The following is a 103383-nucleotide window of genomic DNA, read 5'->3' as shown; positions in this document are numbered from 1 at the left end:
GAAGATCCGCCGGGCCGTGGAGCAACGCGACGGGCACTGCGTGTTCGCCGGCTGCCACGCCCCCACCCACTGGTGCGACGTCCACCATCTCGCCGAGTGGCTCCGCGACGACGGGGACACCTCGCTGGAGAACTCGGCACTGCTCTGCGAACGCCACCACACGAAGGTCCACCACGGGTTCCGCGTCGAACGCGACGACGCAGCWCCACCGGGCRARCGCTGGCGCACGCACCGACCCGACGRCACCGAGATCGTCCTSGACCGCCTGCTGACCGGAGCTGCGAGGAGGAGTGCGCACGTCGACCGGCCCGCTGAGCTGCGCAGCAACGGTTCTGTCGGTGGGGTCGGGTAGACAGGCCGCGTGCTGAACGTGCATCGGGCCGAACGCGCCGACCGGTTGGCGGACGCGCTGGCCGAGGTGCTGGCGCGGCCGCTGCCCGACCCGTTCGCCGAGGAGGTCGTGGCCGTGCCGGCCAAGGGCGTCGAGCGATGGCTGGCCCAGCGGCTGTCCACCGTGCTGGGCGCCGGTGACTCCGGAGACGGGATCTGCTCCGGGGTGCGCTTCCCCTCCTCGGCCCGGCTGGTCGACGAGGCCCTGGCCGCCGCGACCGGGGTCGACCCCCGGTCCGACCCGTGGGCCCAGCCGCTGTGGTCGCTGCTCGACGTGGTCGACGAGAGCCTGGGCGAACCCTGGTGCGCGGTGCTCGCCCACCACCTGGGCGCCGGGCCCGACGGCGACGACGCCGACGGCTCCCGCCGCGGCCGTCGCTGGGCTGCCGCCGCGCACCTGTCCGGGCTGTTCGCCTCCTACGCCGCCCACCGCCCCGGGATGCTGCGCGACTGGGCCGCCGGCCACGACACCGACGGCACCGGTCCGCTGCCGGACGACCTGGTGTGGCAGGCCCACCTGTGGCGGCGGCTGCGCGAGCGCCTGGGCCCCGGGCCGTCGGAGGGGCTGGCCGAGGCCTGTACCGCGTTGCGGTCGGACCCGGCGCTGTCCGACCTGCCCGCCCGGGTCAGCGTCTTCGGCCCCACCCGGCTGTCCACCCGCTCGCTCGCGGTGCTGGAGGCCCTCGCCGAGCACCGCGACGTGCACCTGTGGCTGCCGCACCCCAGCCCGGTGCTGTGGGCCGGGATCGCCACGACCGCCGGGGCGGCTGCCGGGCGCCGCCGCGACGACCCGACCACCACCGCAGCTCGGCACCCGCTGCTGCGCAGCCTGGGCCGCGACGTGCGCGAGCTGCAGCTGCGGTTGCCCACGCACGTCGACGTCCACCACGCCGGCCCGGACGACGTCCCGGAGACGTTGCTGAGCCGCGTCCAGCGCGACCTGCGCGACGACACGCCCCCCGCACCGGGCGCGGTCGGTGCCGACGACACCGTCCAGGTGCACGCGTGCCACGGCCCGGCCCGCCAGGTCGAGGTGCTGCGTGAGGTGCTCCTGGGGCTCTTCTCCGACGACCCCACCCTCGAGCCGCGCGACGTGCTGGTGCTCTGCCCCGACGTGGAGACCTTCGCCCCCCTGGTGTCGGCCACCTTCGGGCTCGGCCCGGGACTGCCCCACCCCGGCAACGCGCTCCGGGTCCGGCTCGCCGACCGCAGCCTGCGCCAGACCAACCCGCTGCTGGACACCGTGGCCCTGCTCCTGGAGCTCGCCCACAGCCGGGTGACCGCCAGCCAGGTGCTCGACCTCGCGGCCACCGCCGGGGTCCGCGCCCTCTTCGGCTTCACCGACGAGGACCTCGAGCGCATCCGCGACTGGGTGGCCCGCTCCGGGGTCCGCTGGGGCCTGGACGCCGCCACCCGGGCGCCCTACGCGATGGACCGGGTCCCGCAGAACACCTGGCGCACCGGCCTGGACCGGGTGTTGCTGGGGGTCACCACCTCCGAGGACCACCCGGTCTGGCTGGGCACCGCGTTGCCCCTGGACGACGTGGACAGCAGCGACGTCGACCTGGCCGGGCGGCTGGCCGAGCTGCTCGACCGGCTCGAGGTCGTGCTGGCCGCCCTGGACGGCGAGCACCCGGTGGGCCACTGGGTCACCACCCTCACCGACGCCCTCGACGCGCTCACCGCCGTCGGCCCCGACGAGGTGTGGCAGCTGGCCCAGGCCCGCCGCGAGCTCACCGAGGCCGCCGAGGGCGGGTCCAGCACGGTCCGCCTGGCCGACGTGCGCGCGATGCTCGCCGACCGGCTGCGGGGCCGCCCCACCCGGGCCAACTTCCGCACCGGCAACCTGACCGTCTGCACGCTGGTGCCGATGCGCTCGGTGCCGCACCGGGTCGTGGTGCTCCTGGGCCTCGACGACGGCGTCTTCCCCCGCACCTCGGGCATCGACGGCGACGACGTGCTCGCCCGGGACCCCCGCACCGGGGAGCGCGACGTGCGCAGCGAGGACCGCCAGCTGCTGCTGGACGCGGTGCTCTCGGCCACCGACCGGCTGCTGGTCTTCCACACCGGGGCCGACCCGGTCAGCGGCGCGAGCCGTCCGCCCGCGGTGCCGGTGGGGGAGCTGCTGGACGCACTGGCCACCTCCACCGGGCAGCCCCGGGAGGACCTCGTGGTGCGCCACCCGCTGCAGGCCCACGACGCCCGGCAGTTCGTGGGTCCGCGGCCGACCAGCTTCGACCCGGTCAGCCTGGCCGGGGCCCGGCAGGCCGCCCTGCCGCGGGAACCGGCGCCGGTGCGCCGCGCCCTGCGGCCCCGGGCGGGCGCGGTGGCCCTGGACGACCTGGTCTCCTTCGTGGAGAACCCCGTCCGGGCCTACCTGCGTCAGCGGCTGCAGATCACCCTGCCCGGCGAGGACGACGAGGTCGACGACGCGCTGTCGGCGTCCCTGGACGCGCTGCAGGAGTGGGCGGTCGGGGAGCGGCTGCTGCGGGCCGGGCTGGCCGGGGTGCCCACCCCGGACGCCGAGCGCAGCGAGTGGCTGCGGGGCACGCTGCCCCCGGGCGCCCTGGGTGACGCGGTGCTGGGCCGGGTGTCGGGGCGGGTCGGCCCGCTCGTCACGGTCGCCGGCCCGCTGCTGGCCCCACCAGCCCGGGCCGTCGACGTGCGCCTGGACCTCGGCGGCCGGGAACTGGCCGGCACGGTCAACGGGGTCCGGGACGACGCCGTGGTCAGCGTGACGTACTCCAGCCTCGGCCCCAAGCACCGTGCCCGCGCGTGGGTACAGGCCCTCGCGCTCGCTGCCACCGAGGGCACCGGGCGGGCGGTGACCGTCGGCCGCTACGGCGCCCGGGCCCGCACCTCGACGCTGCTCGCTCCGGCGAACGCCCGGGCCGTGCTCGCCGACCTGCTCGACCTCTACGACCGGGGCACGGTCGAGCCGCTGCCGATGGCGGTCAAGACCTCGCACGCCTACGCCCGGGCCCGGGCCGGCGGCGACGTCCCCGAGCAGGCCCTGGACCAGGCCGGTCGGGAGTGGACCGGCGGGCGCTTCCCCGGCGAGCAGGAGGAGAGGCACCACGTGCACGTCTGGGGCCAGCGGCCCCCGCTGACCGTGCTCATCGACCCCGGTCCGCTGGAGGACGAGCGGTGGCCGGGCGAGACCACCCGCTTCGGCGTGCTCGCCCGCCGGTTCTGGACCCCCCTGCTGGATGCGGAGACCACCTCGTGAGCGACACCCCCGCGGCCTTCGACGTCTGCGGCCCCTTGCCCGTGGGCACCACCGTGCTGGAGGCCAGCGCAGGCACCGGCAAGACGTTCACCATCGCCGCCCTCACCACCCGCTTCGTCGCCGAGGGCGTGGCCGAGCTGGGGGAGGTCATGCTGGTGACGTTCGGCAACGCCGCCTCCCGCGAGCTGCGTGACCGGGTGCGTGAGCGGATGGTGTCGGCCGAACAGGGCCTGCGCGACCCGGTGGCCGCCCGGTCCGGTGCCGACCCGGTGCTGGCACTGCTCGCCTCCGTCGAGGACGCCGAGGTCGAGCGCCGCCGGGTCCGGCTGGAGATCGGGCTCGCCGGCTTCGACGCCGCCACCATCGCCACCACGCACTCGTTCTGCTCCCAGATGCTCGCCGGGCTGGGCACCGCCGCCGACCGCGACCCCACCGCCACCTTCACGGAGGACGTCGACGACCTCGTCGGTGAGGTGGTCGACGACCTCTACCTGCGCAGCTTCGCCACCGCCGGTCCGGCGGTGCCGCCGTTCCTGGAGCACCACCAGCTGCTGGAGCTGGGCCGGCGCAGCGTCGGCAGCGACCGGCAGGCCCGCCTGGAGCCGGTCACCGACCCCGGGGTGCCCGGCCGGCGACGCAGGGCCGCGCAGGCCGTCCGGGACGAGGTGGAACGGCGCAAGCGCCGGCTCGGGCTGGTCGACTACGACGACTGGCTCTCCCTGCTGCGGGACGCCTTGGCCCACCCCGAGCACGGCCCGGTGGCCTGCGAGCGGGTCGGCTCCCGCTACCGGGTGGTGATGGTCGACGAGTTCCAGGACACCGACCCGGTCCAGTGGGAGGTGCTGCAGCGGGCCTTCCACGGCCGCACCACCCTGGTGCTGATCGGGGACCCCAAGCAGGCCGTCTACGGCTTCCGCGGGGGCGACGTCACGACCTACCTGGCTGCTGCGTCCGTCGCCGACAGCCGCTCCACGCTGGCCACCAACTGGCGGTCGGACCAGGTGCTGCTCAAGGCCCTGGAGCCGGTGTTCGGCGGGGCCGCCCTCGGCGACCCGCGGATCGTGGTGCGACCGGTGAGGTCCGCGCACCCCACGGCCCGGCTGACCGACGCCGGACCCCCGCTGCGACTGCGCCGGTTGCGACGCGTCGGGGCGGGCCCGCAGTTCCGGGGCTTCCCGAGGGTCGACCGGCTGCGGGACCTGGTGGCCCGGGACGTCGCCGCCGACGTGGTGACCCTGCTATCCGGCCCCGCCCGGTTCGAGGGCCGACCGGTGGCACCGGGGGACGTCGCGGTGCTCGTACGCACCAACAAGCAGGGCCACCTGGTGCGCGAGGCCCTCGGCGCGGTCGGGGTCCCGGCCGTGATGGCCGGCGGCGGCAGCGTGTTCGGCACCGTCAGCGCCCAGTCCTGGCTGGTGCTGCTGGAGGCCCTGGAGCAGCCGCACCGGGCCGGCCGGGTACGAGCCGCAGCCCTGTCGGTCTTCCTGGGCGAGAGCGAGGAGTCGCTGGACGAGCACGGCGACGCCGTCACCGACGTCCTCGGCCCCCGGCTGCGGGGCTGGGCCGACCTGCTCGGCGAGCGTGGGGTGGCCGCGTTCCTCGAGGTGCTCACCGCGGAGGAGGGCCTGCCCGCCCGGGTGCTGCGCCGCCCCGACGGTGAGCGGGTGCTCACCGACCTGCGACACGTCGGACAGGTGCTGCACGCCGTGGCGATGCGGGAGTCCCTCGGGCTCACTGCGCTGGTCGAGTGGCTGCGCCGGCGGATCGCCCGGGCCGAGGTCGAGGGCACCGACGAGCGCAGCCGGCGGCTGGAGTCCGACGCGGCCGCGGTGCAGGTGATGACCGTGCACGTCAGCAAGGGCCTGGAGTTCCCGGTCGTGCACGTGCCCTTCGGCTGGGACCGCTGGTCCCCCGACGACCCCGACGTGCTCCGGTTGCACGACGAGGCCGGGCACCGGGTGCTGCACGTCGGCGGACCGGGCTCGGCCGGGTACCGGGAGGCCCGGGCGCGGCACGACGACGAGGAGCTGGGGGAGGACCTGCGGCTGCTCTACGTCGCGCTGACCCGGGCCGCGGCCCAGCTGGTCGTGCACTGGGCGCCCAGCCGCAACACCGCGGCCGCACCGCTGCACCGGCTGCTCTTCGGCGGCGCGGCGCCCGGCCAGCAGCCCGCCGGCACGGTGCCGGTGCCCGCCTCCGACGAGGCGGTGGCCGACCACCTGCAGTCCCTGGTCGACGCCTCCGGCGGACGCACGAGCGTCGAGGAGGTGGGCAGCCCCTCGGCCGCCCGGTGGACACCGCCGACCGAGCCGGTCCCCGAGCTGTCGGTGAGCACGTTCACCCGCACCCTCGACGAGGACTGGCGCCGCACCTCCTACAGCTCGCTGACCCGCTCCGCGCACGAGCTGGGTGCGGCCAGCGAGCCCGACGCGCCCGGGAAGGACGACGAGGCCGACACCGACGAGCCGGCCGGCGCGGTGCCCGGGGGGCTGCCCTCCCCGCTGACCGACCTGCCCGGCGGGGCGGCGTTCGGCACCCTGGTGCACGCCGTGCTGGAGGACCTCGACCCGGCAGCGCTGGACGAGCGGTGCGCCGACGCGGTGCGGCGGTTCGCCGTGCCCGGGGTGGCCGCGGACGCCCTCGCCGAGGGTCTGCGGCCGGTGCTGCACACCGCCCTGGACGACACCGGCGTCACGCTCGCGTCGCTCCCGGCCGCCGACCGGCTGGCCGAACTGGACTTCGAGCTCCCGCTGGCCGGTGGCGACGACGCCGTGCCGCACAGCACGCTGGCCGACGTGGTCGCGCTGCTCCGCGCCCACGACCTCGGTCCGGTCGCCGGCTACGCCGACCGGCTGTCCGGGGTGGAGCCGGCCGCGCTGCGGGGGTTCCTCACCGGCAGCATCGACGCCGTGCTGCGGCTGCCCGGGCCGCGTTACGCGGTCGTGGACTACAAGACCAACCGGCTCGGCGCCGAGCCGCTGACCACCGGTCACTACGCGGCCGAGGCCATGGCCGAGGAGATGCAGCACGCGCACTACGTGCTGCAGGCGCTGCTCTACTCCGCCGCCCTGCACCGGTTCCTGCGGTGGCGGCAGCCCGGCTACGACCCGGCGCTGCACCTGGGGCCGGTGCTCTACCTGTTCGTCCGCGGCATGGCGGGACCCGACAGCGAGCCCGGCGCCGGCGTCTTCACCTGGACGCCGCCGACCGCCCTGGTCACCGGGCTGTCGGACCTGCTGGCTGGCCGGTCGTGATCCCCACCCGGGCCACCGGCCTGCTTGCCGTGTTCGCCGAGGCGGGCGTGCTCGCCCCGGCCGACGTGCACGTGGCGCTGCGGCTGTCCCGCCTCGGTGGGGAGACCGACCAGACCGTGCTGCTGGCCGCGTCGCTGGCCGTCCGCGGGGTGCGCACCGGCTCGGTGTGCGTCGACCTGTCCACCGTGGCCGAGACCGTGGTGCCCGAGGAGGACACGGCGGTCGGGGATGCGCCGGTGCCCGACCCGGTCGAGCTGCCCTGGCCGACCGACTGGTCCGCGGTGACGGCCAGCCCGCTGGTCGCCGTCGGCCCCGACGCTCCGTGGCAGCCGCTGCGCTGGGTCGACGGGCTGCTCTACCTCGACCGCTACTGGCAGCAGGAGCAGCTGGTCCGGGCAGAGCTCGACGCCCGGGCCGCCCAGCGGCCCCCGGCGGTGGACCTCTCGTCGCTGCCCACCCTGTTCCCCGGGCCGGCGCCGGACCGGCAGCGGTTGGCCGCGGCGGTGGCTGCCGGACGGTGGGTCAGCGTCATCACAGGTGGACCCGGCACGGGGAAGACGCACACCGTCGCCCGGCTGCTGGCGCTGCTGGTCGCCCAGGAGGGCCCGCGGGTGCGGATCGCCCTGGCCGCCCCCACCGGCAAGGCCGCGGCCCGCCTGCAGGAGTCCGTCCGGGCCCAGGCCGCCGACCTGGGGCTGCCCGACGACCTGACCGCCTCCACGCTGCACCGGCTGCTGGGCTGGCGGCCCGACAGCCGAAGCCGGTTCAAGCACGACGCGGGCAACCGGCTCCCCTTCGACGTGGTCGTGGTCGACGAGTCCTCGATGGTGCCGCTGACGCTGATGGCCCGGCTGCTGGAGGCGGTGCGACCCACCGCCCGACTGGTGCTCGTCGGTGATCCCGACCAGCTCACCCCGGTGGAGGCCGGGGCGGTCCTGAGCGACCTGGTGCACCGCCCGGCCACCGGCGGGGCGGCCGCCCCGCCCCCCGAGGCCGCCCACGACCTGGACCTCGACGCCACCGAGCTCGACCAGCTGGGCAACGGGGTGGTCCGGCTGCGGGTGTCGCACCGCTACGGCCGGAGCATCGGCGCGCTGGCCGAGGCCGTGCGGGAGGGGCAGGCCGACCAGGTCGTCGAGCTGCTCACCCACGGCGAGGGGCTCTCGCTGGACCCCACCCCCGACGCGCTGGCCGCCGAGGTCCGGGCCGCGGCCGAGGAGCTGGGCGCCGCCGCGCGGGCCGGGGACGGCCCCGCGGCCCTGGCCCTGCTGGGGCGGCACCGGCTGCTCTGCGCGCACCGCAGCGGCCCGTTCGGCGTGGCGCACTGGAACGACCAGGTCACCCGGTGGACGGGGGCGCTGCCCGGGGACTGGTGGCCGGGTCAGCCGCTGCTGGTCACCGCCAACGACTACGACAACGCGCTGTTCAACGGCGACACCGGGGTGGTGGTCCGCGGTCCCGACGGGCTGCGCGCGGCCTTCGACGGGCGGGAGCCGCTCCCGCTGTCCCGGCTGTCCTCCGTACGCACCGCGCACGCGCTCACCGTGCACCGCAGCCAGGGCAGCCAGTACGAGGCGGTCACCGTGCTGCTGCCACCGGTGGGGTCCCCGCTGCTCACCCGAGAGCTGCTCTACACCGCCGTCACCCGGGCCAGCGCCCGCGTGCGGGTGGTCGGCAGCGAAGAGTCGGTGCGCGCTGCCGTGGCCCGCCCGGTGGTGCGCGCCAGCGGCCTGCGCCGGCAGATCGGCGGGTGAGTCAGCCCGTCAGACCGGCCACGACCACCCGCCGCGCGGCCCGCGCCTCGGGGATGGGCAGCAGCGGCCAGACGTGCACCATCCCGGGTCCGTCCTGGTCGTCCACCTCGACCCCGGCCGCCCGGGCCCGGGCGACCAGCAGCCGGATGTCGGGGTGGGTGATGTCCAGCGAGCCGCCGAACACGGTGATCGGGCCCAGCCCGGCCAGGTCACCGGCCAGCGGGCTGACCCGGGGGTCGTCGAAGGGCAGCCCGTCCCGCCACAGGTCGATGCTCACCCGGACGCCGGCCCGGGCCAGCCACGGGTCGGTGGGCTCCACCCGGTCGATCTCCGGGTTGGCCAGCGACAGGTCCAGCGCCGGGGAGATGAGCACCGTGCGGCGCAGCGGCGGCACGCCCCGGTCGCGCAGCAGCAGGGCCGCGGACAACGAGATCTGTCCACCGGCGGAGTCGCCCATCGCGGTCACGTTCGCCGCACCGTGCCGCTCGACCAGGTCGGCGAGCAGGTCGGCCACCGCCGGGACGACGGTGGCGGCGGTCCCCACCGGGGTCAGCGGGTAGATCGGCACCGTCACCGTGGCCCCGCTCTCGGCCACCACGCGGGCGATCAGCCGCCAGTGGAACGGGCTGATCTCGAAGGCCCACGACCCGCCGTGGGAGTACACGACGTGCTGGCCCGAGGGCGTCCCGGCCGGGGCGACGACGTAGACGGGCCACCCGGTCGCGTGGTCGACGGTGACCCGCACCCCGCCGGGCAACCGGGCGGGCGGGCCGTAGGCCTCCGGGCGCAGCGCGACCTCGGCGAGCCGGTCGTGCATGCCCTGCGGGGTGGCGAAGGTGTGCTGGAAGCGGGCCAGCCGCAGGAGCGGCGGGACGACGCGGGCGAGGGCGCTGGGCACGGGGGTCTCCAGGGGTCAGGACGCGGTGAAGAGGGTGACGCGCCCGGGGTTCGACACGGAGAACGGATTGGCCCACTCCGACCGGGCGCCGGTGATCGGGGCGGCATCGGTGACGACGACGAACGGGTCGCCCGGGTAGACGGCGAGCACCAGCGTGCCGGTCGTCAGCTCCTCGGTGTGCTCGAGCAGCTCGCCGCGGCGGAGCTTGGACGTCGTCCGGCGGCCGGTCAGCTCCTCGCCGACCTCGGCGGTCCAGTCGGCGCCGTCCTGGGTGAACCCGACGGCCTGCACGCGTTCCCCGGCCGGGGCGGGCTGGCAGGCGGCGAACTCGGCGAGGGCCTCGTAGAGCCGCTCGGCCTGGTCGGCGTCGGTCGAGCGGGGCAGGAAGAAGGAGGCCACCCACCGGAGTCTGCCCGGCGCTACGGTGCGGCATGCACCGGTTGTCCCGCGCCGACGCCCGCCGGATCGCCGTCCGGGCGCAGCTGCTGGACGCCGACCGGCCGACCGGCCTGCTCGACGTCGTCCGGCAGCTGACCCTGCTGCAGCTGGACCCCACTGCGGCCGTCGCCCCGAACGCCGACCTCGTGCTCTGGACCCGGCTGGGCCAGGCGTACGACCCGCCGCAGCTGCGGCACGCCCTCGAGGTGGACCGCACCCTGGTCGAGCTGTGGGCCACCGTCCGGCCGGCCGAGGACCTGCGGCTCTACCGCCCGACGATGGCCCGCGAGCCGCAGTACCTGCGGCCCCGGGAGTGGCTGGCGGCCAACGAGGGGTTCCGGGCCGACGTGCTGGCCCGGCTGCGGGCCGACGGTCCGTTGCAGTCGCGCGACCTGGCCGACACCAGCAGCACGCCCTGGGTGTCGACCGGGTGGACCGGCGAGCGGAACGTGACGCAGATGCTGGAGGTGCTGTCCGGGCGCGGGGAGACCGCGGTGGCCGGACGGCGGGGCAAGCAACGGCTGTGGGACCTGGCCGAGCGGGTCTACCCGGCCCTGGGTGACCCGCTGCCCGAGGCCGACGCCGTCCGCGAGCGGGACCGCCGGCGGCTGCAGGCGCTCGGCATCGCCCGGGCGAGGACCGACCAGTCCTCGGTCGAGACGAACGACGTCGGCGAGGCGGGGGAGCCGGCGCAGGTGGAGGGCGTGCCGGGGGAGTGGCGGGTGGACCCCGGGCAGCTGGACCGGCCGTTCACCGGCCGCACCGCGCTGTTGTCCCCGTTCGACCGGCTCGTGCACGACCGGCGCCGCGCCCGGGAGCTCTTCGGGTTCGAGTACACCCTGGAGATGTACAAGCCGGCGGCGAAGCGCCGGTGGGGGTACTTCGCGCTGCCGGTGCTGCACGGGGACCGGCTGGTGGGCAAGGTCGACGCCAAGGCCGACCGGAAGGCCGGGCGGTTCGTCGTCCACGCGGTGCACGAGGACGAGCCGTTCACCGCCGAGGTCCGGGACGCCGTCCAGGCCGAGCTGGACGACCTGGCCGGGTGGCTGGGCCTCAGCCGCTGAGCTCGGCCAGCAGCTCCAGCTGGGTCGCCCACGCCGGCGACGTGGGGTCGATGACGGCGAAGTGGTCGCCGTCCACCTCGATCAGCGAGGCGTCCGCGCCCGCCGCCCGGGCCGCGTCCACGTAGGTGGTGGACTGGGAGAGCGGCACGATCGAGTCGCTGCGGCCGTGCACGCACCGCACCGGGACGTCGAGGGGCACCTGCTGCAGCGGGTCGACCTCCGGGCCGGGCGGTCCGCCGACGAAGGTCTGCACCGCTCCGCCCCCCAGCCCGGCCGCGGCGCCCCCGCGCAGGTCGAGCACCCCGGCCTGGGACAGCACCCCGGTGACCGGCACCCGCGCCGGTGACCACCGGTCGAACCGGCCGCGGGCGGCGGACCAGGCGGCGAGCTGGCCACCGGCCGAGTGGCCCAGGACGAGCACCGTGGTCAGGTCCAGTCCGGTCCCGGTGAGGGCGTCGATGCCGGCGGCGACGTCGTCCAGGGTCGCCGGCACCCCGCCGCCGTTGCCGACCCGGCGGTACTCCAGGTTCCAGGCCGCCCAGCCCTCGTCGGCCAGCGATGCGGCCAGCGGTGCGCCGAGCGTGGCGTCGTAACCGCTCATCCAGTACCCACCGTGCACGACCACGACGACGCCCCGAGGGGTGCCCGCGGGCAGGTAGAGGTCGGCGTACTGGCTGGCGTCCTCGCCGTAGGCGACCCGACGGTCGCCGGCCCGGGCCGGCGGCGCCCCGCACGCGGCGGCCAGGGAGCCGACCGCGCCCCACATGCCCAGGGCCAGCAGGGTGCGTCGTCGGAAGGGGTGCACGCTGCCATCGTGCCCGCGCCGGCCGACCGGCGCCCCGGTCACCGGCCGTGCCGTGTCAGGCGGTCGGTACGTGCTGCACGCCCAGCTCGGCCAGCACCTCCGCGGTGTGCTCACCCAGCCGCGGGGGCAGTCGGTGCACCGCGGGCGGGGTGGCCGACATGCGGGTGGCCGGGGAGGGCAACCGGCGGACGCCGTCGACCGGGTCCTCGATCAGCTGCCAGAAGTCGGTGGCGACCAGGTGCGGGTCGCAGGTGAGGTCCTCGAGGGTGTTCACCACGGCGAACGGGATGTCCTCGGGCTCCAGCAGGGCCATCCAGTCCGCGTTGGTGCGCAGGGTCAGCTGGTGGGCGATCTCGCCCCAGACCAGCGGCACGTGCTGCTGGCGGGCGGCGAAGGTGGCGAAGCGCTCGTCGGCCATGACGTCGTCCCGGCCGATGAGGGTGAAGAACCGGCGCCACTGCGAGTCCGAGTACGGCAGCATCGAGACGAAGCCGTCCAGGGTGGGGAACGGACGCCGGGCCGCGGTGCTGACCGGCTCGTAGCCCATCGGCCCGATCGGGGGCTCGAAGGCGTGTCCCCAGATGTGCTCCTGCAGGTTGAAGCCGGTCATCGTCTCGAACATGGGGACGACGACCTGCTGGCCCTGCCCGGTCAGCCCGCGGTAGACCAGGGCCGCGGCGACGGCGAAGGCCGCGTGCACCGCGGTGACCTTGTCCGCGAAGATCGCCGGCATGTAGCGCGGGACCCCGGTGACGACGGTCTGCAGCATCGCCAGCCCGGAGAGGGACTGGATGACGTCGTCGTAGGCGGCGCGGCCGCCGTAGGGGCCCTCGTCGGCGAACCCGGTGACCTGGCAGTGCACCAGGCCCGGGTTGCGGCGGGCGAGCTCGGCGTAGCCCAGGCCCAGTCGTTCGGCGGCCGGGGTGCGCACCGAGTGCAGCAGCACGTCGGCGCCGTCGACCAGGGTGCCGAACACCTCGCGGTCCCCAGGGTCCTTCAGGTCCAGGACGACGCTGCGCTTGTTGCGGTTGTTGGACAGGAAGAAGGAGCCCATGCCCTCGGACCGGCGCGGACCGATCCGGCGGGTCAGGTCGCCCTCGGGGGGCTCGACCTTGACCACGTCGGCGCCCATGTCGGCGAGCATCTGGGCGGCCATCGGCCCGAGCACGATCGAGGCGCACTCCACGACCCGGATGCCGGTCAGCGGCCCGGTGGGCCCGGGCGCCAGCTCGCGGGTCACCGTCCGGTCCACCGTGCGGGGCGCTTCTCGGTGAAGGCGGCGGCGCCCTCGAGGGCGTCGGCGGAGTCGATCACCGGCCGGGTGATGGCCTCCTGCCGTTCGAACTGCTCGGCGGTCGACCAGTCGCGCTGCTCGGTGATCACCCGCTTGGCCGCGGTGACCGACAGCGGGGCGTTCGCGGTGATCCGGCGGGCCAGCTCGACCGCGGCGGCCAGCGCGCCGCCGGGCTCGGTGAGCCGGTTGACCAGGCCGAAGGCGTGCAGCTGCTCGGCGGTCACCGGGTCCCCGGTCAGCGCCATCTCCATGGCCACCCGGGAGGGGATGACCCGGGGCAGCCGGATCAGCCCGCCGGCCGCGGCGGCCAGCCCGCGCTTGGCCTCCGGGATGCCGAACCGGGCGTCCCGGGCGGCGACCAGCAGGTCGCAGGCCAGCACGGCCTCGAACCCGCCGGCCAGCGCGTACCCCTCGACCGCGGCGATCAGCGGCTTGGTCGGCGGGGTGAGCGCGATGCCCATCAACCCGCGGCCCTTGACCCGGGTGGACTCCCCGCGCACGAAGGCCTTGAGGTCCATCCCCGAGCAGAACGTGCCTCCGGCGCCGGTGAGGATGCCGACCCGCAGGTCGGACCGGTGGTCGAGCTCGTCCACCGCGGCGCAGACGCCGTAGGAGACGTCGCGGTCGATCGCGTTGCGGACCTCGGGGCGGTTGATCGTGATGGTCATCAGGCCGTCGTCGACGTCGACGAGCACCTTGTCCGACACGTGGGTCCTCACGAGGTCTCCACCTCGAAGTGCGGGACGGGGGTGCCGTCCAGCCCGGGGGCGAACGAGATGCGCACCGGCAGGTCGATGGCCGGGGCGGTGTCGCCGTCGAGGCGGCCGAGCACCCGCACGCCCTCCCGCATGTCGACCGTGACCAGCGTGTACGGCAGGTCGTCGGCCAGCCGGGGGTCGAAGGCGTGGTGGGTGACCGTCCAGCTGTGCACGGTGCCGCGGCCGTCGGCCTGCTGGGGCTCGACCAGCTCGGACTGGCACGCCGAGCAGATCGCCCGCGGGTAGTGCCGGACGACGCCGCAGTTCCCGCACCGCTGCAGGACCAGCACGCCCTCGGCAGCTCCGCGCCAGTAGGGCGCGGCGATGTCCTCGGGCTCGGGTGTCGAGGTCATGAGGTCCCCTTCCGGAGGATGGCGACGCCGCCGTCGCCCATGTCGCCGTAGCCGGTGACCAGGCCGGTCTCGGCGCCGGCCACCTGGGCGGCCCCGGCGGTGCCGCGCAGCTGGCGGACCAGCTCGACGACGTGGTTGACCGCGAGCATGTGCGACTGGGACAGCAGGCCGCCGTGGGTGTTGGTGGGCAGCTCACCGCCCAGCCGGAGCCGGCCGCCCTCGACGAACGGGCCACCCTCGCCCTTGGCGCAGAAGCCGAGGTCCTCGAGCTGGCACAGCACGATGTAGGTGAAGCAGTCGTAGATCTCAGCGACGTCGATGTCGGCGTGGGTGACCCCGGCGGCCTCGAAGGCGAGGGCCGCGGCCTTGGCGACGCCGACCCGGGTGAGGTCGGGCCGCTGGGTGATCGAGCTGGGGGAGTCGGGGTGGCCCATCGCCGAGCCGAGCAGGTCGACCGGGGTCTGCGCGAGGTCGCGGGCCCGCTCCGGGGACGTCACCACGAACGCGGCGCCGCCGTCGGACTCCAGACTGCAGTCCAGCAGCCGGAACGGGTCGGTGATCATCCGGGAGGCCTGGTGGTCGGCCAGCGTGATGGGCTTGGTCATCAGACCGCGACCGTTGAGCAGCGCGTGCTCGCGGGTGCTGACCGCGATCTCGCCGAACTGCTCGCTGGTGGTGCCGTAGAGCTCCATGTGCCGGCGGGCCATCGGGGCGTAGAGCTGCGCCGGCGCGATGTTGCCGGCGGGCCGTTCGTACTCGGACACGAAGTGGAACTGCGGCATGGTGTGGATCCGCTGCCCGGCCTTGGCGCCCGAGCTGGTGTTCCGCCCGAAGGGCACCAGCACCGTGCTGCACAGCCCGGCGGCGATCGCGGCGCCGGCCAGCTGCAGGGCACCGACGGCGCTGGCCCCGCCGTGCGGCACGACGGCGGAGAACCGCAGGTCGGTGATGCCGAAGTCGGCCACGTACTCCTCGACGGGCGCGCCGGTGATGCCGATCGGGATGACACCGTCGACGTCACCGGGGGTGAGGCCGGCGTCGGCGATCGCGGTGAGCGAGGCCTCGAGCTGGTGCTGCAGGGCGGAGCGGGGGGAGCGCTTGGTGTACTCGGTCTCCCCGACCCCCACCACGGACGCCCGGCTCATGCCGACACCCCCACGGGGATGCGGGCGGGCGCTGCTGCAGGTCGGGCCAGCTCGGCGGCGACCGCCGCCCGGTAGCGGCGCGGGTCCAGCTCGAGGCCGTACCGCTCGGCACCGGGGTAGCGCTTGGCCATCACCCGGTGCTCCTCGGCCAGGTCGGCGGTCATCTCGCGCTGCGTGGGCAGGGACACCCGGCCGGACACCAGCGCGGCCACCCACTGGGCCTGCACGTCCATCATCGAGACGTTCGCACCACCGCTGACGTTGAAGAACCCGACGAAGTAGAGCCCGGGGTGGGTGGGGCTGACCACCCGCTTGAACAGCTCGACCCGACGTCCCCGCACGGGGGACACGTCCGGGCCCAGGAACGGCAGGTCGATGACGTAGCCGGTGGCGGCGATGACGGTGTCGACCTCCTCGGTGGTGCCGTCGACGAACGTCACGGTCGTGCCGGAGGTCGAGGCGATCCCCGGCTTGCAGGTGATCCGGTCGTAGGACACGTGCGCCATGAACGTGGGGTTGCTCGCCGGGTGCGTGCGGGTCTCCGGCGTGCGCAGCCCCCACTGCTCCATCCGGCCGTGGAAGACCCGGCTGATGGCCCGCATCGCCGTGCGCTGCACCCGCCAGGGCAGCCACGGCCTGGCGACGGCGGCGATCACCCGCGCCGAGGGCACGCCCAGGATCATCCGCGGCATGATCAGCACGGGGGACCGGGCGGCGACGACGGTGCGCGCGGCGACCGGTGCGAGGTCCGCGGCGACGTCCAGACCGCTGTTGCCCACCCCGACGACGAGCACCCGTCGCCCGCGGAAGGGCTCGGGCTCGCGGTAGGCGTTGCTGTGCAGGTACTCACCGGTGAACTCCTCGGCGATGGCCGGGTGCGCCGGCACGCCCTGGTGGCCGGTCGCGACGACGACGGCGTCGAACGGCTCGGGTGCGGCGCCCTCGACGGTCACCGTCCAGCGGTCGCCGTCGGGCTCGACGGCGGTGACCCGGCTGCCGAAGCGGATCCGCCCGGTGATGCCGAACCGGTCGGCGAAGGCCTCCAGGTAGGCGCAGACGTCGGTGTGCGAGGGGAAGAGCGGGCTGTCGTCGGGGAAGGGGAACCCGGGGTAGGCGGTGGCCCGGGGCTCGGAGTTGATGTGCAGCGAGGCGTAGGCCGCGGACAGCCCGTTGTCGTTGTCGTAGACCCAGAGCCCGCCGATCCGCGAGCCCAGCTCGAACACGACGACGTCGTGCCCGTCCTCCAGCAGCCGCCGGGCGGCGGCCAGCCCGCCGGCGCCGGCCCCGAGGACGGCGGTGCGGCTCATCGCGCGGGCTTCGGGTCGGCGACCAGCGCCCGGCCGATGAGGTGCTTCATGACCTCGATCGACCCGCCGCCTATCCGGGTCATCCGGGCGTCGGCCCAGGCCCGGGCGATCGGGTACTCGGTCATGTAGCCCCAGCCGCCGAACAGCTGCAGGCACTCGTCCATCACCCGGCCCTGCAGCTGGGTGGTCACCATCTTGACCTTGGCCGCCTCCAGCGCGTCCAGGTCGCCGGTGAGGTGCAGCTCCATGCAGCGGTCGACGTAGACACGCAGTGCTGAGACCTCGGCGTGCAGCTGGGCGAGCACGAACCGGGTGTTCTGGAAGTCGGCCAGGGTCTGGCCGAACATGTCCCGGTCGCGGGAGTACTCGATCGTCCAGTCGATCGCGGCCTCGGCGGCGGCGACCGCGCGCACGGCCTGCACCAGCCGTTCCTGGGCCAGCTCGGACATCAGGATCGCGAACCCGCCACCCTCCTCACCGAGGAGGTTCGAGGCCGGGACGCGCAGGTCGGAGAAGAACAGCTCGGCGGTGTCCTGGGCCTTGCAGCCCAGCTTGTCCAGCTTGCGGCCACGCTCGAAGCCGGCCTGGTCGGTCTCGACGAGCAGCAGGCTCACGCCCTTGGCGCCCTGGTTCTCGTTGGTGCGGCAGGCCAGCACCAGCAGGTCGGCGGTGTGCCCGTTGGTGATGAACACCTTCTGGCCGTTGACCACGTAGTCGTCGCCGTCCCGGACGGCGGAGGTCTTGAGGTGGGCCAGGTCGCTGCCGCCGTGCGGCTCGCTCATGCCGATGGCGGCGACCACCTCGCCGGTGGCCATCCCGGGGAGCCAACGCTCCTTCTGCTCGGGCGTGCCGTGGTGCACCAGGTAGGGCGCGGCGATGTCGGACTGCAGGTAGAACGTCGGGGCCACCGCACCGACCCGGGACATCTCCTCGGTGAGCACGGCGGAGAACAGGAAGTCCCCGCCGAGGCCGCCGTCCTCCTCCGGGGTCATCGGGCACAGCAGCCCGAGCTCGCCGGCGGCCAGCCAGACGTCGCGGGGGACGAGGCCGTCGGCCTCCCACGTCGCGTAGTCCGGCAGCACCCGGGTCTCGATGAAGCTCCGCACGGTGCTGCGGAACAGGTCGTGCTCGGGGGTGAACAAGGTCCGCGGGACCACGGCCGACTCCTCTGAGGCTGCGCTGCCTCAAGCTTCGTATATTCGAAGGGCTCTTCGACAAACGAAGCTACGAGTGGCCGGGGTGTGTGTCAAGGCACAGCCCGGTCCCCGCGGGCCGTCAGTCCGGGACCACGCGGCCCAGCGACCGCTCGACCTGGGCGGCCGTCTCGCGGATGTGCTCCAGCCAGGCCAGCTGCTGGTCGGGGGAGCGGTGCGCCTCCAACGCGGACAGGTGGATGGCGGCCACCACCCGGTCACCGGCGTCGCGCACCGGCACCGCGATGCCGACGATCCCGGCGTAGGACTCCTGGTCGCTGACCGCGTAGCCCTGGTCGGCGATGCGGTCGAACTCGGTCGCCAGGGCGTCCGGGTCGACCAGCGTGGCCGGGGTCAGCTGGGGGAGCGGCCCGGCCAGCGCCTCGTCGCGCAGCTCGGGGTCCAGTGCGGCGAACAGCTTGCCCACCGACGTCGCGTGCAGGAACAGCCGCTGGCCCAACCGGATGTCCAGTGCCATCGCGCGTGGACCGACCACCCGGTCGGTGTAGGTGACCCGGTTGCCGAACCGCTCCGCCAGGTAGACGTCTTCCCCGAGCGAGCGGGCCAGCTCCTGCAGGTGCTTGCGGGCCAGGCCACGGACCTGCAACGCGTCCATGATGCGGATGCCGTAGCGCACGGCCCGACCGCCGATGGAGTAGCGCAGGTCCTCGCTGACCACGGCGGCGTCGGACCCGACCAGGCGCTGCAGCAGGTTGTGCGTGCTGCTCAGCGGCATGCCCATCGCCTTGCTGACCTGGGTCACGGTCATCCCCGCGGACTCCCCGGCCAGCAGCTCGAGCACCTCGAAGATGCGGGACAGGCGGTCCTTGGACTCTCCGGTTGCTCCGGTCACCGGCCCATCCTCGCCGACGACGGGGCGGACGGGGGCCCGGGTCGATCGCTCACCCCGCCTGCCCGACCGAGCCGCCGGCGACCAGGTCGTCGACCTGCGCGGGGGACAGACCCAGCTCGGCGAGCACCTCGGCGGTGTGTTCCCCGACCCGGGCCGTCCCACGGTCCACGGCGGCCGGGGTGCGGCTGAACCGGGGAGCGGGGGCAGGCTGGACGACGCCGTCGACGGTGACGAAGGCGTCCCGGGCCACGGCGTGCGGGTGGGACGGGGCCTCGGCCATCGACAACACCGGGGCGAAGCAGGCGTCGGTGCCCTCCAGCAGGTCGGTCCACTCCTGCCGGCTGCGGGTGCGGAAGACCGCGGCCAGCCGCTCCCGCAGGGCGGGCCAGGCCGTGGTGTCCCACTGGTCGGGCAGGTCGTCGGCGGACAGCCCGATCAGGTCCAGCAGCACGGCGTAGAACTTGGGCTCCATCGCCGCGATCGACACGTACCGGCCGTCGGACGTCTCGTAGACGCCGTAGAAGTGGGCGCCGCCGTCGTTCATGTTGGACTGGCGGGCCGGGTTCCACTGCCCCCGGCCGGCGAGCTCGTACATCATCGTCATGAGCAGCGCTGAGCCGTCCACCATCGCAGCGTCGACCACCTGGCCACGAGCCGAACCACGGGCCTCGAGCATCGCGGCCAGGACGCCCAGCGCCAGCAGCATCCCGCCGCCTCCGAAGTCGCCGACGACGTTGAGCGGGACGACGGGCGGGCCGTCGGTGGGCCCGATGTGACCGAGCACCCCGGCGGCGGCGATGTAGTTGACGTCGTGTCCGGCGGACATCGCCAGCGGGCCCTCCTGGCCCCAGCCGGTCATCCGGCCGTAGACCAACGAGGGGCGACGGGCCAGGCACGGCTCCGGCCCCAGCCCGAGGCGCTCCATCACGCCGGGCCGGAAGCCCTCGATCAGCGCGTCGGCCCCGGCGACGAGATCGAGCACCAACTCCCGGCCGGCCGGGTCCTTCGTGTTCACCGCGATCGAGCGCCGGCCGCGGCCCAGCGCGCCGGTTGTCATCGCCGTCAGCCCGTCTCCCCGGCCGCCGGCCGGGACCCGGTCGACCGTGACGACGTCGGCGCCCAGGTCGGCCAGCAACAGCGCGGCGAAGGGGGCCGGGCCGAGCGCGGCGAACTCCACGACCCGGGTGCCGACCAGCGGACCGCTCCGGCCGGTCAGAGGAACGCCCAGCCCGGGCGGCCCGCAGTGCACTGCTCGAAGGCGACCGGGTCGATCGTCTGGTAGACCCCGAGCACCGTCTCGCCGTCGCAGGTGACCCGGCACAGGTGCTCGTCCAGGCCGCGCAGCCCGATCCGCTGCCGCAGGTCGGTGAGGTCGTAGGACTCGCCCTCGGTCATCGCCGGGCCGTCGTAGGAGCCCTGGTGGATGTCGCCGTCGGGGGTGCCGCCGTACATGCCGCAGCGCAGGTAGGCCGTCTGCTCGCCGATCCGCTCGTAGTGCAGCTGCCGGGTCTCCCCGGTGACCAGCCGGTAGTCCACGACGCCCTCGACGAAGACCTGGGTCTCCGGGTCGAAGCGCAGTCGGCGGGTCGGCTTGAGCACCTTGGTGGCACCCGGGGTGGCGTGGCCGAACGGGTAGTAGACCCGGTCGCCCCACAGCGTCCAGTCGGCGAAGGGCACGAAGGCGTTGCCGTTGACCCCCACGTGCAGCCGGCCCCCCAGCGACATGGTCGGGCCGCCGACGCCGCGGCCGGTGCCCCAGTGCCGGTCCCGGGTGCCGAACGAGCCCTCGCCGAGCTCGACCCGTTCGCCGTCGACCTCGACCCAGCCCGACACCGAGCCGAAGCCCTCGAACCCGGCCGTGACGTCGTTGCGTCGTCCGGACGGGGTGCCGTGCGCGGAGTCCGACAGCGGCTCGCGGAACACCTGGCGGGTGGTGTCGGTGAAGGTGAGGTCCCAGCTGATGCCCTGGTCGTTGGGCTCCAGCACGTACCGCCACTCGCGCAGGCCGCGGACGATCACCGGGGCGATCGGGCCGACCCGCAGGTCGGTCCGGTCCACGCCCAGGGGGCGGAAGCTGCGGACGGCGGTGTGCCTCCCGCCGCGGACGACGATCGCGTACGCCTCGGCCCGGTCGAGGTTGGGGTAGATGCTGCCCCCGGTCGCGACCATCACCTCACCGGTCGTGTCGTGGGCGATCATCCAGTAGCGCTCGTAGGCCCGCGGGTCGCCGGTCCAGGACACCCGCACCGGGTCCGGCGTCTGGTGGACCATGAAGTCGTCGATCGGGGACAGCGGGAACTGCTCGGCGAAGTGGTCGTCGCCGATGCTCAGGTCGGTCACGTGTCAGGCCTTCCGTCAGGTGGGGTCGGTGTCGACCCGGTGGCGCAGGTGGTCGCCGATCTCGGCACGGGCGGTGTCGCCGGCGGGGGAGTGCGGGAGGCCGGTGACCACCCGGGACAGCAGGGCCCGCAGCTCGCTGTTGCGGGTGGCCACGGCCACGGCGTCCAGCGGCTCGACCGCGGTCACGCTCGGGACCAGGGCGGGGTCGACCAGCGGGGCGGTGCGCCCGAGCAGGTCGGTCAGCGCGGCGTTGTCGGCGGTGTGGAAGGGCAGCTGTGCGGACCAGGAGCGCTGCACCTTGCCCAGCAGCCGGCGCACGTTGGCCAGCACCTCCTGGGACGCGGTGGACAGCTCGTCCTCGGTCTCCAGCACGTCCATCAGGCGCAGTGCGCCGACCAGCTGCTCGTCGATGGTCGGGTGCACGGTCAGCTCCTCGGTCCGGTGATGGCGGTCAGCAGGGTGGACAGCACCCGGCGGGTCGGCCGGTAGGGCTCGTCGGCGCGGCCCTCGAGGAACGCGCGCAGCCCGCTGACCTGCATCACGGCGGTCTTGAACGTGGAGAACACGACCCACCAGCGCAGCTCGTCGGGCTCCACCTCCAGGCCGGTGGCCGCGGTGTAGCGGGCGACCAGGTCGGCGGCGGTCCAGCTGCCCTCGATGAGGTGCTCCCCGGCCCGCAGTGGCTGGGTCACCCAGCCGAGGTCCTCCAGCGGGTCGCCCAGGTGCGCGAGCTCCCAGTCCAGCAGCGAGCTGACCCGGTCGCCCTCGAGCAGGATGTTGCCGGGCTTGAAGTCCGCGTGCACCAGCACGGTGCGCCGCGAGGGGCGGGCCCGGGACCGCAGCCAGTCGATCGCCAGGTCCAGCTCGGGGTGGGCCTCGAGCTGGTCGTGCCGGAGCACCTGCTCCCAGTGGTCCAGCTCGTGCAGCGCGGCCTGCTCGCCGGGGTCGGTGAGCACGTCGGTCAGGCCCAGCCCGCGCCAGTCGGTGGCGTGCACGTCGGCGAGCAGGTCGCAGAACGTCTCGGCCAGCGCCCGTCGCGCGGGCAGCGGGCGGTCGCCGTTGACCACCCGGTAGTCGCAGGTGCCGGGCTCGCGGCGCATGAGCAGCGAGGGGCTGCCCAGCTGCCCGCCGGTGGCGTCCAGCCAGCGCACCCGCGGGGTGGGCAGCGGGCTGGGCTCCAGGGCGCGCAGCACGGCGAACTCCACGGCCCGGCTGGTGTCGACCAGCCCGCCGTCGGGGTCGCTGCGCAGGATCAGCGGCTCGCGGTCGTCGGGGCCGGGCCCGACCAGGTCGAACAGCCAGTTCTCCCGGGAGCGCCCGGCACCGGCGCGGCGGAGGTCGGCGATCCGCGTGCCGGCGGTGCCCTCCTGGGTGGCGAGGAAGCGGGTCAGCCGCTCGAGGGTGGTGGAGCCGTCGTCGGTCGCGGTCTCTGTGACGGTGGTCGTCACGCGGGGCCTCCCAGGGCGTCGCGGTGGTCGGGGGCGGCGATGGCCGTCAGGGCCTGCGCGCGCTCGGTCAGGCTGCGGCCGCGCAGGTCGGCGGTGCCGTGCTCGGTCACGACGACGTCGACGCCGGACCGGGGGGTGGTGACCGCGCCGGCGTGCAGCCGGCGGACGATCCGGGACTCCTGGCCCGAGCGGGCGGTGGCCGGCAGCATCACGACCGCCAGCCCGCCGGTGGAGCGCTGGGCGGCGCGCAGGAAGTCGGGCTGCCCGCCGATGCCGGCCACGTAGCCGCTGCCGAGCTCCTCGGCGTTGACCTGGCCGGTGAGGTCGACCTGCAGGGCGGCGTTGACCGCCACGAAGCCCGGGGTGCCGGCGAGCACGTCGGGCCGGTTCAGCTCGCCGACCGGGACGATCCGCACGCCGCCGGTGGCGACGTGCTCGTAGAGCCCGGGGGAGCCCGCAGCCTCGCTGATGACGACGGCGTCGGGGTCGGTGGCCAGCGCTCCGGCGGCGGCCAGCTCGCACAGCCAGTCACCGACCAGGGTGGAGCGCACGCGCAGCCCGCGCCGTCCGCGCAGCGCGGCGGCCACCACCGACGGCAGGACGCCGACACCCAGCTGCAGGGTGGCGCCGTCGGGCACCAGGCCGGCGACGTGGGCGGCGATCTGCCGGTGCACCTCGCCCGGCGTCCCGCCCGTCACCTGCGGCTGCGGACGGGAGGTGGGCACCGTGGCGGTGAGCTGCGAGGCGTGCACCCGGGGGGCCGTGGTGTGCGGCAGCTGGTCGTTGACCTCGGCGACCACGGCCCGGGCGCCGGCCAGCAGCTCCCAGGTGTGGTCCACGGCCAGGCCGAGCGAGTGGTACCCGTCGGAGTCGGCGGGGGAGACCTGCACGACGACGACCACCCGGCCGGCGGCCCGCCGGGTCAGCTGGCGGGGCACGTCGGAGAAGTGGCAGGGCAGGACGGCGACCCGGCCCTCGGCGGCGAGCCGGGCCAGCGGGCCCATCGCGCCGAAGGAGACCAGGGACAACCCGGCGGCCTCGGGTCGGCGCAGCGCCCCGGAGTGGCTCAGGCCGACGAACACCTCGACGTCGGTCAGCGACGCCGCGGCGTCCACCAGCTGCTCCAGCAGCGGCGTCGGCTCCCCGGAGCCCTGCGCGACGACGACGAGGTCACCCGGGCGCACGACGTCGGTGATCCAGCCGGCGGTCACAGCACGGCCACCGGGGTCACCGGCGCACCGGTCGACCCGACCAGCGGCAGCGGGGCCAGCACCACCAGGAAGGTGGACCGGTCCTGCGCGGCGAGGGCGGCGGCGAGCTCGGCCAGCACCACGTTCTCCAGCAGCGGCACCCCGTGCTGGTGCAGCAGCACCAGGTGGGCGGGGAAGCCGGCGGTGGCCGACTGCTGCTCGACGGCGTAGTTGTCCGCGCCGACCACGGCGACGTCCCGCTCGGCCAGCCAGCGGGCGGCGTCCTCGGTGATGCCGGGCTCGTCGGCGAAGTAGTCGGCGGCGTCCCCGCGGGACTCCAGCCAGCCGGTGCGCACCAGGACGACGTCCCCGGGCTCGACGGTCACCCCGGACTCGGCGATCCCCCGTTCCAGCTCGGCGACGCCGACCGGGGCGCTGGGTGCCAGCGGCCCTCCGGTGGCGGCCACCAGGTCGACCAGCACCCCGCGGGTGAGCACCGGGACGAGCTTCTCCGCGCCCAGCCGACCGGCCCCCCGGGTGCTGCGGGTGCCCGCCTGCGGGTGGCCGTTGTAGAGCTCCTCGCCCGACCAGGCGTGCGAGAGCGCGTCGAGGTGGGTGCCGCTGTGCGTGGCGAACTGCACGGTGTCCTCGGCGAAGCGGAAGCCACCGGGGGTCCGGGCGCCCAGGGCGTAGTCGCCGGCGTCCCGGTCCATGAAGCGGGAGGGCCGGTGCCGGTGCGGGGGGCCGGGGGTGCCCGGGCCCAGCGGCATCGCCAGGGAGAGCGTGCGACCGGACCGGACGAGGCCCACCGCCCGCCGGGTGACGTCTGCGGTGACCAGGTTGAGCGCACCGACCTCGTCGTCGGCACCCCAGCGTCCCCAGTTGCCGGTCACGCGGTCTCCTCGAGTCGGGCGGTCACCAGGTCGGCCGCGTCCTGCTGCAGGGTGCGCCGGGCGAGCTTGCCGGTGCCGGTGCGGGGGAGCTCGTCGACGACCGCGGCCACCCAGGGCACCTTGTAGCCGGCGACCCGGTCCTTGCTCCACGCGATGAGGTCCGCCGCGGTCAGGTCCGCCGAGCGGGAGACGACGAAGGCCACCACCACCTCGTCGCGGGAGGGGTGCGGGGCGCCCAGCACGGTCACCTCGACCACGTCGGGGTGCGAGGCGAGGAAGCTCTCCACCTCCGCGGGGGACACGTTGATCCCGGAGGTCTTGATCATGTCGGTGGTCCGGCCGACGAAGGAGACGACGCCCTCGTCGTCGACCACCATCCGGTCGCCGGTGCGGTACCAGCCGTCGGAGGTGAAGGCGGCCGCGGTCGCGTCGTCGTCCCCGAGGTAGCCGGGGGTGACCCGGCCGCGGACCTGCATCTCCCCGGGCTCACCGGCCGGGAGGACCTCGCCGTCCGCGCCGACCACCCGGACCTCGACGCCGGGCAGCGGTCGGCCCTGGGTGGTCACCCGCACCTCCAGCGGGGTGCGGTGGTCGGTGACGCAGCAGTTGCCGTAGGTCTCGGTGGCCCCGTAGACGTTGCACATCCCGGTGATGCCGAGGTCGACGACGGCCCGGCGGACCTCCTCGGGGCGACCGATCGTCGCCCCCGTGCGCAGCGACTCCACGGCGCGCACCTGCGGGGCCACCGCCCCGACCAGCGCGTCGACCATGGAGGGCAGCAGGTAGGCCACGGTGACCTGCTCGGCGGCCATCAGCCCGGCGGCGTCCTGCGGGGTGAACTGCTCCTGCAGCACGAAGCAGGCGCCGTGGCTCAGGGCGTTCATCAGGGCGTTGGCGCAGCCGAAGCTCCAGAACAGCGGCGAGCCGAACCAGACCCGGTCCGCGGCGGTGACGCCCATCCGCTCGCCGATGTGGAAGCCGTTGAGCACCAGGTCGCGGTGGCAGAGCGGGACCGCCTTGGGGCGGCTGGTGGAGCCGGAGGTGTAGAGCACGAAGGCGGGGTCCTCGCCCCGGGCGGCCGGCTCCCGCGTCGTCGGGGTGGCCGTGGCCGCGAGCGCCGTCCAGGACGTCGCACCGGCCGACACCCGGTCGCCCAGCACCACCACGTGCCGCAGCGCCGGGAACCGGTCGCTGTGCCAGCTGCCGTCCGCGGACCCGGTCAGCTCGGGCAGCAGCGACTCGAGCTCGCCCAGCAGGTCGCTGCCGCGCACCCGGTCGGCCAGCACCAGGACCGAGGCCGCGGAGCTGGCCAGCAGGTGCTGGAGGTCGTAGGCCTTGACCCAGGTGTTGAACGCGTCGACCCGGGCGCCCAGCGTCATCGCGCCGACGGCGATCGGGACCCAGGAGGCGGTGTTGGGGGCCAGCAGCGCCACCGTGTCCCCCGGTCCGACGCCGAGGCCGGCGAGAACGTCGGCGGCCAGGTCCGCCTGGGCGGAGAGCTCGGCGTACGTCCAGCGGGTGTCCCCGGCGACCAGGGCCGGCGCGTCCGGGGTGCCGGCCGCCGTGACTCGGAGGAGCTCGGGCAGCGTGGTCGCGGTCGGGACGGGCGTCATGCCGGGACCTCCTGGCGATGGTGGTGTTCGCGAAATCGAATGACCCTTCGAGCTCTCGCAAAGGTACGCAGCCGGACTCGGCACGGTCAAGGCGCTGCGGGGCGCCTTGTGTCCCAGGTCTCGGTGGGTTCTACTGGGCATAGTTCGAAGCACCATTCGACATCACGAAGCCCGTGAGGGCCACCCGGCAAGGAGACGCTCCGTGACGAGCGACATCTACTCGAAGAGCTCGCAGCGCAAGGTCGCCGCAGCCTGCATCATCGGCAACTTCCTGGAGTACTTCGACTTCGCGCTGTACGGCTTCTTCGCCGTCGCGATCGGGGCGGCCTTCTTCCCCGGGGAGTCGGCCAGCGTCCAGCTGCTGTCCTCGCTGGCGGTGTTCGGGGTGGCCTTCGTCGTCCGCCCGCTGGGCGGGCTCGTCTTCGGGCTCATCGGCGACCGGCACGGCCGCCGGCTCTCGCTCTCGCTGTCCATCGTGCTGATGGGCCTGGCCACCGCGCTCATCGGCGTGCTGCCCACCTTCGCCCAGGTGGGCATCCTCGCCCCGGTCCTGCTGGTGCTGCTGCGCTGCATCCAGGGCATGTCGGTGGGTGGTGAGTGGGGGGCCAGCTCGGCCTACCTCATCGAGACCGCGGCCCCGGGACGACGCGGGGTGCGGGGCAGCTACCCGTCGATGGCCGCGGCCCTCGGGCTCGTCGGCGGCGGACTGCTGGCGCTGCTGTTCGGCCTGCTGCTGTCGGAGGACGCACTGGCCACCTGGGGCTGGCGGATCCCGTTCCTGCTGGCCCTGCCGCTGGCCATGGTGGGTCTCTACATCCGCCGCCAGCTCGAGGACACCCCGGTCTTCCAGGCGCTGGAGTCCGGTGGCGAGCGGCCCAAGGCCGTCTGGCGCGACGCGTTCAGCCGGCACCACGCCAAGGCCCTGCTCATCACCTTCTGCTTCTCCTGGATCTGCGGGGTGGGCCTCTACTACCTGGGCTCCTACGTCGTGAACTACCTGTCGACGACGGTGGAGCTGCCGCGCACCGAGGCGGTGCTGCTGGCCTCGCTGGGCCTGGCGGTCTACGCGGTGTTCTGCCCGATCGCCGGGCGGCTCTCCGACCGGTTCGGCCGTCGGCGCACGGTGCTCTTCGGGTGCCTGGGCCACGCCGTCCTCGGCATCCCGGTGTTCCTGGTGCTCAGCGGCGGCAACCCGGTGCTCGTCGTGCTCGCGCTGGTGGTCTACGCGGTGTTCCAGGCCCCTATCAACGCCAACACCTCCCTGATCCTCATCGAGATGTTCCCGGCCTCCACCCGGCTCACCGCCGGCTCCGTCGGGTTCAACCTCGGTGTCGGGGCGCCCTCGGGCTTCGGCCCGCTGATCGGGGCCGCGCTCGTCGTGAGCACCGGCCTGGACTACGCCCCCGGGTTCTTCCTGGCCGGCGTCGCCGTCATCTGCGGGCTGATCCTCTGGCGGCTGCTCCCCGAGACCGCCGGGCGTGACCTGCTCGCCGAGCACGACGCCACCCAGGACGCCCCCCGCGCCGCAGCGGCTGCTGCGGCAGCGGCGGCCGCCGAGGTCGGCGCACCGTCCCGGTGACCATGCCGGTGGTGGAGCTGGCCGCGCACGGCGGCCCGGAGGTGCTGGTCCCGGCCACCCGTCTGGTGCCCGTCCCCGCCGCGGACCAGCTCCTGGTGCGGGTGGGGGCGTGCGGGGTCTGCGGCCACGACGCCCTCGCCCGCCGCGGCCTGCTCGCCGCCCCGGTCGGCAGCGTGCTCGGCCACGAGATCGCCGGCCGGGTCGAGGCCGCCGGGGCCGACGTCACCGGGTGGGTCGGCCGACGGGTGGCCCTCGTGCAGCGCATCCCGTGCGGGGCGTGCGCGGAGTGCGCCGCCGGCACCACCGCCCGCTGCCGGCAGGGGCCCGGCTTCTACGGCGAGGACCTGCCCGGCGGCTACGCGGAGTTCGTGCTGGCCAGCCCGCTCAACGCGGTGCCGCTGCCCGACGAGGTGGACGACGTCACCGGCGCCCTGCTCTCCTGCGCCGTGGGCACCGGGCTGAAGGCGCTGCACACTGCCGGCGTCCGGGCCGGGGACGTCGTCGTGGTCACCGGGGCCGGCGGCGGGGTGGGTGTGCACACCGTGCAGGTCGCCCACCACCTGGGCGCCGTCGTCGTCGCGGTGACCGGGGACGCGGCCAAGGTCCAGGCGCTGCGGGAGGCGGGGGCCGACGAGGTCGCCGTCCGCCCCGACGGCCGCGCGCTGCGGGCGATCGCCGCCCGGCTGGACCGGCCGCGGGGGGTGGACGTCGTCGTCGAGACCACCGGGGCCCCCACCTTCGCCACCGCGCTGCGGTCGCTGCGCCCGGGCGGTCGTCTGGTGCTGGTCGGCAACACCGTGCCCGGCGAGCTCCCGCTGGACCCGGGGCTGGTGATCGTCCGGGAGCTCGCCGTGCTGGGCTCGGCGCACGCCACCCGCGCCGACCTGGTCGAGGTGGTCGAGCTGGTCCGGCGCGGCGTCGTCCGCCCGCTGGCCGCCCGGGTGTGGCCGCTGGCCGAGGCCGCCGCCGCGCACGCCGCGCTCGACGCCCGCTCCCTCGTTGGCCGGGCGGTCCTGCGGCCCTGAAGGGGTGGCGTGCCGTTCTGTGCGGTGGCCGGCCGTTGCAACGACCCGCCACCGCACAGAACGACCCGCCACCCCGCCCGACGCGGGTCAGACCCGCGCAGCCGCCAGCTCGGCGAAGGTGTCGGACACCCAGTCGGCGACGAACACGCTGACGTGGGGCAGGTGGTCCAGGCCGATGTGCTCGGTCGCGCCCTCCTCGGGGGTGAACACCCGCAGCTCGCGCTTGGGGGAGTTGACCGCCTGGTCGTAGGACCGGTGCGCGTACTCCAGCGGGATCTGCCGGTCGTTCGCCCCGTGCGCGATGAGGAACGGCACGGTGATGTGCTCGACGACCCCGTCCAGGTGCACGTCGTCGGCGAAGTCCAGGAAGGCGTCGAGGTGGTGCTCGTCGCCCTCGATGCCCCACACCCACAGCACGTGCGACCAGTAGTGCGGCACCGGGCGCTCGCCCTCGCGCTCGGCCCGCCGGCGCTGCACGGCGCCCCAGTCGTGGTTGGCGCCCCAGGCCACGCAGAGCGCGAAGCGCTTCTCGAACGCGGCCGCCCGAGGGGAGAAGTAGCCGCCCAGCGACCAGCCGACGATGCCGATCCTCGTGGTGTCGACGTCGGACCGGCCCTCCAGCCAGTCCACGGCGGCACCGGCCCACACCTCGGTGTCGATCCGGGCGGTGATGCCCTGCAGGCGCAGCGCCTCACCGGTCCCGGGCTGGTCGAGCATCAGGCAGGAGATGCCGCGCTCGGCGAGCTCGTGCCAGAAGCCCGAGGAGTACATGTGCTCCTTGGTGGAGTCCAGCCCGTTGACCAGCACGATCACCGGTGCCGGGCCGTCGTCGGTGGCCGGGGCGGCGCTGAAGTAGGCCGGCAGGGTCTGCCCCTCGTAGGGGATCTCCACCCGGCTGACCCGCGGGCTGTGCAGCTCGAACGCCTTCTCCGCCAGCTCCAGCACCCGCCGGTAGGTGGGCACCCGGTCGGGGTCGGTGTGGGCGAGCATCCGCTCGGCCTGGCACAGGTAGTTGGTGGCGCGGGAGTACAGCTGGCCCGCGGTGCGGGTGTGGCCGGCCTTCTCGGCGTCCTCGGCCTGGCCGACCAGCTGGTCGGTCAGCGCCCGCCAGGCGCGCAGGAAGTCCGACGTCCCGGCGTCCTCGCCCTGCTGCGCGGCGTCCTTGATCGGCCGGCAGGCCCGGTCGACCTCGTCGATCAGGCCGCCGGAGTTGAGCGTCGCGACGACGCCCAGGTTCCACACGTAGTTGCCGGGGAAGTACTCGAACACGGGGGTGTCCTCTCAGGAACGGGTGCGGGTGCGGGGGCGTGGCCGGGCGGCGGCGACCGGGGGCAGCTCAACGCCGGCGACGACGGTGTTGCGGATGGTGCCCAGCCCCTCGACGGTCATCTCGACCACGTCGCCGGGCTGCAGGGAGGGCAGCGACTCGGGGCCGCGGCGGCCCCACAGCTCGGCCAGGCAGCCGCCGTTGCCGCAGGTGCCCGAGCCGAGCACGTCGCCGGCCCGCACCTCGGTGCCCCGGGAGGCGTAGGCGATCAGCTCCTCGAACGGCCAGCCCATGTTGGACAGCAGGTCCTGCCCGACCAGCTCGCCGTTGACCGACACCCGCATGTCCAGGGCCAGGAAGCCCTCGTCGTCCCGGTACGGCTCGAGTTCGTCGGCGGTGACCAGGAACGGCCCGAGCGTGGTGGCGGAGTCCTTGCCCTTGGCCGGGCCGAGGCTCACCTGCATCTCGCGGCGCTGCAGGTCCCGGGCCGACCAGTCGTTCAGGACCGTGTACCCGAAGACGTGCTCGCGGGCGGCCTCCGGGGTCAGCGAGGCGCCGTCCGAGCCCACAACACCGCCGACGACCACGGCGACCTCCAGCTCGAAGTCGAACCGCTGGCACCCCGGCGGCACGGCGACGTCGTCGTGCGCGCCGTGCAGGGCGTAGGGGTTGGTGAAGTAGAAGGTCGGCGCCTGGTACCACTCGGGCACCACCCCGGCCCCCATCCCCATGCCGGCGACGACCCCCTCGACGTGCTCCTCGAAGGCGACGAAGTCGCGCACCGTGGGGGCCTCCAGCGGCGGCAGCAGCCGGACGGCGTCCAGCGGCACGGCCGGGCCGTCCAGGGCCTGCTCGCCGGCGGCGATCGCGGTGGGCAGTCCGGCGCGGACCAGGTCCAGCACCGTGGTCCCGGGCAGGGCGTGGACGCCGGCGTCGGAGACGACCCCGGCGGAGACCTCGCCGTCGTGGACGTACGTGGCGAAGCGCATCAGACGGGAGGGGCCACGAAGAGGCCCGTGTCCGGGTCGTTGAACGACTTCTGGGCGACGAACTCGTTCATCGCGTTGGCCGTGCCCCACTGGTCGCTGACCTCGGGGTTGCTGAAGTCGTAGAGCGAGGGGTGCCAGGTGTCCTCGTCGACCAGGTCGAGCTCGGTCGTGTACTCCACGGTGTTGCCGTGCGGGTCGAGGAAGTAGGAGAACGTGTTGTTGCCGGCCATGTGCCGACCGGGACCCCAGATCTTCTCCACGCCGGCGCGCAGTGCCCGGCCGGTGCCGCGCATGTACTCGTCGATGCCGCGCAGCTCGAAGGAGGCGTGGTGCAGGGAGGCGTGCGGGCCGCGGGCGACGGCCATGCTGTGGTGCCAGGCGTTGGTGCGCATGAACCACATCATCGAGCCCATCCGCGGGTGCATCAGCGTGTCCGACAGCGCGAACCCGAAGTGCTGCTCGTAGAACGCGACCGTCTTCTCCGGCTCGGTGGAGTTGAGCACCACGTGCGACAGGCGCACCGGGATCGACTCGCCCTCCTCGATCCTGCGGTGCTCCCGGACGGCGACGTCGGCCGAGACCTCGACGGTGCGGCCCTCGTTGTCGAAGAACCGGAAGCCGTAGCCGCCGCCGGGGGTCTGCAGGTCGGTGGGCTCGTGCACGAGCTGGACGCCGGCGGTGGCCATCCGGGCGGCCAGGGTGTCGACGTCGGCGGCGGTCGCGGCGCCGAAGGAGATCAGGTCGATCCGCTTCTCGCTCGCCTCGCGCAGCCGGACGACGTAGGCCTCCGGGCTGCCCTCGGCGGCCAGGAAGGACAGCCCGCTGTCGGTGGTCTCCTCCTTCAGGCCCCAGGTGTGGGTGAAGAAGTCGGTCTGGGTGCGCAGGTCGGGCACGGCGAGGTCGACGTGCCGCAGGTGGGTGATCAGGCGTTCGGTCATGACGGTCTCCTGGCGGATCAGGCGGGCTGGCTGACGAGGGTGGCGACGCTGCGCATGAGCGCCGGGATGTCGCCCTGCACGTGGTCCAGCTGCCACTGGGCGAGCTGGTTGGAGGCCTCCACGACGGTGCGGGCCCGCTCGACCCGGCGGTCGTGGAAGGCGTCCCAGAGGTCCTGGTCGAGGACGTCGCGGGTGGTCAGCAGGTCGCCGAGCACGGCGGCGTCCTCCAGTGCCTGGGCACCGCCCTGGGCCACGGTGGGCGGGCAGGTGTGCGCGGCGTCGCCGATGACGACGACCCGGCCGCGGTTCCACGGGGCGGCCAAGAGGTGGGTCTCGAACCAGGTGTAGTTGACCCGGTCGGGGTCGGTGAGCGTCTCGCGGATCTCGTCCCACGGACCGTGGTAGGCCCCGGCGAGCCCGCGCATGGTGTCCAGCTGCTCCTGCGGGGTGAGCGTGGAGCGGTCCTGGGCGTCCTCGACGATGTAGGCGTAGACCGAGTCCTCCCCGGTGGGGCAGTAGCCGGCGATGTAGGCCGGGCCGCCGTAGAAGAGGTCGGTGCGGGTGACGCTCTCGGGCCGGGGCCCGAACGCGCGCCAGATGCCCATGCCGATCGACCGGGTCTCCAGCCCGATGCCGAGCATCCGGCGGGTCCAGGAGCGGACGCCGTCGGCGCCGACGACCAGGTCGTAGCGGCGGGAGGTGCCGTCGGAGAACGTGACGTCCACGCCGTCGTCGTCCTGGGTCAGCTCGGTCGTGGTGGTCGCGTACCGCACCCGTACGCCGACCTCGCGGGCCCGGTCGTGCAGCAGGCCGGCCAGGTCGGGCCGGGTCATGCCCATCGCGGCCGGGTAGTCCGGCCCACCGGTCCGGGCGTCGGGGACCTCGAACAGCACGGTGCCGGCGGGGTCGGGCGCCCGGATGCCGGTGACGTCGAAGGGGTAGCCGTGCTCCCGCGCCTGCTCCCACACGCCGAGGTGGTCCAGCTCCCGCAGGGCGTTGCCCTGCAGGGTGATGCCGGAGCCCAGGGCGTGCGCGTCGGGCTTGATCTCCACCAGGTCGACGGCGACCCCGGCCTGGGCCAGGTGCACCGCGACGGCGGCCCCGGCCAGCCCGCCGCCGATGACCAGGACGTCCTGCACTGCGCTCACGGGGCTCTCCTAGAGGACGGCGATCGGGGCCACGGGGGCACCGACCGCTCCGGTGACGGGCAGGGGTGCGGCCGCGAGCAGGAACTCGTGCACCCCCGTGGTGGCGCAGTCGGCGGCGAGGGCCTCGAGGTCCCACATCTCGCCGAGGAACAGCCCCAGGTGCGGGATGGCGACCTGGTGGAAGGGCTGGAAGGTGGGGACGGCGAACTCGCTGGGCCGGACCTCCACCCCCCAGGTGTCGGTGGCGACGGCGGCGACGTCGTGCTCGCGCAGCCAGTCCAGGCTGGTGAACGACAGCCCGGGGGACTCCCCGCCGGCGTAGTCGCCCCAGCCGGTGCCGGCGGCGATCGAGCGGCGGGCCCGGGCGAGCCGGCCGGTACGGACCAGCAGCAGGTCGCCGCTGCCGACCTCGACGCCGGCGGCGGCCGCGGTGGCGTCCAGGTGCGCGGGGGTGATCGCGAACCCGTCGGGCAGCTCGGCGCTCGCGGGCTCGAGGTGCCGGGCGACGTCCAGCAGCACGCCGCGGCCGACGAACCGGCCGGCGGTGGTCTCGATGCCGGTGGTGTTGTCGCCCTCGCTGGTCACGATCGCGCCGGCCCGTCGGCCGTTGTACGCCAGGCCGTGGTCGAAGATGTGGCCCAGGCCGTCCCACTGGGTCGAGGCCTGCAACGGCATGGTGACCATGTCGTCGGCTCCGCCGATGCCGTGCGGGAAGGCGGGGATGCCGGCCTCGGCGTCCAGGCCCGTGCCGAGCATGGCGTGGACCGGGTTGACCCGGCGCAGCCAGCCCTTCTGCGGGCCGTCGGTGTTGAAGTGCTGGGTGAGGTCGAAGCTGGCGCCGCGGCGGACCAGGGCCGCACCCTGCACCCGCTTCTCCGGGGTGAGCAGGTTGAGCGTGCCGAGCACGTCCTCGGCACCCCAGCGGCCCCAGTTGGAGACCCGGGCGGCCGCGGCGGCGATGGTGCCCTCGGGGTCCTGCGGGTCCAGGTGGGCGTGGTTCGGGCTGGGCACGGCGGGCCTTCCTGTCGACGGTGACGGGGACGAGGATGTGGCACGCACCACCATCAGGGAAGTCGCCATCACTGATGGCCCGGATCGACCCGGCTGATGACCTGGCGGGCTAGCCTGCCGCCGTGAACGTGGCCAACCTCGACCTGAACCTGCTGGTCTCCCTCGACGCCCTGCTGCACCAGCGCAGCGTCACCCGGGCCGCGCAGCAGGTCGGGCTGAGCCAACCCGCGCTGTCGGCGGCGCTGGCCCGGCTGCGTCGGCACTTCGGGGACGACCTGCTGGTGCGAGTGGGCAACGAGAACCGGCTCACCCCGTTGGCCGAGCAGCTGCAGTCGCAGTCCCGGCTGGCGCTGCAGTCGGTGCACCGGGTCTTCACCGCCCAACCGGCCTTCGACCCGGCCAGCTCCACCCGGGAGTTCACCCTGCTGCTGTCGGACTACTGCGTGGCCGTGCTGGGCAGCGCGCTCACCGAGCTGCTGGGTCAGGAGGCCCCGGGGGCGCGGTTGAAGTTCGTGCCGCACAGCCCGGACATCGTGGCCCGGGCCGACCAGGCGCTGCTGGCTGCGGACCTGCTGCTGCTGCCCCGCGGGTTCCTCGACGACCTGCCGGCGATGGACCTGTTCACCGACGACTGGGTGCTGATCGCCGACGCCGGCAACCCCGAGGTCGGGGAGGCGGTCACCGTCGACCAGCTGCGCGAGCTGCCCTGGGTGACGGTCTACAGCGGGCAGACCGCCTCGACCCCGGCCACCCGGATCCTGCGCATGCAGGGCATCGACCCGCACGTGCAGGTCGTGACCGAGGCCTTCCTGACCGTCCCGGGCCTGGTCGCCCGGTCGCCCCGCATCGCGGTGCTCCAGCGCCGGTTGCTCGGGCTGCTGCCGACCACCAGCGCGCTGCGGGTGTTGCCCGCCCCGGTCGACCTGGGCCACCTGGTGGAAGCGGCCTACTGGCACCCGGTGTATGCCCGCGACCCCGAGCACAGCTGGCTGCGGGACCTGGTCCTCCGGGCGGCCCGGCAGGTCACCGCGCCGGGGTGAGCTCCTGCCGGCGCACGATCTCGGCGATCCACACCGGCGCGAACGGCGCCGTGCAGCCTCTCGGGGTCGGGTAGTCGGCCAGGACCTGCAGCCGCTCGCCGATCGCGACGGCCCGCTCCCGGTGCGCGGGGTGCTCGATGCCGATCTGGGCGAGGCAGTGGTTCATCGCCCACTGCAGCCGGTCGGGGGCCGCGGCCATCCGGGCCTCGATCTCGTCGAGCAGGCCGGGCAGGTCCAGTCCGTCGGGGGCCTTCGCGACCCGGTCGGTGGTCAGCGCCCAGCCGGCGCTCTCGACCACCGGGTCGGCGTCGGCCAGCCAGCGCCCGCGCAGCTCCTCGACGTGCGGGCTCTTCTCCACGACGTGGTCGACGAGCCAGCCGTGCACCTTGGGCAGGCGGGCCTCGCGCAGCATCGTGTCCAGCTCGTCGAGCGAGAAGTCCCGCGGCCGGCAGACCAGCACCGCCAGCAGCCGTTCGTCGGCGTCCCCGGTGGCCCACAGCTCGAGGGCCAGCGGCTGCTGGGTCTTCAGCCGCTTCGCCAGCCCGCGCAGCCCGGTGAGGTTGACGCCGTGGTCGTCCCCGTGCCGGGCGTTGACCGCGCGCATCCGCGGGTCCTCGAGGGCAGCCAGCTCGGCGCGCACCTCGGCCAGCGTCACCTGCGGCGGGGGAGTCCGGGCCATGGTCTGTCTCCTCGGTCGACGTGCCGGGACGCTAGCGTGCCGGGATGACGAGCAGCCAGGGGTTCGGTCCGCACAGCCGCGGTGTCTGGTGCTCCGACGCCGGCCCCGGGACGGCACGTCGGCTCGGCCTGGCCGGCTTCGACTGGGTGGCCCTGGACATGCAGCACGGCGTGTACGGCCGCACCGAGCTGCTCGAGGTGGCCCGCGGCTGGCACGGCGTGCCCGCAGCCCTCGTCGTCCGGGTGCCGTCGTCCGAGTTCACCGGCATCGGGCTGGCGCTGGACGCCGGGGCGGCCGCCGTCGTCGTCCCGCAGGTGGACTCGGCGGAGGAGGCCCGGGCCGCCGTCGAGGCCGCCTCGTACCCGCCCCGGGGACGACGCAGTGCCGGGCCGCTGGCGCCGACCTGGGGCGAGCCCGCCCGGGCGACGGACCCGCTGTGCGCGGTGATGATCGAGTCCGCCGCCGCCCTGGCGTGCGTCGAGGACATCGCCGCCGTCCCCGGTGTCGGACTGCTGTTCATCGGACCCAACGACCTGTCGCTCTCGCTGGGCACCACCGTCGCCGGGCTGCTGGACGACCGGTCGGCGGACTCCGCGCTGGACCGGGTGCTGGCCGCCGGCCGGGCGGCCGGGGTGCCGGTGGGCGCCTACGGGGGAGACCCGGCGACCGCGGCCCGGTTCGCCGAGCGCGGCATCGACTGCCTCGCCGTCGCCACCGACCTGTGGGTCACCGCCGCCGGCGCCGAGGCCGCGCTGCGCTGAGGGCCGGGGCGACGCAGGGTGGGGGCATGAGCGTCTCTTCTCCCGTCGTCGTGGTCACCGGTGCCAACGGACTCGTCGGCGCCGCCGTCTGCCGGGCGCTGGCCGAGCGGTCCGCGCAGGTGCGGGCCGTCGTCCGCCGGCCCGGCACCGCCCCGGTGCTCGACGGCGTCACCGAGCACGTGGGCGACGCCGCCGACGCGCTCGGCGGTGCCGATGCCGTGGTCACGACCGTGCACCCGATGGGCTCGGACCGCGACGAGCAGCACCGGGTCGGCGTCGAGGGCACTGCGCGCCTCGCCCGCGCGGCCCGCGACGCCGGCGTCGCGCGGCTGGTGCACGTCTCGACCGCCGGGGTCTACGACCGTTCGGCCGGGCTGGGCGACCTCGCCGAGGACGCCGCCCTGCTGCCCGAGGGCAGCGGCGACTACCCGGACACCAAGAACGCAGCCGACGTCGCACTGGCCGAGGTGGGTGGGCTGACCACCGTGCTGGTGCGCCCGCCGGCGATCGCCGGGGCCGCCGGGACGTCGGTGTGGAATACGCTGCGCCCGCAGGCCTTCGTCGACGGCGACCGCAGCGTGAACCCGGTGAAGAGCTGGTCCTGGGTGCACGTCGAGGACCTCGCCGCGATGCTCGCCGACCTGGCCGTCGGCGCCGTCGCCACCTCCGACGACCCCGAGCAGGGCCCGGTCCCCGGCGGCACCACCCCGGTGCTGGTCGCGGGCGAACCGGCCATCTGGGGCGACTACCTGGGTGCGGTGGGCGAGGCCGTCGGCATCACCCCCGAGTGGACCGACGAGCCGGTGTGGACCGGGCAGCTGGTGACCGACCGGGCGCGCCGGTGGGGCTGGGCGCCGCGGGTGGGGCTGGACCGTGCGCTGGCCGAGCTCCGCCAGGGGCTCGCCCGGTCCTGAGCGGTGTCGGATCGTGACCTGACCGTCACCTGTGAGGTACCTGGGCAGCCCTAACGTCCTCGCATGACCACACCGGACGTCGCGCAGAGCGCGGGCCGCAGCGAGCTCAAGCGCTCGATCACCGCCAAGCAGCTGTACTTCTACGTGGTCGGCGACGTCCTCGGCTCCGGCATCTACGTGCTCATCGGCCTGGTCGCCGCGGCCGTCGGCGGGGCGTTCTGGATGGCCTTCCTGGCCGGGGTCACCGTCGCCACCGTGACCGGGCTGGCCTACGCCGAGCTCGTCACCAAGTACCCGCAGGCGGCCGGGGCCTCCCTCTACGTCAACAAGGCGTTCAGCAAGCCGGTCCTCACCTTCTTCATCACCATCTGCATGCTCTCGGCCAACATGGCCGCGGTCGGCTCGTTGGCCTCGGGCTTCGTCCGGTACTTCGCCGGGGTGATCGGGATGAGCGAGGACGCCGTGGTCCCCGCGCTGCTGATCGCGTTGGCCTTCGTCGCGGTCATCACGGTGGTCAACCTGATCGGCATCACCGAGTCGGTCGTGGCCAACGTGGTGATGACGTTCATCGAGCTCAGCGGGCTGCTGATCATCGTGGTCATCGGGGTGATCGCGCTGTTCCAGGGCGTCTCGGACCCCTCGGTGCTGCTGCAGTTCAGCGGTGAGGGGAGCAAGGCCATCGCGGTGGTCGCCGGCGTCTCGCTGGCCTTCTTCGCGATGACCGGGTTCGAGAACGCGGCCAACGTCGCCGAGGAGACCATCGACCCCTCGCGGGCGTTCCCGCGGGCGCTCATCGGCGGCATGATGACCGCCGGCGTCGTCTACGTGCTGGTGTCGATCGCCGCTGCGCTGGCGGTGCCCATCGACAGGCTGTCGGGCAACACCCTGCTGGAGGTCGTGCGCGAGGACCTCCTGCCGATCCCGGTGGGCGTGATGCTCGTGGTCTTCGGGCTCATCGCCATGGTCGCGATCAGCAACACCACGCTGGTCACCGTGGTCGCCCAGTCCCGGATCCTCTACGGGATGGCCCGCGAGGACGTCGTCCCGGCGGTGTTCGAGAAGGTGCACCCCACCCGCCGCAGCCCCTACGTCGCGCTGCTGTTCGGTGCCGCCGTCGTCGGCGCGCTGCTGGTGATCGGTGCGGTGATCCAGCTCAGCGGTTCCGACCTCGACGTGGTCGACCGGCTGGCCACCATCACCGTGGTCTTCCTGCTCTTCATCTACGCCCTGGTGATCGTCGCCTGCCTGAAGCTGCGCGGCAGCGACGAGACCGCCGACACCTACCGCGCCAACACCCCGCTGCTGGTCTTCGGGATCCTCGGCAACCTGGTGGTGCTCGTCTACACGCTCCACGACGACCCGGGTGCCCTGCTCTGGGTGGCCGGGCTGCTGGCGCTGGGCGTGGTGCTGTTCCTGGCCCAGTACGCGAACAAGAAGCGCACCGGCGTCACCCCAGCCACCACGAAGGAGCACTGACCGTGCACGTCATCGTCGCCACCGACGGCTCGCAGGCCTCCCTCGCCGCGGCCCGGCAGTTCCAGTGGATCGCCGACTCCCGGGAGATCACCCACGTCACCGTGGTGGCCGTGGTCAGCCCCTACGCGGCGGTGCCCTTCGCCAACGAGCTCACCGAGCGGCGCAACACCGAGCCCACCGACTTCAGCTTCCAGGACGACGCCGCGGCCGCCGTCGCGCACGTCGCCGCGGTCTTCGACGGCTGGGGCCCGACCATCCACACCCAGGTGCGCAGCGGCTCCCCGGCCTCGGAGATCATCCGGGCCGCCGTCGACACCGGCGCCGGGCTGATCTCGCTGGCCTCGGGCAGTCGCGGGCTGACCGCCACGATCCTGCTGGGGACGACGGCCTCCCGGGTGCAGCACTCGGCGCCCTGCCCCGTGCTGGTGTGTCGGCCGACGCCGGGCAGCCCGGGCGGTCGACCCGGCTGAGTCAGCGCAGCCGCCGGTAGGGCGTGCCCCCGGTGATCACCGCGGCCATCATCGCCGGGTCGAACAGCGCGGCGGGGCTCAGGTCGGGGGCGCTCACCTCGTCGAGCCGGGTGCGGACGGCGGGGGGCAGCTCGACGTCTCCGGCGACCAGGTTGGCCGCCACCTGCTCCGGGGTGCGGGCGCCGACCAGGACGGAGTCCACCCCGGGGCGGCCGAGCACCCACGCCAGGGACAGCTGTGCGGGGGTGAGCCCCAGCTCGGCGGCGACCTCCCGGACCACCTCGACGACGGCCCGGTTGGCCGCGGTGTCCTTGCTGCTGCCGAACGGGTTGGGCCCGGACAGCCGGCCGCCGGTCCCGGCGGAGTACTTGCCCGACAGGAACCCGCCGGCCAGCGGGCTCCACGGCACGATGCCCGTCCCGAGCTCGCGGGCCGCCCGCACGTGCTCGGTCTCGATCGACCGGGCCACCAGCGAGTACTCCAGCTGCAGCGCGACCGGCCCGGGCTCGCCGTGGGCGGCGGCGAGGGTGGCCACCTGGGTGGCGAACCACGCCGGGACGTCGGAGAGCCCCCAGTGCGCCACCTTCCCGGCCCGCACGAGGTCGGTCATCGTCGTCAGCACCTCCTCGGCGGGGGTGACGTCGTCCCAGACGTGCAGCCAGTACAGGTCGACCGAGTCGGTCCCGAGCCGGCGCAGCGACCCCTCGAGCGCCCGGACGGCGTTCTTCCGTCCGGCCCCACCGGTGAGCGGTCCGCCGCCGCTGTGGAAGCCGTACTTGGTGGCCAGCACGACGTGGTCGCGCAGCCCGCGGGCGGCGATCAACCGGCCGACGATCTCCTCGCTGCGGCCCCCGGAGTAGACGTCGGCGGTGTCGACGGCGTTCCCGCCTGCCGCGAGGTAGGCGTCCAGGACCGCACCGGAGGCGGTCTCGTCCGAGCCCCAGGCGTCGTTGCCCATCGTCATGGCGCCGAGGGTGAACGGGCTGACCAGCAGCCCGGAGCGGCCCAGCGTGCGCAGTGCCACCGGTCAGCCCACCCGGGCAGCGGAGATGCCGCCGTCGACGTCGACGGTCGTGCCGTGCACGAACGCGGCCTCCTCGGTGCACAGCCAGCGGACGGCGAACGCGACGTCGACTGGGCGGACCGGCCGACCGGCGACCGTGGCGGCGGTCATCTGCTCCAGGACGGCGGTGGCCGCGGCGTTGCCCGGGGTCGCGGTCACCCCGGGGGCGACGGTGTTGACCCGCACGCCGCGGGGTCCGTACTCGGCGGCCCAGGAACGGGTCAGCTGCTCCAGCGCCGCCTTGGTGGCGGTGTACATCGCGCCGAAGGGGCTGCCCACCCGGGCCATCCAGGAGCCGATGTCCACCACGACGCCGTCCCCCCGCTCGGCCATCGCCGGGGCCAGCGCCCCGACCAGCACGTGCGGGGCCCGGACGTTGACCGCGAGCATCGCCTCGAGGTCCTCGTCGGCGAGGCCCTCGGTGGCCGACACGGGGTAGACGCCGGCGTTGTTGACCAGCACGTCGAGCCGGCCGCCGGCCAGCTCGACGGCCCGGGCGGCGGTGGCCCGGAGCTCGTCCGGGGCCGCAGAGAGGTCGGCCACCAGGGTGTGCGCGGTGCCGCCGGCGGCGGTGATCGCGGCGGTGACGGCGTCGGCGCGGGACCGGTCGCGACCACTGACGAGCACGGTCGCGCCGGAGGCGGCCAGCACGTGGGCGACCGCCTCGCCGATGCCGCTGGTGGAGCCGGTGACCCAGGCGGTGCGGCCGGCCAGCCGGTCGTCGCGGGGGAGGGTGGACAGGACCTGTTCGTTGGACTGCATGGTCCAGTTGTAGCAGCAGCTGGACCGATCGGTCCAGTGAGCGGTAGTCTCGGGGCGTGGCGGAGTTGACCGAGCGCGGACGGCGTACCCGCCAGCGCATCGTCGAGGAGACCGGGCGGCAGATCCTGGCCGCGGGCATCGGCGGCACCAGCCTGGACGACGTCCGGGCGGCCACGCTGACCAGCAAGTCCCAGCTGTTCCACTACTTCCCGGGCGGCAAGTCCGAGCTGGTGCGCGCGGTGGCCGAGTGGGAGGGTGCCGAGCTGCTGGCCGCCCAGGAGCCGCACGTGCACGACCTGTCCACCCGGGAGTCCTGGGAGTCCTGGCGGCTCGCGCTGGTCGACTACTACATCGGGCAGGGGCGCTGGGCCTGCCCGATCGGCTCGCTGGCCACCGAGGCCGCCGCCCGCGACCCGGAGCTGGCGGTGTTCGTGGCCGGGGCGTTCACCGCCTGGGCCGACCTGCTGGTCGCCGGGGTGCGGCGGATGCAGGACGCCGGCGCCGTCCCGGGCGATGCCGACCCCCGGCGGATCGCCGCCTCCGTGCTGTCGGCCATCCAGGGCGGCCTCGTGCTCAGCCAGCCGCTGCACGACCCGTGGCCGCTGGAGGCCGCGCTCGACCAGGCGTTGCACGCCCTGGACGCACCAGCCCGCTGATGTTGGGATGCTGGAGGGGTGACGTCCCGCCCCGCCCGCCTCATCCGCCGAGCCGCCGCGGCAGCAGCCGTCGGGGTCCCCGTCGGCCTGATGGTCCGCGCCACCTGGGGGCTGCCCGCCGCCATCGGCGCCAGCCGCCGTGGCCCGCTGCCCGAGATGACCGGCTCGCCCCAGTTCGCCGACGGCACCTTCCGCAACCGCCTGCCGGGCCCGGTCATCCCGGCCGTGAGCGCCCGGAGCGGACTGCTCCGGCAGACTCACCGCGAGCGTGACCGCGGCCGCCCGGTCGGGGCCGTCCCACTCGTGCGCCCGGAGTTCCCCGGCGCGGCCGCCGAGCTGGCCGCCACCTGGCTGGGCCACTCGACGGTGCTGCTGGAGGTGGACGGTCGGCGGGTGCTGGTCGACCCCGTGTGGGGCGACCGGGTCTCGCCGTCCCCGCTGTTCGGGCCGCGCCGCCTGCACGCCCCGCCCGGACCGATCGACGACCTGCCCGAGGTGGACGCGGTGCTGGTCTCCCACGACCACTACGACCACCTCGACCTGCCCACCGTGCAGGAGCTGCTGCACCGGACCCGGGCGCCCTTCGTCGTCCCGCTGGGCATCGGCCAGCACCTGCGCGCCTGGGGCGTGCCCCCCGACCGGGTGGTCGAGTTGGACTGGGACGAGTCGGTGGTGGTCGCCGGGCTCACCCTCACCTGCACCGAGGCCCGGCACTTCTCCGGCCGCTGGTTCGGCCGCGACGACACCCTGTGGTGCTCCTGGGCGGTGCACGGCCCCCGGCACCGGGTCTTCTTCGGCGGGGACACCGGCTACACCCCGGCCTTCGCCGGCATCGGCGCCCGGCTGGGGCCCTTCGACCTGACCCTGCTGCCGATCGGGGCCTACGACCCGGCGTGGCGCGAGGTGCACATGGACCCCGAGGAGGCGGTGCGCGCACACGGCGACCTGGGCGGCGGCGTGCTGGTCCCGGTGCACTGGGCCACGTTCAACCTGGCCTTCCACCCCTGGGCCGAGCCGGTGCGGCGCTTGCTCACCGAGGCTGCCCGCACCGGGACGCGGGTCGCCGTCCCCCGCCCCGGGGAGCGGGTCGACGTGCTCGACCCGCCCGAGGTGCGGGACTGGTGGACCGACGTCGGCTCGGCCGACGACCGGCCCGCGCCGCCCCGCGCCTCCCTCAGCGGGCGGGCAGCACGGGCAGTTCCAGGCGCGAGGGGTGCGCGGCGTCGTGCAGCACCTCGACCCGGGAGGTCCGACCGCCGGTCGTGACGGCGAAGGGCTCCCCGGTGCCGCTGTTGCGGGCGAACCGGGGGAACGCCCCGCCGGCCACCTGCACGCGCAGTCGGTGGCCGCGGCGGAACCGGTACGCGGTGGGGAACAGCTCGAGGTCCACGCTGAGCACGCCGTCCTGACCGACGGTGACGTCCTCGGCGGGCACGGTGCGCGGGTCCAGCCGCCGGATGCCGTCCACGACGTTGCGGGACACCCCGGCCGGGTCGACGTCGCAGAGCCGGACGACGAGGTCGGCGTGCTCCAGCTCCGGTCGCAGGTGCACCCGGGCCCGCACCGGCCCGACCACGTCGAGGTCGGCGGGCAGCTCGGGCCCGGTGAAGACCAGTACGTCGTCCCGGGCCTCGACGGCGGCCTGGTCGGCCTGCTTGCCCGGGCCCTGCAGCAGCGGGCCGCCCGCGCTCGGGGTGGGGTCCGCCGGGTCGAGGACGAACGTGCTCGAGGTACCGCTGGGCGCCGCACCCAGGCTGCCGTCGGCACCCAGGTGGTGGTGCTCGGTGCGCACACCCGGGGGCGGCCAGGACGGCGACTCCAGCCAGGTGCCGGCCTGCTGCAGGTACAGCCGCACGGCGGCACCGCGGGGGGCCCGGCCACCGCGCAGGTGGTGGTCCAGCCAGCGGACGTCGGTGCGCACGATCTCGCGCAGCTCGCCGGGCTCGCCGTGGATCCACGGACCCACGGTGAGCCGGACGGGGACGCCGGCGGCCTGCAGTCGGACGACGTCGCGCAGCTGCTCGGCGACGAAGAGGTCCCACCAGCCCGTCACCATGTTCGCCGGGGGGAACGCGGCGAGGTCGGCCTCCTGGTGGTCGGCGCTCGCCCAGAACCCGTCGCCGGGCCCGGCGTGCCCGGTGAAGTCACGCCAGAACGGGACCGGGGCGCCCCCGGCCGTCGTGTCCGCGGCCTGCAGGGGCTCGCTGCGTAACGCCCGGGTGACCCGCGCCCGGCCCCACGGGGTGGGCAGCGGCAGGCCGCCGGCCTCCTGGGCGCCGATCTGCACCGACCAGCGCAGTGCGTTCTCCGCGCCCGGGGCGCCGCCGTCGTAGAAGGCGCTGGTGATCCGGGCGGCGGTGATGTGCGGGCTGACGGCGACCAGCGGCGGGTCGGCGTAGGGCGCGACCGCCCACTGGGTGTGCCCGAAGTAGCTGCCCCCGGTCATGGCGACCCGGCCGTCGCACCAGGGCTGCTCGCGGACCCAGGCCAGCGTGGCCAGCCCGTCCTCGTGCTCGGTGGTGAACGGCCGGAACTGCCCGCCGGAGCCGTAGGTGCCGCGGGTGGACTGCGCGAACACCTGGAAGCCCCGCCGGGCGTAGGGCGCGGCGAAGGCGTGGGCGAAGACCCCGGCGCGGCCGTAGGGGAGTCGGATCAGCACGACCGGGAGGGGGCCTTCGACGTCGGGTCGGTAGTGGTCGCCGAGCAGGGTCACCCCGTCGGGCATCGGGACGGCGACGTCGCGGTGCACCGTGTACCCCCGGGCCCGCAGCGGCAGCCCCAGCGCCGCGTCCACCAGCAGTCCACCCAGCCTGGCTCCTGCGCCCACGGTGCCGCCTCTCCCCGGGCCGGGGCCTCGGCGCCCCGGCGTCACCCCATCCTCCCCGGTCCCCGGTGCTCTACTGATCGCACCGGCCCCGCGGCCGCCGTCCCCCGGAGGAGACCCGTGCCCACCCTGGACCGCCACGACGACGTGTTCGTCCTCGACCTCGGTGACACCGAGAACCGGTTCCACCCCGACTGGCTGACCGCCGTGCACAGCGCGCTGGACGAGGTCGACATCGGTCTGCCGTTCACCGTCGGCATGTCCGCGCTCGTCCAGGCCCGGCTCGTCCCGCAGACCGCGCACGAGGCGATGACGACCGGGCGGCGCTACGGCGGGGACGACGCCCGCACCGCCGGGATCGTCGAGCACGCGGTCGCCGAGGACGCCGTCCGGGGCGCCGCGGTGGAGTTGGCCGCGGCGCAGACCGGACGCGCCGGACCCACGCTCGGCACCATCAAGGCACGGATGTAAGGACCCGTGCTGGACGCGCTGCGGGGGTCGCTGGCGTGACCGGGGACCTGAGCACGGCGTCCCCGCACCGGGAGGTGCTCGTCGTCGGCGCCTCGCGCGGCATCGGCCTGGCGGTGGTCGAGGAGTACGCCCGGCGCGGCTCCCGGGTGGTGGGCACGGTCCGCGGGACGGGCCGGACGGCGCTGCACGACCTAGCCGACGGCAGCGCAGGGGCGGTGGAAGTCGAGCACGTGGACACCACCGTGGACGACGGGATCGGCGCGCTGGCGCGGCGCCTGGCCGGACGTCGCTTCGACCTGCTGCTGGTGAACGCCGGTGTCACCCACGACCAGTCGCTGACCAGCGCCACGATCAGCCCGGAGGAGTTCAGCCGGGTGATGGTGACCAACGCGCTCGCCCCGCTCCGGGTGGCCGAGGCGCTGCGCCCCCTGGTGGCTGACGACGGGACGATCGCGCTGATGTCCTCGGGCCAGGGCAGCGTCGCCGGCAACACCGGCGGCGGCTGGGAGCTCTACCGGGCCAGCAAGGCCGCGCTCAACCAGCTGACCCGCAGCTGGGCGGCCCGGCACGCCGACGACGGACGCGCCCTGCTCCTGCTCGCCCCGGGCTGGGTGCGCACCGACCTGGGCGGCGAGGGGGCCGCCTCGAGCACCGAGGAGGCGGTGCCGCCGCTGGTGCACACCGTCGACGCCCAGCACGGCCGGCCGGGGTTGCAGTTCCTGGACCGGGAGGGGCGCACCGTCGCCTGGTGAGGGGCCGCGTGCGTGAGGACCGTGCTCGGGGACGCCGCACCTCGTCGACACGGTGACGCTCCGTCGGTCACACGGCCCCACCGCGGGCACGATCACGGTGCGGGTCTACGCCCCGGCGCTGCGGGGGCCGCTGGGCTGAGGCGCCGGCGCCCGGGCGGTGCGGCCGGCCCCGTCGGTGCAGCGCGAGGGCCGCGATCCCCAGCAGCACGCCGAGGGCCACGCCCAGGGTGTTGCACAGCCAGTCGGTGGTGTCGCAGGCCCGGCCGATGCCGACCACCAGGGCCTGGGACGCCTCGACCACCGCCGACAGCAGGCTCCCGCCCACCAGCACCGCGAGCGGGCGCCGGCTCGCGACGGTCGCCAGCAGTGCCGGGGGCACGAAGAGCAGCAGGTTCGCCAGCAGCTCGACCCGCCCCAGGGTGGGCAGCGCCCACTGAACGGTGCACTGCACCAGCCCGGTCCCCGAGTCCACGGGCAGCAGGGTCAGCAGGGCCACCGCCAGCAGGGCGGCGCCGGCCAGCCCGGCGGCGAGCCGGCGCCGGCCGGCCAGCCACGACCCGACCAGGGGCCCGAGGACGACGAGTGCGGCCAGGACGGCCGGGCTGGCCCACGGGTGGTCGAGCAGCCAGTCGGTGAGCACGAGCGCACTCTGCCGCACCGGCCCCCGTGGGCCCTGCCGCTGGGTCCTCCGCCGGGTCGTGCGTCGCCCCGAGGCCGTCCCGGGTCAGGCGGGCTCGGGCACCCCACCAGGGTCGCCGCCCGGGTCGTCCGGGGTGGGCTCCACCGGCGCCGGGGGCAACGGCTCCGGGGCGTCGGGCATGAGCTCACCCGGGTCGTCGGGGACCGGTTCGGTGGGGTCCAGGGGTCCGGGCAGGGTGTCGGCCATGGGCGGAGTGAACCAGCCGCCCAGCCCTCCCGCGCGGGGCCCGCACCCCGGGGGCAGGGTGGGGGCCCCGTCGTCCGACCAGCTCTGGAGACACCCGTGACACAGCCCCACCGCGCCCTCGTCGTGATCGACGTCCAGCAGCAGTACTTCGCCGGTCCGCTGGAGGTGCAGTTCCCCCCGCACGCCGAGTCGCTGCCCCGGATCGTCGCGGCGATGGACGCGGCGGTCGCCGCCGGCGTGCCGGTGGCGGTGCTGCAGCACACATCCGGCGCAGGGGCGCCGGTGTTCGACCCGACGACGCCGGAGTGGCAGCTGCGGCCCGAAGTCGAGACGCGGGTGCCGGCCGGGGCGTTCCGGTCGGAGAAGCGGTTCGGCACGGTGTTCGCCGGTACCGACCTGCTGGACTGGCTGCGCGAGCACGACGTCGACACGGTGACGCTGGTCGGCTACATGACCAACAACTGCGTGCTGGCCTCCGCCGCCGAGGCCGAGACCCACGGCCTGGAGGCCGAGGTGCTCTCCGACGCGACCGGCGCCATCGACCTGCGCAACGCGGCCGGCTCGGTCGACGCGCAGGCCGTGCACGGCACGCTATTGGCCCTGCTGGACTCCAACTGGGCCGCGGTGACCGACACCGCGACGTGGGTCGAGGCCGTCGGTGCGGGGACAGCGCTGACCGGGTCGAACCTGGTGGCCTCCGCCGGGCGGACGGCCGGGGCCTGAGGGCCTCGGAACGAGGACACCCCGCGTCCCTGGAACGGGTGCGCGGGGTGTCGTCGGTGTGATCGTGGTGTCCGAGGGGGGATGTGAACTCACAAGGCGGGATGTGCGTCCCGATGCATCGCGGGGCTCTGAGCTGCGGGTATGGGCAAACCAGCACACGGGCCCGGCGCATTGAGATGCCATCCGATGCGCCCAATGGCCCCACGTGCAGTATCAAGATCAGTATCACGGGCCTTGATGTGGCCGGGTAGCTGCATCGCGTAGGCCGGTGCCACTCGATCCGTTTCAGAATCTCCGCGACCAGCACCTGTCAGGAGGATGGAGTGCACCCACTCCATCGTCCTGATCGATGAACTGACCGACCGACCGCTCAATCGGGCAGAACGGGACCGGAAGATTGGCGGTTTGTCGAACCGGGGGAGTCTTCTGTCAAGACAAGTTCTGGGCAGTAGTGCAACAACAGGGCAGCGGTTAGTTGCTCGCCGCGTGCGGTGAGGGCGCGCAAATTGAGCTCCGCGACAGCCGCCAAGTTCGTTGGATAGTCGTTGACATCCTGAAGCTGAACCAAATCAGGAATGGGCATGGGGAGGCGTTCATCGCGTTGGCCAAGGTAGGAGTGGACGACTCCGCGGTAGTCGCCGGCGGTGGCCGCCATGTGCAGCCGGTTGCGCGTGCCATCCTGGGTCTTGCGGTAGGTGATTGCGTAGCTGCGGGTCAGCCGAGCGGGTAGCAATGCGGCCTGTGAGCGACCCAGTTCTTGGCGGCCGGCATCAGAAGCGATGACATAGTCGAGCGGGTAAACGTGATCGCTATGTTGGGAGCTGCGTGTCTGCTCTAGTACAGCGAGTCCTAGGTTGTCGTAGACGCCACCGTCGGTGAGGGCAACTCGGTGTTTGCTCCTGGAACCTTCCTTGCGAAATGTGTAGGTCCGCTGCACTGCCGGGAAGGCCAGTGGATAGGCCGCACTGGCGGCGACGGCGAGCGCGACTGGTATGGGCTCGACGATGGTGCCGTACGTCGACAGGGAACTGAGCCGGCTCCCGAAACGCACGGCGCGTGAGGTGACGAGGTCGGTGGCTGCGATGACGGTGGACACGTCGGGGTGGGTGGTGTCGGGCATGAGCCGGTTGCCTAAGACCAGGTCGGTGAGCAGGTCAGCTAGGACGTCGGTGCGGTTGTGGCTGGGCCGCTCCCGGCCCCTACGCGTGGCGGAGGCAACAAGGTCAAGCCCTCGGTGGCCCAGTCGGCGGGGCGACAGGGCTCCCAGCACGAGTCGCTGCTGCAGCCCGCCGGTCAGCAGTCGCTGGACCGTATGGTCGAACTCGTCGAAGTCGGCAGGACCATACGCCCACGCGGCGGCAAGGATGCTCCCGCCGCTGACGCCACTGACGACGCGTACCAGAGGAAGTACTCCGGCCTTGTGCAGCGCCCGAAAGCACCCCAGCCCGAAAGCAGTTGCTCGGAAGCCTCCGCCGGATACGGCTACACCGACCCGAGGTCTGGGCGACGCAGTGTCGGAGGCATGACGGTCGCGGTGGCTTGTCACGAGCTCCTGCTCAGGATTCGGCGCCACCATGAGCGCCCCGGTGCCGGTGCCGGTGCCGGTGCCTGCCCTGCCCGGTAGTACTGCCCGTCGGGTCTCTCGGGCTGTGAGGCCGGTGCGGGCTCGGAGCTGTTGCGTTCCACGACGCGGAGGTAGAGCTGGGGCGGTGGATTGTCTTCGGCACCATCTCGCCAGGTGTCCCAACCATCTGTGCCACCGGCAATGAGCATCAGGCCGCGTGGCGAGTTCGACACGACGGGGGTGACGAGGTTGGCCATCCCGGCCTCGTCGGTGCGACTTGGACGGGCTGGTCCCAGCGGGTGGGTGTGCCACATGCCGATGAAGCTAGTTACGCCTCGGGTGCGTCCGGTGTGGTGATCGATTAGGGCCTGGGTTCCTTCTGTTCCGTGCTCGAAGTGGTGGGTGCCGCACATGCTGTCTGGCGAGGGCGGGGTGGCGGCGTCAAGGTAGACGACTCCGGTGGCGTCATCGATTTCACCCAGCAGCATTCCGCCGGTCTCCACGCGGGAACCGAAACGCTGCGCGGTGTGCTGAGCCTGCGCACGCAGGGTTGCGCATGCAGTCGGCCGCAGACGGACCTGGTGCCGGCGGTCATGAGTCCAGTGGACGTAGTCGTTGTCCCAACCGATCAAGGTTGTCCTCGCCGCCGCCTTGGCGGACTCGGCAGAGTCAAGGCGGATGACCGTCGCGGTCATCGGTTGCGCACCTGCGTCAATCACTCGGCCGTCCAAGATGTCCAGGGCGCCAGCCAGCAGTGAAGTGGCCAGAGCAGTGCACTCGGTGGCCGAACCGATGAAGGTGGGGGCCGAGCATCCTGGCTCGGGGAAGAAGAACTGGTCGCTGGGGGTCGTTGGATAAAAGTCGGCTGCGACGTCGTCGAGCTGCGGGTCATCCCCGGAGGCCGCGAGCAATCCGACGCGGCGCAGAATGTCTTCTCCGCCGCCTGATGCACCCGGCCGAGCAACTGTGACGATCCCACGGCGGGCTTGGTGACCGAGCAGGACGGTCACTTGCGTAGGTTGCTGGTTGCTGGTTGCTCGGGCCCGCTCGAGAGCTGCCCGCACCGCAGCGTCGGCGGTGGCGTCGATGACCAGGTCGTAGCTGTCGCCCTCGGTGGTGAGTCGAGCGGCGGCGGTGACGGCGTTCTCGGTCCGGCCGGCGATGGTGCAGCGGCGGTCGTTGTCGGGGCAGATCTGGCGCAGTCGGGGGCTCAACGCCAGGACCTTCGGTTGGCCGATGTCTGCGTCGTTGAAGGGCTGGCGGACCAGGATTCCCGGGGTCACCCACCCGTTGTCCACCATGTCCAGTGCTGCAGCACCGGCGCGGACGATGGCTTGGGCCATGGGGGCGCCCAACGCTCCGCAACCCAGCAGAAGCACTCGCTTGCCGGTGAGCCAGGTGGCCGAGCTTGCGTGGTCCCGCCGTTGGGTGATCTCACGCCGGTCGTCGAATACCCGGGCCCAGAGGACAGGGTCACTGCTGAGCCACTGCTTGCTCAGGTCCCGGTAGTGGCTCATGGCCGCACGGTTCTTTGCCGGGTCGGTGTCGAAGTGGTCAACGGTGCGCGCGCCCAAGTGTGTTGCCAGCTCGCCCGTCTGCGGGGGGATCCGCCAGGCCACCAGGTGGGCCAAGCGTGCACCGGAACCCATCGTGCGCGAGGGGGTGCCGACCAGAACCAGTTGTGGTGCGCCGCCAGGACCCTCGGAGGGAGTGTCGTCGTTCCCGGGGGCTGGCGAGCCACGGCGGTAAGCGGCGAGGGCATTGCCGTAGGCGGAAACGGCGAGCGCTTCGATGAGGTCATCGGGCGCTAGACCTGCGTTGTGGAGGCCTTGGAGCAGGTCGGCGCCGTTGTCCGGGTACTCGAAGCCAATGTCGTGGTGCAGGAGGATGACCACCGCGGCGATTAGGAACCGGCCGTTAACGCCGGTTGGTGGTTTCCCCAAGGCCACCTGCGCTCGGTACTCATCGGCCGGCATCCAGTCCACGACGTCCAGGCGGGCCGAATTACCGCGCTGCGTGGTGCACAGCGCGGTGAGGAGTCGCGGGCCTGGCGTCACCGGCTCGCACCAGGGCACCAAGTCGCCCAGGTCGGCGCGGACCACCAGGGAGCCGACTGAGTGGTAGGTGTAGGCCACTGGCGGGTGAAGGGGGACCCCTTCGGCTTGCAGGGAGCCAGCTTCGGCCCGCTCCAACCAGGTCAGCAGGCGCTCGAGCAGCCCGTTCATGCCGTCGCTGGGCACCCACTCGGTGGAGGGAGCTGCGTACAAGCACAACTGATGACCCCATTGAACGTGGGGGGTGCCAGCCCATCGCCGGTGGGAGACCTGCACCGTCGGCGGCGCGAAGGGGAAGGTGGCATCGACGATGACCTCGAACTTCTCGCGTGCCCGAAGCCGAATGCCGGACCCCGGGGATGTGCTGCTGTCGGTGGGCACCGAGATGGTGATGTGGAGCCGGGAGTCCCCGGGGCTGTGGTGGTCGAGGAGATCCAGCCCGGAGTCCCCAGTGGCCAACTCGCCCAGCTGCTTCAGGGCTAGCTGCTGTCCCGGCGTCATAGCAGGTGGTGTCGTCACTCGTGACCGAATCCGACGGTCTTCGTCGGCGCCTGTCGGCCTCCTCGCTGCTGGGTGATGCGCTCGCGCACGCTTTCCACGCCGCGGGGCTTGCCGGGGTCCGGGGTGCGTGTGCGGTTGAGGGCTCGCTTGGCCTCCACGGCTGCTGCCACGACAGCGGCAGCCACAGCGACGGCCTGCAGACGGCTCCTGGGCTCCCCGCTGGACTTGACGGCGGTGTGGGCGGCCTCGGCGAAGTAGGCGGGATCCAGCAGAGCCGCTCCGTTCTCGGTCACCTCGAACACGATCGGTGCAGGTTCGCTGCCCTGGCTGTAGTCGGCAGTGCACAGGAAGTTGTCGGCGATCTCGGTGTACCGGTCAGCTGCGATCTTGTGCGGAGGGTTGGCCCCGGTCGTGTCGACTGCGGGGATCTCGCTGCTGCTGGCCACGATGGTCGCGGGGTAGATGCCGTGACGTTCGATCGTGTCCAGCAGGTCCTGCTGCAGGTTGTTGACGTCGCCGTTCTCGTACATCACAGATTTGCTGCAGTGGTGGGGGGCCAGAAGCACGTCCCAGTCGACGCGGTCCCCGCGGTCGTTGCGTTCGCTGTAGTCGAAGATCTTGGTGATTGTCTCGTAGGCCAGGTCGCCGAGGAGCAGGAACCGGCCTGTCCCTGGTCCCTCGGTGAGCGTGATCTGCATGGCCACAGACGTGTCGTTGCGGGCCTTGGCGCTGTCGTCCTTGAACGGGGCGTGCAAGAACGCCTGGAAGTGCTCACCGCACTCGACGTCGTCCAGGGTGGTGATGACCTGGCCGGGGTGCGAGATGCGCTTGTCGGGCAGGTCGGTGTAGCCGTATAGGTCGCCATCTGGGTCGTGGCCGATGATCCGCACCCGATCCCCGCTCACCGGTTCCTGGCCTCGGGCGTCGGCGCGGCGGGTGGCCTCCACCCTTCGCTTCGCCTCGTCGTGGAAAGCCGTAGCGTCCTCGCACATCTCGGCGTTCGGGTCCTCCTTCAGCTCACGCCACAGGCGGGGCGAGGCCCACAGCTCACCGATGGTGACCTCCGTTAGCAGGTCGGCGAACCCGGCGCAGTGGTCTTTGTCGGCATGGGTCAGGACGAACACAGCCAGGTAAGGCCGACCATCGCGCTGGGGGAGGGCCTCTACGAGGCGGTCGACCACCGGAACTTCAGGGGTGTCATCGGCGTCGGCCTTATCCATGTCCCGCAGGTCCACTTGCATCACGAGGTCCTCCTCGACCACGACGGTGGTGCTGTCGCCACTTCCCACTGGCCAGAACACGACGCCGCGGTCAACCAGCATGGAACCCATGACGATCACTCCTGATGGTTGGTGGCTGTCCAACGCCCGCGGTTGTCCTGCCGCCTTCGAGCCTAAATTGAGCCTCCGACATTCTTGGTTGTTCGCGCCCGGCGCCTCGGACGCGGCAGCCCCAACAGCAGTAGTTGCGGGTCACTCATGGACGACACCTCGAGTCCTGCATTCGGCCCCGCCCCGGTGGCGTGCCCTCCGACCTTGAGGAGGCGTCCGCAACCCAGCCCGGCGCCGATGGGCCGAGAACACCGCGGCCGCTCGCCCCAGAACCTGGGTGGTCAGGCTGCGGCCGCCACCAGGAAGCCCACCGCGATGGCCGGTCCGAGGGGCGTCAAGGTCCTTCGATCACCGCCGCATGACACCACGAGTGCTGTCTGGACCATCGTGACCACGACCATCGCGGTCAGGCCGAGGACTCCACCGGTGACGGTCACCTGGCCGAGTCCAAGTCCGCCGAGAGCCGCAAGTCGAACGTCACCAAAGCCCGCACCTGCGAACCGCCAGGAGGCGAGCAGGGTCAGTGTTGCTGCTGCGGTAGCGATCGCTGTGATGGCCACGGCACGCACGTCACCTTGGAGCAGGAGCGCAGCGGCGATGGCGGTGCCGGTGCCCAGGAAGCTCGTCCTCAAGAGCGAGGTGGGAACACGCTGAGTCACTGCGTCGCAGGCACCAGCCGCGATCAGAGCCGTACCCCAGGCCACGAGCGCCAGCCGGAGCGGCCATTCGGCTGCCCCGCTGGAGATGCTCCCGGTTGTGAATCCCCACAGGCATCCGAGCACCAGGCAGGCGACCTGCAGTCGCACACGAGTCCGCGCCGGCCCGTGCAGTTGACGCATGCCGGCCGCGACGAACAGGGGGCACAGAACCGTTCCCACCGTCGCCATCGCCAACGGAAGGACAAGGTCGGTGACCGTCATATGGACGCCGCTCCTTCCCAACGACAGCACGTGGGGAACGGACTCAGAGAGATCACACGACGACCGAAGCGGTAGTCGGCAGTACGGCGCGGCCCATGTGCCCAGCTACACCCTGAGGTACCGAAATGGGAAGGATCTGCCCATTGTGTGTCACCCGACCGAGTGACATGGCACCTGTTCTTGTTGTGGTTCATCGGCGGGGAGGCAGTCTCGCCACTCACACGACGGACAAGGGAGGGTGGCTCGACATGACGGGGAATCGGGCTGTCTCGGCAGGTGCAGCTGTCGCAGCCGGCCTCCTGATCGCCAGCTGCTCGACATCGGGACCCGATCCGTCGGAGCCATCCACGTCCTCCACGGTGGCGAGCTCGCCCACCACCACGGGCGCTGAGGTCACGACCGATCCGGCGGAGCTGGCTGCGGAGCAGGCGGTCGCACTCGTCCCGACCTACGTCCAGACGATCGACGAGCTCTACGAGGACCCGTCTCGGCCTCTGGACGACGTCTACGCAGTCGCTGTCGCCTCGGAGGCAACGGCCGAGGCCACCGCGATCCAGGCCTTCCGCGCTCAGGGCTACCAGCAGGCAGGGAGGTCACAGGTCGTGACGGCCACGGCAGGACCGGTCGACCTGACCAACGACCCGAACGCGGCTCCTGAGCCTCTGCTGCCGACTGTCACGGTGACCGCCTGCATCGACGTCAGTCAGGTCCAGGCCACTGATGCGGGCGGGACGTCGGTCGTGGCACCAGACCGCCCGCCGTACCTGATCCAGCAGCTCATGATCGTCAACATCGACTACCCCGACGCTGGGTCGTGGCGGGTCACCGAGGCACCCAACCAACAGGCGCAGTCGTGCGACGGCTGACTCGCCTGTTGGCGGTCATTGGGATGGCAGTTGGCACTCTGTTGGTTGCGACCGACGCGGCGTCCGCGGCTCCGGCTGCGTGCCAGCAGTACGACTCGCATGGCATCTGCATCGTGCAGGCCGAGTCGCCGGGCACGAGCTCGAGCCCTCAGCCACCCGGGTCGGCGACCCCCGCCGGCAGTTCCGCGGTGCCCGCGTGCACCGACTCCGCTTCTGGGGCCACCGTCCCGTGCCAGGGCGACGCGGGCTGGTGGGTCCAGCAACTCCAGTGCTACGCGCAGGTGATGACCGTGCAGCCCCCGCTCGAGTCCCCGGTCTGGGGCGGTCAGACCGATGGCGCCATCTACCTGTGCACCTTCTACACCGAGGGCGGAGCGTTCCCCGGGACGAGCGGGTTCTCGTTCTGGTTGGCTGACCCACCGGCTGGACCGCCCGCGGTCGATCCTGCGGTGCTCGCGGCGCAGGCGTTGCAGGCGCTGACCATCCCCATCCCGACTGCGGGGATGTATCCAGCCGGTGAGCTGGACAACGGCTCGCCGTACACCGTGGTCAACGCCTACACCTGGTTCTGGACCGATCCGTCGTCCTTTCAGCCCCTGAGCGCAAGGGCCGATGCAGGCGGCGCGTGGGCTCAGGTCGAGGTCGTTCCCACGGGTCTGAGCTTCACCCCAGGAGACGGGGGTGCCGTTGCCATGTGTGCTGGTCCAGGCACCGCCTGGCAACCGGCCGACGGAGTTTGGGCACCCTCCCCATCAGGCTGCGACTACCGCTACCCGCACTCCTCCATCCGCCAGCCCGATGGGCAGGTCACCGCCACTTACGGCATCCAGTGGTCTGTCTCCTGGACGGCCTCGACGGGCGCCACCGGGACTCTGCCCCAGGTGACGACAACGTCGAACGCCACCTTCGCCGTGGCAGAAGCGCAATCGGTGGTGACCAGGTGACGTCGTCCGTGACAGCCAGCCCGCGTACCGAAGATCGAGTGGGCGCTTCCTCCGCTCCTCCCATCCGAAGCGCCGCCGCGCAGCGTCGGATCAGCCGGCGGTCGCTGGTCCTGAGCGTCCTCGTCGTCCTCCTGGGTGGGCTCGTGGCCTACTCCGCAGGCCAGATGCTGACGTCGCACACCGACGTCCTGGCCGTGGCTCGGGACGTGCCGGTCGGAGAGACCATCACCGCCGCTGACCTCGCCGTGGCCAGCGTGCCCGCGGACCCGAACCTGTCGCCCATCCCGGCCGCAGAGCAGGCTCAGGTCATCGGGATGGTCGCGCAGGTGCCGCTCGTCCCGGGGCAGCTGCTCACTCGAGCTCAGATCGGTGTGGACACGGGGCTGCCCGCTGGCGAGGTGCTTGTGGCGCTGCCGTTGCAGGAAGGCCAGTTCCCGGCCAGTGGGCTGAGCCCGGGCCAGCAGGTCCTGGTCGTGGCGACGCCGGGAGCAGCAGCGTCGGTCATCCAGGACGGCACGTCGGGGGAGGGGCCGCAAGACGTGCCCGTAGAGGCAACCGTCGCTGAGGTCGGACCGGTCAACCCGTCCACCCAGGTGACCGTGATCGACGTCCGGCTGGATCAGGAGGACGGGCCGTCGATGGCGGCCCTCGCCTCGACCGGACGCCTGGCGCTGATCCTCCTACCGGCGGGGGGCTGACCCCGTGCTCACCGTCCTGACCTCAGGCAAAGCAGCACCCGGGGTGACCACCACGACCTGGGCGCTGGCCCTGAGCTGGCCCCGGCCGGTGACGGTCGTCGACTGCGACATCGCCGGCGGTGACATGGGGCCGGGGATGCTCGCCGGACGGGTGGGCACCGACCGAGGTCTCCTGTCGTGGTCCGCGGCCGCCCGCCACGACCTTCCGGTGGCTGCATCCGCGGCACTGTTGGTCGAGCACGCGATCCAGCTTCCGGAGCGGCCCGGCGTCTCGCTCATCCCCGGCTTCGGGACGGCGACGCAGGGCCAGTCCTTCAGCGGCGCCGCGTGGGAGCGGATGGCAGGGGCCCTCGGGCAGACCGCGGTTCGCCACGGCCGGGACGCGCTGGTCGACGCCGGGCGTCTCCTCACCACGCGGGGCTGCTGGCCGGTGGTGCGAGCCGCCGACCGCGTTCTCCTGACGGTGCGGCCGACCGTGCGATCCGTGCATGCAGCGCAGGAGACGGTTGGTCGTCTGCGCGACGAGCTCGGTGACCTGGCCACCGTGTCCGCCATCGTCGTGGGGCGAGGCCCTTACCCGGCAGGCGAGGTGGCCAGCGCGTTGGGACTGCCCCTCATCGGAGAGCTGCCCGACGACCGGGCGACGGCAGCAGCGCTGTCCGATGGAGAGCCGATGAGCCTCCGGGCCATGCGCCGGTCGCCATTGATGCGGGCTACCTCCTCTCTCGTTCGTGAGCTGGCAGCGACGACGGGGCCGTCACTCTCCTCGACGGGATGGGCATCGTGACCCTCACGACCAGCCCCCACTCGTCATCCGCTCCGTCAACGGGTCCTTCCGAGGTGGGCCGGCGGAACGACGGCACCGCACCATCTCGGCAGCTGACCGAGGCCGAGTACCGGGTGGTGGCTGAGATCCGTGACCGGGTGTCGACCCGGTTGACGACCGAGGACAAGGACTACGCCCCCGGGCCGCGCCGGGAGCTCACCAGGCAGCTGATCGGCGACGAGTACGAACAATGGCTGGTTCACGAGGCCAACCGGGGTCGACCTGCGCCGGAAGTGACGACCGAGGACACCATCTTCGCCGCCGTCCTGGCGGAGCTCGACGGGCTGGGGCGGCTCGCGCCCCTGCTCGCCAGGGACGACGTGGAGGACATCCACTTCGAGGGTTGCGACCCGACCATGTTGCGCAAGGTCGACGGGCGGCTCGAGCCGGGGCCGCCGGTCGCCGCCAGCGACGCCGAGCTCGAGCAGCTGCTGCGGTCCATCGCGTCGCGTTCCGAGGGTGGTCAGTCCAGCCGCGAGTTCTCTTCTGCCAGTCCCGTCCTCAACCTCCGTCTCCAGGGCGTCACCGAGCTGGGTGCACGGCTGCAGGCAGCGATGGACGTCTTGCCCCGGCCGGCCGGTGTCATCCGCGTCCACAGGTACAGCGACCCGAGCCTCGACGACCTGCACGCGATGGGCATGGTCGATTCGCCGCTCCGTGAGTTCCTGCGGGCAGCGGTGGCTGCCGGGGTCTCACCGCTCATCACCGGCGCTCCCGGGGTCGGCAAGACCACTCTGCTGCGGGCGCTGGGCAACGCCATCCCGTGGGACAACGTGGTGGTCACCGTCGAGGACGAGCGCGAGCTGGGCCTGCACCTGCCACGGTGGGACCCGGCTCAGCGACAGATGGTCAAGCGGCATGCCGTCTGCCGGCCCTTCGAGTCCCGTCTGCCCAACGCCGAAGGCCGCGGGGGCTTCGACATGGGCGACGCCTTGCACCTGGCTTTGCGCGCGTCCCCGACATGGGTGTTGGTCGGTGAGGTGCGTGGCGCCTACGTCATCTCGCTTCTCGAGGCCGCGACCAGCGGCATCTCGTCGGTGATGTGCACGATCCACTCTCCGTCCGCCGAGGGTGTGTTCGACAAGGTCCTGATCAACGCGCTGAAGGCCCACCCGCCACCGTCGTCGGACCTGGTGCTCCGCTCCCTAGCGGCACTGGGCCTCGTCGTCCACGTCCAGCGGGATCGCGGCTACGCCCGGTTCGTCTCCGGTGTCTACGAGCTCGGTGCCATGGGAGATGCGGGGCGGCCCGATCTCACGCCGGTCTTTGCCCCTCGAGCCGGCGACGGGCGTGCCCAGGCCACCGGCGCAGGCATGATGAGCGACGGCCTGGCGCAGCGGCTCCGCGATGTCGGGTTCGACCCGGACTGGCTGCATCCGGACCACAGCGACTGGCCGGCCCTCCGCGGTGCTGGGTCATGACGGCCGGTCTCGCCTTGCTGACGTCGGCTGGTCTCGCCGTCTCCGCGGGGCTCGTCTGCCTCGTGGCTGCCCTCCGAGGCGTCGAGGTGCTCCCCAGAACGCGGCGCCGTCGTGCGCGGACCAAGCCCCGCGTCACGCTCCTCCACGTGGGCGCGCTGGTCGCCGGCATCCTGGTGCTGCTCGTGACCGGCTGGCCGGTCGCCGCTGTGGGCACAGCTGCGGGTGTCGTGTTCATTCCCCAGGTGTTGGGAGGAGGCAAGGCGTCGAGGCAGCTGATCGGAAGATCGGATGCCCTGGCTGACTGGACGCGACGTCTCGCTGACCTGATCGGCTCTGGCGCTGTGGGGTCGACCCGCGAAGCTCTGCGCCGTTCGCTGCTCTCCGCACCGTCGTCGATCAGCCCAGCGGTCACGAACCTCGTCAACCGCATGGGGCCTCAGGGCGTCGAGTCGGCGCTGCGGCAGTTCGCCGACGAGGTGGCCGACCCGGCTGCCGACAAGATCGCCATGGTCCTGATCCTCCGGGAACGCAACGGCGGCCCGGGTCTCGCAGAGGTCCTGACTGCCCTGGCGACGGATCTCGATGAGCGCTCACGCATGGTCCGCGAGGTGGAAGCGGAGCGGGCGAAGCCGCGGGCCAACATGCGCACCATCGTGCTGACGACGCTGATCCTGGTGGTCGGGATGATGCTCTTCGCCCGGACCTTCCTCTCGGGCTACTCGACCGCGTTCGGTCAGGTGGCTCTCCTGGTGGTGGCCACGGTCTTCGCGACAGCGCTTCGGTGGATGCGCACGTTGTCGGATCCGCCGCCGCCCGTGCGGGTCCTGACGCACCCCGGCCTGGCTCAGGTGCGTACATGACAGGGCTGCAGACGGCGACTCTCGCCGGGATGGTGATGGCGCTGGGACTGGTCCTCCTGGTGCGAGCGGTGCGGCCCGCCCCGCCTTCGCTCGGGGCGGCTCTCGAACAGTTGGCTCCTGGTCCGCCCGGTTCCCGCTCGTCGTCTTCACCGTCGACGGGCGCGGCACGGAGCTGGTGGGACGTCTTGCCCCGCTCCCTGGTGGGAGCGCTCGAGTCCCGGGTCGGTGTCTCCGACGCCGATCTGTCCATCCTCGGCCGCACCCGCACCCAGCTGGCGGTGCGCAAGCTGACGCTGGCGCTGACGGGGCTGATGACCCCGGTCCTGCTGGGTCTGGCTCTGTCGCTGGTCGACGTGTGGGTGCCGTTCGCGATCCCGGGTGCGGTCGGCCTAGCGCTGGCGGTCGCCGGGTGGTTGCTGCCATCGGCCGAGGTGAGAGAACAGGCCGCCTCGGCCCGTGCCGAGTTCCGGAGCAACCTGGAGTCGTTCCTGACGCTCGTCGCGGGGGAGCGACGGGCCCGTGGGTCGGTCGAGCAGGCTCTCGAGGAGGCCGCGGAGATCTCGGGGAGCATGCCCTTCGTCCGGATGCACCGGGCCATTCGTCGAGCTGCGTTGTCCGGGCGCAAGCCCTGGACCGACCTCCGCGATCTCGGTGCCGAGCTCGACGTGGCCGAACTGCGCAGCCTGGCGGACATCGCCGCTGTAGCCGCCGACGGGGGGTCGGTCTACAACACCCTGCTGGCCAGTGCCCGGACGCTCCGGCACGCCGAGCTCTCCGGCGCCCGGACAGCAGCCAACGAGATCAGCGAGCGGATGGCTCGCCCGCTGGCCCTGCTGGTGACCGGGTTGACCCTCTTCGTCCTCGTTCCGTTCCTGCTCCGCATGTTCGGCACCGCCCCGTGAACCCGTCGTCGACCAGGAGGTCGTCCATGTCCCTGCCCTCGAGTCCTGAGCTGCGGCAACGCGCTGTGAGTGCCGTGGTCGTGACCGTTGCCCGTGTGGTCGGTTGGCTCCGGGCGGAGAACGTCACCGACGACCGCGGATCCGACTCGTCGGAGAAGGCGTTCATGGTCATCCTGGCCATCGCTCTGGGCGCCGCCGTCACGACGGCTGCAGTCGCGTTCGTCGCCAGCAAGACGGCGCTCTTCCAGTAGGTCGGACCCGACGTCGTGCGCAGCCTCCCGACCAGCACCCGGACACCCCAGCGGTGGTCCGGGAGTCGGGTGTGCGCGGCAGGCACCGCCGCGGAACGGGGTTCGTCCAGCGTCGAGTTCGCGATCCTCTTCCCCGTCATCGTCGTCCTGCTCCTCGCCGGACCCCAACTCGGCATGTGGTACTTCGCCAGGGAAGCAGCGGAGGCGGCGGCTCAGGCCGGAGCGCGGGCCGGGAGCGTCGAGGGAGCGCCGGCGGGGGAGGGGCAGCAGGCCGCGGACGCCTACCTCGCCCAGCTGGGCACCGGGTCCATGACGAGCTACTCCGTCACTCAGGACGACACGGCCACGACAGTGTCCATCCGCATGGTTGCCTCGGTGCCGAACGTCATCCCACTGCCCGGCTTCAGCCCCACGGTCGACGTGACGGTCGAGCAAGCCAGGGAGCGCTTCACCACCCCGGACTCGCCGTGAACCGCAACCGTCGGTCCAAGAACCGCGGCGCCGCCAAACGGGTGTGGGACGACCGCGGGTCGGAGTCGGTCGAACTCGCCATCCTGCTGCCCGTGGCCATGCTGGTCCTGGCCATGCTCGTCGTCGGCGCGCGGATCGCCCTGGCGGGGGACCGGATCAGCGGCGTTGCTGGGATCGCTGCGCGGGAGGCGTCACTGGCTCGCTCTGCGGGGGCCGCAGAGCTGCTGGCTACCGCTGCGGCCACTGAGGCGCTGACCCAACGTGACCTGCACTGCTCGGACGTGCTGGTTCTCGTCGACGCGGCCGGCTTTGCCGGCCCGCCAGGTGCCGTCGGCACGGTCACCGTGGAGGTGTCGTGCACCGTCCGCTTCTCCGACGTCGGCATCGAGGGGCTGCCCGGTACGAGGACACTCCGGGACAGCGCGACGAGCCCACTCGACCCGGCGAGAGACGTGTCGTGAAGGGAGCCGGACGGACGACGGTGCGGTGGTGCCGAGACGAGCGCGGGTCTGTGACCGTGCTGTTCTGCTTCGTCGTCCTGATCGCTGGGATCCTGGTGACAGCGGTCGTTGATGGCGGCACGAACATCCAGGCTGCGAACCGCGCTGAGACGGCCTCCGCTGAGGCCGCGCGCGCAGCCGTGATCGCCGTTGGGCCGGTGCCGACGGGCGGGCCAGGCGACGTCCGGCTGGCGACCGCAGCAGCCAACAGCTATCTGCAGCAGGCGGGGGCGACGGGCGCAGTCACGGTGCTCGGGCCGGGCCTGATCGAGGTCGCGGTGACTGTCACCGACACGACGCCCATGCTCGGCCTCCCGGTCAGCCAGACCCGCACTCACAGAGCACAGCTCCAGGTGGGCGTGACGATCGGCGAGCCCGTCTCATGAGCAGCCCGGCAGCGCGGCTCATCAAGGCCCTTGGGGCCCTAGCCGTTCTCGCGGCCATCGTCGTCGGGGTGCCCGTGCTCCTGGTCACCTTGCAGCTGGTGCCCCACGGCCTGCCCTCTGTCGAGGAGGTCGTCCGCACGCTCAGCGAGCGAGACGACGGGCAGCTGCTGAGGGTCGTTCTCGCCGCCGGCGCCTGGGTCTGCTGGGGGTTGTTCACCACCTCGACGACCACGGAACTGATCGGTCTGCTCCGCGCTCGACCGATCGTGCAGATCCCCGGACTCCGGGTGTTCCAGCAACCCGCCGCCGCGCTGCTCGCTGTCGTCGTCGTGGGGCTGACCATCGCACCAGCGGTGACAGCAGCCTCCTCGACAGGTGCGGGTCCCGCCATGCCGCCACTGCCCGTCGCCCTCCTCGTAGACGCCCATCAGGCACCAGGGGCTGGCCCGGTGGTGAGGGCAGGACCTGCGCTCCAGATGGCCTCGGACAGCCACGACGTCCCGTCAGCCCAGACGCACAAGGTGGTCAGACGAGACACGTTGTGGGCCCTGGCCGAGCGCTACCTCGGGGACCCGCTGCGATATCCAGAGATCGTTGAGCTCAACGGGGGAATAATCGGCCCCGACAACCAGATCGTCCCGGGGACGGTTCTGGTCATGCCGCTCGACGCGGCAGGACTCCCGAACTCCGCAGCGACCTCGTCGGCCGACTCGACGGCGGAGATCACCGTCGAGCTGGGGGACACCTTGTGGGGCATCGCTGCTGAGACCACCGGGGACGGTCGGGAGTGGGAAACAGTCTGGACGGCGAACCAGGGGAGACCCGAGCCAGCCGGAGCCGTCTTCAACGATCCAGACCTGATCCGACCGGGCTGGACCCTGACCGTCCCATCTGCGGTGCAGGCTGCGCCTGATCAGACGCTGCCCCCGTCGAGCGAACCGCCGACCGAGCCCGCCCCTCAGCCTCCGGTTCCGGCAGAACCGACGGTCGAACCCGGACCGTCGACCTCACCGCCGCCCGCGCCGGCCACCACCACGCCTGCCGTTCCGTCGAGCGCCGCTGCCGAGTCACCTGGCGCGCTCGCTCCGGCGCCTGCCCCCGTCTCGGCACAGGCGAGCAACGAGGTGGCCAGCGAGGTCCCAGCCGCCGCCATCGCATTGGGCGGGGGAGGGACCCTGCTCGCCGGGGTCTCCCTCCTGGCGTTGCGTCGGTACCGCCGTCACCAGTCCCGTCATCGCCGTCCCGGCCGGCTGGTGAGCAGCACTCCACCGGAGCTCGTACCCGTGGAGCGGACGCTGCTGTCGGCCGGGACGGCCGATGTGGGCTGGCTCGACAGGGCATTGCGCAGCCTCGTCCAAGGGCTCGCGTCGGTCGAGGGAGGCGTTCTGCCCGACGTCATCGCCGTCTGCATGACCGACGACGTCCTGACCCTGGTCGTTGCGGAGCCGGCACACGTTGGCCCGGAGCCGTGGACCGTGGACGACTCCGGGACCCGGTGGTCGGTACACCGCGACGACACGCTGACGTACGAGCACTCCCGGCGGGGCCGCTTCCTCGCGCCGTACCCCACGTTGGTGTCGATGGGCTACACCGACGCTGGAGAGCATTGGTTGTTGGACCTCGAGCACATCTCCGCGGTCAACCTCGTCGGGGACATCGACCGAGCCGTCGACCTCATGCGCTACCTCGCTGCCGAGCTCGCACACAACACCTGGTCGGAGATGCTCCGTGTCACTGCGGTCGGTTTCGGGGAGGAACTGGCGCAGCTCAACCCCGACCGATTCGCCTGTGCCGCAGACCTCGAGAGTGCGGTCGAGGCACTGACCCAGCACCACGTGTCATCGAGTGATGCGATGCGGGCCGCGGCCACCGACGTGCTGGCCGGTCGCCTGCACGACATCTCAGCGGACGCGTGGGAACCGAACGTCCTGCTCGTCGTCCCCAGTTCACTTCGCGAGGGGACCGCAGTTGCACGTCTCACCACGGAGCTGGCCGCGCAGTCCGCGCGCAGCGGAGCCGTCGTGGTGACGGCGGCTGAGGGCGGCGCTTCAGCCACGGCCGGGTGGACGATGACCATCGACGCAGCAGGGCTGATCGCGATCCCCACGCTTGGTCTGCGACTGCGCGCCCATCAGCTGCCGGTCGAGGAGGCAGGCGCGCTGGCCCAGATGTTGGCCGACGCCGCGGTCGCAGAGGACCGGCGCGTGCCGCCGGCACGCGGGAACGAGCCATGGGATGCGGCAGCTGACGCCTGCGGGAACCTCCGAGTGGCGTCGGGCGGTCCGGACGACGAATCCTTGACCTCTTCATCCCCGCCGACCCAGGCCGTTGCTTCTGTCCTCCCGCTGGGGGAGCAGACCTACGTGGATGCCGCTGCGACGACCGATCGGGATGTCCGTGTGTTGGCCCCTGTGCCGGGGGAGGGGGTCCGCGCCAAGGTCGAGCTGGCCGACCCCGACCTCGACCGCGACCTGGCCGACTGGTTCGACGATTCCTCGCCGCGACCCAAGTTGACCTTGCTGGGACCTGTCCGCGTTCGCGCCCAGGGCCGGCTGCCGGAGCGGAACCCGAGGCGGCAGTTCTACACCGAGGTCGTGGCCTACCTCGCGACCCGCAACGGGGGAGCGACCAGCGAGCAGTACGCCACCGCGATCTGGCCGAACGAGCCGGACGTCGTCGGTAAGACCAAGGTGCGGCAAGCCATCTCCGTGGTCCGCGCGTGGCTGGGCTCCGATCCAGAGACGCGCGTCGACTACCTGCCGTCCGGTGTGACCGCTGCGGCTGCTGGTCGCTATCGGATCGACTGCGCTCTCGTTGACGCCCAGCTCTTTCGCCGGCTGAGGGTCCGTGGGACTGCCCGCGGCAGCGACGGCATTGCCGACCTCGACGCAGCCCTGGGCCTGGTCACCGGTCGACCGTTTGACCTCCCTACGCCCCGAGTCTCTGGTGCCGGGGGGTACAGCTGGGTGGTCGACGCTGACTCCCGCCTCGACCACGAGTTCGCCGCCATGATCGTGGACGTCGCGCATGTCGTCGCGACTCACCACCTGGGTGCCGGGAATCCACAGTTGGCCGCCGACGCGGCGACGGTGGCCCTGTTATCCGGAACGTTCGAGGACGTGCCTCTCCTCGATCTCGTCGCCGCGTGTGACGCCCTGGGCAACCGGGCAGAAGCGGACGCCTACGTGGCTAGGATCCTGGCCAACCACGATGCCGAGGTCGAAGAGGACCTACCGCCGAGGACGGCGGCCATCCTGCACAGGCGGCAGATGCGAAGTGGGGCTTGAGGTGGCCAGGGCTGCGCCGTGGGTACAGCGCAGCCTGCGTACGGGAGACAGCTGTGGCAGCGCGCCTACCGCTTTGCCCTCGGGCACTGGCCGACCTGGTGCGTCACGCTGGGCATCTCTCCTCCGCCGCCGTCTTAGGAGGGAACCGGCCAGGCGGGCAGGCTCTGGTAGTACTGCTCAGCCTCTGGTGCGGCCGCATACTCGAGGAGGTTCCCGACCTTTTCGGCGAGGACGTCGCGGACCTCCTCCGGGGTGGCGAAGAAGAACTCGCGACGCAGGTTGGCCTGGTTGAGGCGGCGGTCGGCGAACGCGTGGTGGAGCTCGTTCTCCAGGGTGATGGCGTCGTCGGAGAAGTAGATGGCGTGCACGTCGAACGGGAAGGGCACTGAGGCGTCACCGAGTTCGCGGACGCGGTCCATGGGCTCGAGTCGGCGGGTCATCCCGATCTTCACCACGGATTTGCCGAAGGCCCCGATGTTGCTGATGACGTAGACGTAGCCGGCCCGGATGTTTGCGGCGCGGAAGTCGTTGAGCTCGATGGCGGCGTCTAGGTCAGAGAGCCGCGACACCAGGGCGGCGACCTCCTCGGGGGTGCCGCTGGCGCGGACGGCGGCCAGGGTGTTGGTGTAGTGGGCGCGTTCCTTGTTCAGCTTCTCCCGCTGGGCGGCCAGCTCGGCTTCGGCCTTGCGCTCTTCACGCAGCCGTTCCCGTTCCTCGCGGGCCGCTTCGCGTTCCTCCTGCTGTTTGAACAGATAGTCGGCGGTCAGCTCGAGCTCGGTGATGCGCAGCGCGTGATAGCCGTCAGCTACGTGCATCTCCATCATCTTGCCCAGCTTGGCGATGGTGGCCGCGGCGGTCTCCAGCCGTTTGGTGGCTGTAACCAGCGCACCGGCGCGCAGGGACCGGACGCAGTTGTCGGCCTCGGCGTTGTAGGCGCGCAGCATCAACTTGGAGAAGTCGGCAGTCATCTTCCGGCCAGCGGCCAGGGAGTTGTTGTACGCGAACCGGTCCGAGGCCTCGATGGCGTTCCCGGAACGCACGGCGTCCTTGATGTCTTCGCGGAGTGCGGCCAGGCGCTCCCGGTACATCTCGGCGTTCTCCAGCGGGTGGTGGTACTCGTAGATGCCGACCTGCTGCAGCAGGAGTGCGTCATCGAGCTCGATCAGCTCATCGTTGGCGGGCCGGTGCGCGCCCCCGCCACGGCGGACGTCCTCGAGCTGCCGGCGCAGAGCCTCGACCTCCGCCTCCAGCTCCTCGACCCGGTCGCTACCGCCGGCGCGATGCGGAAGCTCCGCAACCGGTGACGGCGGGTCCGCGGGCCCTTGGACCGGCCGACCTTCTTCCGGCAGGTCCGACGTTGCCCCGTGCGTCGGCAGAGGCGGCTGGCCGCCACGTGCAGAGGTTGGCTTGCTGTCGTTGCCCGTGTCGTTCATCCCGGTGCTGGGGGCGCCCACCAGGTCGGTGTCGAGGTCGCTGTGGGGGACCCAGAACTCCCAACCGGGTGGCGGGGCCGGCCAACTGGGGTCAGGTACCCAGCTGGCCGGTGGCACCCATCCGGCTGGGGGTGACGGCCAGCCCGGTGGGGTCTGGAAGCGCAACCCGTTGCTCATCCTGTGCTCCTCGCCCGTCAGCGGGCGGCGCGGACGCCGGGGCCCACCGCGATCGGGGTCAGGGCGTGCGGGTTCTTGCTGACCACGGCGCCCAGGTGGCGCATCGTCTCGGCGGGCTCGACCCGACGGAGGTCCAGCTCCTCAAACGTGGCCCGGTCACACGCCACCGCTACCAACGGGGTCGCGGTGTCCTTGCCGGTGGCCGGGTCGACGTGGGCAACCGACCCGGTGAGGGAGATGGAGGAGACCTTGCCGGAGCGGTCGGCTTCCCAGACCTCGTGCAGGGTCCGCAGGGTCATGTTGTTGACCAGGGCGGCGTAGCGGTCTTTCTGCTCCTTCGCCGTCTGGCTGGTCGCAGTGATCTCGTCCTTTGCCCGGGTGTACTTGTACTGCCGGACCGAGGGCAGGTCGGTCGGTGCCGGGAACTCCAGATCGATGGTGAGTTCCCGAGTGTCGGCGTCGTACCGGTAGGCCGGCGGCCAGGGCCAGTCCTCGGGGTACACCGAGTTGCCGAACACGATGCCCAGGTACTCCTCGACCGCAGCTGGGACCCCGTACTGCAGGTTGCCGATCAATTCATCGAGCTCGGCGTTGGCCTCGTCGACCCGCTGCTGGCGCTGCGCGCACTCGGCGTCATACCGGGCGCGATCAGCGGCGAGCCGGTCGGCGCGGGCGGCCTCGGCCTTCTGGTAGTCGGAGTGCTGGGCGAACTGCTGCATGGGCACCGCGGCGGCGGCCTGCTGCCACGCCTGCTGCTCGGCGGCGAACGCGGCCTGCGCGGCGGCAAGGGCCTCGGCGCGCTTCTTCTTCCCGCCGAAAGCCGCCGACAGACCCTTGGGCGCATCGGGGGCTATGAACACCGGCTCGGCCGGAGGGCTGATCGGGGCCGGCGCCTGGATGGGGGTGCTGTGAGTCGAGGTGAACGCCGGGTGCTCAGCGGTCGAGCGGAGCTTCTCCAGGTTGACGTAATCATCGACGTCCAGCGTGGCCTTGAGGACGTTGTCGATGTCCTCAAGCTCCAGGGCGAGCTCACCGTTTAGGCGTTCAACCTCGCTCTCGGCAGCGGCAATCCTGGCCGCCTTCGCCTCCTTCTCAGCTTGCGCGAGGGTGCTCGCATGCGCGCGTTGGGCCTGCGTGTTCGCCCGCTCCGCGGCTTGGGCGGCCCGCTCGGCTTCGCGCTGACGACGGGCCTGGTCGCGCACGGCCTGGGCCGTGGCGCGCTGCCGGTTCTTGTCTGCGACTGCTGCCTGATGCGCCATCTCGGCGAAAAATCCCCGCTTGCGTGCCATGTCTGCATGTCCCCTGAGATGTGTCCTTGGCGGCCGGTATCGACCGCGGTGCTGTTGCGCGACCACCCTGCCAGGAGTTCCGGATCTATCCATGACCGCAACACCAGCTCCGGTTCGCGAAGTCCACTTGCAGCACGCCACCTGAGCTCGTTGGCCAACCAGCCGGACTCACCGACTTGTCTGGTCCGACGGGGGCGACGTGAGCCCGGGGACAGCTCGCGCTCGCCCGTGCGAGGGGGATGACCGTGAAGTTGGGGTGACCTCACGGCGCGCGGCGTAGTCGGGACTGGCGACCAGAGACCGCAACCTGATGAGGTTCCGACTACGGCTGATGAGCGCACATAGCCACTCAAGCTGCACCAGGTCACCACCCTGACGGCCAAAAGCCGATCAGCACCACCACACGAGGCCAGGCAGACCACCCAGACCACAACCAGCACCTCTCGTACGCCGGGACCGGCCCCGTGCGCGCGGTGTGCCAGCTATATCGGTACGTCACCCCGCGAGGGCTGACAGCCAACTGAACGTCTCTTCGGAGGGTCGAAGGCATCACACCGATGCCGGAGGCCACCACAGATGTTCCACGACCCCACGATCGTCGGCAGTTGGCCGGCGCTCGCCACCCGACTCGACGACGGCGCCGTCTTAGCGAGGTGGGCGAGAGCGGAACCCGCCCTCGCCGGTCTGCGTTCGGCGGCCGAGCTCCACGCGGCGTGCTCGGAGGCCAGTCCGCACGAGCGCAGTGATGCTGTCCTCGGCGCCCTCGTGCGTCTGGCCGCCGTCGACGGCGGCCGTGACGACGACGCACTCGCCCTTCTGCTCCACCTGCTGAGCGGCATCGTCTGGACCACCGTCCGTCAGCTGAGCGACCTGACCCCGGACATCGTCGCCGTGGTGGCTGGTGAGCTCACCTGTCAGATCCGCCGCTACCCGTGGCAGCGCCGTCCCCGCTCGATCGCAGCGAACCTGCGCGCGGACACCCGGCGGGCGGTGCTCGCCGAGCTGCGGCCGCGGAACCGGCGTCACCCCGAGCGGGGTGAGTTCCTGACGGCTGATGGAGACGTCACCCGCCTGATGCAGGTCGAGCCCGAGGACACCGACGACCTCGATCTGCGTGACCTGCTGCAGTGGGCCCTCCGGTCGGGCCTGGACCCCGCGGAGCTGGGGCTGCTGATCGCGACCGAGCACGAGCGCGACGTGCGGACGGTGGGCGGGGACTCTCGCGTCGCTGCGGCGTACGGCATCTCGACTCGGACGCTGTACCGGCGGCGGAGCCGCACGCTGGCCGCCCTGCGGGTCGCGGCCGCCGACTACCTGGCAGCCGTCGCGTGACCGGCCCCCTCATGACCACCGACCGATCTGAAATGCCGGCGGGACGGGGCGCCGGTGACCCCGCCCCCCGTCCGCTGGCCGTCGCCGAAGTCCAGCAGGCACTGCGGGACCTCCGGGCTCGCCCCGCAAGCAGGGCCGGGAGAGCTGGGGGTGACACTGCCGTTGACACGCCTCGACAGAGGGGTGGCATAGGCCCGATGCCTCCACCAAGCCGGGGTGACATCGCAGCTCCGGCCGGTGTCGGGCTCGTCGTGATCGCGGCGCACGGTGGCGCGGGAGCGACGACCGTGGCTCTGGCCATCAGCGACGCCCTGGCTTCCACCGGCCGCCGTGTCCACCTGATCGACATCGCGGCCGCCGGCCGCTCCGGTTTGGTCTCGGCAGCGTCCGCCGAACTTGGGCTGGACGACGCTGGTGAGTGGCGACGCGGCACCCGGAATGGCGTCACCCTCGACCGTCGGTCGACTGACGCGCCACCGCGGAGCTGGCCGTCCCCGCCGCCGGGTCCGCCGGGGGTGACAGTCCTCGACCTGGGGATGGGCCATGACACCGAGGTCCCTCCCGGCGAGTCGGTCGTCGTGGTGTGCCGACCTACGGTCCCCGCAGTTCGCCTGCTCGAGCGGCAGCTCCGAGAGCTGGGGGAGCGGCCGGTGGTCGTGGCCGCCATCGGCCGGGGGCGCTGGCCCGGTGAGGTCGTGGCCAGTCTCGGGTCGATGACGACGGCCTTGCGGTCGACCGGACGCGTCGTCCAGGTCCCGCTGAACGACCGGCTGATGGTCTCCGGGCTGGACGACCGGCCCCTGCCCAAGGCGGTCTGCGATGCAGGCCTGGCGCTGTTCGAGCTGTTGGCCGGCGAGACCTGTGTTGCCGCTCCGGCCCGACACCGGGCACCGACGTCAGGGAGGTCGGCTCGATGATCGACCAGTTCGCCGACGCCGTCCTCGCGGCCGGGGTGTGCCCGGCTGCACCTCCTGGGATGCAGGTGTACGCAGACCAGATCCAGTCCTGGGTCAAGTGGGGCGTGCTCGCCGTCCTCGGCATCTGCTTCTTCGCCAGCGTCGGGATGCTCATCTGGGGGCGGGTGACCCATCACCCGCGGGGCGCCCGGCTCGGGATGGACGGGATCTTGATCTGCGTCGTCGGCGCGATCCTGTACGTCGTCGGGTACGTCATCGTGCAGTCGATCGTCGGGGAAGGCTGCTGATGGCCGGCCACCGAGGTCGCCGGTCTTCACGCAGTCCGCGGTGGACCCGGCGCAGGATGCTGACCCTGCTCGTGACGGTCGGGCTCGTCTTCGTGTTCCTCGTCGGGGCCGTCGTCGTCGCAGTCGCGCGCACGGTGCTCCCGACGCCGACGGAGACAGAGTCCACGTCGACCCCGGAGAGCGCCGGGACCGCAGCGACTGCGTCGCCCAGCCAGTCGCTGGAGCAGGCACAGGACGCGCTGGCCGCCCGGCCGATGCCGGCCGTACCGGAATCAGCGGCTCGTCCTGGACCGGTCTCCACCCGGGACCCGGGCCCGAGCATCGTGCTGCCGGCAGCCACCCACATCGGGCCTGCCGGGGTGCCCACCGGCTTCCCACAGACCCCGGAGGGCGCGCTCGCCCAGCTCGCCGCCATCGACCAGGCCGCTGTGCAGTCCGCATCCCTCGACGGGGCCCGCGAGGTGATCAGCGCTTGGGCAGCGCCCGGTGGCCCGACCACAAGCAGCTGGTCGGTCGTTGCCGCGGTGGGCCGTCTCCTGGAGGCTGCCGGCCTCTCGGGGGGTGGCTCCGCACAGCTGGCAGTCGTGCTGACTCCGCTGATGGGCCTCATCAAGGGCGTCGTCGGCTCGGACTTCGTCGTCCCGTGCATCGACTTCGAGCTCGACGTGACCCTCGAGCAGACCGCACGCGGTGCAGCGGCCGACTGCCAACGGATGGTCTGGCGGACCGACCGCTGGCTGATCGGCCCGGGCGACGAACCTGCGGTGCCACCCTCGGTGTGGCCGGGCACCGATCGCGCGATCTCCGTCGGCTACCGGGACCTGCGCCGTGGCTGACGACATCGTGGCAATCGACCTCAACCCGATGAACTGGCTCGGCGACCTGGCGTCGGCCGCGATCGCCGATGTGTGGACGGCGGCGATGGTCAGCATCTGGTCGGCAGGCCTCTGGCTGCTCACCCTGTCGTTCCAGGTGATCGACGCGTTCACCACTCCGGACGTCTCGGCCGCCGGCCCGATGGGCGCTGTGCTGCCGACCACGCTCTGGGTCGGCGCAACAGTCGCGGTGACCATGATGTTCGTCCAGCTGACCGTGGCGCTCATCCGACGCGATGGCCAGTCGATGGGCCGTGTGCTCCTCGGGGTCGCCCAGTTCGGACTGGTCTGGGTGGGCTACCTCGGCGTCGCCGGGGGGCTCGTCACCGGAGCGGCAGAGCTGGCTCGCGGGATCCTCCGGGCGATGCTCGACGTCGACACCCTCGCGGCGGTTGACCCGAGCAGTTCATGGCCTCGTGAGGTGGTCGACGCCACGGCAGCAACCGTGCTCGGCCTCTCCTCGCTGCTCCTCGTGATCCCGGCAGCCTTCTTCTACCTGATCATCGCGCTGGTCCGGGAGGCCGCGCTGATCATCCTGATCGCCACGGCACCCATCTCCGCCGCCGGCTTGCTCAGCGACAGCACCAAGGCGTGGTTCTGGAAGAGCCTCCGCTGGTTCTTCGCCAGCCTGCTGATCACGCCCACCGCAGCACTCATGCTCGGCGTTGGAGTGAGCCTCTCTGCCGGGGTGATCGCGGGGAACGGCGACTCGACCGCACAGGCCGCGGGGACTGCAGTCGTCGGCACCGTGCTGGTGGCCATCGGGGCGGTCTGTCCGCTGGTGCTCTTCAAGCTGCTCGCCTTCGTCGACCCCGGGACCGCATCGGGGTCAGCGCTCCGACAATCCTGGAGTGATGCCGGGGGTGCGTCCGGGATCCTCTCCGGTGGTCAAGGGGCAGGCAACGGGGCCGCGACGCAGAGTGCCGGCGACGGGCGCTCGCAGGGGGAGACCGCGGCCGAGGCGCAGTCGTCGAGTCGGCTGGGCTCCATGATGCAGACGGCGGGCGCCGGCGTGGGCGCCGCGGCTGCAGTCGCCCACCGGGCCGTCGACATCGCTTCCGACGTGCTCGGATCCAGCGGCATCGGTCACCCCGGTCACTCGATGCGGTCATCGGGCCAGGCCGGCAGCCGACCGTCGTCCGGGTCTGGGCAAGGCGGCTCGTCGCACACCGGTTCCGGTTCGAGCCCGGGCGGGGACGACGGGGCGTCCGGTGGTCCGGCGTCCGGCGGAGGACCCGGGGTGACGCCGCCCGTCCCCACGCCACCAGGAGTGGGCGTGGGCACCTCGCCCGGGGGACTGGCCGGGTGGGCGGCGACCGGGCCGACCGGTGCGGCTGTCACCCCCGAGACCGCGGCGGCGGTGGCTCTGTGACCGGGCCGGTGCGGTACGGAGCCTGGTCCAAGGACCGGCAGGGCTGGTTCGGGGGCCTGAGCGGCTGGGCGTGGATCAGGATCGGTGCGGCCGGTATGCCCATGCTGATGGCTGCCGGTGCCCAACGGTGGCTGCTCGCTCTCGGGTGGGCACCCGTCTGGGCAGTCCTCGTCGTCCTCGTTGCCGTCCCGTTGCGGGGGCGGACCCCGCTGCGCTGGGGCTGCGACGCCGTCGTCCGGGCAGTCGGTGCAGCCCTGGGCTGGTCCGACTGGCAGTCGCGGGTCGCCGCGGGGACATCACGAGACCTCGACGAGGCAGACCTCCCCGGCGTGCTGTCAGGCGTCAGGACCCATGACGGCCCTCCGTTCGGTCCGCTACTGACCCGACCGGCCGTCGTCGCCGACCACCGGGAGCGCACCTGGGCGGTGGTCGCCCGGATCACTCATCCCGGGATCGGGCTGGCCGAGGCCACGACCAGGTCACGCATGGGCACCGGCCTGGCCGAACTGCTCGAGGGCGCAGCCACGACGGAGTTGGTGTCCGCCGTCGCCCTGCAGGTCCGGACCCTGCCCGACGACGGCGCAGAGCGCACCGCCTGGCAGCGCGCCCACCTGCGCAACGAGGCCCCACCTCTCGCCCGGGCCATCAACGCGGAGCTGGCTGCCGTCATGACCGCAGCCGGGGTGCGGCACGAGGCCTTCGTGACGGTGGTCGTGCCCGAACGCCGTATCGCCAGGCAGGCACGAGAAGCCGGGGGAGGAGTGGACGGTCGTGCACGCGTCCTGCAGGGCGTGATGGGGGAGCTGGAGGCTCGACTCATCGGACCGGTGGGCTGCACCAGCGTGACGTGGCTCGACTCCGCCGGCCTCGCGTCCGCCATCCGGACCGGTTTCGCGCCCGGTGACCGGGGGCCGCTGGCGGACGCCGCCCTTGACCCGAGGGTCACAGGTCTCCCGATGGCCGCCGCGGGGCCGACCCTGGCACCCGCGGCGGAACGGCGGCACTACGCCCACGATGCCTGGCACTCCGCCACGTGCACCGTCCTGCTTCCTGACAAGGGCGCGGTCATGGGTGCCCTGGCACCTGTCCTGATGCCGACGGCCGCAGGGGAGCGGCGGTGCGCCACGGTGTTCTTCGAGCCGATCAGCCACACGAAGGCCGATCGCATGGTCAGCAACGAGTCCATGAGCTCCGAGTTGGCCACTGAGATGCGGCGGCGCGGTGGGTTCCGCTCCAGGGCAACACACCGACGTGACGCCGCCCGCGTCGAGGGCCAGGACGTTCGCCTGGCGCAGGGCAACGCACTGGTCCGCGTCGCCCTCGCGGTCTCCGTGACCGTTCCCGGCACGTGGTCGATCACGGAGTACGGCCGACGTCTGGAGTCGAGCGTCACGGGGAGCGGGTTCCGCCCGCTGCGCCTCGACCTGGCCCAGGACGCAGCCTTCGCCGCGGCCTGCATCCCGCTGGGGATCGGGCTGCCCCGCCGTCGGGGCCTGCTATGAGCCGCCTGCCCACCGGCCGACACCGGGGGAGGGGGATCACCCAGCTGGTGGCTGACTTCGGACACCAGCTCCCGCCGCTCACCCCTGAGCCACTCGGCGCCGTGGACGAGGCGGTCCTCGGTGATGCGATCGGCCGTCACGGCCGACGAGGCCGAGCCACCGGCTGGGCACCGGTGTCGGCACCCCTCGCCGTCTACCGGATGACATCGGAGCAGGTGGGCGGGGTCTGGCCGCTCATTGCCGGAGACGGGCTGCCCCCAGGTGGCGCGCTGCTCGGGCTCGACCACCTGTCCGGAGGGGCCTTCTCGGCCGACCCCATCGGTTGGACGCTGAACAACACCGCCGGCGTCACCAACCCGAACATGATCTTCTTCGGAGCGCCGGGACGAGGAAAGTCCGGCACCGTCAAGATGTTCGCCCTGCGCCAGATGGCCTACGGCTACCGCACGTTGGTGCTCGGCGACGTCAAGGACGAGTACGACCCCCTGTGCCGGGCGCTGCAGGTGCAACCGCACGCCGTCGGCCACGGGTTGCCCGCCCGGATCAACCCGCTGGACTTCGGCCCGGTCGGGAACGACTGGAGCCGGCTGTCCAGGTCCGAGGCCCAGCGCCGGGCAGCCATGGTGTTCTCCCGATGGCTGCTCCTCCTCCGTGGACTGGTCGGTTCTCAGCACGTGCCGTTCGGGCCGACGGCTGAGACAGCCGTCGGCCGGGTGCTCCGTGATCTGACCGGCTACACCGACGGCGCCGACCGGATGCGCGAGATCACCATCCCCCAGCTGTGGGAGGCGCTGCGAGCTCCCGGCGAGGACCTCGTGGATGCCTGCCGCTACGCCGACCGGCAGCAGTTCCTCGACGACACCCGACCGGTGCGGGACGCCCTCGGCGCACTCGTCACTGGACACCTGGCTGGGCTCTTCGACGCGCCCACCACGGTCTCGGTGGACTGGCGTGCCCCGATCCAGTCGCTCTCGCTGTCCCGACTGGACCCACTCGGCGATGAAGCCGTCGGGGTGGCACTGACGTGCCTGAACTCCTGGGGGCGCGCCATGACCCAGCTGGCAGAACCCGGAGACCTGCGGATCGTCATCCGCGACGAGTGCTGGAAGCAGATGCGGCTAGGCACCGACGCGGTCAAGTCCTTGGACGCCGACCTCCGACTCTCCCGTAAGGACGGGTGCGTCCAGGTGGTCATCGCACACAAGCCCTCCGACATGCTGACGGTCGGCGACAGCGGAAGCCAGGCCGTGGCCATCGCCAAGGACCTGCTGCACCTCTGCGCGACGAAGGTGTTGCTCGGCCAGGACGACCAGATCGGCGACGAGCTCTCCGGGCTGCTGGGACTCAGCGCGATGGCGGAGCACATCGTCACCGACTGGGCCGCGGCCGCTCGCGGGCGCGCGCTCTGGTTGGTGGGGAACCACGTGGCGAAGGTGCAGACCGTCCGCACGTCCCTGGACGTCGCCCTGACGGAGACGAACGACGCCATCACTGCTCCGCCGCCCCCTGCGGACGGTGTGGGCAAACCCGGTCTCGCACCCCCCGGGGGGTGTTGACCGTGTCCGGGCCCAACCAGGAAGCGACGGCCGCGGCCGTCGTCGTCCTGCCGATCGTGTCGATGGTGCTGGCCGTAGTCGTCGTCGTGACCGGTGGCGGTGCGGCCTCATCCCCGGCGAGCACCGGAGGCTGCGGATCGGGCGGGACAGCCCAGACAGTCGCCGACATCGACCTGGATGCCGAGCAGATGGGTCACGCCCAGACCATCGTCTCCGTCATCGCCACGAGGCAGCTGCCTGCTCACGCTGCGGTCATCGCGCTGGCGACCGCCTACACCGAGTCCCGCCTCATCAACTCTGCCGTCCAGACCGACCACGACTCGGAGGGGCTGTTCCAGCAGCGGGTGTCGATCTACACCGAGGCAGTGGCCATCGACCCTGTCCGGTCCACCGGGGCCTTCCTCGACAGGCTCGTCGGAGTCGCCGACTGGCAGACCATCCCGGTCGGCGTGGCGGCCCAGACCGTGCAGATCAGCGCCTACCCGGAGCGCTACCAGCCCAACGCCGCGCTGGCTGCTGAGCTCGTCGATCAGTTCTGGCCGTCAGCGGTGGCCGAGGCGGTTCCGTCGCCGCTGGCTCCCGGTGGGGGAGCGGCAGTCGCGATCTGCCCGGGTGCCGGCGGGGCCGTGCCCGCGGGTGAGTTCGTCGGGCCGCGAGGGAACAACGTCGCAGGGACGACGACCATCCCGGACGGGTTCGTCATCAACGGGTCGGCGCAGGGCATCGTGGCGGTGCAGTACGCCCTGGCCCAACTCGGCAAGCCATACGTCTGGGCAGCGGCCGGCCCCGACTCATTCGACTGCTCGGGCCTGACGATGGCCGCCTGGGCCGCCGCCGGGGTGGCTCTGCCCCACTTGGCGGCCGGACAGACACGGAACGGCGAACCCAGCCCGACCAATCTGACGCAGGCGGTCGCTGGGGACCTCGTCATGATCCCGGGGTCCGGCGGCACCGCGGCAGCACCGGGGCACGTTGGCATGGTCGCCGGCTACGTCGACGCAGCAGACGGCCGTCACCTCTACCTGATCCAGGCACCGATGACCGGGATCCCGGTCCAGCTCACCGAGGCCACCCGGTGGGACGGGCAGATCGTCGCGGTCAGGCACATCGCGTGAGTTCCCCCAACCGACGAAGCCGCGAACCGCAATCGATCAACCAAGGCTGGGAGCTGGCCGTAGCCGCGGTCGGCGGCATCGTGGTCGCTGTCGTCCTCACGGCCCTGACGGGGGTCGGGGTCGGGGCCGCGCTCTGGGGAGGCGGTTGGGTGTGGCCGCTCGGCACCGACTCGGTCATGAGCGTCGTCTCGGGTCTGCTGCACGGTGACCTGCGACAGGGGTTCACCCACGCGCAGGCTCGCCGGCTGGCGGGTCCGGTGCCCACGTACGTGGCGGTGGCCGTCGCGGAGGTCGTCCTCGCCGTGGTCGCCGGTGCCGGTTTGGTGGTGGTCCGGCGGCACCTCCTGCCGAGTGACTCCCGCGGGGGGATGGCCACGCGCTCCGAGGCGGCGAACGCCCTGGGCATCCGACAGCTGCGTTCTGCTCGCTCCGTCATCCGCCCCGATTGCTACGGCACGGGATCGCAGGGACCGCCGTGACACCGGCCGTCCACAGCCGGGTGACCACACCGCGCCCCGTCCACAGATCCACAGGACAAGCGCCCGCCGACGGCCTCTCCGAAGGACCGTCTATCGACCCACACCCCGATCCCTCCAGGAGACCTGCGATGACGCTCATCGACGACGACGGCCGAGCAGACCAGTCCGCGGTCGCACGGGAGCACGCTGCAGCGCTGTTCGCGGCGGCGGCACGAAGCGACCGGGCTGGGTCGGCCACGCAGTTGCACTGCCTCGCGGCGTGGTCCGCGCTCGACGTGCCCAGCATGCTGGTTCCCGGCCTGACCGACGGAGCCGAGCCCGACGAGCTCATCACGCATGCCCTGCGGATCCTCGGTGAGCTGGATGCGGCCGAGTTTGCGGAACCTGAGGTGCTGGTCGCCGCTCGGCACGGACGCCGCGCCCTGCGCGGACCGCGCTGATGGCGACCTCGCTCGGGCAGTTGCTCGACAGCCTCGTCGCGACGGCTGAGGCCGCCGCCCCGACGCCGGGGACCCGGGCCGATGCGGCCCTGGCCCTCGGGCAGCTGGGCAGGGCTCTGCGGCAACTGCGCAAGGACGGCGTGTCGAAGGCCATTGGTACCCAGCAGGAACGCCAGGTCGGCGCGCTCGGTCTGGCGTGCACCGAGGTGTCCCGTCGTGCGCCGGCGAACGAGGGCACCATGGCAACGCTCGCGGCCGCCGCAGCCGACACGCTCGCAGCCCTTCACGACCACAGCACCGTCGGCGCCCGATGGGCCATGGCCACCGCGGTCACTGATGCCGTCACCCCGGTGGCACGGCTGGTGGGAGGCGGGCTGAATGCTGGGCCCACGTCGCAGTGGCTGGACGAGGTGCACCGGCAGTCGGTGCTGGTCCAGCAGACAGCCGCGTTGAACCCGCCGTCCCGGGCCGGCGCCGCCATCCTCGACCGGCCGCTCCCCGGGCCGGCTGTCCCGGGGAGCACGGACCCCCGGGACGTCGTCCCCGAGGCCGTTGCGGTCCTCCTGCGTGCCACCGGCAGCTCGCGGGACACACCCTCGGTGGCCGAGGTCCTCGCGTACACGCTGGCCGCTGAGACGCTCAGCAGCGCGGCGCAACGGCTTGACGTCACTGCGGCGCCAGCGGGGGGCCAGCTCGCTGCCCCCGGGTGGCGCGCCGTCCGCTCGGCGCTGAGACCGTACGACGACGGCACGAGGCGTCCGCATCCGTACGCCCCTCCGGCCGTCGATGCTGCGTTGCGCCTACACGGCGCGCTCAGCCGTCCCGACGCCGAGTCATCGCCCGGGCTGCAGGGGGTCCTGGCCGCTGCAGCGCAGCACCTGCCGACCCTGGCCTCGCAGTTGCTCTACCGCACGGTGCGGTCGTGGGCGGACTCCGGGACCCTGCTTGCCTATGCCCGGGACCTGCCGCCCCGGGACGACCGAGTGGCCGCGTTCCTGCGTGGCTACCAGCCAAGCGGCCTCGTCCGCGTCAGTGCCGTCGACCTCCAGCCGGTGGCCGGCGCCCTACACAACGCTCGTCTCCTGTCATTGGACGTGGCAGCGCGGGTGGCCCCGGCCGACATGGACGCCGACTTCCCGCGTCGCTCGCTGGCCGCCAACCAGGCCTCCCTGGGCCGACCGGACGCCGCGTCGGCTCTGCAGGCGGCACGGATCGAGGCTGGGCGGCAGCTCCTGCTGGGTCGAGACTCTCAGCCCGGTCGGACGTGGGGACGCTGATGAGCACCTGGGGCCGCCGGGCTCGGTTCCAGCCGACCGATGTCGGCTGGCGGCTGGGGCGCTCGACGACCCCGAGGGGAGTCGAGCTCTGGTGCCGGTTCGACCGGACCACCGGGGTGTACGGGGAACAGGGCTCCGGCAAGACGTTGGACCTGCTGGCCCCGGCTCTGCTGGCACACCGTGGCGCCGCCCTCGCGACCTTGACGAAGGTGGACGACCTGCTGCTGACCGCAGGCCGGCGCCAGAGGCCCAACGGGCCCGGTGAGGCTCCCCGTCCCATCGCGGTTCTCGATCCGTTCGGGTCGGCGCCCGGCGTCCCGGAACTGGTGTGGGATCCCGTGGCGGGGTGCGTGGACCCGCACGTCGCCGAGCGGCGGGCCAAGGCGTTCTCGGCGGGAACGGTCTCCGGATCGGTGTCCGGTGGCCGGCAGGACAACGCGGCACGCTTCTACGCGGCGGAGACAGCGAAGGTCCTTCAGGGGTTCCTACATGCTGCCGCGCTGACCGGTCGGACCCTGGACCACGTCCTCGAGTGGGTCGCCAACCCCGTCGCCGCCGAGCAACCGGCGGAGATCCTGCAGCGGCACCCGCATGCGGCGCGCTTCTGGGACGGGTTGCTGTCCGGGGCGCTGCGAGGCAGCCCGGACACCGTCGGCAACACCGTGACGACCGTGCAGCAGGCGATGGCTCTGTTCTTCCAACCGGAGATCCGAGCGCGCTGCGTGCCGACGCCCGGTCGCCCCACTACCGACCTCACGGACCTCATCTCCCGGCACGGGACCGTGTACCTGCTCGGACGCGAGGACCCCTACGCGTCAGCGGCGCCGCTGATGACCGCTGTCGCCGAGCACGTCCTGGACGCGGCGCTCCACCTGGCGAACATCTCGCCGCACGGACGACTGACCCCGTCGTTCCTGGCCTGCCTCGACGAGCTGCCTTCCACGACGCCGCTGCCGACCCTGCGTGTTCGGATGGCCAACGAGCGTGCTCTGGGGCTCTCCTTCATCTACGCCGCCCAGACCTGGAAGCAGATGGTCGTCTCGTACGGGGAGGACGAAGCCCGCTCGATCTTCGGTCTGACGAACACGCTGGTCGTCTTCGGCGGTGGGAAGGACGTGCACTTCTACCGGGAACTGTCCGAGCTGCTGGACGACGTCCGGATCGGTCGGCGGACCGTCACCGACGGCCCCGGGGGCGTCGGGACCTCCCGGTCGGGGGAGGACGTCAGAGTGCTGCGCCCGGGGGACATCCGGCTGGTTCCGGAGCGGCACGCCCTGGTCATCGCCGGGACGACGCCCCCGATCCTCGCCCGGCTGCGTCGCTGTCTGGACGGCAGGGACGGTGAAAAGCTCATGGCCGAGCTGGAGTCCGCCCGGTCGGAAGTCGCGCGGGTTCGGGGGAAGGCTCCCGACGCCGATGCGCGGACGAGGCGCGCGGTCACCTACGCCCACGAGCACTGGTTGACCGCTCGTCCGCTCGAGGGCGACCCCGCGGGACAGGACGACGCCCCGTGGTGAACCTCCTGCCCTTCCCGCCCCCACCACTGCTTGTGCAGGGTTCTCTCGAGCTCCTCCGGGACATCAGCCGGCGGGACCCCCGCCACCCAGCGACCGCTGACGCGCTGGCCGGTCTGGAACGGCCATGGGAGCCCGCTGCCTGCACGAGCGAGCTCGGTGCCGCCGTCTGGTCGTGGTGCGACGACGTCATCGCGTGGGTCAACCACGACTTTGCCTGGCGACCGGCGCACATGGTTCCGGCCTGCTGGAGGCAGCACCCGCACATCGCTCGTGAGGTCCCGGTCCTCGCCGTGCTCCGGTGGCAGGCAGAGATCGCTCCCGGCCCCGAGTCGGTCGAGGAGTGGCACAGGTACGCGCTGCCGACCTTCTCGGACCGGATGGCCGACCGGCTCGGAGAGAGCACGTGTCGCACGGGGCGACACCAGGACTGGCCTGCGCGGAGCCGGTACGCCAGCTTCGTCGAGGACCTCGCGCGGTGACGACGAACGCTGCTGTTCGCGTCACGACCCTCCAACCATCTAGTTCCCGACGACGAGACGAGGCAGCCGTGCATTCCGAGCCCCTGGCCAGCGACTTCGAACTGGCCGATGTGGAGGCCGCCCTCATGCGGTCGGCCGCCGGGGACAACGCCGCCGAGGCCTCGGTGTTGCTCCTCTCGCATGCGAGCCACTGGTTGTCCGAGCTGGTCGCTGCTGGCCTGATCGCCGTCGACTACGAAGACGCCCCGGTTGCCTCGTCGTCAGACCGTCCTCTCAGGGTCGGTTGGGCTGCAGTCACCTGGCTCGACGTGGACGCGGCGGTCCTCGCTGGTCGCATCGTGGGAAGCGGAGGCCAGCTGAGGATCCTGCGTGCTGCTGCGTCCCTGGCCTCAGGGCATCCCGTCGACCTCGGTGACCTTGCCTCGGGTCTCGCTGGACGGCACCTCCACCTGCTGGTTGCAGCGATCGCCCACGCGGGCGGGAGTCATCAGCACCGCCAGGAGCTGAACGCTGTCGACGGCGGCCTGGAGTTTGAGGGCCACACGGAGCCCGCGCTCGTAGCTTGGCCGCCGCGGTTCTGAGGTCAGGTCGCGGCTGCAAGGCGCCGCCTCAACGACGTTCACCGTCCGTGGCCGCCGCCCGCGGTCGACCGCGCGGCCCGCCGGGTCAGAGTTGCGGCCCTGTCGACCTCTCGCTGGCGGTTCGTACGGCTTGGCCGCGGGACTGGGGTCGGCGTCACGGGGCGGGTCACCCGGTGACTTGATCCGGCGGCTGTCGCGGTGGATCCTGGCACCGCGCGAGCCACCGTGCTTTCTGCAATCCGCCGATCAGCCGCAGCCAGGACCTCGCTGAGGGCGATGGCGGGGGCGATGCCGGTCCGGGCAACCACGTGGGTCAGATGGTGAGCCCAGGTCGTGCTGGTGGTGCTCGCGATGACCTCCGCAGCTCGGCGCGTTGCGTGAACGCGCCCCTCGACTGAGTCAAGGCGATCGGCGAGGACATCGATGCGAGCCTCGATCAGGGTCGTTGCCAGGCTGGGGGCCTCGCTCAGTGCATCGCGGAGCGCGCTCGGGCCTCGCGTCCGAAGAAGGTCGGCCGGGTCCATCCCGCACGGCACCACGAGGCGCCGTGGGTCGCTGCCGGTGTCGGCGAGCTGCCAGTAGATCCGTTCTGCTGCCAGGTGGCCCGCGCGGTCGTCGTCCGTGCCGACCACGACGTCCTGGCCGCCTGTGCCGACGACCGCCCGGAGACATTCTGCCTGGGTGGCGGTGAACGCCGTGCCCATCGGGGCGACGCCGACGAACTGGCCCGCGCCGGCGAGGTTGACCGCGAGGGCGTCCATCGGGCCTTCGACCAGGACCGCCGTCGCTCCGTGGCTGAGTTGCGTCGACCCCTCGATCAGGCCGAAGAGCTCGTGCCCCTTGGTGAAGAGCTCGGTGTTCGCGGTGTTGAGGTACTTCGGCGCGGTATGGCTGCCACCGTCGTCGGCCGCCGGGTTGCGGCGGCCTATCCAGCCGTGGATGCCGTCATCGCCCTGGATCGCGAAGACCACGCGATCGCGGAAGCGGTCGATGAGCTGGCCGGTGGAGGCACGGCTCGCCAGCCCGGCGCCCAGGAGCTCGTCGTCGCTGGCGCCGGCGGTCCGCAGGTGTTGGACCAGGCGATTCCACCCCGCCGGGGCATGTCCGACGATGAAGCGTGGGTCGTCGGTGAGGTCGGAGCCAAGACGGTCCGCGAGGTATGACCTGGCCCAGGAACCCGGATAGGCGGCGGCGAAGTAGCCGGCGGCTAGTCGGTTGAGCTCCAGCAGCCGGACCCGATCTGCTGGGAGCCGCCCATGCGTGCCAGGCCCGGCCTGGGTTGGTCCCGCCACGGGGCCGGCTGGCTCGGGTCGGGGTGCGGCGTCACCGGGCGCGGTCGGACTCGGCGGGGTTTGGTCATCACCGGCGCTGGCTGATGAGGGCGAGGCTGGGGCGGTTGCTCCATCCGCGGCCAGCGCGGCGGGGGAGAGGTGATCGGCCAGGCGCCACCAGAGCGCAGCTGCAGGCTGTTCATCCGGAAGCGGGCGAGCGCAGGCAGACCGGACGAGGGAGGTGACATCGATGCCAGCGCCATCGGCGGTAGACATCCGCTCGCACAGGAGCGGCCAGTAGGGGTCGTCGCGAAGCCGTGGTTCCAGGCCGTCGGCCGCCGACCTCCACCGCTCGGTGGCGGTTCCCGGTCGACCGAGCAATCGGGATCGGCGGTCGTCGAGGTCGCGCTGCGAAGCGGCCTCGGCGGCTGACGGCAGCGGTAGACCCGTGGGTCGCCGTTCGTCGTCCGGGATGCCGTGCGCGGCCCGCCAGACGGCTGTGTCTGCGAGCAGCGACGCATCGTGGTCGATCAGAGGCTGGGCCCATGCCGGAGCGTTGGCCGCCGTCCAGGCAGCGGTCTCGTCGCTGACCGTGACGGCAAGCCGCGAGACCTCCTCGGAGCGTCCAGACAGGTAGTGGCCCCACTCGGCGTCGTGGCGCAGCGCATCAGGAAGAGCGGACAGCCAGGGGAGGGGGCCAGCGTGAGGCGATGGCTCTGCGACGGGGCCGAGCCGCCAGTCCAGGACGGCGGCGATGTCCCGGGCGTCACCCAGGCCACGGGGATCCTTGATGGCCTGCTGGAGGAGCTCCACGGGATCCATGCCGCTGACGGCGTGTAGGGCCAGGTGGCTCCGCAGTGTGGGGTAGCTGTCCTCGTCGGTCAGCCCGTGTACGTCCTGCTCGGCCGCCTCGTCGATCCTCAAGAGCAGTTGCGGTCCGACGACGTGCTGGGCCGCTGTGGCGAGCGCGTGCTGGTACTGCCCGACGGCCACGTGGAGGCAGGTCGCTGGATTGTCCTGCGCTCGCCGCAGGCCGGTGGCGGAGGTGGGTGCGTCGTCTCGAGCAAGGACCCGACGGAGGACGTCGACGGCCGTCGGAGGGAGCAGAGCGTCCCGGGTCACGAGGCTGTGCGGATCACCGTCGCCGGCGGTGCTCAGGAAGAGGTGGTTCTCGTGGCGACCACGGGTCATCGCGACGTACAGCAGCTGGCGTGACTCGGCGCCGGTGGCGATGGCATGGCAACGGTCTGCGGTGATGCCCTGTGCCCCGTGCACGGTGGTGGCGTAGCCGAGGGTGACGTGGGCTTGCACGTATGCCGCGGGGAGGGTGACGTGCTTGCCGGTGCGGCGGTGGACGACGTCGAGGTCACCGCCGGCCCGCACCTCCGTGACGGTCCAGCGGTCACCGTTCTTCACCCAGTCACCCTGGCCTGCGGCCAGCATTCGGTCGTTGCGGCGGGTGATCACGACATCGCCGGCGGAGGCGCGGCTGGAGTCGGGGAGGTCCACCTCGAGACCGAAGGTTCCCTGCGTCGCGATCCGCTGCGCGCGTGCTTTCGAGTTCAGTTCGAGAACCAGCTGACGAGTCGGTGCGAGCAGGACGGCGTCGTGGCCTGCGGTGAGGTCCGCCGCCCAGGCGGCAAAGGCGCCGTCGACCACCGTGGATCCGTCTCCGACGTGTAGCCGGCCGTTGTCGACGTAAAAGGCCAGTGCCGCTGGGTCCCCGTCGCGGAGCGCCAGAGAGGCAGCTCCTTCGGCCCGGTTGGGAGTCCCGGTGACCGGATCGATGAAGCGGACCACCTGGGTGAGCCGCGCGGCGCCTTGGGTGTGCGCGAGCTCCCGCAGCAGCCCACCTGCGCCGATGGGCCCCAGCTGGTGGTCGTCGCCGATCAGGCGGATCGAGCCGCCGGCGCCGGTCACGAACTCAACCAGGCGCGCGAGGTCACGGGTAGGGGCCATCGCGGCCTCGTCGAGGACGACGAGCGTGGAAGGACCGATCGACTCGACCCACGCCGGGACGTCGACGCCGGTGGTGACCGCGTGGATGAGCTTGGCCAGGGTGTCAGTCTGCGAGCCCAGGTGCTCTCGAAGCACCGCGCTGGCGCTGGCGGAGGGCGCGAGGCCGACGACGCTGCCACCACCCGCCGTCCACGCTGCTGCCAACGTGCTCAACGCCGTCGTCTTGCCGGTCCCGGCCGGGGCCAGAGCGAGCTGGACCCGTGCTCCGGATGTCGCCAGCTCACGGACCAGCTGCTGCTGTCCCGCGTTGAGGACGGTGCCGTCCGCGGCTGCCGTCGAGACTGCCGCCATGACGGCTGCAGCCGGGGTGACGCGTCCGTCGCGGCGTTCAGCAGCGATGAGCACGGTCGCCTCATCGGCCAGCATGCGACGGGACGTGTACGCCTCGGCTCCGGCGACGTGGAAGACGGACGATCCATCGGTGCGCCGCAGAGGGCCGGGCACGGACTCCCTTCCCCCGCCTTGCAGGCGCAAGGATCGCTGGGGTGACAGCGCTGCAGCGACGACGGCGTCCCCCGCTCGGTCGAGGTCAGCGAGCGAGATGCCTGCGGCACGGAGCTGACGTTCGGTCTCTGCGCGCACGTGCGGCTCTTGCCAGGTCGACCGGTTGCCCTCCATGACGGAGACCACCAGGTCGGCCGTCGCTGCGACCCAGGCGTCGGTGGGGCGCCCGGGCCCCGGCCCTGGCAGCGCTTGGAGGGCTGAAGCGACGTAGGCCCGGATCTCGTCGTCACTCCCGAGCACGGTCCTGGCCTCCGCCCGCCACGCGGTCCTCTGTTCCGCATGAGAACGGGGCTCGTGCTTCGCCGAGCGGGTCTCGAGGTTGGCCTGCTGGGCCAGTCCGACGGACTCCTTGGCCGACGGCGGTCGCCCGTGGTCGGCTTGGAACTGGGCGGCGAGGACCGCCCTCCGGGCGTCGATGTCTGATCGCCGAGACGACCAGAAGCGGGGGAGTGGGCCGTCCACGCCGACGATCTCGCGTACCGGGCGCTTGCCGGGATCGATGCCCGGTCGGTCGGCGAAGCGCACGCGGAGGCGGTCGGTGAGCAGGGCTTCGACGCGCGTGTTGTAGCGCTCGGACGCGGCGACGTTGTTCTTGTAGACAGCGCGGCCATCCAGCGCCAGCCACCTGTCATCCATGGTCTGGACCTTGTTGCTGATCGCTACGTGGGTGTGCAGGTCGGGGTCCCCGGCCCGGGAGTCGCGGTGGGTGAAGGACGCGGCGATGAGCCCCCGGACGTCGACCTGCGCGACCCCGCCGCGACCAGTGCGGGTGTAGGTCGCGTGAGACTCCAACCAGCAGACGGCGTCGTCGACGGCGTCCTGGTGTGCCCGCTCGATCACAGCCGCGACGTCCCGCGGCGCGATCGCCCAGAGCGTCGAGACGCTCTTGACCGGGCTGAAGGTGAGGTCGTAGCCGGCAACGGCGGTGGTCGGCTGCCGAGAGATGCGTGCCAGATGACCGGACAGCTCACGGGCGTCGAGGGCGGGGCGACCGAACCTCTCCTCGAACATCGCCCCGGCCACCTCGGTGTGGATCCGGGCGCGCTCGTCGTCCGAGACCGGCGAGGCAGCAGGCAGACCGAGCGCTTGGTTGAGCTCGCGGAACTCGACGGCACAGCGCTGCCGGAAGTCGTTCGACGCCTCGAAGACCCCGAAGGGCCTGCCGAGACGGCTCGCCCGGTCGATCTCCTGTGCATCTCGTCCACCGACTCGAGCCGCCTGCTCGATCTGAGCGGCGTTCGGATGACGGCCGTGACCGAACAGCGCGACCATCTGCGCCTCGGTGACCGTGTCGCCGACCGGGAAGTCCGATCTGCCGGCGAGGCCCCGACCCATCCAGCGCCCCGGCGCTTCGCCCTTCTCGCTGTAGTACGCACCCAGGCCGCCGGCCGGCTGATCGGTGGCGTCGTGAGCAGCCACTTGGCGGGTCAGGTAGGTGTACCCGGACCCCGCCGTCAGCTTGTGCACCGTCATCACAGCTGCACAGGCGGCGCCCCTCCTGCAGGCGTGTCACCCGGAGTGCATGAGGTGTGTCGTCGCTGGTCTTGGTCTTGGTCTTGGTCTTGGTCTTGGTCTTGGTCTTGGTCTTGGTCTTGGTCTTGGTCTTGGTCGTGGTCTTGATCTGGAGTCCTAGGTCTCCTCGTCTCGGGTGGACGCAAGCTCACCTCGAGGGTCGGACAAGCCACTAGCACCAGTCCCTCCCGCCACCCCGGCCGCGCCACGTTGTCACCCCGATTGCGCGGCGGTGCGACTGCTGCTGCGGTGGAAGGGTCGGTCCGGCCGCTGTCGGACCCCGGCCCTACGGTCCCCGCCGATGGACAACCGCACCGTGGACCCACCCAGCCCGGTGTGGGTCACCAAGCCGCGGTTCTCCAGCGTCGACGACGTCCAACCTGGGCTGCTCTACGCCTGGGAACGCGACCGGTACGCACTCATCTGGCGGGCCCGGGTGTGGTGCCTGCGGGAGACCGCACCCGGCTTCCCCGGACCAGACTTCCGCGGAACCGTCGTCGCCAGCCGCGTCGCCCCCCGCGACCCCAGAACTCATTGGTCGGTGGCTATCGACGGCGCCCTACAGGCCGCAGCTGCCGTCCCGGCCGGCAGCCTTGCCTGACCAGCCCAGGCACCCAGAGGGGTGGCGTCCATCCACAGACCCGCTGCGATCGGCCCGCGATGTCAGCAGAGAGAGGCAGACTCACCAGCAGAGCAATCGACCGCCGAAGCGAATCGAGGACCCGCTGTGCTGTTCGAACCGAAGGCCAGCGACTTCGAGGCCACCGATCTAGAGAACGCGCTGCTGCGCACCGCGGTGGGGGACTACGCCGCAGAGGCCGCCGTGCTGCTGCTGGCCAACGCCGGGCACTGGCTTCCCCAACTCGCCGCCGCCGGCCTCATCGCCGTCGACTACGACGACGACCCCACCGGCCCACCCACCGGACAAGCCCCCGGCGTGGGGTGGGCGTCGGTCACCTGGGTCGACATCGACCCAGCCCTGCGCGAGGGGCGTATCCACGGGTCCAGCGGGCAGCTGCGGATCCTGCGAGCAGCGGCGTCCATCGCCGACGGCCAGGCCCTCGACCTTGGTGACGTCGCCTCCGGCCTAGACCGCCGGCACCTGCTGCTGCTGCTGGCCGCGATCGCCCACACCGGCGGCAGCCATGAACACCGCACGCAGGACGTCTACCCCGACACCGGTGCGGTGTTCCTCAGCGATCCGTTGCCTTCGCTGCAGGCCTGGCCACCCCGCGACTGAGCGGCCCCACCACTGATGCCGCGCACCCCGAAGCCGACCTGGGCGCCGCTGCCGGAATTCGCCGGCACCTCCAGCACCGGTTCCACCAGGGACCGGGCGCTGCAGGACCGCCTGGAGGCCTACGTTGTGAAGGCCTACCGGCAGGGCATGTCCATCCGCGAGATCGCCCAACTCGTCGACCGCGCACCCACCACCGTCCACGGCGTCCTCAAGGCCCACCAGGTGCCCCGCCGCATCCAAGGTCGACCACCGGCCCAGCCATGACCGCGCCACCCGCAGCGCCACAACCGGGCAACCGCGCCGGTAGGGAAGTGCTGCGGGAGCTGGAGAACGCAGCCGCGGTCAAGCGGGCCGCCCGCCAGCGCATTGCAGACGCGGTCGCGCACCCGAGCGGCGACACGGCTGAGCTCGCAGCGCACCGGGCCGCCCACGACATCGCCACCGCGCGCTGGGTCAGCCTGCTGCGCGCGGCCGATCACGACGGGCACCCGGTGGCCGTCATCGCCCGCGCTGCCGGCGTTACCGCGGCATCGGTGCACTACCGACTGGCGGCTACCCCGCCGGCGGTCTAGCTGGTGGCGATGTCACCAGGGGACAGGCCCAGGCGCAACCGCACGTAAGCAGAGGATGCCGCGACACTCAGCGGTCAGTGCTGGGTTCGCCGATACCTCGACCCACCGCCCGTCGGGTCAACCCGGGGTCTTGCGGCTACGACGACTTCCAGGTCGGCACCTGGCGCACCTTCCAGCTCCAGGCCCAATTGTGCGTCTAACGGCTCAAGCAGCGGTGAGATCCCGGCGCTGGAAGCACATCTGCACCCCCCGCGGCAGCGGCCAGTCGAGCGGCAGGTCGACTATCACCGGAGTCCCGCAGAGGGCGACCAGGTGCTGCCCCTCGCAACTGGCGATTCCCAGAGCATGGGCCGGCCCCACCATGACGTTTTCGCCGGTATGTATCCCCACCAGCAGCACCGGGGTTTTGGGGCCTCGAAGGCGCGGGTTCGGAGCCACTGACGCACGCGAGAACTGTGCGCCACACTTGTTCAGAGGGCACCTACATCGCTTCAGGCAAGAACCACCAGGAGGCATCTGAACCCTTTGGAGGGGCGTGACCTGGGTGACCACGCCCCGCCGCGGGCCTCAGTTCCCGGTGGTTCGGGGCTCAGGCGGCTGTGGGGAGGCGTGCCGGAGTGCGCCGGAGTGCGGCGACGGCGGGTGCGCCGGTGAGCAGGCCGGCGAGGATGCCGATCTGCATAAGGAACCAGAACTGCACGTCGGCGGCCGGGGGCATGAGGTCGTTGAAGTGCAGGAGGAGCATCCAGCCGCCCATTCCGATGTCGAAGGCGACCACGGTGAGGGTGGCGCGAGCGACCGCGGTCAGCGTGGTGGCGCCATCGGTGGTGCGCTCGTGGACGGCGAGCAGCGCGATGGCCACGACCGCGATGACGGCGATCATGACCCACAGGTCGGTGCCGGCGATGGTGAGCCCGGAGGCGATCACCAGGGGGACACCGACGAGGTGGGCCAGGGCTGAGGCGGTGCCACCGGGCAGGCTGTCCACGACGACGGGCCGGGCGTCGGTGGGTCGGGCGCCGGGATGGGGCTTTCGGCCGTAGCGGCGGTAGAGCACGAGGGCAGCCGGGCCCAGGAACAGGGCTGCACCGACCCAGGTGATCTCGGCGGTGACGGTGCGATGGCGGTGCCCGCGGGCCCACACGTCGGTGGCGATCATCGCCGCGCTCAGCAGCGCCAGCAGTCCGTAGGTCCAGGCCAGTGGTGTTAGCCAGTCCGGCAGTGCGGCGCCCATCGTGGTGTTCATGTCCATGTCAGTTGTGGTCCTTCACGTGGGGTCAGTTGTGGGGAGTGCGGGTGAGGCATCGGACGCCGGCGAGGGCGGCGGTGCCTCGGGGTGCAGGCCAGGGACGGCATGCAGGTCGTGTCGCGGTGGTGCACGTCGAGGGCTTGGGGGTGATCGAGGGCCGTGATTCTCGGCGTTCCCGGCCATCGGGTGACCTTGGGCGGGGCTGCGCCGGGCTGGCCGCAGCCTCTGCTGTCGGGGGGTTACTGCGTGGACAGGCTCTGCAGCAGCTGTTCCATCTCGGTGATCTCGGCACCCTGGGAGGACTGGATGTCCTGGGCGAGCGCGATCGCCGCGGGGTCCTCGCCGTCGGCGATCTCGGTCTGGGCCATGCCTACAGCGCCTGTGTGGTGCTCGAGCATCAGCTGCAGCCACATGCGGTCGAAGTCCACGCCGCTGGCTGTCTCCAGGGAGGACATGTCGTCCTCGGTCATCATCCCGCTCATGCCGGAGTGAGCCATTCCCGAGGTGTCGTCTGAGTTGTTGGCGCCCCAGCTGTCCAGCCAGCCGTTGAGAACGTCGATCTCGGGCCCCTGAGCAGCCTGGATGCGGCCGGCCAGGTCCAGCACGTCGGGGTTGGTGGAGCGGTCGGCAACCAGGTCGGCCATCTCGACCGCCTGCTCGTGGTGGGGGATCATCGACTGGGCGAAGGTGACGTCGGCGGTGTTGAACGTGGCCTCTGCCGGCACGGACGTCGAGGACCGCGCCGACGAGGGGTCTGCGCCGCCAGAGCAGGCCGACAGGGCCACCGAGGCGGCGATGAGGGCACCGACGAACCCGGCGGCGCGGGAGCGGTGGGGGGAACGGGTCGAAGCATGGTGGCTGAGCACATGGGTCTCCTGAAAGGGGTGCCGCACCCGATATGAGCCGGGCACGAAGAGGGCATGGAAGGTCGAGCACGCGACTCCGGGCCACACGTGGGCCACGGGTGTCAGGTGGTTCGGCCTAGACCCTCAGCACGCAGAGACGACTGAGCTCGGGAGGTGCTGGGTGAGGGAGCGCATGGTCGAGGACGCTGCGCAGCAACACGGTGGGACGGGGCACAACGGTGAGAAGGCGCCGTCGCGACAGCCATGAGGCCAGCACTGCCAGTGCCGTGCCGATCCCGCCGGCCAAGACGGCCATGCACACCATCAGGGCGTGGGCCATGGCCCCATGACCGTCACCGGTCTGGCCGTCGTCGATCCAGGTGGGTGCAGCTACCAGCGATTGCGGTAGCGCGGAATCACGGGCGTTGGTCCCCGAATCAAGTCCGGGCCCCGCTTCCCCCGTCTGGTCGGGCGTGGCGTGCGAGGGCATGTTGGCCATGGCCGCGTCACTGTCGGTGCAGCTGAGGCCGTGCATGCTGAACACTGCGCCGAGCACGAGCAGGGCCCAGAGCAAACGTGCCCGCATGACACCCCCCACCGCTAGCCGATACCCCACCAGGGTAGGCACGTGGTGCATCGGACCGCTTCCGGCCCTGGTGCAGGTGGCCTGCAGGCGCGAGTGCGCGGGCACCGGCGACCGCACGGCGGCGCAGCCGCAGACCGCACATGGGGCAGGCAGAACTCCCCAGTGGCGATCGTCGTCATCTCTGGTCAGTAGTCATCGGCCGCGCCTTGGTGGCTGCGGTGTCCTCGATGTCGGGGTTGAAGACGGTACTTGCGGCGAAGACGACCGCCCCGCAGGTGATGAAGACATCGGCGAGGTTGAAGGTGGGGAACCAGCCGGTGTGCAGGTAGTCGGTGACGCGTCCGTCGCCCGCGCGGTCCACCAGATTGCCCACAGCGCCTCCGACCACGGCGGCCAGCCCAGCAACGAGCCACCCGGAGGTCCGCGCACGACCTGCCATGACCCAGGCGAATCCGGCGACGACGACAGTGACCGCCGCAGTGACGGCCAGGACCAGCCAGCCGGGCAGGTCGGACCCCACACTGAACGCGGCGCCTGTGTTGTAGCCCAGTCGTAGGTCCAGAATCCCGACATCCAGGGTCCGCCCGTCGCCCAGGCGTTGTTCGATGAGGGCTTTGACCCCCAGATCCACCCCCACCAAGACTGCAGCGACCACAGCCATCACCAACCGAGCTCCCGACAGCCAGGTTGACTGTCGGATGTTCATTGGTGTGACCTGCCGGCTCGGATCCCGTTGGCGATCACGAACACCTCGGCGACCTCGTGGATCACGATCACTGCGGCCAGGGACAGCACCCCCAGGGCGGCCAGCGGGATGAGCACGATGAGGATCGCGGCGGACAACGCCAGGCTCTGCAGCATGATCGTCCGGGCCCGGCGGGCGTGGGCCAGGGTGCGGGGCAGCTGGTGCAGGCTCTCGCCCATCAGGGCGACGTCGGCGGTCTCGATGGCGACGTCGGCGCCCATCGCGCCCATGGCGATGCCGACGTCGGCGGTGGCCAGGGCGGGGGCGTCGTTGATGCCGTCCCCGACCATCCCCACCCCACCTCGGGTGCTCGAGCGGAGCCGGTCGACCAGGGTCGCCTTGTCCTCGGGGCGCAGCTCGGCGTGCACGTCGGTGATGCCGGCGGCCCGGGCGAGGTGGGCGGCCGTGCGGGCGTTGTCGCCGGTGAGCATCGCCGTCGCCACGCCCATCGTGCGCAGCCGGGCTATGACCTCGGCCGCCTCGCTGCGCAGCTCGTCACGGATGGCGAGTGCGCCCAGCAGCTGGCCGGCGGACTCGACGAGGACGACGGTGGCGCCGGCGTCCTGGTGGTCCCGCACCTGCCCAGTGAGGGCGCCGGGGTCCAGGAAGCCGGGTTTGCCCAGCCGCACCGGGACGCCGTCCAGGACACCGGTGAGGCCTTGGCCGGCCAGGGCCTGCACGTCTGTGGCGACCGGGGCCGGGGCGCCGTCGTGCGCTGCGGCCCAGTGGGCGAGGACGGCGGTGGCCAGGGGGTGCTCGCTGCGGGCCTCGAGGGCTGCGGCGACGGTGAGCACCTGCTCGTCGTCGTGGCCGTCGGTGGTGAGGACGGCGACGACGGCGGGGGAGTTGCGGGTCAGGGTGCCGGTCTTGTCCAGCGCCAGGGTGCGGACGGCGCCGAGCGACTCCAGGGCGGCGCCGCCCTTGACCAGCACGCCCTGGCGGGTGGCGGCACCGATCGCGGCGACCACGGTGACCGGGACGGCGATCGCGAACGCGCACGGGGAGGCTGCGACCAGCACCACCAGCGCACGCTCGATCCACACGCCCGGGTCGCCGAGGAGTGAGCCGAGGACGGCGATCGCGGCGGCGACGACGAACACCGCGGGCACCAGCGGTGCGGCGATGCGAGCAGCCAGGCGCTGGGCTGCGCCCTTGCGGTCCTGGGCCTCCTCGACGATGTGCACGACGCGGGCCAGGGAGTTGTCGGCGACGGTGGCGGTGACGGTGACCTGCAGGACCCCGCCGCCGTTGACCGAGGCGGCGAACACCTCGGTACCTGGCTGCGCCTCCACGGGCAGGGACTCCCCGGTGATCGCCGAGGTGTCCAGAGTCGACTGGCCCTCGGTCACGGTGCCGTCGGTGGCCAGCCGCTCCCCGGGCCGGACCACCAGCACCTCTCCGACGCGCAGGTCGGCCGGGTCGACCTCCGACTCCACGAGCCCTGCGGGGCCGGGGCGGAGCACGGTGGCGCGGGCGGGCACCAGGTCAAGCAGGGACCGCAAGCCGCGGCGGGTGCGATCGACGGCGTAGTCCTCCAGCGCCTCGGCGAGGGAGAACAGGAAGGCCAGCATCGCTGCCTCGCGCACCTCGCCCAGGGCTATGGCGCCGACCATGGCCACGGTCATCAGCGTGCCCACGCCCAGCTTGCGGCGGGCCAGCGCACGCAGGGTTCCGGGCACGAAGGTGGCGCCGCCGGCGAGCACGGCACCGAGCGCGAGCGCGGTGCCCAGCACGACCGGTCCACCGGCCCAGGCCGTGACCTGCGAGGCCACCCAGAGGAGCCCGGCGGCGCCGGCCAGCTGGACCGACCGGGCCCGCCACAGCGGCAGGGCCGGGGCGTCGACCGGGGTGGCGGGTGACGAGCAGGTGGGGTCACCGCAGCCATCGCCGACCGCGGCCACCTGGTCGACGGTGCTGGGAGCGCAGCAGGCGCAGCCCTCACCGCACCCCGTCACCGGTTCTGCAGGACGAGCCGAGGTGAGGGGAATTGTGGCCAATGCCCGCCTTGGCGACTGGGGGGTTGGGTTGTCGTCGGGGCCGCAGCACAGGTCAGACACTGGACGCCGCCGAGACGCCCGGGTGGCTGGCACCTGGGTCGGCCGTGGGCGATGCGATCCCGGTCATCGCCAGCAGGGCTTGGCCGATGTCGGTGAGCCGATACATCACCAGCTTGCCGTCCTTACGGGATGCAGCCATCCCCGCCGTCCGCAGCACCCGGGCGTGGTGGGACACCAGGTTCTGACTTGTCCCGACGATCCAAGCCATATCGCACACGCACAACTCACCGCCGGCTTGCAGGGCTGCAGCGATACGCAGGCGCTGTGGGTCGGCCAGGGCCCTGAACTGCTGAGCCGGCCCTGCGGCCTGTTCGACGTTGGGGAGCCCTCCGCGTACGGCCTCAGCATGAGGCAGATCCAGGCACAACAGGTCGCAGCGGTCCTCAGTCACGGGTCACTCCACATCGCAACACTTCGACACCCCTAGCGGGCTACGACCTGGAACACTACAACGTATTGACGCCTGTAGGTATGTTCACCCGGGTTGATGCACCGGTTTCCTATCCTGGATAGTAGGAAGCGTCCGTCTTGCGGCCCGTCTCGTGGCCGCCATCTCGAGGAGTCACCCTGCGGTCCAACACCATGATCTCGGTCCTGCTCGTAGCGGTCTTCGCTGCCGTGGTCGCTGTGGCGGTGATGGTGTTCGGCGGTGGGGGCTCAGACGCCACCGCGGACGGTCAGGGCGGCGAGGACCTGGTGGTGCGGGAGAACAGCCACCGCCTGGACACGGCCCCGGGGGAGGTGACTCTGGTGGAGTTCCTGGACTTTGAGTGCGAGTCCTGCCTGGCCGCCTACCCGGTGGTGGAGCAGCTGCGCGAGGACTACGCCGGACAGGTCACCTTCATCGCTCGTTACTTCCCGGTCGAGGGTCACTTCAACGGGCAGAACGCTGCGGTTGCCGTGGAGGCAGCTGCCCAGCAGGGGGAATTCGAGGCGATGTACCAGCAGATGTACGCCACCCAGACCCAGTGGGGTGAGCAGCAGACCTCCATGGCCGAGTTGTTCCGGGAGTTCGCGACCGACCTGGGGCTGGACATGGACGCCTACGACAGCGCCGTCGCCGACCCAGCGACCCTGGAGCGGGTGCTCGCCGACCGCGACGACGGGCTGGCCCTGGGCGTGCAAGGAACTCCCACGTTCTTCCTCAATGGGGAACAGCTGACAGTCGGTTCGGCCGAGGAACTCATCGCCGCCGTCGACGCAGCCGTCAACGAGTAGTCATGTCCACCTCGGTATCGGCTCCGGCCGCCGACCCAAGAGCCCGGAACAGTGCGCTTGAGTCAGCCGGCCGAGGGCCGACTTCGCACCCGGTCGGGCCGGGTCAGCCCAGCCGGGAGCGGCGGCTGGGGGCGGGACTGATCCTGGCTGGCGCACTGGGATTGCTGGCGGCATTCGTGCTCGCGGTGGAGAAGTACCGACTGCTCACCGACAGCGCCTACGTCCCGACCTGCAGCATCAACCCCGTCCTGAGCTGCGGGTCGGTGATGACCAGCCCGCAGGCCGAGGCATTCGGGTTCCCCAACCCCCTGCTGGGGCTCATCGGATTCAGCGTCGTGCTGGTCGTCGGCGCGGCTCTGGCCGGGGGGGCGGTGCTCCCGGTGTGGTTCTGGGCTGGGCTGCAGGTCGGGGTGAGTGCTGCAGTCGTCTTCGTGCACTGGTTGATCGCGGCCAGCCTGTACCGCATCGGGGCGCTGTGTCCCTACTGCATGGTCGTGTGGGTCGTCGTCATCGCCTTGTTCGTCGCCGTCACCGCCCGCAACCTCACGGCCGTCACGAGGCGCCAGCCCGGGCCGGCGGCGACGGCGGCCGGCGTCCTGCATCGGCGGCAAGGGGTGATCGTCACGACGTGGCTCCTGGTGATCGCCACCTTGATCACCGTCCGGTTCTGGACCTTCTGGAGCGTCTCCCTTGGCTGAGGGCCAGGCAGGGATCTCCAGACGGACGGTTCTGACGGTCGGGGCCTCCGGGGTGTTCGGGCTGCTGGTCGCCGGCTGCGGCAGTTCCGGTGCCAACCCGAGCACGAGCGGCGCCGGCGGGGACTTCGACTTCACAGCGGCCACCCCGGCGGCCCAACTGATCCCCGCCGAGGACCGGCAGGGCGCCCCGGAGTTCGGCGGGGAGCTCCTCGACGGGACGACCTTCGAGTCCTCCTCGCTGGCTGGGGACATCGTGGTGATCAACTTCTGGGGTTCGTGGTGCGCACCGTGTCGGGTGGAGTCACCGGAATTCCAAACCGTCTCCACCGACGTCGCCGATGCCGGCGTGGCTTTCCTGGGAGTCGCCGTCCGGGACCAGAGGCAACTCGCCCAGGCCTTCACCACCGACTTCGGCATCACCTACCCCTCCTTGTTCGACCCCTCCGGGGAGGTGGCGCTGGCGTTCAACGGGTTCCCCGCCAACGTCGTCCCCACGACGATCCTGCTGGACCGGGACAACCGGGTCGCCGCCGTCTACGTCTCCGCCGTCGCCGAGGACGACCTGCGGACCAGCCTGCAGACCCTGCTCGCCGAGGACCTCACCCCACCCCCGACCACCTCACCCTCGACCGGCGCGCCCGGTGAGTGAACTGGGGTCGCTCTTCGCCGGGCTGGTCACCGACGGTTCCCTCGTGGTGGCCGTGGCCGTGGCGGCCCTGGTGGGTCTGATCAGCTTCGCCTCGCCCTGCGTCCTGCCGCTGGTCCCGGGTTACCTGGGCTACGTGGCCGGGCTCAGCGGCAGCCAGGCTGCCCGACCGGGGGTACCGGCCACGGCCGGGGCGACCCTGCCCACCGGAGGCGGGGCAGGCGTGGCTGCGCTGGGTCAGGACGAGCCCGGCCCCGATGCCCCCCAGGGTGGGCGCGGGCGGGTGCTGGCTGGGGCCGTGCTGTTCGTGGCCGGGTTCACGGTGGTCTTCATGTCTTTCGGCGCCGCGTTCGGGGGCCTGGGCCGGCTGTTGCTGGAATGGGCGCCAGTGATTACCCGGGTCATGGGTGTGGTCACCATCGTCATGGGTCTGGCGTTCCTGGGCGGGTTGGGCTGGCTGCAACGCGAACGACGGCTGCACCGCCGGCCACCGGCCGGCCTGGTCGGGGCACCGCTGTTGGGCATGGTGTTCGGGCTGGGCTGGACCCCGTGTCTGGGTCCGACCCTCTCGGCGGTCAACGCCCTGGCCTACAGCGAGGCCTCAGCGACCCGCGGCGCCATCTTGGCCTTGGCCTACTGCCTGGGTCTGGGATTGCCGTTCGTGTTCATCGCCAGCGGAGCCCGGCGGGCCCTGACCCTGTCCCGGTACGCCCGCCGCCATGCCCGCACCGTCACCCGCATCGGCGGCGGCCTCCTGGTCCTGCTAGGAATCCTGCTGCTCACCGGCACCTGGGACGCGATCATGATCTACACCCGAGCCTGGTTGGCCACGACCGGACTGGGCTCCTCGTTCGTCTGAGGGCCACCATCGGCCGACGTCGACTGCGCCCGGGTCGGCCGTCGGTGTCACCAGATGCAGGGCCACCTGGGTGACCTCACAGGGTGGCGGTCCCAGTTGGGTTCGCAGCGTGCGCTGCTGGGTCCGACGTCGAAGCCGCCGATGCCCTTCGATGGCTGCCCCCACCAGGAGGGCAACCACAACGCCGACGGCCGCGGATGCTGCGACGTACCCCGTCGACCACCCCCCTGCGACCACGTCGGCAGCGGCCTGGCCGTTGCCGGGGTTCGCCGTGGCCTCGGCGGGGTGGCCGTGTGTGGCCACCCGGGTCAGCAGACCGATTACCAGCACGGTGGTCGCTGCGGTCGCTGTCAGCCCGACCGCTCGCCGCCGCGGGCGGCGCCTAGGAATCTCAGACACCGCCGTAGGAGTGCAGGCCGGTGGAGACGAGGTTGACGAAGAGCAGGTTGAACACCAGCGAGCCGAAGCCCACCAGGTTGATCCACGCCGCCGGTGCACCCCGCCACCCCGCAGTGCTGCGGGCGTGCAGGTAGGAGGCGTAGGCCACCCAGGAGATGAACGCCCACGTCTCCTTGGGGTCCCAACCCCAGAACCGGCCCCACGCGCTCTCGGCCCAGATCGCCCCGGCGACCACGGCGAACGTCCAGATGGGGAACGCGAACACCGCCGCCCGGTGGGCTACCCGATCCAGTGCGACCGATGAGGGAAGTCGGTCCAGCACGCCCATCCGTGCGCGGGGCGGGCGTCCCTCGCGGCGTCGTTGGAGCAAGAACAAGACGCTGGCGGTGGCGCTGACCAGGAACACCCCGAAGGAGATGATCGCCGCCGAGACGTGCACGACCAGCCAGTCCGAGCGCAGAGCGGCGATCAGCGGGCCGGCCTCGGCGTAGAGGAAGAAGCCGATGAGCACCAGACTGACCATCACCGGGCCGGTCACGAAAAGCCCGATGTGACGCATCGCGGGCACCCGGAACGCTGTGACCAGGTAAGCCAGAACACCGATCAGCACCGCCGCGGTCCCGAACTCGTACATGTTGCCCCACGGGGCGCGACCGGTCCCGAAACCCCGCAAGGCGAGCACGGCGGTCTGCACGACCGCGCCCAGCACCGTCAGGGCCAGGGCCAGCGTGCTCCAGGAGAACCGGCGTGCGGGCCGGACGAAGGGCGCGTCGGCGGAGGGCGGGTCGGCGGCCGGCGGCTCCCCGGCGGGCGAACCGCCCTGTCCCGGCGGCCCCGTCCTCGGTCCAGCCGGGATGAGCACCGGGGACCGGGACTCGGCGTCGGCTGCGGTGGCCCGTTGCCGCGATCCGAACGCGAGCTGGGCGCAGAAGGCAAGGGTGGCCAGGCCATAGGCGAGCACGGAGACCGTGAAGAGCTGGTCGGACAGGGAGGCCATTGTCTGGGTGCTCATCAGGTCAGGTGTCCTCGGGGTCGTCGGTAGGGGAGCTGCGCGGTGCGATGGAGGCGGCCGTAGCGGCCGTAGCGAGAGAAGTAGCGGAGCTAGCGGCGGGGGCTGTGGGCCGTGTGCGCACAGCGGGCCGGGTCGCCGCGACGAGTGCTGCCAGGGCAATCAGGCTCAGTGCCGCCTCGGGGGCCGCACCCACACGGGTGGCCAGCGTGGTGCTCTCAGCCAGGGTGACCGGGCCGACGAACTGCCAGGGTCGGAACAGCTCGGACTCATCGACCACTGTGCCGTCGGGGTCGATGACCGCGGACAGGCCACTGGTCGCGGACACGATGACCGTCCGGTTGTGCTCGATGGCCCGTAGGCGACTCATCGCGAGCTGCTGAGGGCTCTCATCGGTGTAGCCGAAGGTCGCGTTGTTGGTCTGCACCACCAGCAATCGGGCACCTTGCTCGACGACGTCGCTGACGAGTCCGTCGTAGGCGACCTCGAAGCAGATGACGTCCCCGACCGGTACGCCGGCGATGTCGAGCAGCCCCACCTCCTCACCGGCCACGAAGTCCCGCTCGAGCAGGTCGACCTGGTCGCTGAAGAGCCGGAAGAACGACCGGGCGGGCATGTACTCCCCGAAAGGCACCGGGTGGCGCTTGGCGTACTGCTGTCCCGGCCCAGTGACGGGGTCCCAGACGATGCCGGCGTTGGTGAGGTTCTCCCCCGGTCCTTCCAGGACCGCCCCGATGAGGATGGGCACACCGATCGCCTGGGCCGCCTGAGTGATTTGGGCGGCCGCGTCGGGGTTGGTCAGGGGGTCGATGTCGGAGCTGTTCTCCGGCCAGATGACCAACCGGGGGGCTGGCTCGGTCCCTGCGTCCACAGCTGCAGCCAGGTCGAGGGTGGCCTGGACGTGGTTGTCCAGAACCGCGCGTCGTTGGGCGTTGAAGTCCAGGCCCGCTCGGGGCACGTTGCCCTGGATGACCGCGACGGTCACTGCCCGCCCAGTGTCGGTGGAGGAGGCCGGACTGAGATGGAATGCCGAGGCCCACAGGGGGACGCTGACCAGCATCGGGAGCATGGCCGACAGCAGTGCGGGCCCACCGCGGGGCCACGCGCTGCGGTCGGGTGATGGCCGTGGCTGGCTGCGGCTGATCATCACCGCAGCGATCTGCGTGCCGGTCAGCGCGACCGCGAAGCTCACCAGCGGTACCCCACCCACGGCGGCGAGCTGGGCCAGTGGGGAGTCGGCCTGACTGAAGGCCAACCGTCCCCACGGCAAACCACCGAAGGGCCATCGCGACCGGGCAGCCTCCACGGCGACCCACAGGCATGCCGACCACCACGCTGCGCCCGGAAGCCTGCTCAGGGCAGCGCATCCTGCGCCCAGCGCGGCGTAGAACAGGGCTTGGGACACGGCCAGAGCCACCCAGGGCACAGCGCCGACGAACACCCCAGCCCAGCTCAGCAGCGGCAGCATGAACGCGAGACCGAAGACCATGCCCAGGACGGCGCCCTGCCAGGGTGAACGCCGGTGGGTGGCCCACGACAGCATCGCCGGGGCCAGCAGGGCCAACGGCCACAGGTTCCAGGAGGGGAAGGCCAGCCACAGCAGCGCCCCGCCGGCGCCCGCCACGGCCAGACCGGCGAGCGCGCCTCTTCTGGTCGGACTTCTCCACCGGGGAGCACTTGGGGCGGGGGCTGTCGAATCTCGGCCCAGCAGGGCCGGCGCCCCGGTCACCGGGAGGGCACGGCGTCAGGACCGGGGGAGCGCGCCGACTGTTGGGCCAACTGGGCCAGGTGAGCGTTGTAGGCGGCCAGGTCCAGGTCCCCCGAGCGGGCCTCGGCTCGATCAGCGGCCCGGTTGCGGCGCTCATCTGATGCCACCCAGGAGAAGAACACCACGCCCAGCACCAGGATGGTGGGCAGTTCACCGAATACCCAGGTGAGGCTGCCGGCGGTGGACTGGTCGGCCATCGGGTCGATGTCCCAGGCAGCAGGGGGGTCACTGAAGACCCGAACCAGGGGGGTGCTGGCCATCATGATCGCGACGCCGAAGAAGGCGTGCATGGGCATCGGGAGCAGCAGCTCGAGCATCCGCACCGGATGACGGGAGGAGTGTGGCCACGGGTCCACGGCCAGCACCCCTCCGAAGAACAGCAACCCGGTGACCAGGAAATGACCCAGCATCACGATGTGACCGACGGCGTTCTCCATCATCAGGTCCACCAGCGGGGTGAAGTAGATGCCGTACAGCGACGCGATGAACAACGGCATCGTGAAGCCCGGGTGTGACACGACGGCCGCGAACCGGCTGTGCAGCGCCACCAGGAGCCACCGGCGGGACGCCCCCGCCCGCTCGTGCCCCCGAGGCAGGGTGCGCAACGCCAAGGTCACCGGCGCCCCCAGCAGCAACAGGATGGGGGAGACCATGGACAGCACCATGTGCTGGCTCATGTGGATGCTGAACAACACCATGCCGTAGCCCTGGACTCCCGTCGCGGTCACGGCCAAGACGCTGAGCACGCCCAGGGTGAACGTCATCGTCCGGTGCCAGGCCCAGCCGACGCCCGAGCGCCGCAGTCGGATGACACCCAGCAGGTACAGCGCCAGCGCCAGGACAGCCAGAGCGGGAATGACCGATGTCCAGTCCAGCTGGATGGCCATGAGGCGGGCCAAGGTCGGCGGCTGGGTGGGCATCCACATCACGCCGCTGTGATCTGCACCCACATCTACTCCTGCCGCCAGTGTGTCGCGGTCCGCCTCCGGGGCGGGCACCCGCTCGACTCATAGTCTCCTATGCGGGATCGTAGATGACTGCGCGGTCCCCGCTGCGACGACCGACCGATTCGCAGGGCGCGCCAGTGCGACCGGACACCAGGTGAGGGGTTACTGCAGGTGAAACACGCCCCAGACGATGCCGTGGCGGCACCGCAGGCCCAGGCAACTCCCCGTCTGAACGTGGGTCGCAAGGTCATCCATGGACGACCACAGGCCCTTCTCGGCGCCCTGATCACCGGCGCTCTCCTGGCCGCCGTCGGAGCAGCCCCCTGGTCCGGTCGCGGGGTGGAAGCCTTGCCGGACGGCGGGACCAGCGTGGCTGCCGCCTTGGAGCTCAGCGGGGACAGCACGGACGCGGATTCCGAGGTCTTCGCCCAGGCCCAGGCTCAGGCCCAGATCAGCCAGAGCGAGGCCGCCGCCCGGTTGGAGCTGCTGGCGGCCTCCAGGGCAGAGCGCGTCGAGCGGGAGCGACCACAGGCCGTGCTTCCGGTGCAGGGCGTGCTGACCAGCAGTTTCGGTGCCCGGTGGGGAACGACACACAACGGGTTGGACTTCGGGGCTCCCATGCTGACTCAAGAGGTCGCGGCCGCCGATGGTGTGGTGGTGCGGGCCGGGACGGCCAGCGGGTTTGGGCTCGCCGTCTACATCCAGCACCCCAACGGCGACGTCACCGTCTACGGCCACATGGAGACCATCCAGGTACGGGCCGGTGACATCGTGGCCGCCGGAGACCCGATCGCCCTGCTGGGCAATCGGGGTCAGTCGACCGGGCCGCACCTCCACTTCGAGGTCCACCAAGGCGGCATGAACGGACCACGCATGGACCCGGCCCGGTGGTTGGCCGACCGCGGAGTGCAGCTGTGAACGCGCAGTCCGTTCAGTCCACCCGCCCGACGGGGGGCTGACATGGACCCGGCAACCCTGATCGGCGTCGCGATCGCCCTGGTCGCGATCATCGCCTCGATGATCATGGAGGGCTCGTCCCCCATGGCCATCGTCCTGCTGCCCCCGATCATCCTGGTCTTCGTCGGCACCTTCGGTGCCGCGATCGCCGGCTCCACGATGGCCGACGTCAAGAAGCTCGGCACCTGGTTCAAGATGGGCCTGACCCCGGCCGCGGTG

General features: G+C 72.3%; 95 protein-coding genes and 1 pseudogene. 52 read left to right on the top strand and 44 right to left on the bottom strand.

The window, feature by feature from the left end; translation table 11 throughout:
* The 4 genes from ASG36_RS22820 to recD form a co-directional block, all read left to right on the top strand.
* Nucleotides 1-352, top strand: a 352-nt coding sequence (locus ASG36_RS22820; protein WP_235495407.1) for an HNH endonuclease signature motif containing protein, incomplete at its 5' end; no start/stop codon positions are given.
* Nucleotides 353-361: 9 nt separating this feature from the next.
* Nucleotides 362-3619 (top strand): exodeoxyribonuclease V subunit gamma, encoded by a 3258-nt coding sequence (gene recC / locus ASG36_RS20965; RefSeq protein ID WP_055768999.1) that lies wholly within the window; start codon nt 362-364, stop codon nt 3617-3619.
* A complete protein-coding gene (locus tag ASG36_RS20960) occupies nt 3616-6873 on the top strand; it encodes a UvrD-helicase domain-containing protein (protein ID WP_055768996.1) in 3258 nt (1085 codons plus the stop codon). Before recC ends, ASG36_RS20960 begins: the two co-directional genes overlap by 4 nt.
* Nucleotides 6870-8627, top strand: coding sequence for an exodeoxyribonuclease V subunit alpha (gene recD, locus ASG36_RS20955; RefSeq protein ID WP_055768993.1), 1758 nt, complete (start codon nt 6870-6872; stop codon nt 8625-8627). The genes ASG36_RS20960 and recD overlap by 4 nt, the downstream gene beginning before the upstream one ends.
* Before the next feature lies 1 nt (nt 8628).
* On the opposite strand, the gene ASG36_RS20950 is transcribed toward recD, so the two are convergent.
* The gene (locus ASG36_RS20950; RefSeq protein WP_055768991.1) at nt 8629-9525 is read right to left on the bottom strand and encodes an alpha/beta hydrolase fold domain-containing protein; all 897 of its coding nucleotides are present in this window, start codon (nt 9523-9525) and stop codon (nt 8629-8631) included.
* A 15-nt stretch (nt 9526-9540) separates the two neighbouring features.
* Nucleotides 9541-9924 (bottom strand): hypothetical protein, encoded by a 384-nt coding sequence (locus ASG36_RS20945; RefSeq protein WP_055768988.1) that lies wholly within the window; start codon nt 9922-9924, stop codon nt 9541-9543.
* Nucleotides 9925-9956: 32 nt separating this feature from the next.
* Here ASG36_RS20945 and ASG36_RS20940 point away from each other — a divergent pair, with 32 nt between their 5' ends.
* Entirely contained in the window at nt 9957-11027 is a 1071-nt protein-coding gene (locus ASG36_RS20940; RefSeq protein WP_055768985.1) for a winged helix-turn-helix domain-containing protein, read from the top strand.
* On the opposite strand, the gene ASG36_RS20935 is transcribed toward ASG36_RS20940, so the two are convergent.
* From ASG36_RS20935 to ASG36_RS20865, 15 genes are all read right to left on the bottom strand, one after another.
* Nucleotides 11017-11832: an alpha/beta hydrolase gene (locus tag ASG36_RS20935; protein WP_200944619.1), complete on the bottom strand. Its 816-nt coding sequence runs from the start codon at nt 11830-11832 to the stop codon at nt 11017-11019. The two genes, ASG36_RS20940 and ASG36_RS20935, sit on opposite strands and share 11 nt — an antisense overlap.
* 55 nt (nt 11833-11887) lie before the next feature.
* Nucleotides 11888-13072: a CaiB/BaiF CoA-transferase family protein gene (locus tag ASG36_RS20930; protein ID WP_055768983.1), complete on the bottom strand. Its 1185-nt coding sequence runs from the start codon at nt 13070-13072 to the stop codon at nt 11888-11890.
* Entirely contained in the window at nt 13069-13845 is a 777-nt protein-coding gene (locus ASG36_RS20925; protein WP_235495405.1) for a crotonase/enoyl-CoA hydratase family protein, read from the bottom strand. The genes ASG36_RS20930 and ASG36_RS20925 overlap by 4 nt, the downstream gene beginning before the upstream one ends.
* Nucleotides 13842-14237: a Zn-ribbon domain-containing OB-fold protein gene (locus ASG36_RS20920; protein ID WP_055768978.1), complete on the bottom strand. Its 396-nt coding sequence runs from the start codon at nt 14235-14237 to the stop codon at nt 13842-13844. The genes ASG36_RS20925 and ASG36_RS20920 overlap by 4 nt, the downstream gene beginning before the upstream one ends.
* Complete coding sequence (locus ASG36_RS20915; RefSeq protein ID WP_055768975.1) at nt 14234-15382, bottom strand: hypothetical protein; 1149 nt, start codon at nt 15380-15382, stop codon at nt 14234-14236. Before ASG36_RS20915 ends, ASG36_RS20920 begins: the two co-directional genes overlap by 4 nt.
* On the bottom strand, nt 15379-16689 hold the full coding sequence (locus tag ASG36_RS20910; RefSeq protein WP_055768971.1) for an NAD(P)/FAD-dependent oxidoreductase: 1311 nt from the start codon (nt 16687-16689) through the stop codon (nt 15379-15381). Before ASG36_RS20910 ends, ASG36_RS20915 begins: the two co-directional genes overlap by 4 nt.
* Nucleotides 16686-17846: an acyl-CoA dehydrogenase family protein gene (locus ASG36_RS20905; protein WP_055768968.1), complete on the bottom strand. Its 1161-nt coding sequence runs from the start codon at nt 17844-17846 to the stop codon at nt 16686-16688. The genes ASG36_RS20910 and ASG36_RS20905 overlap by 4 nt, the downstream gene beginning before the upstream one ends.
* Nucleotides 17847-17964: 118 nt before the next feature.
* Nucleotides 17965-18735, bottom strand: coding sequence for an IclR family transcriptional regulator (locus ASG36_RS20900; protein WP_055768964.1), 771 nt, complete (start codon nt 18733-18735; stop codon nt 17965-17967).
* 49 nt (nt 18736-18784) lie between these two features.
* On the bottom strand, nt 18785-19984 hold the full coding sequence (locus ASG36_RS20895) for a CaiB/BaiF CoA-transferase family protein (RefSeq protein ID WP_255354663.1): 1200 nt from the start codon (nt 19982-19984) through the stop codon (nt 18785-18787).
* Entirely contained in the window at nt 19948-21075 is a 1128-nt protein-coding gene (locus tag ASG36_RS20890) for a hypothetical protein (RefSeq protein ID WP_082523396.1), read from the bottom strand. Before ASG36_RS20890 ends, ASG36_RS20895 begins: the two co-directional genes overlap by 37 nt.
* A 15-nt stretch (nt 21076-21090) precedes the next feature.
* Entirely contained in the window at nt 21091-21498 is a 408-nt protein-coding gene (locus ASG36_RS20885) for a hypothetical protein (protein WP_055768961.1), read from the bottom strand.
* Between the two features lie 2 nt (nt 21499-21500).
* Complete coding sequence (locus tag ASG36_RS20880; protein ID WP_055768959.1) at nt 21501-22523, bottom strand: phosphotransferase family protein; 1023 nt, start codon at nt 22521-22523, stop codon at nt 21501-21503.
* Nucleotides 22520-23734, bottom strand: a complete 1215-nt coding sequence (locus ASG36_RS20875) for an acetyl-CoA hydrolase/transferase family protein (protein ID WP_055768956.1) — start codon at nt 23732-23734, stop codon at nt 22520-22522. The genes ASG36_RS20880 and ASG36_RS20875 overlap by 4 nt, the downstream gene beginning before the upstream one ends.
* Nucleotides 23731-24606 carry a cyclase family protein gene (locus ASG36_RS20870; protein ID WP_055768953.1) on the bottom strand — a complete coding sequence of 292 codons (876 nt, stop codon included), beginning with the start codon at nt 24604-24606 and terminating at the stop codon, nt 23731-23733. The genes ASG36_RS20875 and ASG36_RS20870 overlap by 4 nt, the downstream gene beginning before the upstream one ends.
* Nucleotides 24603-26219 carry a class I adenylate-forming enzyme family protein gene (locus tag ASG36_RS20865; RefSeq protein WP_082523395.1) on the bottom strand — a complete coding sequence of 539 codons (1617 nt, stop codon included), beginning with the start codon at nt 26217-26219 and terminating at the stop codon, nt 24603-24605. The genes ASG36_RS20870 and ASG36_RS20865 overlap by 4 nt, the downstream gene beginning before the upstream one ends.
* Before the next feature lie 202 nt (nt 26220-26421).
* Between ASG36_RS20865 and ASG36_RS20860 the strand changes: the two genes are divergently transcribed.
* A complete protein-coding gene (locus ASG36_RS20860; protein ID WP_055768950.1) occupies nt 26422-27798 on the top strand; it encodes an MFS transporter in 1377 nt (458 codons plus the stop codon).
* 2 nt (nt 27799-27800) lie between these two features.
* Complete coding sequence (locus tag ASG36_RS20855) at nt 27801-28823, top strand: alcohol dehydrogenase catalytic domain-containing protein (protein ID WP_055769052.1); 1023 nt, start codon at nt 27801-27803, stop codon at nt 28821-28823.
* A gap of 87 nt (nt 28824-28910) precedes the next feature.
* Here the strand turns inward: ASG36_RS20855 and ASG36_RS20850 are convergent, their stop codons facing one another.
* From ASG36_RS20850 to ASG36_RS20830, 5 genes are read right to left on the bottom strand one after another with little or no spacing between them, the layout of a single operon-like run.
* On the bottom strand, nt 28911-30092 hold the full coding sequence (locus ASG36_RS20850) for a S9 family peptidase (RefSeq protein WP_055768947.1): 1182 nt from the start codon (nt 30090-30092) through the stop codon (nt 28911-28913).
* Nucleotides 30093-30104: 12 nt separating this feature from the next.
* The gene (locus tag ASG36_RS20845; RefSeq protein ID WP_055768944.1) at nt 30105-31079 is read right to left on the bottom strand and encodes a fumarylacetoacetate hydrolase family protein; all 975 of its coding nucleotides are present in this window, start codon (nt 31077-31079) and stop codon (nt 30105-30107) included.
* Complete coding sequence (locus ASG36_RS20840; RefSeq protein ID WP_055768942.1) at nt 31079-32017, bottom strand: VOC family protein; 939 nt, start codon at nt 32015-32017, stop codon at nt 31079-31081. The genes ASG36_RS20845 and ASG36_RS20840 overlap by 1 nt, the downstream gene beginning before the upstream one ends.
* Before the next feature lie 17 nt (nt 32018-32034).
* Nucleotides 32035-33165, bottom strand: a complete 1131-nt coding sequence (locus ASG36_RS20835) for an FAD-dependent monooxygenase (RefSeq protein WP_055768939.1) — start codon at nt 33163-33165, stop codon at nt 32035-32037.
* Nucleotides 33166-33174: 9 nt separating this feature from the next.
* Nucleotides 33175-34176 carry a cyclase family protein gene (locus tag ASG36_RS20830; protein ID WP_235495401.1) on the bottom strand — a complete coding sequence of 334 codons (1002 nt, stop codon included), beginning with the start codon at nt 34174-34176 and terminating at the stop codon, nt 33175-33177.
* A 122-nt stretch (nt 34177-34298) separates the two neighbouring features.
* Between ASG36_RS20830 and ASG36_RS20825 the strand changes: the two genes are divergently transcribed.
* Nucleotides 34299-35216: a LysR family transcriptional regulator gene (locus tag ASG36_RS20825; RefSeq protein WP_055768936.1), complete on the top strand. Its 918-nt coding sequence runs from the start codon at nt 34299-34301 to the stop codon at nt 35214-35216.
* Here the strand turns inward: ASG36_RS20825 and ASG36_RS20820 are convergent.
* Nucleotides 35200-35895 carry a DNA alkylation repair protein gene (locus tag ASG36_RS20820; protein WP_055768933.1) on the bottom strand — a complete coding sequence of 232 codons (696 nt, stop codon included), beginning with the start codon at nt 35893-35895 and terminating at the stop codon, nt 35200-35202. The two genes, ASG36_RS20825 and ASG36_RS20820, sit on opposite strands and share 17 nt — an antisense overlap.
* Nucleotides 35896-35939: 44 nt before the next feature.
* Between ASG36_RS20820 and ASG36_RS20815 the strand changes: the two genes are divergently transcribed.
* The 4 genes from ASG36_RS20815 to ASG36_RS20800 all read left to right on the top strand — a co-directional run bounded on the left by ASG36_RS20815 (nt 35940) and on the right by ASG36_RS20800 (nt 39516).
* Nucleotides 35940-36656, top strand: coding sequence for an HpcH/HpaI aldolase/citrate lyase family protein (locus tag ASG36_RS20815; RefSeq protein ID WP_055768930.1), 717 nt, complete (start codon nt 35940-35942; stop codon nt 36654-36656).
* A 26-nt stretch (nt 36657-36682) separates the two neighbouring features.
* Complete coding sequence (locus tag ASG36_RS20810; protein ID WP_055768927.1) at nt 36683-37570, top strand: NAD(P)-dependent oxidoreductase; 888 nt, start codon at nt 36683-36685, stop codon at nt 37568-37570.
* A gap of 63 nt (nt 37571-37633) precedes the next feature.
* Nucleotides 37634-39046 carry an APC family permease gene (locus tag ASG36_RS20805; RefSeq protein ID WP_055768925.1) on the top strand — a complete coding sequence of 471 codons (1413 nt, stop codon included), beginning with the start codon at nt 37634-37636 and terminating at the stop codon, nt 39044-39046.
* 2 nt (nt 39047-39048) lie between these two features.
* Nucleotides 39049-39516: a universal stress protein gene (locus ASG36_RS20800; RefSeq protein ID WP_055768922.1), complete on the top strand. Its 468-nt coding sequence runs from the start codon at nt 39049-39051 to the stop codon at nt 39514-39516.
* A 1-nt stretch (nt 39517) separates the two neighbouring features.
* Here the strand turns inward: ASG36_RS20800 and ASG36_RS20795 are convergent, their stop codons facing one another.
* Nucleotides 39518-40540: an aldo/keto reductase gene (locus ASG36_RS20795; protein ID WP_055768919.1), complete on the bottom strand. Its 1023-nt coding sequence runs from the start codon at nt 40538-40540 to the stop codon at nt 39518-39520.
* 3 nt (nt 40541-40543) lie between these two features.
* The gene (locus ASG36_RS20790; protein ID WP_055768916.1) at nt 40544-41341 is read right to left on the bottom strand and encodes an SDR family NAD(P)-dependent oxidoreductase; all 798 of its coding nucleotides are present in this window, start codon (nt 41339-41341) and stop codon (nt 40544-40546) included.
* 56 nt (nt 41342-41397) lie between these two features.
* Here ASG36_RS20790 and ASG36_RS20785 point away from each other — a divergent pair, with 56 nt between their 5' ends.
* Both ASG36_RS20785 and ASG36_RS20780 read left to right on the top strand, forming a co-directional pair.
* Nucleotides 41398-41997 (top strand): TetR/AcrR family transcriptional regulator, encoded by a 600-nt coding sequence (locus ASG36_RS20785; protein WP_055768913.1) that lies wholly within the window; start codon nt 41398-41400, stop codon nt 41995-41997.
* An 18-nt stretch (nt 41998-42015) separates the two neighbouring features.
* Complete coding sequence (locus ASG36_RS20780) at nt 42016-43263, top strand: MBL fold metallo-hydrolase (RefSeq protein WP_235495399.1); 1248 nt, start codon at nt 42016-42018, stop codon at nt 43261-43263.
* Here ASG36_RS20780 and ASG36_RS20775 read toward each other — a convergent pair.
* On the bottom strand, nt 43172-44791 hold the full coding sequence (locus ASG36_RS20775; protein ID WP_200944616.1) for a CocE/NonD family hydrolase: 1620 nt from the start codon (nt 44789-44791) through the stop codon (nt 43172-43174). The genes ASG36_RS20780 and ASG36_RS20775 overlap by 92 nt on opposite strands.
* A gap of 150 nt (nt 44792-44941) precedes the next feature.
* Here ASG36_RS20775 and ASG36_RS20770 point away from each other — a divergent pair, with 150 nt between their 5' ends.
* Both ASG36_RS20770 and ASG36_RS20765 read left to right on the top strand, forming a co-directional pair.
* Nucleotides 44942-45292, top strand: coding sequence for an enoyl-CoA hydratase-related protein (locus tag ASG36_RS20770; RefSeq protein WP_055768910.1), 351 nt, complete (start codon nt 44942-44944; stop codon nt 45290-45292).
* Nucleotides 45293-45327: 35 nt separating this feature from the next.
* Nucleotides 45328-46044: an SDR family NAD(P)-dependent oxidoreductase gene (locus tag ASG36_RS20765; RefSeq protein ID WP_055768907.1), complete on the top strand. Its 717-nt coding sequence runs from the start codon at nt 45328-45330 to the stop codon at nt 46042-46044.
* Between the two features lie 67 nt (nt 46045-46111).
* Here the strand turns inward: ASG36_RS20765 and ASG36_RS20760 are convergent, their stop codons facing one another.
* Together ASG36_RS20760 and ASG36_RS22455 are read right to left on the bottom strand one after the other, a co-directional pair.
* Entirely contained in the window at nt 46112-46684 is a 573-nt protein-coding gene (locus ASG36_RS20760) for a VanZ family protein (protein WP_082523401.1), read from the bottom strand.
* Nucleotides 46685-46768: 84 nt separating this feature from the next.
* Nucleotides 46769-46930, bottom strand: coding sequence for a hypothetical protein (locus ASG36_RS22455; protein WP_200944615.1), 162 nt, complete (start codon nt 46928-46930; stop codon nt 46769-46771).
* Nucleotides 46931-47026: 96 nt separating this feature from the next.
* Here ASG36_RS22455 and ASG36_RS20755 point away from each other — a divergent pair, with 96 nt between their 5' ends.
* Nucleotides 47027-47653 carry an isochorismatase family protein gene (locus ASG36_RS20755; RefSeq protein ID WP_055768903.1) on the top strand — a complete coding sequence of 209 codons (627 nt, stop codon included), beginning with the start codon at nt 47027-47029 and terminating at the stop codon, nt 47651-47653.
* A gap of 370 nt (nt 47654-48023) precedes the next feature.
* On the opposite strand, the gene ASG36_RS20750 is transcribed toward ASG36_RS20755, so the two are convergent.
* The 4 genes from ASG36_RS20750 to ASG36_RS20735 form a co-directional block, all read right to left on the bottom strand.
* Nucleotides 48024-49229, bottom strand: a complete 1206-nt coding sequence (locus ASG36_RS20750; protein ID WP_082523400.1) for a patatin-like phospholipase family protein — start codon at nt 49227-49229, stop codon at nt 48024-48026.
* On the bottom strand, nt 49196-51772 hold the full coding sequence (locus tag ASG36_RS20745; protein ID WP_055768897.1) for a ThiF family adenylyltransferase: 2577 nt from the start codon (nt 51770-51772) through the stop codon (nt 49196-49198). Before ASG36_RS20745 ends, ASG36_RS20750 begins: the two co-directional genes overlap by 34 nt.
* 14 nt (nt 51773-51786) lie before the next feature.
* Entirely contained in the window at nt 51787-53103 is a 1317-nt protein-coding gene (locus ASG36_RS20740; RefSeq protein WP_055768894.1) for a hypothetical protein, read from the bottom strand.
* A gap of 281 nt (nt 53104-53384) precedes the next feature.
* Nucleotides 53385-54023, bottom strand: a complete 639-nt coding sequence (locus ASG36_RS20735; RefSeq protein WP_055768892.1) for a hypothetical protein — start codon at nt 54021-54023, stop codon at nt 53385-53387.
* 359 nt (nt 54024-54382) lie between these two features.
* Here ASG36_RS20735 and ASG36_RS20730 point away from each other — a divergent pair, with 359 nt between their 5' ends.
* The 12 genes from ASG36_RS20730 (at nt 54383) to ASG36_RS20675 (ending at nt 65435) form a co-directional block, all read left to right on the top strand.
* Nucleotides 54383-54889, top strand: coding sequence for a hypothetical protein (locus ASG36_RS20730; protein WP_235495397.1), 507 nt, complete (start codon nt 54383-54385; stop codon nt 54887-54889).
* A 284-nt stretch (nt 54890-55173) separates the two neighbouring features.
* Entirely contained in the window at nt 55174-55833 is a 660-nt protein-coding gene (locus ASG36_RS20725) for a hypothetical protein (protein WP_235495395.1), read from the top strand.
* A 143-nt stretch (nt 55834-55976) separates the two neighbouring features.
* Entirely contained in the window at nt 55977-56531 is a 555-nt protein-coding gene (locus ASG36_RS20720) for an SAF domain-containing protein (RefSeq protein ID WP_235495393.1), read from the top strand.
* A 43-nt stretch (nt 56532-56574) separates the two neighbouring features.
* The gene (locus ASG36_RS20715; protein ID WP_235495392.1) at nt 56575-57318 is read left to right on the top strand and encodes a hypothetical protein; all 744 of its coding nucleotides are present in this window, start codon (nt 56575-56577) and stop codon (nt 57316-57318) included.
* The gene (locus ASG36_RS20710) at nt 57315-58778 is read left to right on the top strand and encodes a CpaF family protein (protein ID WP_235495390.1); all 1464 of its coding nucleotides are present in this window, start codon (nt 57315-57317) and stop codon (nt 58776-58778) included. Before ASG36_RS20715 ends, ASG36_RS20710 begins: the two co-directional genes overlap by 4 nt.
* Before the next feature lie 146 nt (nt 58779-58924).
* A complete protein-coding gene (locus ASG36_RS20705) occupies nt 58925-59638 on the top strand; it encodes a type II secretion system F family protein (RefSeq protein ID WP_235495388.1) in 714 nt (237 codons plus the stop codon).
* 185 nt (nt 59639-59823) lie between these two features.
* On the top strand, nt 59824-60540 hold the full coding sequence (locus tag ASG36_RS20700) for a type II secretion system F family protein (RefSeq protein WP_235495386.1): 717 nt from the start codon (nt 59824-59826) through the stop codon (nt 60538-60540).
* A 95-nt stretch (nt 60541-60635) separates the two neighbouring features.
* A complete protein-coding gene (locus ASG36_RS22450) occupies nt 60636-60791 on the top strand; it encodes a hypothetical protein (protein WP_235495384.1) in 156 nt (51 codons plus the stop codon).
* Nucleotides 60792-60860: 69 nt separating this feature from the next.
* Nucleotides 60861-61262, top strand: a complete 402-nt coding sequence (locus tag ASG36_RS20690) for a TadE family protein (RefSeq protein WP_055768869.1) — start codon at nt 60861-60863, stop codon at nt 61260-61262.
* Nucleotides 61259-61723, top strand: a complete 465-nt coding sequence (locus ASG36_RS20685) for a pilus assembly protein TadE (protein WP_055768866.1) — start codon at nt 61259-61261, stop codon at nt 61721-61723. Before ASG36_RS20690 ends, ASG36_RS20685 begins: the two co-directional genes overlap by 4 nt.
* Before the next feature lie 50 nt (nt 61724-61773).
* A complete protein-coding gene (locus ASG36_RS20680; RefSeq protein ID WP_235495382.1) occupies nt 61774-62148 on the top strand; it encodes a hypothetical protein in 375 nt (124 codons plus the stop codon).
* The gene (locus ASG36_RS20675) at nt 62145-65435 is read left to right on the top strand and encodes a LysM peptidoglycan-binding domain-containing protein (RefSeq protein WP_055768861.1); all 3291 of its coding nucleotides are present in this window, start codon (nt 62145-62147) and stop codon (nt 65433-65435) included. Before ASG36_RS20680 ends, ASG36_RS20675 begins: the two co-directional genes overlap by 4 nt.
* A gap of 134 nt (nt 65436-65569) precedes the next feature.
* On the opposite strand, the gene ASG36_RS20670 is transcribed toward ASG36_RS20675, so the two are convergent.
* On the bottom strand, nt 65570-66889 hold the full coding sequence (locus tag ASG36_RS20670) for a DUF4041 domain-containing protein (protein WP_200944613.1): 1320 nt from the start codon (nt 66887-66889) through the stop codon (nt 65570-65572).
* A gap of 173 nt (nt 66890-67062) precedes the next feature.
* Complete coding sequence (locus tag ASG36_RS20665; protein WP_055768855.1) at nt 67063-68334, bottom strand: hypothetical protein; 1272 nt, start codon at nt 68332-68334, stop codon at nt 67063-67065.
* Nucleotides 68335-69099: 765 nt separating this feature from the next.
* On the opposite strand from ASG36_RS20665, the gene ASG36_RS20660 reads away from it, so the two are divergent.
* From ASG36_RS20660 to ASG36_RS20595, 13 genes are all read left to right on the top strand, one after another.
* A complete protein-coding gene (locus ASG36_RS20660; RefSeq protein WP_235495380.1) occupies nt 69100-69666 on the top strand; it encodes a hypothetical protein in 567 nt (188 codons plus the stop codon).
* 287 nt (nt 69667-69953) lie between these two features.
* Nucleotides 69954-70583: a hypothetical protein gene (locus tag ASG36_RS20655; protein WP_055768850.1), complete on the top strand. Its 630-nt coding sequence runs from the start codon at nt 69954-69956 to the stop codon at nt 70581-70583.
* Entirely contained in the window at nt 70580-70870 is a 291-nt protein-coding gene (locus ASG36_RS20650; RefSeq protein ID WP_055768846.1) for a hypothetical protein, read from the top strand. The genes ASG36_RS20655 and ASG36_RS20650 overlap by 4 nt, the downstream gene beginning before the upstream one ends.
* Before the next feature lie 56 nt (nt 70871-70926).
* Nucleotides 70927-71706, top strand: a complete 780-nt coding sequence (locus ASG36_RS20645) for a hypothetical protein (protein ID WP_235495378.1) — start codon at nt 70927-70929, stop codon at nt 71704-71706.
* On the top strand, nt 71699-73117 hold the full coding sequence (locus ASG36_RS20640; RefSeq protein WP_055768839.1) for a type IV secretion system protein: 1419 nt from the start codon (nt 71699-71701) through the stop codon (nt 73115-73117). The genes ASG36_RS20645 and ASG36_RS20640 overlap by 8 nt, the downstream gene beginning before the upstream one ends.
* Complete coding sequence (locus ASG36_RS20635; RefSeq protein WP_369794112.1) at nt 73051-74619, top strand: SCO6880 family protein; 1569 nt, start codon at nt 73051-73053, stop codon at nt 74617-74619. The genes ASG36_RS20640 and ASG36_RS20635 overlap by 67 nt, the downstream gene beginning before the upstream one ends.
* Nucleotides 74620-74819: 200 nt before the next feature.
* Nucleotides 74820-76175, top strand: coding sequence for an ATP-binding protein (locus ASG36_RS20630; RefSeq protein WP_369794111.1), 1356 nt, complete (start codon nt 74820-74822; stop codon nt 76173-76175).
* 2 nt (nt 76176-76177) lie between these two features.
* Nucleotides 76178-77290, top strand: coding sequence for a C40 family peptidase (locus ASG36_RS20625; RefSeq protein ID WP_235495375.1), 1113 nt, complete (start codon nt 76178-76180; stop codon nt 77288-77290).
* A gap of 176 nt (nt 77291-77466) precedes the next feature.
* The gene (locus ASG36_RS22815) at nt 77467-77769 is read left to right on the top strand and encodes a hypothetical protein (protein WP_235495374.1); all 303 of its coding nucleotides are present in this window, start codon (nt 77467-77469) and stop codon (nt 77767-77769) included.
* 128 nt (nt 77770-77897) lie between these two features.
* On the top strand, nt 77898-78209 hold the full coding sequence (locus tag ASG36_RS20615; protein WP_055768831.1) for a hypothetical protein: 312 nt from the start codon (nt 77898-77900) through the stop codon (nt 78207-78209).
* Nucleotides 78209-79486: a hypothetical protein gene (locus ASG36_RS20610; RefSeq protein WP_055768823.1), complete on the top strand. Its 1278-nt coding sequence runs from the start codon at nt 78209-78211 to the stop codon at nt 79484-79486. Before ASG36_RS20615 ends, ASG36_RS20610 begins: the two co-directional genes overlap by 1 nt.
* A 350-nt stretch (nt 79487-79836) precedes the next feature.
* The gene (locus ASG36_RS20605) at nt 79837-81003 is read left to right on the top strand and encodes a type IV secretory system conjugative DNA transfer family protein (RefSeq protein WP_235495372.1); all 1167 of its coding nucleotides are present in this window, start codon (nt 79837-79839) and stop codon (nt 81001-81003) included.
* Between the two features lie 547 nt (nt 81004-81550).
* Nucleotides 81551-82063 (top strand): hypothetical protein, encoded by a 513-nt coding sequence (locus tag ASG36_RS20595; protein WP_200944612.1) that lies wholly within the window; start codon nt 81551-81553, stop codon nt 82061-82063.
* 38 nt (nt 82064-82101) lie between these two features.
* Here ASG36_RS20595 and mobF read toward each other — a convergent pair whose 3' ends face one another.
* The gene (mobF, locus tag ASG36_RS20590; protein ID WP_235495370.1) at nt 82102-87330 is read right to left on the bottom strand and encodes a MobF family relaxase; all 5229 of its coding nucleotides are present in this window, start codon (nt 87328-87330) and stop codon (nt 82102-82104) included.
* A gap of 340 nt (nt 87331-87670) precedes the next feature.
* On the opposite strand from mobF, the gene ASG36_RS20585 reads away from it, so the two are divergent.
* From ASG36_RS20585 to ASG36_RS20570, 4 genes are all read left to right on the top strand, one after another.
* Entirely contained in the window at nt 87671-87970 is a 300-nt protein-coding gene (locus tag ASG36_RS20585; RefSeq protein WP_157499029.1) for a hypothetical protein, read from the top strand.
* A gap of 126 nt (nt 87971-88096) precedes the next feature.
* On the top strand, nt 88097-88609 hold the full coding sequence (locus ASG36_RS20580; protein ID WP_055768814.1) for a hypothetical protein: 513 nt from the start codon (nt 88097-88099) through the stop codon (nt 88607-88609).
* Between the two features lie 15 nt (nt 88610-88624).
* The gene (locus tag ASG36_RS20575) at nt 88625-88873 is read left to right on the top strand and encodes a helix-turn-helix domain-containing protein (protein WP_055768811.1); all 249 of its coding nucleotides are present in this window, start codon (nt 88625-88627) and stop codon (nt 88871-88873) included.
* Between the two features lie 47 nt (nt 88874-88920).
* Complete coding sequence (locus ASG36_RS20570; RefSeq protein ID WP_055768808.1) at nt 88921-89181, top strand: hypothetical protein; 261 nt, start codon at nt 88921-88923, stop codon at nt 89179-89181.
* Between the two features lie 589 nt (nt 89182-89770).
* On the opposite strand, the gene ASG36_RS20560 is transcribed toward ASG36_RS20570, so the two are convergent.
* From ASG36_RS20560 to ASG36_RS20535, 6 genes are all read right to left on the bottom strand, one after another.
* Nucleotides 89771-90433: a DUF4396 domain-containing protein gene (locus ASG36_RS20560; RefSeq protein WP_055768802.1), complete on the bottom strand. Its 663-nt coding sequence runs from the start codon at nt 90431-90433 to the stop codon at nt 89771-89773.
* A gap of 236 nt (nt 90434-90669) precedes the next feature.
* Entirely contained in the window at nt 90670-91155 is a 486-nt protein-coding gene (locus ASG36_RS20555) for a DUF305 domain-containing protein (protein ID WP_235495368.1), read from the bottom strand.
* Nucleotides 91156-91411: 256 nt separating this feature from the next.
* Entirely contained in the window at nt 91412-91861 is a 450-nt protein-coding gene (locus ASG36_RS20550; protein WP_157499027.1) for a DUF6153 family protein, read from the bottom strand.
* Between the two features lie 175 nt (nt 91862-92036).
* On the bottom strand, nt 92037-92522 hold the full coding sequence (gene lspA / locus ASG36_RS20545; RefSeq protein ID WP_157499037.1) for a signal peptidase II: 486 nt from the start codon (nt 92520-92522) through the stop codon (nt 92037-92039).
* A 41-nt stretch (nt 92523-92563) separates the two neighbouring features.
* Nucleotides 92564-94507 (bottom strand): cation-translocating P-type ATPase, encoded by a 1944-nt coding sequence (locus tag ASG36_RS20540; protein WP_304437810.1) that lies wholly within the window; start codon nt 94505-94507, stop codon nt 92564-92566.
* A 148-nt stretch (nt 94508-94655) separates the two neighbouring features.
* Complete coding sequence (locus tag ASG36_RS20535) at nt 94656-95054, bottom strand: metalloregulator ArsR/SmtB family transcription factor (protein ID WP_055768794.1); 399 nt, start codon at nt 95052-95054, stop codon at nt 94656-94658.
* 191 nt (nt 95055-95245) lie between these two features.
* On the opposite strand from ASG36_RS20535, the gene ASG36_RS20530 reads away from it, so the two are divergent.
* Genes ASG36_RS20530 through ASG36_RS20515 form a run of 4 tightly spaced genes read left to right on the top strand, consistent with a single transcriptional unit; the run spans nt 95246 to nt 98084 of the window.
* The gene (locus ASG36_RS20530) at nt 95246-95881 is read left to right on the top strand and encodes a thioredoxin domain-containing protein (RefSeq protein ID WP_235495366.1); all 636 of its coding nucleotides are present in this window, start codon (nt 95246-95248) and stop codon (nt 95879-95881) included.
* Between the two features lie 2 nt (nt 95882-95883).
* On the top strand, nt 95884-96579 hold the full coding sequence (locus tag ASG36_RS20525; RefSeq protein WP_082523389.1) for a vitamin K epoxide reductase family protein: 696 nt from the start codon (nt 95884-95886) through the stop codon (nt 96577-96579).
* A gap of 52 nt (nt 96580-96631) precedes the next feature.
* The gene (locus ASG36_RS20520) at nt 96632-97228 is read left to right on the top strand and encodes a TlpA disulfide reductase family protein (RefSeq protein WP_235495364.1); all 597 of its coding nucleotides are present in this window, start codon (nt 96632-96634) and stop codon (nt 97226-97228) included.
* Entirely contained in the window at nt 97221-98084 is an 864-nt protein-coding gene (locus tag ASG36_RS20515) for a cytochrome c biogenesis CcdA family protein (protein WP_082523388.1), read from the top strand. Before ASG36_RS20520 ends, ASG36_RS20515 begins: the two co-directional genes overlap by 8 nt.
* 391 nt (nt 98085-98475) lie before the next feature.
* Here the strand turns inward: ASG36_RS20515 and ccsB are convergent, their stop codons facing one another.
* From ccsB to ASG36_RS20500, 3 genes are read right to left on the bottom strand one after another with little or no spacing between them, the layout of a single operon-like run.
* Nucleotides 98476-99495 (bottom strand): c-type cytochrome biogenesis protein CcsB, encoded by a 1020-nt coding sequence (gene ccsB / locus ASG36_RS20510; protein ID WP_055768790.1) that lies wholly within the window; start codon nt 99493-99495, stop codon nt 98476-98478.
* Nucleotides 99496-99499: 4 nt separating this feature from the next.
* Entirely contained in the window at nt 99500-101221 is a 1722-nt protein-coding gene (gene lnt, locus ASG36_RS20505) for an apolipoprotein N-acyltransferase (protein WP_082523387.1), read from the bottom strand.
* Nucleotides 101218-102180, bottom strand: coding sequence for a cytochrome c oxidase assembly protein (locus tag ASG36_RS20500; protein WP_235495360.1), 963 nt, complete (start codon nt 102178-102180; stop codon nt 101218-101220). Before ASG36_RS20500 ends, lnt begins: the two co-directional genes overlap by 4 nt.
* Nucleotides 102181-102441: 261 nt before the next feature.
* Here ASG36_RS20500 and ASG36_RS20495 point away from each other — a divergent pair, with 261 nt between their 5' ends.
* Together ASG36_RS20495 and ASG36_RS20490 are read left to right on the top strand one after the other, a co-directional pair.
* Nucleotides 102442-103125, top strand: coding sequence for a M23 family metallopeptidase (locus ASG36_RS20495; RefSeq protein WP_235495358.1), 684 nt, complete (start codon nt 102442-102444; stop codon nt 103123-103125).
* 42 nt (nt 103126-103167) lie between these two features.
* Nucleotides 103168-103383, top strand: a pseudogene (locus ASG36_RS20490) (motility protein A); the annotation flags it as partial.

Origin of the sequence: Geodermatophilus sp. Leaf369, from assembly GCF_001424455.1 — a bacterium.
Taxonomy (GTDB): domain Bacteria; phylum Actinomycetota; class Actinomycetes; order Mycobacteriales; family Geodermatophilaceae; genus Klenkia.
Note: the sequence above shows the minus strand (reverse complement) of the source record. Positions and strands in the feature narration are given on the sequence as shown.

What these genes read in the sequence shown, in the direction of transcription:
- ASG36_RS20940 (WP_055768985.1), top strand. Translation starts at nt 9,957, where the DNA reads ATGCACCGGTTGTCCCGCGCCGACGCCCGCCGGATCGCCGTCCGGGCG.
- ASG36_RS20920 (WP_055768978.1), bottom strand. Translation starts at nt 14,237, where the DNA reads ATGACCTCGACACCCGAGCCCGAGGACATCGCCGCGCCCTACTGGCGC.
- ASG36_RS20915 (WP_055768975.1), bottom strand. Translation starts at nt 15,382, where the DNA reads ATGAGCCGGGCGTCCGTGGTGGGGGTCGGGGAGACCGAGTACACCAAG.
- ASG36_RS20910 (WP_055768971.1), bottom strand. Translation starts at nt 16,689, where the DNA reads ATGAGCCGCACCGCCGTCCTCGGGGCCGGCGCCGGCGGGCTGGCCGCC.
- ASG36_RS20865 (WP_082523395.1), bottom strand. Translation starts at nt 26,219, where the DNA reads ATGACGCCCGTCCCGACCGCGACCACGCTGCCCGAGCTCCTCCGAGTC.
- ASG36_RS20855 (WP_055769052.1), top strand. Translation starts at nt 27,801, where the DNA reads ATGCCGGTGGTGGAGCTGGCCGCGCACGGCGGCCCGGAGGTGCTGGTC.
- ASG36_RS20845 (WP_055768944.1), bottom strand. Translation starts at nt 31,079, where the DNA reads ATGCGCTTCGCCACGTACGTCCACGACGGCGAGGTCTCCGCCGGGGTC.
- ASG36_RS20840 (WP_055768942.1), bottom strand. Translation starts at nt 32,017, where the DNA reads ATGACCGAACGCCTGATCACCCACCTGCGGCACGTCGACCTCGCCGTG.
- ASG36_RS20820 (WP_055768933.1), bottom strand. Translation starts at nt 35,895, where the DNA reads ATGGCCCGGACTCCCCCGCCGCAGGTGACGCTGGCCGAGGTGCGCGCC.
- ASG36_RS20815 (WP_055768930.1), top strand. Translation starts at nt 35,940, where the DNA reads ATGACGAGCAGCCAGGGGTTCGGTCCGCACAGCCGCGGTGTCTGGTGC.
- ASG36_RS20810 (WP_055768927.1), top strand. Translation starts at nt 36,683, where the DNA reads ATGAGCGTCTCTTCTCCCGTCGTCGTGGTCACCGGTGCCAACGGACTC.
- ASG36_RS20805 (WP_055768925.1), top strand. Translation starts at nt 37,634, where the DNA reads ATGACCACACCGGACGTCGCGCAGAGCGCGGGCCGCAGCGAGCTCAAG.
- ASG36_RS20790 (WP_055768916.1), bottom strand. Translation starts at nt 41,341, where the DNA reads ATGCAGTCCAACGAACAGGTCCTGTCCACCCTCCCCCGCGACGACCGG.
- ASG36_RS22455 (WP_200944615.1), bottom strand. Translation starts at nt 46,930, where the DNA reads ATGGCCGACACCCTGCCCGGACCCCTGGACCCCACCGAACCGGTCCCC.
- ASG36_RS20750 (WP_082523400.1), bottom strand. Translation starts at nt 49,229, where the DNA reads ATGGTGGCGCCGAATCCTGAGCAGGAGCTCGTGACAAGCCACCGCGAC.
- ASG36_RS20745 (WP_055768897.1), bottom strand. Translation starts at nt 51,772, where the DNA reads ATGACGCCGGGACAGCAGCTAGCCCTGAAGCAGCTGGGCGAGTTGGCC.
- ASG36_RS20740 (WP_055768894.1), bottom strand. Translation starts at nt 53,103, where the DNA reads ATGGGTTCCATGCTGGTTGACCGCGGCGTCGTGTTCTGGCCAGTGGGA.
- ASG36_RS20735 (WP_055768892.1), bottom strand. Translation starts at nt 54,023, where the DNA reads ATGACGGTCACCGACCTTGTCCTTCCGTTGGCGATGGCGACGGTGGGA.
- ASG36_RS20725 (WP_235495395.1), top strand. Translation starts at nt 55,174, where the DNA reads ATGACCGTGCAGCCCCCGCTCGAGTCCCCGGTCTGGGGCGGTCAGACC.
- ASG36_RS20675 (WP_055768861.1), top strand. Translation starts at nt 62,145, where the DNA reads ATGAGCAGCCCGGCAGCGCGGCTCATCAAGGCCCTTGGGGCCCTAGCC.
- ASG36_RS20665 (WP_055768855.1), bottom strand. Translation starts at nt 68,334, where the DNA reads ATGGCACGCAAGCGGGGATTTTTCGCCGAGATGGCGCATCAGGCAGCA.
- ASG36_RS20650 (WP_055768846.1), top strand. Translation starts at nt 70,580, where the DNA reads ATGATCGACCAGTTCGCCGACGCCGTCCTCGCGGCCGGGGTGTGCCCG.
- ASG36_RS20645 (WP_235495378.1), top strand. Translation starts at nt 70,927, where the DNA reads ATGCTGACCCTGCTCGTGACGGTCGGGCTCGTCTTCGTGTTCCTCGTC.
- ASG36_RS20630 (WP_369794111.1), top strand. Translation starts at nt 74,820, where the DNA reads ATGACATCGGAGCAGGTGGGCGGGGTCTGGCCGCTCATTGCCGGAGAC.
- ASG36_RS22815 (WP_235495374.1), top strand. Translation starts at nt 77,467, where the DNA reads ATGAGCGTCGTCTCGGGTCTGCTGCACGGTGACCTGCGACAGGGGTTC.
- ASG36_RS20615 (WP_055768831.1), top strand. Translation starts at nt 77,898, where the DNA reads ATGACGCTCATCGACGACGACGGCCGAGCAGACCAGTCCGCGGTCGCA.
- ASG36_RS20610 (WP_055768823.1), top strand. Translation starts at nt 78,209, where the DNA reads ATGGCGACCTCGCTCGGGCAGTTGCTCGACAGCCTCGTCGCGACGGCT.
- mobF (WP_235495370.1), bottom strand. Translation starts at nt 87,330, where the DNA reads ATGACGGTGCACAAGCTGACGGCGGGGTCCGGGTACACCTACCTGACC.
- ASG36_RS20585 (WP_157499029.1), top strand. Translation starts at nt 87,671, where the DNA reads ATGGACAACCGCACCGTGGACCCACCCAGCCCGGTGTGGGTCACCAAG.
- ASG36_RS20575 (WP_055768811.1), top strand. Translation starts at nt 88,625, where the DNA reads ATGCCGCGCACCCCGAAGCCGACCTGGGCGCCGCTGCCGGAATTCGCC.
- ASG36_RS20560 (WP_055768802.1), bottom strand. Translation starts at nt 90,433, where the DNA reads ATGGACATGAACACCACGATGGGCGCCGCACTGCCGGACTGGCTAACA.
- ASG36_RS20550 (WP_157499027.1), bottom strand. Translation starts at nt 91,861, where the DNA reads ATGCGGGCACGTTTGCTCTGGGCCCTGCTCGTGCTCGGCGCAGTGTTC.
- lspA (WP_157499037.1), bottom strand. Translation starts at nt 92,522, where the DNA reads ATGGCTGTGGTCGCTGCAGTCTTGGTGGGGGTGGATCTGGGGGTCAAA.
- ASG36_RS20530 (WP_235495366.1), top strand. Translation starts at nt 95,246, where the DNA reads ATGATCTCGGTCCTGCTCGTAGCGGTCTTCGCTGCCGTGGTCGCTGTG.
- ASG36_RS20525 (WP_082523389.1), top strand. Translation starts at nt 95,884, where the DNA reads ATGTCCACCTCGGTATCGGCTCCGGCCGCCGACCCAAGAGCCCGGAAC.
- ccsB (WP_055768790.1), bottom strand. Translation starts at nt 99,495, where the DNA reads ATGAGCACCCAGACAATGGCCTCCCTGTCCGACCAGCTCTTCACGGTC.
- ASG36_RS20500 (WP_235495360.1), bottom strand. Translation starts at nt 102,180, where the DNA reads ATGCCCACCCAGCCGCCGACCTTGGCCCGCCTCATGGCCATCCAGCTG.